Here is a 115,343-nt window from a genome sequence, read left to right as displayed (position 1 = left end):
TGCCGCAGTAGCGCCTTTCGGCAAATCCGGAAGGTCGATGGTGAGTTGCTGCGTGGCGGGGACAGGGTAGGTGCGGACCTGGTATTTTTGCCGCTCGTTTTGAGTAGCAGTGCTGATGGGGCTAAGCGCTACTGTGAATTCGGTACCGGTGCCGGGTTCGATGTCCACTTCGAGGGTTTTGGTCACGTAGCCACTTCGGGTGACCTGAAGGGTGATACTGCTGGACAAGGTGCCGGAAGCAAAGGCGCCGTCAAAATCTGTAGTCAGTACGAACCCTGGTAGTTCAGGGGCAGTGATAACAGCATTGACGATGGGGGCGCCAGTCAAACTATCGATGACTTGCCCGTAATACCGATTGGCTTGGGTGTTGTTAAACTCCCAAACGTAAAGACCGTCTTCCCGATTGCCGCCTATGATTTTGCCGGAAGGCAGATAGGGGCAAGCCGACCAAAGCCCACTGAAGCCGCCGCTCTGACCGGGGTAGGTGTCGAAGTAGCCAACTTCCACTGGGACTTCCGGATCTGAAATATCCAGCACGCGCAGACCTTCTGTATTGTGGGTGATAAACATGAAGTCGCCCCGGATGTACGGGTTGTGCACCAGGCTTTGGATATTAGCGGTGTAGGTAGCAACTTGTACCGGCTCGGTAAGGTCAGAAATGTCATACATACGAGCGACCAGCCCATCCTGCTCATCACACAGGAAGAGGTAATTCATATCCAGCGTAGTGGTCATGCTATGGGTATTTCCGCCGGGATAGGGCATGCGGTTGAGGAGCACCGGGTTGGCGGGGTCAGAAATATCCAAAATATCCATCGTGCCTTCATAGAAAGCGGCTGCGAAGAGGATATCTCCTCTGACGTGGCAGTCGTGGATGTAGTACCCCGGCTGATAAAGCCCCACCTGTTGAGGATTGACCGGGTCTGAGATATCAATAATGTGCACCCCGGAAGTAGTGGTCGTCCCGCAGACAAACACGTAGGGCTGTTCCTGAAAAATGTCCTTTTGTATGATGTGCCCCCGGTTGAATTGGGAGTTATAGGTTGTCACTAAGGAAGCGTTCTGAGGCAATCCACTCAAATCAATGACCTGCATGCCGGGATGGGGATTGGCACCGCCTTCTGTCACGACATAGGCATGGTCACTTACTACCGTGATTTCCCGCCAGTTGGAAGGCGGGCCGGGAATGAATGCGCGTTCCGTGAGGCTGCCATTGGTACCGATTTCGACGACAGCAGTGCCGGTCTGTGCACCCAACAGGGCATATTCAGTGCCATCAGCCCCCACATAGCTCCAGGAACCTGAAGCCCGGCCGTCACCAGGATTGTACTGGCCGAAAAGACTGACATTAAGGGCATCCTGGGCACCGGAGATGGTGGAAAGCAGTAGCAGGCAGGCAAAAGTAAGGAAGCGCATAAGGATTAAGCTTTAAGGGATTCCAGGGAATTGAACAAGGCACCGTCCCGGGAAATAAGGGCACCACCTTCCATAAGGTGAAAGATTTCCATTTTTCGGGATTCGGCGTACTTTTTCTCGGCAGTGTAGAGCTTGAGCTTGGCGCCGGTTAACTTCAGCTGTTCCTGCATTTGCTCGGGGCTTTGCTGTTGGGTAAGGTCTACGGAAGACTCGCCTTCAATTTTCAGCCCATTCATTTCAGCCTGCTCCTCCCCGAAACGGAAGGCTTTTAGGTCGTGCGGTGTTTTATGTTCGAGGTACTCAACATCCTCCAGTACCTTATCGAAGACCATATCGCTGAAGATTTCGATCAGGCGGTTGGCTTTATCATTATCCTCTCCTTTTATTTTTTCCCAGTCATCAGCTGTTACCTGATTGGCGGCCAGGAAGTTGACGAACTCCTTTTCCAGTTCCTGCAGCTCTTCATTACGTAGGCGGCGGTACTTCATGTCTTCGCTTTTTTTGTAAAGGTAAAAAATGATAGCAGGGGCAGCCCTATAGCTAATCGGGATTTTCGTAAACTTGCGGTCAGAAAAACTGATACACTATGGATTTTATCATGCCCGATTTTGCCAGCGGAGCCGTTTGGATGAGCCTGCTGACGCTTACTTTTCTGGAAATTGTACTGGGGATTGACAACATCATCTTCATTTCCATCGCTTCCGGCAAACTGCCGGAGGAAGAGCGCCCCAAAGCCACCAATATTGGGCTGATTTTGGCTATGGTGCTGCGTATTGTGCTGTTGTTTGGAGTGTCTGTTCTGGTGGCTATGGAAGATACCTGGTTTAGTCTAAATATGTCTTGGATACATGGAGATTTCAACGGGCAGAGCATCATTCTCATCATAGGCGGGCTGTTCCTGCTGTACAAGAGCACCACCGAGATCCGCCACAAGCTTGAGGAAGAGGACCCCCACGATGAGACTCCGAAAGGTAAGGCATCACTGACGAATGTGATCATTCAGATCACCCTCATCAACATCGTATTCTCTTTCGATTCCATCCTGACTGCGGTAGGCATGACAAATGGGGTGACCGGTGCATTGATTATTATGATCATTGCCGTAGTGGTATCTGTAGTGATTATGATGTTGTTCGCCAATCCGGTGGCGACCTTTGTTAACAAGAACCCGACTATACAAATGCTGGGCATGGCCTTCCTGATCCTGATCGGCTTCATGCTGATTGCGGAGGGCGCACATTTGGCGGACTTTTCAATTGCCGGTTCAGAAGTGGGCACAATCCCAAAGGGCTACCTCTACTTTGCCATTACTTTTTCCCTTTTTGTGGAGTTCCTCAACATGCGGCTGCGGGCGGATCGCAAGAAAGCACCGGTACAACTTCATGGCTACACGGAGGATGCCAAACGGGAGGGGATTTTGAAGGATTAGATTATTTGAAACAAAAAGTGTATTTTAGCTGAAATGTTTTAAATGAGTGCGATTAATAATCAGCTAACATCGTTGGAAATCTGTGCAGGTGCAGGAGGGCAAGCCATTGGTTTGGAAGCGGCAGGCTTTGAACATGTTGCATTGGTTGAAGTAGATCATCATGCTTGCAATACACTTAGGCATAACCGTCCTTTGTGGAACGTTATTGAAGAAGACGTTCGAAAGTTTGATGGCAAGCCTTTTAAAGGAATCGACCTTTTTGCAGGGGGAGTTCCGTGCCCACCGTTTTCAGTTGCGGGCAAACAGCTGGGTTGGGATGATGAACGCGATTTGTTCCCTGATGCCTTGCGATTGGTGGAAGAAACCCGTCCGAAAGCTGTTATGATTGAGAACGTCAAAGGTTTGATGAGCAAGAAGTTCACAAACTACCGGAAGCAGATTCTTCGCAAGTTGGAGAAGCTTGGGTATTTAGGAGATTGGAAATTGGTTTATGCCGCTGACTATGGCGTGCCTCAGTTGCGCCCCCGTGCTATATTAGTTGGGCTGAAGAAAGCGTACTGGCCTTATTTTGACTGGCCATCGCAAACGGAGGAGAAAAGGCTTACCGTAGGAGAAGCGCTCTATCAGCAGATGAAGGCAAATGGCTGGGAAGGTGCAGTAACGTGGAAAAACAAGGCAAATGATATTGCTCCTACTATAGTTGGAGGGTCTAAAAAGCATGGAGGTGCAGACCTTGGGCCCACAAGAGCAAAAAAAGCCTGGCTTGAACTGGGTGTAAATGGGAAAAGCCTGGCAGATGAGCCTCCCGGGCCCGGCTTTGAAGGGATCCCTAAACTAACCGTCAGAATGGCAGCAATTATTCAAGGCTTCCCCGAGGAGTGGATATTTACCGGAAAAAAAACGGCCTCATACCGGCAAGTTGGTAATGCTTTTCCGCCTCCTGTTGCTAAGGGGATAGGAGCAGCTATCGCTTCTGCTTTGCGAAAAGAACAAGTTTTTGATAAACCAGGAATCGAACTTGAATTTGCATTCTCTGAAAATACAAATAAATGATCGGTGGGCTGATTTCTTCCGAAAGAGCCAGGTTTCATCAGCAACTTTTAGATGAACTGGTCTTTACCAATAATGAAGGTGTACCTAACTTTGCAGATAACAGTCAGCTGTTCAGTAGGGAGGTTGCAAGCCATATTTATGCAGCAATTGGCGGTAAGCTAAAAGTCGGGCGCCTTTCCGGGCAAACGCTTGGGAATCAGTTTGAGGCATTGACCAGTGAGTTCCTCAATGCAACCTTTTTGAAACTAGGTCACCTCCGTCCCGGAAAATGGACAATTGAACAGGTACGGTCAAGAGCTTCTGAATCCATAGCACGGTTTGAGCAATACATTCATCTTATTGATTTGAAAGCACTTGCAATTAACAATCAGGTGCTAGCCGCAGCGTTGGGCAATGATTATTCTATTTCTCCAGACATTGTCGTCGTAAGGGAACCGGAATGCGACGAACACATTAACCTTTATAATACGCTTGTTGATGGTGATACAAATAAGCAGAGCTCATTAAGGAAAAGGGCTAATTCAGCTCCAATTTTACACGCAAGTATATCTTGCAAGTGGACATTACGAAGTGACCGGGCCCAGAATGCCAGGTCTGAAGCTTTAAACCTCCTGAGAAATCGAAAAGGGCGTTCTCCGCATATTGTTATCGTTACTGCGGAACCTACCCCCAGCCGGATCAGCTCTATTGCATTAGGAACTGGTGATATTGATTGTGTTTACCACTTCGCGCTATATGAGTTGCAAAAGGCTGTAGAGGAAATTGGAAATGAAGACAATCAGCATTTACTTAATATCATGATAGAAGGCAAACGGCTTAAAGATATTTCAGACCTGCCACTTGATCTGGCTGTGTGATACCTAAGTATTAGTTTGTTCTGTTTCCAGCTCCTTTAGATACCGGTTCAACCGCTCCATAGGCTTCACAATCGCCACCCGGCCGGAGCGGACGAACTCGTAGATGCCAATTTTCTCCAGCTCATGGAAGAAAGCAGTGGTCTCGTGCTCATGGCCCGTCTTTTCGAGGACAATAAACTCCGGCTCGATCACCAGCACACGGGCATTGTGTTTGCGGATCAGGTGCTCCACATTTTCGCTGTTGCTGAACACGTGGGTGGGCACCTTGTAAAGGGCAATCTCCTGGTAGACGACCTCCTCGGAAGTGTAATAAAAGGCCTTAAGTACATCGACTTGCTTTTCGAGCTGGGCGACGAGCTTCCTGACCATTTCTTCCGTAACCTGCACCACGATGGTGAAACGGTGGATGTCCGGCTGGGAAGACTGGCTGGTGGTGAGGCTCTCGATGTTGATATGGCGGCGGCTGAAGACGGAAACCACCCGTGACATCAGGCCACTGTAGTTCTCCGTGAAAACCGTTATGGTGAATTGTTGCTTTTCCATTTAAGTGAAAATGTGCCGGGCTTCATGCCGGGCCGGTTCATTAGATTAGGCTTTCTTGGGCTGCGGTTCCAGTACAATTTCGTCTACCGCTGCACCGGAAGGCACCATTGGGAAGGTATTGGTTTCTTTCTCCACCCGTACATGCAGGAGGTATGGGCCGTCATGTGCCAGCATTTCCGCTATGGACTCAGAAAGTTCAGCGGGATCGGAGATGGTCTTGCCCGGTACCCCAAACCCTTCTGCAATTTTCACGAAGTCCGGATTTTGCAGCTCTACGGAAGAGTAGCGGCGGTCGAAGAAAAGCTCCTGCCATTGCCGTACCATGCCCAGGAAGTTGTTGTCGAGCAGTACAATTTTCACTGCCGTATCCATTTGGGCGCAAAGCCCGAGCTCCTGAATGGTCATCTGGAAGCCTCCATCGCCGATGAAAGCCACAACCTCACGTTCCGGTTGCGCCAGTTTGGCCCCGAAAGCCGCAGGCAGGCCATAGCCCATCGTCCCTGCCCCCCCGGAGCTGACCCACTGATTGGTGGACTCATAGTCGTAATAGCGGGCTGCGATCATTTGATGCTGGCCTACGTCAGTAGCCACCACGGCCTGTCCTTTGGTTTGGCGGGAGACTTCGCGCACCACCATTCCCATACGGATTTGCCCGTCTTCGGAAGGGGACATATCGTGCCGGATCACTTTTTCCTCTTCTTCTGCGTCCATCTCCTTAAACCGGGCGATCCATTCGGGGTATTGTTTCTCTTTGATCATAGGGAGCAGTTTCTCCAGTGCCTCCTTTGCGTCGGCAAGCACGGCGACATCTGCCGGTACATTCTTATTGATCTCAGAAGGATCGATTTCGATGTGGATGACTTTGGCCTGTTTGGCATATTTTTCCAGATTGCCCGTTACCCGGTCATCGAAGCGCATGCCGATCGCAATGAGCACATCGCAGCGGTTTTGCATTACATTGGGTGCGTAATTGCCGTGCATGCCCAGCATACCCATATGCAGAGGGTGGCTGTTGGGAATACTGCTTAGCCCGTGGATGGTGCACGCCAGTGGAATACCTGACTTCTCTACGAATTGCCGGAAAGCATCTTGTGCATGAGCGATCTGAATACCATGGCCAGCCAGAATCAGCGGCTGTTCAGCGGCATTAATCAGCGCGGCAGCGGCGGTTAATGCGGAGGTGGAAGGTTTTGGCTTGGGCTTGTAAGAGCGGATAGGCCCCTGCTTTTTATATTGAAAATCCAGCATTTCAATCTGAGCATTTTTAGTGATATCGATGACAACCGGGCCGGGGCGCCCGCTGTTGGCAACGTAAAATGCTTTTGCAAATACTTCCGGGATTTCCTTTGCTGAGGTGATCTGATAATTCCATTTTGTGACCGGCATGGTACAATTGATCACGTCTGTTTCCTGAAAGGCATCGCTGCCCAGCAGGTGATAGTAAACCTGCCCGGTAATGCATACCAAAGGGACCGAGTCAAGCAACGCATCAGCAAGCCCGGTGATCAGGTTGGCTGCGCCCGGGCCTGAGGTGGCCATACAAACGCCAGTCTGCCGGGTGACTCTGGCATAACCTTCGGCAGCATGTATAGCTCCTTGCTCGTGCCGGGGCAAAATATGGCGGAGTTGCTTTTCGTAGTGATAAAGGGCATCATACACTGGCATAATGGCACCACCGGGATAACCAAAAATGGTATCTACCTTCTCTTCAATCAGGCATCGGAGGATAGCCTCGGCGCCCGACATATGCTCCGTTTTTCCGGGCAGCTCAATGGTATCAGTTGAAGTGGCTTGCTGTTTCATACATGGTCGATTTTCATGGTCCTGAGAAGTGTGTGCCTGCAAGGGTTACAGCTGGTCGGTTACACAGCCTTCGCTGGCTGAAGTGACCGTTTTGGCATACTTGCGTAAAATGCCGGTGGTAGCCCGCAGCGGTGGTTCCTGCCATGCGGACCGGCGTTTTTCAATTTCAGCTTCGGTAAGGTCTGCTTTAAGCGTATTGTTGACCGCATCGATAATTATGGTATCGCCATCCTGCAGCAGCCCGATGAGGCCACCGGCTTGTGCTTCGGGCGTGATGTGGCCTACTACGAAGCCGTGGGTGCCTCCTGAGAACCGCCCATCGGTAATCAGTGCGACTTCTTTGCCCAGCCCTTCGCCCATAATGGCAGAGGTAGGCTTTAGCATTTCGGGCATGCCCGGAGCGCCTTTGGGGCCACAGTAGCGGATGACCACCACATCGCCGGCTTCAATTTTATGATTGCTGATGGCTTCGTTGGCCTCGACTTCACTATTAAAGACTTTGGCTCTGCCTTTGAAGTATTCGCCTTCCTTGCCAGTGATTTTGGCGACAGCCCCCTGTTCGGCCAGGTTGCCGTAAAGGATGCGGATATGCCCGGTAGGCTTGATGGGGTTGGATACCGGGCGGATCACGTCCTGCCCTTCCTTTAGCCCCTTAATAGTACTCAGGTTTTCCGCAATGGTTTTTCCGGTCACGGTCATGCAGTCGCCGTGCAGGTACCCTTCTTCCAATAGCAACTTCATTACGCCCGGTACACCGCCTACTTCGTAGAGATCTTGCATGACGTACTTGCCACTGGGTTTCAGGTCGGCGATAAAGGGTGTACGGTCACCGATTTTCTGAAAGTCATCGATAGAGAATTCCACCTCGGCAGCCCGGGCGATCGCAATCATGTGCAGCACGGCATTGGTGGACCCGCCAAGGGCAGTGATAACCGTTACCGCATTCTCAAAAGCCTTACGGGTCATGATGTCGCGCGGCTTAATGTCCTCACGCAGCAGATGGTGGATGGCAGCGCCTACTTTGTGGCACTCCGCCTGTTTTTCCATGCTCTCTGCCGGGATGCTGGAGTTGAACGGCAGGCTCATACCCATGGCTTCAATCGCAGATGCCATGGTATTTGCCGTATACATCCCCCCACATGCGCCCGGCCCCGGGCAGGCATTCCTGATAACGGCTTTAAAGTCGGTTTCATCAATCGTTCCGGCAATCCGCTGCCCGTAGGCTTCGAAGGCAGAGACGATATCCAGTTTCTGGTCTTTGTGGCAGCCCGGTGCAATCGTCCCCCCGTAGACAACAAGCCCGGGGCGGTTGAGGCGAGCCAAGGCCATCATAGCGCCCGGCATATTCTTATCACAGCCCACAACTGGCACGATAGCATCATACCACTGTGCAGAAGCCACTGTTTCAATTGAGTCGGCAATAATGTCGCGGGAAGGTAGAGAAAACCGCATACCATCGGTGCCCATAGACATGCCATCGCTTACTCCAATGGTATGAAAAATCAGCCCTAGCAGCCCCTCGGCCTTTACACCGCCTTTGATTTCGGCCGCGAGGTCGTTGAGGTGCATATTACAAGGGTTGCCCTCCCAGCCGGTACTGGCAATGCCCACCTGTGCTTTTTTAAGGTCTTCTTCTGTGAGCCCCAGGGCATAGAGCATCGCCTGAGCTCCCGGACGGGTATCGTCTTGTGTAAGTTCCCTGCTGTACTTGTTGATTGTTGCCATCTTAATTTGTACTTAAAAAAAACAAGCCAACGCGCTTCGGCCGGGCCGGGCGGGGCTTGTATGTATTTTAGGTTGTCGTTGATTTTTCTGATGCTAAGGATTTCAAATGTAGTGGGGCCCTGAGCCAAATGCGAATTAAAAACGGCGGAGTGCTACGGTTTGTTAAAGTGGTATTTTGAGTGTAAAAAACTGGTTGTCAGTGTTTTATTTGGTTTTGGCTTACGAAATTGGGAAGGGTGGGAGGAAGGCGTTTAGTCGCTTTAATCCTTATGCACAGCAGTAGGGTACAGCCTCCACGTAGCGCGGGAATACACTGATGCTGCTGATCTGACTGAGCGTGCTGATCTTGCTAGTCCTGTGCCGCCATACCAGCATGTCCCGCTCTTATGCCCCGCTCGCAATCAGTGGAAATCTGCGCAATCAGTCCAATCTGTGTTCCCTCACGCTACACCCGACAGGAGTACACTGATGCCGCTGATCTGACTGATACCACTGATCTTGCTAGTCCTGTGCCGCCATACCAGCATGTCCCGCTCTTATGCCCCCGCTCGCAATCAGTGGAAATCTGCGCAATCAGTCCAATCTGTGTTCCCTCACGCTACACCCGACAGGAGTACACTGATGCCGCTGATCTGACTGATACCACTGATCTTGCTAGTCCTGTGCCGCCATACCAGCATGTCCCGCTCTTATGCCCCGCTCGCAATCAGTGGAAATCTGCGCAATCAGTCCAATCTGTGTTCCAAACTCTCATGCCCTGTAAACCCCATACCGCTCATTCACGCCCACAATCGTACCTTTGCAGCAAAAAAAATCAACTCTTATGCGGATAACTTCAATTGCAATATTACTGTTCTATAGCTCACTTTTACTCAGTCAGAATTTTCTTAGTAATAAAAAATTTAAACTACCAAAAGAAATTACCGAAGCATCTGGTGCCTATTTTGCTGGTGCTGACAGCCTTTGGTGGCTCAATGACAGTGGGAATGCCCCGGAATTATACCGGACCGATGGGGGAGGAGTATTGCTGGAAGCCTATGCTGTGCCCGGCAGCCTCAACCGGGACTGGGAGGACCTCACTGCGTCACCGGATGGGCGCATCTTTATTGGTGACTTTGGCAACAACGGCAACCGGCGGCAGGATTTATGTATCTACATTTTGTCGAGAGACGGGCAGTTGGACAGTATCCGGTTTGCGTATCCGGATCAGGAAGCTTTCCCTCCGCCCAAAGCAGAGTGGCAGTTCGATATGGAAGGCTTTTTCTATTATCAGGACAGCTTGCACTTGTTCTCCAAAGACAAATCTGAGCAGAGCTTTATCACCAAACATTACAGCCTGCCCGCAAAACCTGGCACCTATACGGCTCAGCTCCGGGGGCAGCTGGAACTGCCTAAACGCATAGTAACAGCGGCAGCTATAAGTGAAGACGGGCAAACGGTAGTTCTTTTAGCCTACCGTTTTAAAATGTTCCTGGGCTTTTTCCCACTCACCCCCGCCGATTTATTCCTCTTCCGGGATTTTGAAGGGACAGACTTCCTCAGCGGGCAGATGCAACGCAAGCGTGGTGCCCGTTGCGTGATGCCCACGCAGTATGAGGCGGTAGACTTTACGGGCCCGAATACCGTTTATATTGCCTCTGAGCGCACCCCTTTATTCCATCAAAAAGCCAAGCGCCGGAAGCTACCGCTGATCGAAACGGATGCCCAGCCGTAGCCCGGCCCAAAACTGTTGAATACTGCTTTCAGTTCTAAAAGGGATCCCTTCTGGCGAAGGAAAAACGGTTCTTAATCCCGCCCATTCGGAGGGCAGATAGTACCGAAAGCCGGCCATCGGAGTGAGGGTAAGGATATCTGATAATCCAATATCAAGACCTGCCCCTGCTCCGATACTGAAAGCAAAAGTATCTTCTTCAATATCGACCGCCGCAGATTCCCGGGTTTGGATGGTGTGCTGAAAATAGGAAACCCCGGGAGAGACCTGCAGGAAAAAGCCTTTCTGAAAGAAATCGCCAGATTTGGAGAAAGTGGGGCAGTCGCAGTCTCCCTCCAGGTCCAACACGTAAAAGTTGGTATTCAGGAACAAGCTAAAGGCATTTTGAGTAAACTCATGCGGATCGCCAACAATATCAATCGTTTGCGCTGAATGACCGAAGTTGAGCTCCGGCAGTAAATCGATGCGGGTTTGCCCCAGCGGTATCCAATAGTCGACACCCACGGCCCAGCCATTGCCAAGCGGGTTTGCCCCTTCGGTACCAGAAGCCGGATAGTTCCAGTCCGGCGCATCATTAAACCGGGCGCTGCCGGAAAGCCCCAGTTGAGCATTCAATTGAATAACAAAAGCTAAAAAGCTAATCAGAAGGAGGGTTCTCATACAGGTATTTTTACCTATAAAAACGCACCAGCACAAAAATGTTATGCTAAGGGGAATTTTAAAGATAGAGTTTGTGTTTTGTAAACTGCTTTCTTATATTTGCAGCCGCTCCGAAAGGAAGCGACTTGAAAATCAAGGTTGGCTCCATAGTACAAGGGATAGTATGTAGGTTTCCGGAACCTAAGATCCAGGTTCGAGTCCTGGTGGAGCTACTAGGTAAAACAAAAAAATAGCTTGAAGCCAGATTCCTCGCGGGTCTGGCTTTTTTATTTGCGCTAAACCCAATCTGCAATTTTATTCGGTTTACATCCTTTTGTTTTTCTGCATTCATCTTGGCCGTAATGTAAAACAGTGTTCTCGAAAACAAAGAAAATGACTCCATCTGAACTCATAATTTTGAATTTAACAGAGATAAGGAGAAGGAGCATCAAAATTTGGAATGGGCTTCCTGAGCGGTATTGCAATTGGAAGCCTGATGAAAAAGCAATGACTGCTATAGAATTAATCAGGCACGTTTTAGAGGCCGATTACGGGTGGAATATTATTATCAGTAACGGAAGTATGGCAAATTATAAAACACCCTGGGAAAACCGGCCATTCGTTAGCGTTGCTGACGAACTTGAATTTGCTAAACCCTACAGAAATAGATTTTTAGAAAGAATCCGACAATTTTCAGATACAGAATTAAGCGAAACTGAAATTATTCATCCCGGAAATGGTGACAAGAAAATCCTTGGGAAGTATTTACTGCGGATTGGCTATCACGAATCTGTTCACGCGGGACAGTTTTTATCCTATTTGAGGGCAATGCAAATCGATAGGCCACAAATATGGGATTGAAAAAACACGTATTATACTGACGATTAAGTGGTTTGCCACAGTAAACCTACTCAATGCTTGCCCGTGTCTCGCCGCCTTTAGGCTTCGACCACTATCTTCGCTGGGATCTCATCCATAGCTGGTTCCCTGAACATGCCGACCATTATTGAAAGCAGCTGCCTGAAAGGAAGAAATCTATTGGCTTGGGGCAAATTGAAGATATCTTCTTTACCTTTATTGGTAAAGGCTTAACTACGCAATAATCCGGTTCTGCCTTGACAGGCTTTACTATTTTAGTCGCCTCTTCTTTGAAGGATTTGCCCTTTTTTGACTACAATTCTTTTCAAATGGAGTGGATTAGTATTTTGCTGAAACGTATCAATCTAAGAAAATTACAGCACAACCAATGACCAGATTTCTTACCTGCTTTCTAATTGTCACATTCTTGCTGGGCTGCAAAAGTAAGCCGATGGTTTATAACGACCCGGTGCCGGTGCATAAGTCGATTGCCATCGACTCCAGGTTTGTCGGAGAAGAACGTATAATCAATATTTGGACGCCTCCCGGTTATGAAGACGGAGGTGCTGCTTTCCCCGTCCTGTATATGCCGGACGGTGGGGTCGGGGAAGACTTTCCGCATATTGCAAATACCCTGGCGGAGCTGATCAAAAGCAACGAAATTGAGCCAGTTATACTCGTAGGCATTGAGAATACAGAGCGGGGAAGGGACTTAACCGGCGCATCCACAGTAGTGGCCCACGAAAAATATGGTATCCCAATGACTGATGGCGCGAAAAACTTCAGGTCATTTATTCTTGAAGAACTCGTGCCCGAAATAGAGCGCAGCTACAGGACTACAGATAAGAATGGGATCATCGGTGAGTCGCTGGCTGGCTTATTTGTTGTCGAAACCTTCCTGCTGCAGCCCGGTGCATTTGATTTCTACATCGCCATGGACCCTTCGCTTTGGTGGAATGACAACTTCCTGGTGAAAAATGCAGCAGCATACCTGACTGAGGTGCCCGACAGCAGCAGAAAACTCTGGTTTGCAGGGTCGAATACTACTGATATTTTCGAGTATACCAGGCAATTGGCCGAGGTCTTACAACGCGAAGAACTGAAGAGCCTGGACTGGACGTACGCTGACGAACCGAATGAAAAGCACCATACCATCTTTAGAGCTACTAAAAAGAAAGCACTGATTTGGACTTTGGGCAGGTGATCTGCAGACAATAGCAATGAAAGAGCCAAAAAACAGGAGTATTTCTCGTGCCGTCAATGGAAAATAAGATAAAGATCGCATTAATAGGTCTCGGGCAAATTGCCCAAAAAGCCTACCTCCCTATCTTAGCTAATCATACCAAAGTAGTTCCCGTTCTTTGTACAAGGAACCCAAAGACACTGGCTGCCTTAGCCCAAAAGTATCGCATCCGTGACACCTACACTAATTTGGAACAGCTCATCCGCTCCAAGCCTGATGCCGCAATGGTCCACAGTTCCACAGAGAGCCATGCAGGTATTGCCTTGCAACTGCTGAAGGCAGAAATCCCTGTTTTTGTCGATAAGCCTTTGAGCTATTCCCTGGAAGAAACAGACCAGGTACTGGAATGCGCCTTCCTAAGTAAAACACCTCTGTACCTGGGCTTCAACCGGCGGTTTGCCCCCATGATCAGGGCATTGGCGGCGGTACCTGACCCTGGGCAGATAAGCTGGCATAAGAACCGCGTGGACTTACCCGGACTGCCGCGAACCTTTATTTTTGACGACTTCATCCATGTGGTCGATAGCCTTCGTTTTCTTGGGAAGGGGCCGGTTCGTAATCTTCACGTTTTTGCAAGCATGAACGGGGGGATGCTGGAAAATATTCAGGTCCGATGGCAACAGGGAGACACCCTGCTGTCCGGCGGCATGAACCGGGTCAGCGGTATCACCGAAGAAAGGGTGGAGTTGTATTCCAAAGGGAACAAGTGGACGATGGACGACCTCAGTTCCGGCACTCACTGCGCCAACGAGCAGACCAGCGCAATGACTTCCGGCTCCTGGGATACCACCCTTTACAAAAGGGGCTTTGTAGGCATGGTGGAAGACTGGCTTCACGTTGCACAATCCCGTACTGTTTCCGCTCCAAGCCTCGAAGATATCCGGGCTACCCATCAGTTGTGTGAAGCCATCCTGGGCAAAGCATTGGAGGGTACAAAAATATAAGGCTGTATCATGTGGAGCCGGTGCTTTATTCGCTGTTTTGGTTGACGACTGCCTGCCACCCTGCTGTCATTTCTCACCTCGTGGGATGACAACCGTCCTTTTCCTGCTCTCATCTTTCCTATAGCTTTAACTTGAACATTACTTTTTTATGCCTGGAGCAATTGTTTGCAGGAAATATTTTTTGCTCAGGAATCAAAACGAATCGTCATGACAAAACAAATCAACATGGACCAACAGCTCGTCTACCGTTTTGGTGGCGGCAGGGCCGACGGAAGCCAGGAAATGAAAAACCTCCTTGGCGGCAAAGGGGCCAACCTCGCAGAAATGGCAGGGCATCCGGAACTTCAACTCCCGGTCCCTCCCGGCTTCACCATAACGACTGATACCTGCAATGCCTATTACGAAGCAGGCCGCCATTTTCCAGCTAAGCTGGAAGATGAAGTGATGGCTGCTCTTGAGCGTATCGAAGAACTTACCGGCAAAACTTACGGCAACGTCAATAACCCCCTCCTTTTATCTGTCCGCTCTGGCGCACGTCAGTCCATGCCTGGCATGATGGATACCGTTCTCAACCTGGGACTGAATGATGAAACCGTGCAAGGCCTTATTGCACAAACGAACGACCCCCGCTTTGCCTACGATGCCTACCGCCGTCTGATTATGATGTATGCCGATGTAGTGATGGAAAAGGCAGCCGGCATTCCGCCGGTACAAGGCAAAGGCATTCGTAAACTGTTGGATGAACACCTGGAAGGGATCAAGAAGGCCCGCGGTTTCGAACTCGATACGGAACTCACCGAAGCCGACCTTCGGCAGATCGTTGCCCACTTCAAAGCCATCGTTAAACGAGAAATTGGAGAGCCCTTCCCTGAAGATCCTATGGCACAGCTATGGGGCGGTATCGGTGCCGTTTTTGATAGCTGGAATGGAAAGCGCGCCAAAGAATACCGTCGTATCGAAGGCCTGCCTGATGAATGGGGCACTGCCGTTAACGTACAGGCTATGGTTTTTGGGAATATGGGCAAAGATTGTGCTACCGGTGTCGCCTTCACCCGAAACCCTGGCACTGGTGAGCATAAGTTTTACGGTGAATTCCTCTTCAATGCACAGGGCGAAGATGTGGTGGCTGGTATCCGCACGCCACAGCCGATCAACGAAGCTTCCAAAAACACACAAAGCGAAAACCTGCAGACCCTTGAGGAGGTGATGCCCGAGATTTATGCACAGCTCAACAATTATCAGCAGCAACTCGAGGCCCACTACAAAGATATGCAGGACCTTGAGTTTACGATTGAGAAAGGCAAGCTTTATATCCTTCAGACCCGTACCGGCAAACGCAATGGCACCGCCGCCGTCCGAATGGCTGCTGAGATGTATCAGGAAGGCATGATTGACAGGCCGACCGCCCTTATGCGGGTCAACCCCAATCAACTGACTGAACTACTGCTGCCCCGCCTCGACGCTATGGCTGAACGTGCCGCCACACCAATCGCAAAAGGCCTGCCTGCTGGTCCCGGTGGTGCCATGGGCAAAGCAGTCTTTTCTTCCGAAAAAGCCGTAGAGCTCAGGCAAGCCGGAGAAAACGTGATCCTGGTGCGCGAAGAAACCTCGCCGGAAGATGTAGACGGGATGTACCACGCTGCCGCTGTACTGACTGCCAAAGGCGGGATGACCTCCCACGCAGCCCTTGTGACCCGAGGCTGGGGTAAGTGCTGTATTGTTGGCTGCAACGGGCTCGATATCAATGAAGCCGAAGGATATTTCACTACACCTGACGGAGCAAAGGTAAAGGAAGGCGACTATATCAGCCTCAATGGTGCTACCGGTAAAGTCTATCTCGGCAGTATGCCCGTGGTGGATGTCGATCTGGCCGATAACGACGCCTACCAAACGCTGATGGCACTGGTAGACGAGACTAAGGTACTGGGCGTGCGCGCCAATGCCGAGTCTCCTGCCGATGCAGCCAATGCCTTGCGCTTTGGAGCTGAGGGCGTGGGCTTGTTCCGCACCGAGCACATGTTCTATGGCAAGGGCAGCGAAAAGCCCCTTTACCTCCTGCGCAAGATGATCCTCAGTGCCAACCGAAAGGAACGCCGGGCTGCGCTGAAGGAGCTGTTCGGTTACATCAAGAGCGATATCAAGAAAACACTGGCGGTTATGAATGGCAAGCCGGTGACTATCCGCCTGCTCGACCCGCCTCTGCATGAATTCGTACCTCACGACCGGCAGCGGCTGGAAGAACTGGCAGAAGAGCTCGCGGTTGACGTCAGTATTCTGGAAAAACGCGTCCTTGCCCTCCACGAAAACAACCCTATGCTGGGCCACCGTGGCGTGCGCCTGGGTATCAGTTATCCCGAGATTACGGAGACCCAAGTCCGGGCTATCCTGGAAGCTGCTGCTGAGCTGAATATGGAAGGGCGGCAGGCACTTCCCGAAATTATGATTCCGGTTACCTGCTCCCGTAATGAGCTGCAGGACCAGGAAAAGATCGTTAAGTGCATCTACAAAGAGGTATGTGCTTCCTTAGGCGTAGACGAAATCCCTTACCTCTTCGGTACAATGATCGAAACGCCACGTGCTGCCCTGCGCAGCGGGCCAATGGCAGAAATCGCACAGTTCTTCAGCTTCGGTACCAACGACCTGACGCAGATGAGCTTTGGCTTCAGCCGGGATGACATCGGCGGCTTCCTGCCCATTTATCTCGAAAAAGGCATTCTTGTCAACGATCCCTTCCAGGTTCTTGACCGCCGCGGCGTGGGCGAGCTTGTAAGATTAGCCGTAGAGCGTGGCCGTGCCCAACGTCCGGGCCTCAAGACCGGCATCTGCGGAGAGCACGGTGGTGAGCCACAGTCTGTAGCTTTCTGCCACCGCATTGGGCTGGATTACGTCAGCTGTTCTCCGTTCCGCGTGCCTATCGCAAGACTGGCAGCGGCGCAGGCGGCGATTCAGCATCCGCGGCAGTAGAAAAACATGAATTTGTTATTGTGAGGAGCCTGCCCTTCGGGGCGGGCTTTTTTCTGAGCTCAGAGCCGGTCTTCAGCCTTGCGTAAGTTAGTATACCAGGCATGATTAGGTTGAATGTTTTCTTCCTCCTGAAGCCGTAGCAAGTGTTGAAGATCAGCCCTGCTGTTTACTTTTTTTAGCAAAGTAACCATTGTATTGATTTGAGGGCGCAATCTTCTGGTTTTCAGCTCCATAAACAGAGATGCCGCGGATGGATAGTCGGGAGCTTTCCCAATCAGCGTATTATATGTGACGAGGTTTCGGGAAATATTCCGGGCGGACATTTCCTCAAGGATTTTCTCCTTTTCTATTTCGGTATTGGCCTTGCTTAGCAAGGTATTGTAGGTTTGTATATTAGGGCTTACATCGTAACTGCTTAAATTACGTAGGATTAGCTGCCCTTCACTAACGGACGGGCTTAGCTTGATGAGCCCGTTGAGCGTGTAAGTGTTTGGATACAAGCCCAGTACGGTCATTTCGTCTAGTAAAAGCAGCGCATCTTCCAGGCTGTTGGATTTGGATAGCAACACATTATAGGTAGTGGTGTTGACAGGAGTATTGTGCTGTTCCTGATAGCGCTGTATGGTTTGTTCCATCTGCTTTTTGGTCTCATGAAGCTGTAGGTGGGCGTTCAAAACATCAGTTACAGGCTGCGCACCGCGCTTGGAGTACTGTTCGAGTAAGCGGTCTGCACTTTTGATGGCTTCGCGCCGGGATAATTGCCGTTGTTTTATTGATGCCTTCAGCCCCCGCAGTTCCTGTACCCATTCTCTTACATTGATGTTTTTGTCCATAGTTTTTGGTTATGTTTTATTGTCTGTTGCCCTTTCCCCACTGTTACCCGGCCATACCTTGATAACGGGTATTTAATTCCACTTTAGAGTCTTTCATTCGACAGGCTTTAGCCTTCAAAATAAAGAAACTTTGTCTTACTCCAAATCCAGCCAAAATCACACCAACACCTCCCCAACCCGTACCCGCCACTTCGGAAACCCGTCCACCAGCCCGGACTCACTGTTTTCATGGTTCACTTTGCTGAAAAGGAGGTCTTCATTCCGGGCATGGTCCAGATAGACCCGGCGGCCGTTTTCGCGGATGAAGTTGATCTCCCGCTCAATAAGCCGGAATTTATGCTGCAGGGAAGTCCCCGGGCGATCTATGCTCCAGATGTAGGTGGCGTGGCTATTAAGCAGCTCCCAGATGAAGTGGTCCATGGTTTCTCCTTCCACGTGAAAGAGGAAGCCGAATTTGGGGCTTAGCGTAAACCGCAGCCCGGCACGTTGGCTTTGAAGCTGGCCGGATAAATACAGTAATTGCTTGCGGTTCCTGATTTTTTCGGACTCCAGCAGGTCTGTAAGTAAGTCCTTGTCACTTTGGCGGATGGTGTTGCCCAATTCGGCCTCGTCGAAGCCTTCGAAGTACTCTTCGGGGGTGAAAAGACTCTTGTCTACCGTGATTTTTTTGGGCTTGAAAATAGCATCTTCCAGCCGCAGCTTCCGGACGGTGGCAATGAACTTATCATTGATCTGACTAATTTCTTTCGATTGGCAGCGGATTTCAATGTGGTCCGCTTCATCAATTTCCAGGTAACCACGTACTTCGATCATTTTCTTACCCAGTGCTTTGGCAAAAAAAGGCTTCACATGGTCAAATTCGGGTAGGATATTGGGGTTCTCAATGGGGATGGTCAGGGTTTGTTCCGGCAGCTCTTTTACCTGGTACCTGACTTCCACGTAGCCCATTTTGAAAACGGCTTTGTTCAGTGGATACTCAAAGTGCAGGTCAATGCGGGTCTTTTGCTCTTCCGGCTCCGAAAAGTCCACCCAATCCTCATCCGATGACCGGGTCATGCGCCAGGTTTTTGAGGTTTCCAGGATGGGCTGGAATAATTGTTTGTTGTAAATATTCATCAGAGGTTCCAGCGCCTCCCACTGCAAGGGGCTGAACACCAGGTTCCGGAAAGGGAACTTAGCCTTTTGCCTGGCAAAAGCAGCCCGCTGTCCTTCTGTATCATAGTCCACGATTGCTACTTTCAGAAGAGACCGGCCGGCATCAAAGGAAAGCAGCCGGGCTTTCCAAAAGATTTCAGACCGCTCATTGAAGTTGAAAGTCTCTTTTGGTGGGAAATTGGTATGCGCCCAGGGAATACGGGCGTCCTTGTTGTAGAAAACACCCTCATTGGTAATGCGAAGGATAATATGTTTTTCCGGTTTGCCCATTATTCAAATGTACTCAATCTCAGAACAAAAGTAATATAGCAACCAGTAGATTAGACATTTTGTTAGCTTTACAGTTCAAGTATAATTTATGACACGGCGAGAAGTAGAGGATCTGCTAAAAGATATGGAGTCGGACCGCATTGAGCGTACAATAAGCTTTCGGGAAGACAAGCTTGGTCCGGCGGTGTGTGCATTTGCCAACGATCTGCCAGGATTTGGAAAGGCTGGCTACCTCTTGTTGGGCGTTAAGGACGATGGCCGTTTGGCTGGACTGACTATTGGTGATACGGAGTTACAAAAAATCGGCGATGTTCGCCAAAATGGTAATGTGCTACCCCCGCCACAATTAATGGTCAGCCCTGTTTTTCATTTTGATGAAGGAGATGTAGTTGTAGTCAAGGTTGATCCTGCCGATTTTCCACCCGTTCGTTACAAAGGACGGGTGTACATCCGGGTTGGCCCCCGAAAAGGAGTAGCGACGGAGCAAGAAGAACGCCGTTTGATCGAAAAGCGGATTGCACATGCCCGCACCTTTGACGAACAACCCTGCCTGCAAAGTAGCATGGAGGACTTAAATATGGAATACTTCAAGCTGCGTTACCTCCCCACTGCCATTGATGTAGAAACTTTAGCGGCCAACCATCGCGACAGCAAGGAACAACTCAGCTCTTTAGGGTTTTTCGATTTGCACCAAAACTGTTGTACCAATGCCGGGATATTGATGTTCGGGCGGGCCCCCCGCGCTCACCTGCACGGCGCATATCTCCAATATATCCGATTCAACAGCAATGAAATGGATATGGGCGCTTTACGGGCTGAGAAAGAGTTTTCGGGTGCTCTGGTAGCTGTGCTCGAGCAAATATCTGACTTTGTAAAGGTTAACATTATAGAAGAACGGACAGTAGCTAAAGATGGATTTCAGCAGGAAAAAAAGGTGAATTATCCCCTATGGGCGCTACGTGAATTAGCCATGAACGCGGTCATGCACCGCAGTTATGAGTCCAACGCACCTATTTACATATACCATTTTACGGACCGGATTGAAATCATAAATCCAGGTAGCCTGTATGGTGAAGTACGGCCGGAGAATTTCCCGGGAGCCAGTGATTACCGCAATCCTGTTTTGGCAACCGCCATGAAGAACCTCAACTACGTGAACCGTTTCAATTTTGGCATTTTCAATGCGCAGAAACAGTTAGCAAAAAACGGCAATCCTCCTGCTGAATTCGATCTGAGCTTGCAAACCAAGTTCAAAGTGACGATATGGATCAATCAAAACTGGTAAGTCCAAAAAATTAGTTCTCACCCCTTCATCACCTCCTGTAGCTTGTACAGCAGCTCCACCCGGTTGTGCACATCGAATTTGCCATACATATTTTTTAGATGGAACTTCACGGTATTGATACTGATAAAAAGGGCATCTGCTGTAGCTTGTGCATTTTTGCCCTTGTAGATGCACGAAAGCACTTCCTGTTCCCGGCGGCTCAGGGGGGCAGGGAGGGTGTTGTTGATACGCTCCAGGTCTAGCTCCGGCGCCAGGGTTTTGGTGCGTTGAGACCAGGCAATTTCAATAGTGGAGTACAGCTGCTCCCCGGTAAAGGGCTTGACGATGTACCCCAGTGGAGCCGTTTCTTTGACTTTCGCCAGGGTGCCGGCATCTGCGTAGGAGGTCAGAAAGATAAACGGGATGGCATACTTTTCCCGCAGGTAGGCAGCGATGTCCAGACCGCTGATTTGATCTTCCAGGTTGATATCCAGCAAAACCAGCTGCGGGCGCTCCGACTCAATAAGCGTAAGGGCGGGCCCGCCCCGGTGAGCAATACCGCAGACTTCATAGCCGTTGAGCTGGCAGAGGTCGGCAATATCCTCTGCAATGAGGGGCTCGTCCTCTACAATCAATATCTTAAGTCGGTCTTCCATAGGCGGTATAGGTTTGCTGATAGCCGTTTGCAGTATCGGGATGCCCGGTTCCAAATATACGGTTTAGGATGAAGTTGCCGGATAATGGCTGTGGAGGTTCTCGCCTGCTCCTGTTCACGGATCAGTGTGTCCACTTCCTGCCAGGTGTTCTCCAGCTCGGCCAGTAGCATTTGCTCAAGGGTGTCGGGTGATAGTTGCGGGTGTTGCATGTTTTAGGGTGTTATAAAGTTTAGCACCTGCCGCCGAACGGTATCACAGCGAAGGTTGTGCCCCAGCCCGCTCGTAATGATGGGCTTTACATGCGGCAGGGCGTTCAGGATCGCTTTGGTCTCCTGATGGGGTACGACAATATCTTTTTCATCGGCTACCAGTAGTGTATTAGGCGGGCCGAGCTGCTGCAGGTGCTCAATGAGGCAAAAATAGCTCAGCGGCTTGCCAGTATATTTGGGGATCCATGCCCGGGTATCCGATAGTACGGTCTCAGATACGCCGAGGCAGCGGGCAAATTTGCTCATCAGGGCATCGCAATTGGAGAAGGTACTCATGAGCACAAATTTGCCGATACGGACTTTTCCTGCCTGCTCACTCGCACTGATCACCCCGGCCAGGCTGCCCATGGAGTGCGCCAGAACGGCATGCCAGTGCGTGCGCGAACGGATGAGCTGACCAGCACAGCGGATGTAGTCCGGTACCGACAGGAACCGCCCGGGCGATTGTCCGTGGCTGGGCGCATCCATCACTACGGCCTGATAGCCGGCGCGGCATAGTTCCTGTACGTAGGGTGCCCAGCGTGCGCCGTTGCTGCACCAGCCGTGGAGTAGCAATACAGCTGGCCCCTGCCCAAAGGTATAAGTATAAAACCGGTGCTTGCCACAGCGGTGCTCCTGCCGTTGTCCACTTTCGTAAAATGCCCGGTCGGCAGCCCTGACTGGGCGGCGGACCGCCACCGAAAGTGCGCCCATTGTCAGTCGGCAGCCGGCCTTGGAGTGCACCTGATGCACCGTATTGATGACCTGCCCCACCCGGTGGATGTAGGGCGGGAAAAAGCGGGCTGCCATAAGTTGGGTATTATCGATAGCTGGTGCTGAACCAGACTTCCCGACTGGCAGCAATTGATGAGCGGATAGAGATTTTGTCGTAGCTTTCATAGGATAGGTCGGATTAGGTGTAATGCAATTCTGCTGTTGGTCTTGAAATGCCCGAAAAAGCTCTGCCCGGATCCGCCGAGCCAGCCACCGCTAAGCTCCGCCCGCAGCGGTGCCCAGGCTTTGCAGATCAGCCGGGGCTCCAGGTAAAAGCCTTCGGCCCGGAACTCGGCTACTGCCCGCAGGGCGGCTGACCAATTGTAGTTGATTTGCAATTCAGTATCTATCAGCAGCGCAGTTTGAAAAATATGATCGATCTCGGTGGGCGCGTACTGCCCACTTTGGTGCGGAAAGACCTGCAGGAACTGCGCCACCAGCCTCAGGTGCCGTTCCGGGTGCTCAAAGGTCCAGAAGCGGTCCGCTCCTAAGGAGCAGAAGGTATACTGGTCGGGGGTGATTTCACCGGTCTCGCCGATGCGTTTACTGTCCACAAAAGCCGCTTCTCCCCAGAGATTCCACTCACCGGCCCAGGTGCTCAAATTCAGTGCACTGATCATCATGGGCTCGAAGTGGAGCTGCACTTCATAAGGTACCGGGCTCACCATCGGTTCCTGTAATTGTATTTGGCTCAGAGGAATGTCGTTATTGCCATACAGCCAGCTGCCGAGCACCTGCACCCGCCCCACTTCCGTGGAAAGGCTGCCGCTGAGCAGGGGCAGGCGTTTTTGGTAATGCGACGCTGCGCCCTCATAGGCCATCGTGGCTTCTCCACCCGGTACAGCCATGCGCTGTGGCAGATTCACCCAGCGGTTGTCTTCCAGATACAGACGGGAACGGTTGTCGGGATGGAAAGCACGAAGCATAAACTCCGTACGCCCTTTGCTGTAGCGTGCTTCCAGCCCCCAAAGCCCCAGCCGCTCTTCTTCCGTGTCCAGCACATCGTAGTAATCGTAGCGGTTGGCGAGATCCATGGCGCTGAATCCGGTGAGTGCGCCCCACTTGACCGTTTGCTTGCCGGCTTTGAGGAAGTAATGCCCCTGACGGTAGTAGACGTATGCCTCATTGGCCCACAGTCGGTTGCGGCGGCGTTCGTCCGGGTTGACATTGGCGATCAACACTGCCCGCCCTTTCCAGTATTTGCCGTAGTTCACTTCGCCTTCCAGCTCTGCCCGGGCTTCCCCCTGCCAGCGGTACAGGCCAGCGGGGTTCTGACCGGGATAGTACCGGCTTAGTACCCTTGCCTGACCGTGAAGTGCGGTGGACCAGTTGTTATCGGCTTCCTGGGCAACGGTGGTCGCCGCAATTCCGGAAAGGTATAACCCCAGCAGGGTTTTAAGTATGTTTTTTAGGTGCCTCACGGATTAACGGGTTTCCATCCAGGTCGTAGAAAACATGGCCGCATCTACGCCAGCGTCAATTGCAAAGCCGCTGTACTGCACCTTTGTGGTATTGCCCGTCTGTACATTCTCCATTTTGATCTGATGTGCCCGGTGGTGCCCGCCTGAGCCGACCGGCCGGATATCTGTGGCGGTGTAGGTTTTCAGGTGTTCTCCTTTGTGGCCATAAAAGCGGGTCTGCACCATCAGGTGAGTGGCTTGGTCAATCCACAGCAACCGTTTGCCATATTGGGTACGAAGGCCTTCGCGGGGCAGCGCTTCGAGTTTGTAGGCTGGTCGGCCGTTGATGGTTTCTTCCCCCAGCAGGGTATACTGATAGTCGTCGATGGGTTCCGAAAGGTGGCCGGAGAGGTCTTCGTAGGTGATCTCCGTGCCCATAAACCGGTCGGACTTTTTGCTGGGCGAAATACGCTTACTCATGCGCAGGGCAGGCAGGTAAAGCCACTGCTCATCGTCTTTGCGCTCCTGTTGAATCGTTAGCGTTGCCGTACCGGCCACGTCCTGCGGGTCTGTAAATTCCAGCAGCAGGTTGTAGGTATAGTCGCCCTTGTCGGTGCGCAGGATGTACTGCTGCAGGGTGCGGGTCTGTTTTCTGCCCGACTTGCTAATATTGGTGTACGTCAGCTGCCCGGTGAGGTCTTGCACAGCGGTAGCCTGACGGTGGGCTTCCATGATGGCCGCAGCATCGGGCAGTACAGGTGTGGAAAACAGGGTTACAATCAAAGTGAATGCCAAAATCATCGTATCGAATTTTTGGGGATTGAAAAATGAGGTTATGCTCGGAACGGAGAGGTTTGGGATTTAGGCACAAACCCGACGCACGAGTATATGCCGACACGAAGTCATGTTTGGTCCCAAACTACTTCGTCGTCGGTTTATGCAAATTCGGGGGTAGCCAGTTGCCGTTCTTTTTGCGTAAGCAGCACCGGGTACAGCACCATGGTATTCAGAAATATGAGTAACATAGACAGGGCCAGCAGCCAGCCAAAGTGCTGTACCGGCAGGAAGCCCGAAAACGACAGCACGCTGAAGCCGGCGATATTGGAAGCGGCATCGTAAGCAATGGCCTGCCCGGTGTGGAGGCTGTTATGGGTGATGGCTTCATCTGCTGGCATTTCCTCCCGGTCGCGGAAGTAGCCCACCAGGTAGTGCACGGCAAAATCCACGCCTATACCCACAATCATGGCCGTAAGCAGGGCAGTGCTAATGCCCAGCCGTATGCCGATTACGCCCATCAGCCCAAAGACCATTAGCAAAGAAACGGTGATGGGTAACAGTGCCATCAGGCTCTTGGGCAAGGACCGGAAAATGATGAGGCAGCTGAGAAAAACGATCAGCAGGGCCAGGATGATGTTCTGTACCTTCCCTTCCACGATGTAGGTGCCGAGGGCGATGCGGTGCATGACGTCTCCGCCAAATGTCAGAGGGGTGTTCCCTGCCGGGAAGAAGCGGGCCGCATCACGCTGTATATCTTCGTAAAGCGCCTGATGCACTTCGGGGTCTGAGGATTTCAGGAAGACCTGAATCCGGGCCTGATTATCGTCTTCGGAGCGGAGCGCAAAGACCTCGCCCGGGGTGGCTGACATCTCGTGGAGCATCAGGTACTGTGCAATTTCGGAGCTGCCGGGCAGGGCATCGGTTTCCCCGTTTAGGTTGGTACTTAAGTGATGTACTACATCCCGGTAGGAGTAGGTATGCCCGACTTCTTCGTAATCCATGAGGTAATCCTGAAAGCCGTTCAGGTTACGGAAAAAGGCTTCGTCTTTAATGCCGCCGTAGGCCGTGGCATCCACCACGATATCCATAGTGCGTACCCCGCTGAGTTTGTCGTTGAAGGTCTCCGCCGCGATGCGCCCCTGATGGGATTTGGGGAAGAACTTCAGGTAGTCATCCCCGATTTTCACCTGCCCGATGAAGTAAACCGCACCGGCAATGAGCAGTAAATAGGCCACTGTAATAGCACGCCGGTGCCCCTGTGCCATTTGCGTAAGCGAACGCAGGAAGCGCTGTAGCCTGCCTGATTGATAAGCTTTGCCCGCAGGCGGCTTCAGCAGTGCACATACTGCCGGCAGAAAAGTCAGGCAAATGACCGTAGCCAGTAAAAAGCCAACGGAGCCGATAATACCAAACTCCCGCAGGGAGGTGATTTTGAAAATCAGAAGGCTGGCGGAGCCCAGAGCTGAAGTCAGCCCGGTAATCAGGATAGGCAATCCGATTTTTTGCAGAGTGGCTTCCGCCAAAGCAGGGCCGGTGCTGTGCTGATCTGCCAGCCGGTAGTAGGCATTCATAAAGTGGATGGCGTAGGAAGAGGCAACCGCTACCATAATCACTGGTAATGCATTGGAGACAACGGTGACCGGCAGCCCGGCGTAGCCCATGAAACCCATCGTCCACAGTATGCTCATGATGACCATGCCCACCGGCAGTAGCACGCCCGGCAGCCGTCGGAAGGAGATATAAAAACCAATGAAAATCAGCACAATGGCAATGGGTATGAAGCGGCGGGAATCGCCACTGATTCCACGCTGCACATCTTCTACCAGAACCGGCGCTCCGGTAATATGGATGCGTTCCGGGCCCGCATAGTGATCCGCGAGCTCCGAAACAGCATCATAAACCGTACCTCCCTCGAAGCCCTCTTCAAGGGCAGCTGCAATAACCGTGAGGGATTCGTCGGCACTAACCAGTCGGTCAAGGACCATGGCATTGCCTGCCACATCTGCTTTGAGTTGCTGCCATGCTGCTTCATCGGCCGGCAGCTCATCCAGAAAGCCCCCGGTTTCCAGCCCCCAGTCCCGCTGACTGACGTTGGAGAGGGTTGCCAGGCTTACGATTTCATCAGAAAGCACGTGAGGCACCTTCGCGAGCTCATTGGATATATCGATGATCTTCTGAGCGGTCTCCGGAGTGTATACGGATTCGGTTTCGAGCCCGATCAGCACGATGCTGCGTTCTCCGAATGTTGCTTTGGCGGCTTCAATGCCCTGATTGATGGGATCATCGGCGGGAAGTTCACCGTCGAAGCTGTTGCGGGTTTCCAATCGGCTCAGCCCCCCGGCCATTAGCAGGGTGATGGCGAACAGCGCCAGTAAAGTCGTCTTTGGACGGGTGTAACTCAATCGCAGGAGTGGTTGGAATATATGCATGGTTTTGGGTGTAAAAGGTTTGGTATCAGAATACGTCTGCAAGCTACAGGGATATCCCCGGCAGGAAGCTACCCGTTCGGATAGTTTTGAGAGAAGAGCGTGCAAGCTGAGGAGATATGCCCTATCTTCATGGGGTGATTTTGATTTCTAAACCCTCTATAACCTGGAAACCGACCTCCGATGAAAAAACAATTGTTTCTGATGCTTTGCCTCGCTGTTGTGGCTGTTCTGCATGGCCAGAAAAGTGAAGTGCAGCTTACCATTGACTCCTTATTAAACGAAGCCTGGGCACAGGCCCGGTCGCAGCCCGGAGAGAGCCTTCGTATCCTCGGGGATATCGAAAGTTTTTACACGGAAGACAGTAGCCGTTATAAAGAGGACGTGGTTTGGTATTACTATGGTATCTTCAACAAGAACCTGAACCGGTTTGAAGAGAGCGAGGCTTATTTCAATCGTTACGAGGCTTTTCATCGGGCTGCCAAACATCCCCGGCTGGTAGCTGCCGTCAATATGGCTAAGGCAAATTTGTATTCTGATATGGGGGATTTTGCCCGCAGTATGGAGGCCGTTATAGATGCCTACCGCGCTTACGAGTCTGTAGAAGATACCGCTGGCATGCTGGTTACAAGCAATAAGCTGGGCGCCCTGTACACTGAAGCCGACCGCATGGATGACGCCATTATCAAGTTAAGGGAAACCCTGGAACTGGCCCGGTTTTCCGGTAATCAGGTGCAGGAGCAAATCGCCTATACCAATCTGGGAGTCGCTTATGAAAACAAGGGAGATTTGGCGGCAGCTTACACCCACTACGAACGGGCTTACCAAATCGGGGAGGCCAAAGAGGGCGACTACGACAAAGTCCTCAACCGCTACAATATGGCGCACATTCTCACCCAAATGGGCAAGTGGGAAGCTGCGGCGCCCTACGCTGAAGCCTGCGCCCGCCTCGCTGATTCCATCAATGTTCCGGACCTGAGTGCGGCCAGCCGCCGCCTGCTGGCTGATTTCTTAATTGAGGAAGGGGAGTATGAACGCGGCATTAGCATGCTGCTGCCGCAAACGGATTCCACATACTCTATGGGGCTGAAAGACCGGGCTGAGGCCTACGAACTGCTGGTCAAAGCCTATCGGCAGACCGGAGACTACCGGCGTGGCTTCGGAGCGCTGGAACAATTCAAAACCCTGAGCGACAGCGTTACGGGCATAGAGCGGCTCAACCGCATTAATGAATTGTCTGCGCAGTACGAGACGGAAAAAAAGCAGCAGCAAATTGCTATGCTTGACCTGGAGAACCAAACCGCCAGAGCTGTCATCAGCCAGAAAAACCGGACGATCACCATTGGGATTGTTGGCTTAGTGCTTATCACCGGGCTGAGTATCTTCCTTTATGGGCTGTACCGCAAGTACCGCCGTCAGCAGGAGCAGCTCTCGGTTGCACTGGAAGAAAAAGAGTACCTCATCAAGGAGATCCACCACCGGGTAAAGAACAACTTACAGATTATCTCCAGCCTGCTGCAACTCCAGGCTCGCTATATTGACGAGCCTATCGCGCTGGAAGCCCTGAACGATGGGGAAAACAGGGTGCGCTCCATGTCTATCATCCACCACCACCTCTACACGGGCGAGCACCTCAGCCAGGTCAACCTGCCAGAGTATGTTGCCAATCTCTGCAGCAACCTGGAGGCTTCCTACCGGCCCGGCGACAAGGCCATTGTACTGCACCAGGCAGTGCCCAGCCTATTGCTTGATGTATCTGTGATGATTCCGCTCGGCCTGATTCTTAATGAACTCCTGACTAATGCTTACAAGTATGCCTTTGAGGGATTACAAAAGGGTAATATCTGGGTCAGCATTGAAGAAACGGGTGGGCACCTGCTCGTTGAAGTGAAGGATGATGGTGTGGGCATGCACCCGGAAACGGTTCAGAAAGGCTTCGGTTCCCGCCTTATCCGGGCTTTTTTGCGGAAACTGGAAGCGGAAATGGAAAGCAGTCAGCCGGAGAAAGGTACTGCAATTCAGATTCTGATCCCCAATTATATCCGGAACAGTGCTTTGCAGCAGACGGGCTAAGACAGACTGGGGCCTGCTTTTAATTGATTCAAAAGGTCTGTTTTCTGAAGAATTCAGCTATTTTTATCTGTGTAGCCCAGCAAAAAAACGCGCACCTTCAAAAAGTAAACTTCAATCGGTATGAATCTCAATTGGAAAAAAGGTATGTTTTCTTCGACCTACAAACTCTTCTCCGGAGAACAGGAAGCGGGTTACCTGAAGGAGCGGGCATGGAGCTGTAAAGCAGACGGCGTGCTCAACGATACCAAGGTTGCTTTTCGAAAAAAAGGTATTTTCAGTAGCAAAGCCGAGATTATTGACCCGGAGACTGAAGAAAAGCTTGGGCAGATCGAGATGAGTATCTGGAAGAATAAAGCCAGTATCACCCTGGGCGAAAAAATGCTCAAATGGAGGTTTTCCAATAACTGGAATACTAAATGGGAGTTGCTGGAGGATGGAAATCCAATCGTCAAATACAAAAGCCGCACCTTTAGTGGTGAGGCCGAATCGCAGATCGAAGATGAGTTAATGATGCTGACCGGGCTTTTTATTTTCAATCATTTCACCCAAATCCTGTTGACGATCACCACGGTCTCGACGCTCATAATCGTTTCAGGAAGTTAGTAGTCATCAATGGGTAAGGGCAATTCCTCTTCGTCCAAAAGATTGATCGACCTTCCACTGATTTTTCCTAATTTCCTCCTAAAAAGTTTATTAAATGGCTAAACCAAAACTAACTGAATTGTCCAGAGAGGACTTGATGAAAAAAGCGAAAGGCCTGAAAACGATGATGAGCATTTCAATAGGGCTCGCCATTGCGTTGGCTTTTGCCGTCATACAGGGCTACTTGAAAACCGGGGAACTGGACTGGGCGATCCTGACCATAGCGATTTGTACACTGGCTTTGCCGGTTACGTCCTATTCAGAATTGAAAGCGGTCCGGGAAGAGTTATTGGCGAGGGGCTGAGTCGGGAGCAAGATAAGGCAGTTGGTCTCAGGCGGCGGCCGTGCCATCGCCGCCTGAGCGGTCAGTGTCTACGGGAATTCAACTCCATAGTAGTCTTTGACGAAGTTACGAGCGTCCGTTCGGTTATCCAGGAACGTATTACAAGCCTCAATCGCCAGGTCAATGGCAGCCTGATCTGCAAAATTGCCGTTTGGCATTGGAGCCCCGGTCAAAGTTTCGTATTGTTCCGCGAACCAGTTGGGTACGGGCTGGTAGGGCAGATCCGGAGCGGAGGCATAGTCATTTTTGCGCATACGTTCTATTAATTCAAACATGGTATTGACGGTAGATTCGTCAAAATCGGAAGTATTGGGATTATCGCCCGGTTTTTTGGCGTCCGGGTGATTGAAGTACCGGCCACGAAGCTGGTCTTCCTGCGCCTCCTCGGGATGGTGGAGGGTGAGGAACAGCCAGGCCAGATTATCTCTGATGCCCCGGTTGGCGATGGATCCGGAATTTTCAACATCCAGAAAAGAGGCATAGTCGTGCATGATATACAGCGTTTGGAGTAATATTTGGAGGATTTGGGCATTTTTAGACGGAGGGGTGATTTCGGAAACCAGGTAACTGATTTCCGCCGCTTCATTGAACCATTCAGCGCGCATATCTTTTCCATCGCTGCCTTTGAAAAGGCTCGCCCAACTGTACACCCGGCGGTCGATGGTCGTCATGGAAGAACCACTGATCCCTCCGGCGGGGGGATTGTCTGTAATGATTAGCCGCCGGGCGTTTTGGGACAGCATGGCAAATACGGCTTCGGAAACTGATTGTAGGACCTCATTGGAGTGGTCAACTGTAGTCATTAGTAACCGGGCAGTGTTAGGATCATTGCTGACTTTAAATTGAAAACCAGGGTCTTGCAGGAAGGTGAGTCGTTCCTGTATCAGATTTTCAGGGACCTGAGCAGCAGACAGCTCCTGAGTAATATTGTCCAATAATGCCGGGTCATCGAATCCATTAAACGAGGGGTTCTCAAGGAAAGTTGAAACCGTCCAACCGCCATGGAGCATTGAGTTGCTGATTTTGTCGGGGAGGTCAGGGGCAGCAGGCTGATGAGGTGCCCATTTGCTCCAGATAGCGGGCCCGGTGGGGGCCACAGTTTCTTCCTCTTTCGTACAGGAGGACAAGGTGGAAAGGGCCAGGATAAGCGCCATACAAGGGTAAAGCAAGTTTTTCATAGCTAATCGTTTTAGGTGTTAACAGAGGAAGGGCAGAGCCCTTTTTATATGAAAACAGACTCCTTTTAATTACTTTATGTTTCTGTCGGTCAGGAGCTTAACGTATTTTTAAAATTTTCCTTAGCGCTTTCTTAATCTCCCGATGCATTGAAAGCGGTATCTTCAAGGCAGAATACAAAAGCGTCTATGTCACGACTATTACTCCCTTTACTGGCCTTGTGCTTGCTTGGAGCTTGCACCCCAAGTGACCCTACAGGCTTGTTGATGCCCACTGCAAGCACTATCGAAGTTGACTCCGATGATACACTGGATTCCATCTTTCTGAAAGCTGCCCATGTGGTACCTACGCCCAATCAGTACGCTGCTCTGCGCAATGAGTTCATCGCCTTTATTCACTTTGGCCCCAATACCTTTACCCGGATGGAGTGGGGGACGGGCATGGAAGATCCACAGATTTTCGACCTCAAAAACCTGGATACCGACCAATGGTGCAGGGCTATGAAGGCAGCTGGCATGAAACGGGTCATTTTTACCGCGAAGCACCATGATGGATTTTGCCTTTGGCAAACGCGGTACACCAATCATGGTATCATGTCTTCGTCTTTTCAGAATGGGAAAGGGGATGTCATGCGGGCGCTTGCTGAGTCCTGCCGCAAATACGATCTGCAGCTTGGCGTTTACCTGTCTCCAGCCGACCTTTACCAGATTGAACATCCGGAAGGTTTGTATGGCAACCTGAGTAAGGCAACCGAGCGGGTGATCCCACGGCCAGTCCCGGGGCGGCCCTTTCAGGATACCACTACATTCAGGTTTAAAGTGGACGACTACAACGAATATTTTCTCAATCAGCTTTTTGAGCTGCTGACCGAGTACGGTCCTATCCATGAGGTATGGCTGGATGGCGCCCACCCGAAGCGCAAAGGCGGGCAGCAGTACGATTACCTGGCGTGGAAGGAACTAATTCAACAGCTGGCACCGGAAGCCGTGGTCTTTGGCCGGCAGGACGTGCGCTGGTGTGGGAATGAAGCCGGGAAAACCCGCGATACGGAGTGGAACATCATACCCTACGAAGAAGATCCCCGCCAAATGAACCACTTCAGCGACCTGACCGCAGAAGCCCTCGGGGAGCGGGAGCAGCTGGCCAATGGGCGCTACCTGCACTACCAAATTGCAGAAACCAACACTTCTATCCGGGAGGGCTGGTTTTACCGGGATGATACGAAGCAGCGTGTGCGCAGCGCAGATGATGTGTACGACATGTACGAACGTTCCGTGGGCGGTAATTCTATCTTCCTGCTGAATATTCCCCCCAACCGGGAAGGGCGGTTTTCCGATGAAGATGTGGCCGTGCTTGAAGAGGTGGGGAAACGGATTCAGCAAACGTATGGAGCGGATCTCCTGGAGGGGGCTTCAGGTCCGGCAGAGGTGCTGGATAATGACCCTGCGACTTTCCAGTTGCTTACCAAAGGCGATAGTGCCATGATCCTCGAAGCCCCCGAACCCATAACTACCAACCGGTTCCGCATTCAGGAAGCGATTACCACGCATAGCGAAAGAGTGGAGGCTCATGCCCTGTATGCCTGGCAGAATGGACAATGGGAACACCTTGCAGCAGCCAGCAATATTGGTTATCAGCGCATCCTGCGGTTTCCGGAAGTGACTGCGCAGCGGTTTAAGCTTGTCGTATCGGCCTGGCGGCTGCCACCGGCTATTGCGAAGGTTTCCGCTCATTACTACCGGCCTCGCCCGCCACAGCTGGTTATCAGCAGGGACAGCACGGGGCAAGTCCACATTCAGCCAAAGCAGCACGATTTTGGGTGGAAGCCTCACGGGGAAGATGTAGCGGGCAACCTCAATCGGGGGTATGCCATTCACTATACCACTGACGGATCCACGCCCGGTGAAGAAGCGATTCGGTATTCCTCGCCTTTTATGCAATCTTCAGGGGTGGTGAAAGCGCGGGCAATCGCAGCCCGGGAGCAGGGGAGTGTAGCTGCCACTGTGTTTGGACTGCTCAAAACGGATTGGACGGTCCTCCGCGCCGATAGTGAGGAAGTCGGCTATGAAGCCGCCCTGGCTTTCGATGGCGACCCAAAAACTTCCTGGTGCCCGAAGCCTTCCCCTGAGCCCCACTATCTGACGATTGATCTGGGGCGTGAGCATACATTGAAAGGATTTGCCTACACCCCACCAACGGACAAAAGCCTCAGCAAGCTGGAAGGCGGTCAGGTGGAGACCAGCCTTGATGGTAAATACTTCATGCCGGGAGAAACTTTCCGGTTTGGGAACCTGATGAATGACCCGACTCAGCGGATGCACGATTTTGGCCAACCCGTGAAAGCCCGTTACTTGACTATTAACGTGCATCAGGGAACTGGCGGTGGGCGGGCGGCTTGTATGGCAGAAATTGATATCCTGGCGGATTAATTTGTGTGCATAATAAATTGCACTACTTGAATAGCCTGGCAGCATTCTTGGATAAGCTGGAGCAGAGCGGGAAGCTCTACCCCAGCAGATATCGCGCTTAAGCAGAGGGTTGCCCCCTTGGTGTTTATAGCCGGTAGCCACTTTCTGTTTTGTGCAATTTGTCATACACACGATTAATTTCAACTTTTTAATCCCTCTTTTATGCTTCGAATGCTTGGTATACTGCTTTTGATGACGGGTTGGATTTCAGGTTATGCGCAGGCCCCTGTAGTGGAATTCAAGGTTATGGCGTGGAATATCCTTCACGGTGGGAATGACCTGGAAGATGGGCAGGAAAGAGTAATTGAGATTATCCGCGAAATTGATCCCGATATTATCCTGATGGTGGAGACTTACGGCAGCGGGCCAGGGATTGCCGAAGCCTTAGGTTATCACTTTCACCTGATTGCCCCGGAAGGCACTCCCCCTGATGAGGAGTCGGTGAATCTTTCCATCTTCTCAAGATATCCATTCGGAAAGCGGATAGATACCCCATACCCATTTTACCTGGGTGGGCGTACCGTAAGGATTGAGGGGCATGAAGTCAGGCTGTTCAGCAATTGGTTTCATTATTTGCCCTGGTTGGATGCCCCGGAAAAGGCAGGATGGACTGCCAACGAGCTGTTGACCTGGGAAAAAAATGGGAAGCGGTATGAAATGCTGCAAAAGGTATTACCCTATTTTGAGCGGTACGCAGCAGAAGCAGATAGTGTCCCGATAATTGTTGGCGGCGATATGAATACGCCTTCTCATCTGGATTGGGGAGCGGCTACACAACAATTGCATAATGGCTTGATCGTACCCTGGTCCACTACCCGAAGCCTTGAAGATTTGGGGCTGATTGATGCCTTCCGAACGGTTTATCCCAATCCTCTGACTCATCCTGGTATTACCTGGGATACCCCCAACGCTGTGGATGAGCATCGAATTGACTATGTACTTTACAAAGGTCAGGACCTGAAACCAGTATCTGCTCAGACTTATTTTGCCCATTTTGGCGAAAGCCTGTTGCTGAATGGGAAGCAGATTCCTTACCCTTCGGATCATGGTATTGTAGTAACCACTTTCGAACTCAACCCATAGCCTATGAAAATCCGTTGGCACCACTTGCGGTTTCTGTACACCGCGTTAAAGCAACCCCTGGATCTCCGCATTGAACACGATGAGCCAGATGATTTCGATGCCCGGTTTTACCTGATCATCCAAAAGCATTTGGCCGTCCTCGGCTGGTGGAGTATTCTCAACCTGTTGGCAGGAGTAGCAGCGTTGCTTTTTTGGAGACTTTTCAGATAATGTCCCTTACATTCGTGGAAGCATTTTTGTACCTCATTTAAAAGTAGCTAAGGCGTGCGAAGGATTTGTTTCTGTTATTTGGCCGGTTTCTGCCTTTTTATGTTTTTCCTGTCCTCCTGTACCGCTTTGCGGCAGCCTGCACCTATTCGTGGCGACTTTGCCCATATCGTCCTGTTCTGGATGGAAGGGCAGAGTGAAGCAGCCAAAGCCACCTTCCGCAAGGATATGGAGGATTTTATCAAATCTTCTGCTTACGCTCAAAGCATGCATATTGGGACGTCTGCCGGTACAGACCGGGCAGTGGTGGACAATTCCTATGACTTTTGCCTGATTGTGACGTTTGCATCAAAGACTGAGCATGACCGATACCAAAAGGAACAAGTGCACCTCGACTTTATTGAAAAGACGAAGGGTTTGTGGAGCAAACTGCAGATTTATGATTCGGTGAGGTAGCTACTGCGAGACAAGCACTAATTTATACCCTACGCCCCGCACATTGGTAATCTTAACAGCGGGGTCGCCTTCGAGCTTCTTGCGCAGGCGGGAGACAAATACATCAAGGGTACGGCCTACATAGCTGTCTTCGTTGCCCCAAATGGTTTTGAGGAGGAGATCCCGTTCCAGTGTTTCATTAGCATGGTCATGTAGCAGCGCTAGCAGTTCGGCTTCCTTGGCGGTGAGGGAGGTGACTTGCCCGTCTATAGAGAGTTCCATTGCTGTTGGCGAAAAGCGGAAACTGCCGAGCGTACGGTGATCTGCTGTCCCGACAGTCGCTTTTGATCGCCTTTTGCTAAAGTAGAAAACAGTACCAGCCAATAGAAAGATGAGAAAAGCCAAGGCAGCGTATTTATAATAGTTAGCGATAGGTTCAGCACCCTCTGCAGCCATTTCTATCCTGTCCTCCGGAAAGGTGAAGACCAGGTTGTAGCAATCCGTAGGCAACGCCCGTCCCTGACAGGGAATGAGGTTGCTGTTCGCTTCGTCTCTGATCTCGTAGGCGTAAACGATTTCCAGGGCATCGCAGGCTTCCACTTCCACAATATAATCATTGGGGAAAGCCCGGCCTGTAGTGACCTGTTCCACCAAAGTGGTAAGATGAGTAGGGTCGAGCGGAAATGCCGTTTCAAACGGCACTTTATACCGGTTGCCGACCTGCTGTACGGGCAATACCCTTGAAGTACTATCTCCAATGCTAAGCAGGAGCTCATGCCCAATGGCCCGCAGCGTGACCGCTATATGGCTATCCTCCTGCAGAAAGGCGGCATCTGTTCTGCTGGCCCGGCAAAACAGGGCAGGAATCAGCCCCAAAATCAAAATCCAGTACTTCGCGCTCATAGTTCAAAGCTATTGGTAAATCCCCACATTCGCACTGTTTTACAAGGGGTTTTACACTAATTTACAATTCAAACTGGCAACCAAGCCTCCTTTCCCGGTAGCTTTATGAAAAATAATCGACCAATGATGAAGCAACTGAAAATTGAATTCCCAGCCTTGATTTTGACGGGGCTTGTATTCCTTGGCGCAGCTTGCAGCTCGTCTTCAACCCCTGCTGAAACCGAAACCGGCAGAGCGGTATTCACTCGTGTTGGCGAGAGTGCCGTTGCAAGCGGTAAAGGTTGTTCGCCCAATTACGGGCTGGAAGATGCCTATTACGCGGCCCTTGGGCAACAAAAACCCGAAGAAATGCAAATTGCCGAGTATGTGCGCCGCATTTTTCAGGATAAAAAAGGTGACCTCTGGTTTGGTACCAATCAGTTTGGGGTGTGCCGATACGACGGGCAACAGCTCCGGTACTTTTCTACAGCAGAAGGGCTTGGAGGATCACAGGTGACGGGTATGATTGAGGACCAGCAAGGGCGGCTCTGGCTGACGACCAACGGTGGCGTTTCGGTTTACGATGGCAAGGCTTTCACCACTTATACCACAGCAGATGGGCTGCCCAGCAATTGGGGCTGGAGTATTTTGGAAGACCGGAACGGGCAAATTTGGGTAGGCACGCTGAAGGGGCTTTGCCGGTACGATGAGGGGCGCTTTATCCCGATTGCCTTACCGCCTTCCGATGCGCCCGAGCCTTTGGAAACGCTGGACGCCAACCGGGTCATGTGCATTGCCGAAGATGCGGCCGGGCAGCTCTGGTTGGGCACGGATGGCAGCGGGCTATACCACTATGACGGTAATACATTCACTAATTATACTACAGCAGACGGACTGGCGGGGAATTCTATTTCCAGCATTGTGCCGGATGAGAAAGGCGGGCTTTGGCTGGGTACGATGTTCAATGGCGTCAGCTATTATGCAGAAGGCAAGACCCAACTGCACTTCAAAGCAAATGACACCATTGGAGACGATGAAGCCTGGAAAGTTTACCGGGACCATCAGGGCGAAATCTGGTTCAGCTCAGAGGGTTTTGGGCTGTACCGTTACGATGGTATTCGACTACGCAATTACAACGAATTGGACGGGCTTGGTGTGCCAGCCGTTCAGGAGGTGTTTGAGGACCGCATGGGCCGCCTGTGGGTTGGTGGGGGCGGAGGATTATACCGCTTAGATGGTGCTCGGTTTACGAATGTTAAAAAAGGTGGCCCCTGGGATAATTGTTAGGCTGCAATGTATGCATGAACAGGTCTCCTCCGGAAGGAAGGGGCCTGTTCTGTTTTACTGAAAGTCCTCAAACCGCCACTGCTTCCCCTGGTAGTCCGTAAAGGAAACGATGCCATACTCAAAATTAAAGTAGACCTGGGATATGGGATTGGTATAATCATTCCAGATTACTTCTGTGAACGTCCGGTCAAATATTTCAATTTCCGGAATAGGTTCATTGTTGAAGGAGGTAGGGTAGGACCGGGTGTCCACCTCATGCCGAAAGACGATTTGACTGGAGAAGCTGGGTGAGTTAAGGAAGGGCAGTGAAATTTCCATAACGTCTGCAACCGCCTCACTTTCAGGGTCTGCATAGTAAGGCATAGCCCTTAGCCGGAGCCTGAACTGCATGCCGAGTGCGGTGGATTCCAGGTTGAAGGTCTTTATCTCTGTATTGAACTCATAAACCACCGTATCTCCTTCTTCGAAAACATCATAGCGGTAGTAGTTCGAACCATTGGACTCGAAAATATCCTCCTCTTCAACGCTAAAGAAGACTTCTGTACCGAAGGTATCTACAAAAATAATCCCGGATTGATTCACATAGGGGATTTGGGCAATGCTTTCCGGCAACAAACTGTAGGAACCGATATCAATGGTAGGAAGCCCTTTTTCCGGGGCTACATCAGTGCCATCGTCCAGATTGCAGCTGCTTAGGAAAGGCAGGGTGAACAGGGCTAACAGTAAGGTGATGGATATTGGAAATTTCATGTGGGTCAGATTTTTTACAAAGTGAAGCGGTTTTGAAGGCCTGGATTCATCAAGAACTAAACAAACACAGTTAGAATGAAGAAGCTCTAATTTATTACTTTTTTTCTTTCTGGTCTCCTTTTAGTGAAATCCGTGTGCATAACAAATTGCACTTTTTGAATAGCTTGCCAGCATTTGCCGTTTGCCTCTCCTGGATAAGCTGGAGCAGAGCGGGAAGCTCTACCCCAGCAGCCATAGGGCTTAAATGCAGTGGGTTGCCTTTGTGTTTTGTGCAATTTGTTATACACACGTGAAATCCCCTAAACACAATCCGGTTTTTAACCTTTTAAGCTTGCACCTAAACCAAAAATACGACACCATGAAGTACGTACTTGTGATCCTGTCTACTCTGTTTTTCGCCTGCGGCGCTCCCAAAGTGCCTGTGGATGCCGAAGTTTCTGCCGATAGGCCTGCTGCAACTGAAACGGAAGAGCTTACCATTCACCCGATACTGCACGGCTCTCTGGTTTTAGAACAAGAAGGCACCAAGGTCTTCGTCGATCCCTACGGCGGCCCGGAACTGTACAAGCCTTTTGGGCAACCCGATGTGGTGCTCATCACGCATCCTCATGGCGACCATCTCAACGAGGAGACACTCAAAGGCATTGACCTAAGCAAAGCTGAGCTGATTGCCCCGCAGGCGGTAGTGGACAAAATGAGCAAGGAGATCGCCTTTGCCAAAGTTGCCGTAATGGGGAATGGCGAAACGCTTAGCACGAAAGGTATTGACGTGAATGCGGTGCCCATGTACAACCTGCCGGAGACCGAAGATTCCCGCCACCCCAAAGGCTGGGGCAATGGGTACGTGATTCAGATTGCCGGTAAGCACGTCTACATTTCAGGCGATACGGAAGACATTGACGAAATGCGAAAGCTGGAAAATATCGATATCGCATTTGTTTGCATGAACCTGCCCTACACCATGGGCATTGAGCAGGCGGCCTCTGCGGTAACTGACTTTAAGCCAAAGGTGGTTTATCCCTACCACTACCGCAATGGAGACGGTACTTTTAGTGATGTGGAGCAGTTCAAAGCAATGGTTAATGAAAAGACTACAGCAACTGAAGTTCGACTGGTGAATTGGTATCCGGAGCAGGGTTAAGCCTGTTTTCAGGTACTGAATGTAACCCTACAGAGACTTTCGGACGATGAGCTCAAACGGGTTTTGAACATGGCGGCGCTCCCGTTTCAGGATCAAATCGGCTGCTGTCCTGCCCAGTTTGACAAAATCGGTGGAAATAACCGTGATTCCATCGAGGAGGACTTCCTTTAGTGGATTTTCGTTGTAGGACAGAATACCAACTTCCTGCCCGACTTCCAGTTTCGACTGCCGGATTTTCTTCACCAGGCCAACGATGCGGTGCATAGAAGTTACCGGATTCCACTGCCGGACACCTGTAGCAGCGCTGAAGTGACCAGAAATGGGCAGCCTTTGCAGGTCAATCTGCAGCGTTACGGCCAGTCCCGCTATGTCACATTCCGAACAGCCAAGGGTGGGGTAGAACAGTTCCGAATCGAGTTATCTGCTAATTAGTAAGCCTCTTCGCCCTCAATTTTATCGTACCAGTTGATTTTGAGGAAAATGGAGGTCAGCACAATCACCCCCAGGCACCACCATAACTGCCGGTAGTCCTGTATGACCAGGAAAATGCCACCGGCTGCAAGTGCTGTTTGCCAAACAATACCGACCGCAACATTCAACATATCCCGCCCAAAATTCGGATTGGGCTGAAACCCGGGGTCTTCTTTTTGAATGGCTTGAACTACGGGTTTCCAGAAACCCCAGGGGCGTGTCTTTCGGTAAAAGTTTTTTAATACCTCCAGGTCATCTGTCGGCGTGTAAATACTGCCAAAGTAAGACCCTGCCCCGGAAACCAGGAGAATAGCCGGAAAGGCATTGAGGGGAGCAATTTCCGGAAAAAAAGCCGGGATGGCTACAGCGCCTGCCATGCCTGCCATCATGCCCCAAAAGTAGCCATGCCCGTTAAAGCGCCACCAGAACCACTTAAGCACATTGGCAGCCGTATAGCCGCCCCACAGTGTCGCAGTAATCCACTGAACAATAGCGTTAAGTGAGGTTACGAAGAGCCCGATGAAGGTGCCAATCAAGACCACGCCAATCGCCACGCCGTAGCTCATCCGCACGTAAAAATCTTCGCTGCGGTCTGCGTTGATGTAGCGCTTGTATATATCATTAACAACGTAGGCCGGCGCTGCATTGGTGGTGGCCGCGAAGGTAGACATAAAAGCGGCTAAAAGCCCGGCAATAAGCAGCCCCAAAAGCCCGGCGGGGATAAAGTTAGCGAGTGCAAAGGGCAGTACCAGCTCAAAGTCTACCTCGTCCATGTTGTTCAGCTCTTTAGAGAAAAAGACCAGGGCCAGCACCGTAAGCCCGGCAATAAACATGTAGCGTGGGAAGTAGAGCACCAGGCTGACCAAACCACTCATCATCAATGCTTCTTTGGGCGTCCGGGCGGAAAGGATCCGCTGCATGTCGTAGTTGGGCGCCGGCCCTGCCAGGCTTTGCAGTACGCCTTTGAACAGCAGGAGCATGAAGAAAATGGTGAAAAGTTCCCAACCATCCTCGCTGATTTTCTGATTAGCAGATTCCATGATACCGGTCCAGTCCAGACCGAGTTCCCACCCAAAGGAGAGTGAGCGCCAGCCTTCCGGGATGTACTGATCAAGCATTTCAGGGCTGACTTGCTGCATGGCAATGAGACCTACAGCCACACTGGCAATCGTCATGATGATGAATTGCAGCACTTCCGTGAAGACGACGCTGAACATGCCCCCCTTCACTACGTACACTGTAGTCAGTGCCGTGATGATCAGCCCATAGTACACTTCATTCCAATACGGCTCTGGTGAAAGCTCCCAGGGGAGAAAAATGGCTGCAAACTTTCCAATGCCGATAAAACCGTAAGCCAGGAAACCAATCACATTGATGAGCGCAAAGACGATGACAATGATATGGGAAAGATTCGCCCCGGTGCCGCTTCCAAAACGGAATTTGATCCACTCCGCACCTGTAGTCACCCCAGACCTTCTTAGCCAGGCTGATAGGAAAATCATCAGAAAAATTTGATTAAAAGCCGGCCAAAGCCAGGGAATATAAACGGATTTCAACCCGTAGATGAACAACAGCCCTACCATCCACATCGTACCGCTGATGTCAAACATGCCTGAAGCATTAGACAGCCCCAGCATGTACCAGGGGATCTGATTGCCACCCAGGAAATAATGCTGTGTGCTTTTGGAGGCCCGCCGGGATATCCAGAACCCAATCAGCAGCGTGAGGATGATGTAAGCGATAATGATGGCAATGTCAAGGGCTTGTAGCTTCATATTTAATTGAGTGTTGCGGGTTGAAAAGGTTCACCTTCAAATATACTGGCGGGGCGTTCCTGGTAGTCGCCTACAATGACCAGGATGTGGTCAAAGGTTGCGGGGGCATTATTTTGTTCGGCAGTATTGGGCTGACAGCTGTGGAGCAGCATCGTAGTCCCGAGAAGTATGATGATCCTGTTTTTCATTCCTCCACCACTTCAGTATTAAACAAAGGCCAGTTCGGGTCATGATGGTGTGCCTGGGCAGCGAGTTGCGCCAGTTCCTGCACCACTTCCGGATGCTGTGCTGCCAGATTTTGAGTTTCGCCGGGGTCTTTTTCCAGGTTATAAAGCTGCCAGGGCGTATCGGGCTGTTCAAAGACGCCACTGCGCAGGGCTTTCCACTTGCCTTGCCGGATGGCTTGCTTTTTGCCTTGCTCATAAAAAGCGAAATATAGGTATTCCGGTGCGTCTTGTGCCTGTCCCTTTAATGTGGGGAGGTAAGACTGACCGGTGATGCCTTTAGGGGGAGCCACACCTGCTATCTCACAGGCTGTAGGCAGAAAATCATGAAAGGCAGAAGGGTGGTTGGTCACCGAACCCAGAGCGATAGTACCTGCCCATCGGGCCACGAAGGGCATCCGCAGCCCCCCCTCGGTCACATCCCGCTTTCCACCCAGATAGGGACCATTGCTGTTGAAAAAGGCGGTAAAGCCACGGGATTCCTGCATAGGGCCGTTGTCGCTCGTGAAAATGATGAGGGTGTTTTCCCCCAGCCCCAGGCTGTCAACCAATTGAGTGAGCTGCCCTACATAGCCATCAAGGCGTTCAATCATTGCCGCGTAGCCTTTTTGCTCGGAGGGCCAGTCCATATCCCGGAAACGTTTTAGCTCCGGCACTTCCTGCCTTTGGCCTACGGGCGCTTCTCCGTTATCATGGGGTATGGTGTATGGCAAGTATAATAAAAAGGAGGTGTCCTGATGCTCCTCGATGAATGCTAAAGCCTGTCGGGTAAAAAGATCGTTGGAGTACTCCTTTTTCCCCGGTGAATAACTGCCATAACCACCGTGCCAGGCGGTGCTGTCCAGGTATTTTACCGCATTGTCTAAATGTATTTTTTCACCGTTGCGGACCAGGTACTCCGGGTAGTAATTATGGGCGAGCACCTGATCGGTATAGCCGTAAAACTCGTCCCAGCCCTGCCGGTTAGGGTCGCCTTCCGTACCGGTAATGCCCAGGCCCCATTTACCAAACATACCGGTGACGTAGCCTGCGCCCTTCAGTACTTCGGCAACAGTGATGCTGCTGTCCGGTAATGGCATTTGTCCATGCGGCTCCCATTGCATATTGCCTCGTATAGCAGCCCTGCCCATATCAATGCCCGTCATCAAAACGCAGCGGGAGGGGGCGCACACTGAGGTACCAGCATAATGATCGGTGAATTTGATACCTTCGGCTGCCAGCCGGTCAATGTTTGGGGTCTGAATGATTTCCTGCCCAAAGGCTCCGATATCGCCAACGCCCAGATCGTCGGCCATGATGTAAATGATGTTTGGCCGCCGTTGGTTAGCTTGTCCAGCCTGCTTTTTAGATCCCGGGCCGCAGCTCCAAAGTCCGATGAGTAGCAGAGGTAAGAGTAAATCCATTCGCCGCATATTGGATGTTGTTTTATGGCTAAGCTAGATTTAGGATAATTCGCAACTGTACTGTGGTGACCTGCCATGAGCCTCTTGATGCTCCGGCCTCAGCGAAGCAATTTTACCTGGATCAAGGCCTGCCCGAAGGTTTATCCACGCTGTATGGCATGATTCACCACTTTGACAGAGAGGTAGGGCGCCTGCTGACGGGAATGCGCAAACTGGGCGTTTTGGATAATACCATTATCCTCTTTATGAGCGATAATGGCCCTGCCGTCAACAACCGGGCGCTTACAGATGCGGAACGGAAAACCCGGAACATCAATGGGTTTAAAAGTTGGAAAGGGAACCTCTGGGAAAATGGGTTGCGCTACTCAATATCGGATCCGGACCACAGTATCTTGTTCTGGAAGTTATAGAAAGCACCGCTCAATCCTTAAGACGCCTGAACATCAGGCCTGACAACCGCTAATACAAATGCTTAATCTTCATCTTTGGTCCAGGGCAAAGCGCGGTATGGCAGCCCATGCAGCTGTCTACCATATCCTTGAATAGCACCTCTGCTTCGGCGATGTCGGCCTTTTCCAAAGCTTTTAGGGTTTGAAGGTAAGACTGGGCGTGGACTTTGTACGTGTCAGAGGCTGCTTTCTCAGGTTCAGTTGCGGAAGCGGTTAGGATTTTTTCATGATCCAGCTGGGAAACCGGCTGTTCTCCATTTTTGATGGCTTTCTTCATCTGTGCGGCATCGTCGTACATGGCGCGCATCAGCAGCGCGAGCTCGCTATCGCCATTGGGGTTGATAGAGGAGGCAGTCAGTTTGGGCTCGGTGGTTTCGGGGACGGCTTCACTGCTGCAGGAAAGGGCATAGAGTGCGATTGCCAAAAGGGAAGCGGATGCGATAAACCGGAAAGGAGATTGTTGCATAACTGATGTGGTATTGTTGTGCGCCAAAAATAATACCTTCCTACAAAGAAACCGCCCCTTTCCGGAGTTTTCGGAAAGGGGCAGTGGTTAATTTTCTTTAAGGCGTCAGCATTCAATGCTAATCATGCCAGCAGTTGAAGTGGAAATCGCTTTCCTGCAGGCTGCTTGAACGGCCACTTTTGCCAGCAGGCATTTTGCCTTCCTGTATCAGGTCGATACGGGCCAGCAGGTCTTCGTAGTGAGCGGTGGTGGCTGCATCTTTGGCCTTGCCGCCCTGAGCTTCCAGCAGTTTTTCAATCCTGGACAAGCTGGCGCGGGCCATCGCTTTTTGGTCACTGTAGTCGGCGTCCTCGCCGGACTCCATGAGCAATTCGCCCATTTGGTCAACGTAGAGGCGCTGCAGGTTGCGGCGGTAAGGGCCCACGGCATCGCCCTGGCGGACTTCCCGGAAGATGGCATCACGGGTATCCTTGAAGAGGCTGCCCATGGTGTAAGCGTCCGTACCATTGAGCGCTTCGTTCTCCATCATCCGGTTCAGGCGCTTGCTGTCAAACAGGAGGTTGATGCCGTAAGACTGTAAGCCCCGGATAAGGTCCACAATCACCGTAGCGCCTACACGGGAAATGATGTCCTTATCAATCATCCAGGATGGAGTAGTGAACAGTTGCCGGTCGAGGAAATCCACAGCGGCTTTCTGACGGTCCTTCGGAACGTGGGTGTACACTGGGCCTTCCTGATCGTAGGTCTTGTCGTATTCGTAAACACCGCCCACATTATTGCCCACATGGCCTACATAACGGCGGAACTGACCGGCGACCTGCTTGTACAGCTCTTCCAGGTCATCGTAGTCTTCTCCTTCGCGGTTGGTCCAGTCGATCAATTGCGGTAGTATCCGCTGCAGGTTTTTAATACCCAGATCACTGGCTTTGACTGGTTCTCCACTGAGATCCTCTGTCTGCGCACTGGGGTCTACTACGCGCCACTGTTGCTGACCGAAACGGTAAACCGGATCATCTGCCCGCTCTTTGATCCAGTCATTAAGCGTAGCGCGTTCGTCTTCGGCGCTGTCACTTTCCGGAATGAGCTTGTAGCCGTAAATGATGGACCAGGTGTCGTAAGGGCCAATCGTCGGGAAAAGGCCCGCACCTTCATCTTCGGGCTGGGCCACATAGTTGAAACGGGCGTAATCCATAATGGAAGGCGCAACGCCCATGCGCTGCACAAAACCCGCCTTGCGCAGAGAGTCTACCGGGTAAGCCACGCTTGAGCCCATATTGTGAGGCAGTCCCAGGGTATGCCCAACTTCGTGTGCCGCCACAAAGCGGATCAGCTCGCCCATCAACTCATCCTCAAATTTCACGCTACGGGCAGCCGGGTTGACGGCAGCCGTTTGGATGAGAAACCAGTTGCGGAGGAGGTTCATCACGTTGTGGTACCAGATGATATCGCTTTCCAGGATTTCGCCAGTGCGCGGGTCATGTACGTGCGGGCCCATGGCATTCTGAATCTCTGTAGAAACGTAGCGGATAACCGAATAGCGGACGTCCTCCGGGCTCCATTCCGGGTCTTCCTCCTTGCTCGGCGGGTCTTTGGCAATGATGGCATTCTTAAAACCAGCGGCTTCAAAAGCGCTCTGCCAGTCTTCCACGCCCTGCTTGAGGTAGGGGCGCCATTTTTCCGGTGTGGCCGGATCGATGTAGTAAACGATGGGCTTTTTAGGCTCCACCAGCTCGCCACGCTTGTAGGCTTCCATGTCGGAAGGATCGAGCCGCCAACGGGTGATGTACCGCTTCCTGGCTGCTTTCTGCTCATCGGCACTGTAGTCGATTTGGCTCAGGCTGAAATAGCTCACCCGGTCATCGTAGTAGCGGGGCTGCCAGGGCTCTTCCGGCAGTTCGATAAAGGATTGGTTCATCTCAATGGAGAGCGTGCCAGTCAGCTGATTGTCTGGCAGGTCACTGCCTTTGAAGGTCAGTACATGGCGCACCTCGACATTGGATGGGTAGGCTTTCATATGCTTGATAAAGCTGCGGCCGCCATCGAGCCCTTTAATGCCAAAGTTTTTCCGCTGACTGTCTGAAAGTGGGCCCAGCATAGGCACATCTTCTACAAAGAACTTCCCAACCTCCAGGACCACTGCCGTGGAATCCGGGTTGTACGTTTCAATTTTGAAGCGTTCGATAATGGGCTCGAAGTTGTTGTTCTTTACCGACTCGTAGATCGGGTCTTCAAAACTGGCCACGCTGTTGTAGGAGACCGAGCGCAACAGGATGTGATCGTCCTGCTGCTCCCAGCGGATGACCTGCTGCGGGCGGGACTTCATGCCTGCCCCTCCAAAATTGAGCCCTTTCACATGCCCGGAAATCCGGCTGACCACCAGGATTTCCTTGCTGAGCAGCTCCGTTGGAATTTCAAAGTAGTACTTGTCTTCCACTTTGTGGGTGGTGAAAAGCCCCTCATCCGTGATGGCTTCATCAGTGATAATGTCATCGTAGCCTTTGTCTTTGTCCTTGTCTTTTTTCTCGTCCTCTTCCTTGCTTTCGGTGGCTTCCGCCGAAGCTTCCGATGTTTTTTGCGAAGTCGCGCAGGCACTGAAGAAAAAAAGCAGCATCAGGCTAAAAGCGAGAATGTTTAATTGCTTCATACGTCTTTAATGGTTACACAATTTGATTAGCGCTTGGCTTGGGGATCGTGCCTAAAGATAGGAATGAAAATGGAAATGAGTGGTGGATTGGATCAATCAGTAGTGGAATCGCTTCTATAGCGCTATTAGCTTGCCTTTATACAATGTTTTTTTTCAAGAAACCTTTAGAGATATTTGGAAATATCGCGGGGGGGGTATCTTGCATCTAATTGAATAAACATTGCGATACAAGATTTCAGAATAGGGTCAGATCGATAAGTTTTATTGCCTGGCTTGGTTGTTCTTTTTTCTTTCTAATAAATGCACGCGCTGGCGCTTACTAAAATTGTATGAAGCGTGTTTTTTTTGGACTTTTTTTAGGCATCAACCTGGCTTGCACGGGCCAGGTACATTAATTTTTGAACATGCGAACTTTTTTGATATCACTTAGCTGTTTGATAGGATATACCTCCAACCTATCCGCTCAAAAACACGACTACACCTGGCTGTTCAGTGAACAATACATCATTAGTAATGACTGGGGGGAAGCCTCTATGCTCGACTTTAATTCAAGCCCCCCTGTCATTAGTGCACCGGACAGTGTGCAGATGATTTTTGGGGGTACCAATTTTACGATGAGCAATGCGGAAGGGGAGCTGATTTTTTATACCAATGGGTGCGAAATACACAATGCCCGGCACCAGCTTATGGAAAATGGGGATGGGATTAATCCTGGTGAGGTTCATGATTTACATTGTGATGAAAGTCAACACTCTCCCGGCTATACTGTACCTTGGCAGGGTGCAGTAGGCATTCCAATGCCTGCTAATGAACACACTAGCTATTTGTTTCATATAAAAAAAACTTACCGACCACCTCCTAACTCAAATTCTTCAAGAAACACACAACTCTTATACACTACAGTTGATTCTGAGGCAGATTCAGGAATGGGGGCTGTAATGGAAAAAAACATTTTACTTATTGACAATACAGAAAACCTCATACCTCTCGGTGAAATTGCAGCGGTCAAACATGCCAATGGACAAGACTGGTGGGTGGTATGCCCCGAAAAGCTAGGTAATAAGTACTATTTTTTCCTGCTCACTTCAGATGGGGTTGCCTTTAGCCACGAACAGGAAATAGGGCACGCTCAAACCGGGTATTTTTGGGGGCAAACCGTTTTTTCACCTGATGGGTCTCAGTTTGCCTACTGCGTCAATAACGAAAATGAAGGAGTCCGCCTTTTTGACTTTAATCGTGCTACCGGGCAATTCAGCAACTCCAGGTTTTTTCCAATGCCTGAGGATGACGGGTTCCAGGCCGGTACTGCTTTTTCTCCCAGCGGTCAGTACCTCTACGCCAGCTACAATTTTGAGCTGTACCAATACGACCTTTGGGCACCTGATATTGAGGCCAGCCGTATCCTAATAGACGCTTACGATGGGTACGCAGATCCTATACCTACTCACTTTTCAAACATGCAATTAGGGCCGGACTGCCGGATTTATGTCTTCTGTGCAAGTTGTACTACAATCCATGTTATCCACAATCCGGATGAAGGAGGCACAGACTGCAACTTCGAGCAAAATGCTATTCAGTTGCCCTTTGGTATGCGGCAACATTCAAACTCTATTTACCCCAACTACCGCCTCGGGCCCATTGACAATCCAGGTGAGCCCTGTGACCCGGATATTGTTAATAGCTCCAATACCTTACTGCCCGCGAAAGGCATTTCCCTTTTCCCTAATCCTTCGTCAGGGGAGGCCATTCATCTTCAAACCGGCTGGACGGAAGCCAGCTCGATAGAAGCCATACTGTTTAACGCCCTTGGGCAGCCGGTATGGCAACGTACCCTGGAGCTCGCAGGCGGTAATGCCACATTCCGGCTGGGCCACTTGCCGGAAGGCTGGTATCAGTTGAGCCTTAGGGTGGAAGGCAAGCAAAACGTTATTCCGCTAATGATACAGCGATAAGGAAATGTCAATAAATGAAGAAACCTTCTGTGAGTCATAAAACTCACAGAAGGTTTCTTCTCTTACATCAAACAATAGTACCTGGTTTGAGCATTAGCCTTTATTATGGCTACCGTTAGATACGTTCTTCTGTTTCATTTCCTCGCCCATCTGCTGAGCAGTAACGAAAGAAGCGGTCATTTGCGAGAGCATATCGGCACCAGCGCTGGGTGCATTCGGCATCATAATCAGATTGCTGTTGGCATTCTCACCCATTGACTGTAAGGTGTCGTAGTGCTGCGTGACCACGATAAGGGCAGAAGCCTCCTGCGAGTTGATGCCTACTTTGTTCAGCACTTCCACAGACTCTTCCAGTCCGCGGGCAATTTCCCGGCGCTGATCAGCAATACCCTGGCCCTGAAGGCGCTTGCTTTCGGCTTCAGCACGGGCTTTGGCTACGATGCGGATACGCTCAGCCTCCCCATCGTACTCGGCAGCGAGTTTAGTACGTTCGGCAGCGTTAATGCGGTTCATGGCATTTTTAACTTCGATGTCAGGGTCAATGTCGGTCACCAGGGCTTTCACGATGCCATAACCATATTCATTCATGGATTCTTCAAGCTCGCGGCGGATCGCCAATGCGATGTCATCCTTGCGCTCAAAGACGTCGTCCAGCTTCATTTTAGGGACCTCGGCACGGACGGTATCAAATACGTATGCCGTAATCTGCTCGTGGGAGTTCTCGAGGCGGTAAAAGGCATCGTAAATTTTCTCCGGAAGGATGTAGTACTGTACAGACACCCGGAGTTTGACGAAAACGTTATCGCGGGTCTTGGTTTCGACATTCACATCCAGCTGCTGTACCTTCAGGCTTACCCGGCCGGCGATACGGTCAATAATCGGAATTTTGAACTGAAGGCCAGACCGGCGGATACCGTAAAACCGGCCCAGGCGTTCCACCAGCGCAGCAGATTGCTGACGCACGGTGAAGATGCCGGAAAAGAGAATAATGATGCCGAAGAAAATCAAGGCAATCAAAACAGGTGAAAATCCCATAGTCTATCAGGTTTATTGCGCGTGGTTTCGGGGCTGCGCGGTTTTTAAATACTCCTTCAAAGTACGAATTTCTCCGGGGATTTGCGTCAAAATGCGATGAATCTGGATGAAAAATCGAGGAACGCTTACCAGGACCAGTTGGTCCGCAGTACCCAGCGCTGCCCGTAGCGCCCATTGGAGGCTTCTCTTGGGAAACGGGCTTCAATCCCGATCTCCAATCGGCTGCCGGTTGGCAGTAAGGTGCCGGTACCAGTGTAGAGGCGGTGCTCGCGCCCCGTCCAGGCATCGGTCTCAAAGGGTTCTGACAACAGTTCAGTCTGATGGTTGAGGTACCATTCGCCGGGGTCCAGTTTGTCGCCATTGAGCGGATAGTCCAGTGCCACTCTGAAGCGCCAGCGGTGGTGTGTGTCTTGCCGGAAGACACGCTGTTCCAATAAAAGGCGTTCCCGGAGGCGGTATTTGCGCAAGCGCTGACTGGTGGTAATTTGCTGGGCGAACCGGTTTTCAACACCGGGCACTTCATCCAAATTACCCCGCCGGGACAAACGGTAAGTGGCGCCGATTTTCCAGTTGCTCGCAAGGTCATAGGCCAGACCGCCCTGCACGTAAAGCTGGGACCAGGCAGGCTGAAATTCATCACCGTCCTCCCAATGCGTGAGTCGGAGCTCCGTCCGCACATCCGCTGACCAACGCTCAGATAGTTCGAAGCCTTTGGCAAACTGAAAGAAAGACTCCACGGTATTCGATTGGGCGTAGGATACTTGGGCTATGCTGAGGTACAGCAGTCCGGTTAAAAGTCGCTTCATGTGTTGATTTTAAAAGAAAAAGAACGGATTGGGGTCCGATTCGATAGGCTCCAGCGATTGGCGTTTACCATCAGGCGAATATTGTAGCTCAAACTGACCAACCGTATTGTCCCGCTTGCCGCGAATTTCTATTTCGTAACCCATCAATTGTCCGGAGGGGGCATAGCGCTCCTGTATTTTTTCGATGCGGAAATGCCTGAAGGTATGCCCCAGGTCTTCTTGTACAGCCTGCCGGGCGGGGGAGGGGAGCTGTTCGAATGCTACGATCCGTTCTACATCATACAAGGCCCCCAGGCTGTCGAATTTAACGCTGTAGCGGTGCCCGTCCATTCTGAACTTAGACTCATAGAACAACTGCAGGCTTTCTTCTTCTCCCTGCCGGCTATGCTCCTCGTAGTGTCGGGTACGGCTGCGCTCAGGATAGGTTTTTGCCAGGTATGTTAATGCGGGAGCGGGCATTTCAGAGGCTTTGATGCGGGCTTCGCGCTCGTACTTTTGGGCATGGGCAGAGACTGTAAAGCTGATGCATGCAAATAGTGCTATCCATTTGTTGTTTGTCATAAGGTACTTTCTACGTTCTCTTTTATAACGAGGCAGGGTGGTGTTTGGGTCGCGAAAAGCTGCCTTTTTGAATGGTGTTTTTCTACGGGAGGCCAGGTGTGCGTGTAGCTTGAGACCTTGGTTGTCATGGTCTTACGTTCCGCACCTACGGTGCGGAGGCTGTGGCGTTGCCTTGGGTTTACCGACATGTTGCTCCTAGTGGAGCAGGCAAGCTAAGTGGTTATTTCAGTATTGCGGCATCATGTTTGGGGGTTAAACGAGGTGTACTCTTGTGCTGCCAGTTGTCGAAGGTTTACGTTCCGCACCTACAGCGCGGGGCTGCTCCGGTGCTTCGAGTGTTACCGACATATTGCTCCTGACGGAGCAGCCAGCCAAGTTGGCATATTTGTTTAGTGAGGCTTGTACGGGGATTAAGAGAAGTGAGTCTAATGGGCGCGGGGCTGCTGCCAGAGATTTGTGGGTAACTTGGATGCTTTTTATCGCAGAGGGCCACAGAACAACCCGCCCGTACGGGCACAGAATACACAGACGATGTTTCTTGCCCCCAAAGCACCACAATAAAGCCGCTACCCCGCGCCGTAGGTGCAGGGTATGACCAACTTAAGCAGGTTGAGGTGCCGTTGCCAAAGGGGCATAATTTAGAGTGGTTTCTAGCCTTAGCTTTTACTCATCCAGAATTTTCTGACCAATTAAAAACTAAAAATAACGACCGAAGAAGCAAAATACAGCCTTCAAGGTCCTGAACAGGTTCAAAACATAGCGTTTGAGCAAAGAAGGGTAGTAAGGGCGTAGTAACTGCACAGCCACCTCATTATTCACTTTTCTGGCTATTGCGATTGGGGAGTCGGAGCTGAACCCAGCATTCAGTTTTGGATCGGCTCCATTGGCAAGGAGGTAAGTGGTGATCTCAGGATGATGGTGTTCTATACTCTCGATAAGAGGAGTGGTCAAAAGCTCAGGGTGCTGATAATTAGGGTTGACACCATTGTCAAGGTGGTACCTGAGGAGGCTGAGATTCCCGTCCCGGGCAGCCTGTAATGTGTCTTTCCAGTCGCCTGCAGCCATGCAAGAGCAGTTTTAAATGAGAATAGAGGAAAGCGCAGGCTGCACCTATAATGAAATGAAAGCAGCCTGCGGTTTTTCGATTTACAAACTTTTTATCTCAGAAGCCAGGTTGCTCAGGGTGTCTTTTGCATCCCCAAATAACATACGTGTTTTTTCGTGGAAGAACAGCGGGTTCTCAATACCTGCATAGCCCGGGCGCATACTGCGCTTTAGGACAATGACATTCTTCGCCTCCCATACCTTGAGCACGGGCATACCGTAGATTGGGCTGCCAGGATCGTCCTCTGCGGCAGGGTTGACTACATCGTTGGCGCCTACAATAACGACCATGTCTGTGGTTTTCAAGGCATCATTAGCCTCCTCCAAGTCAAGCAATTTAGGGTAGGGGACATCAGCTTCGGCCAAAAGGACATTCATGTGCCCGGGCATTCGGCCCGCTACGGGATGAATGGCGTAGCGGACTTCCACGCCGTTCTTCTCCAGCAGTTCATCTACTTCCTTACAGACTTTTTGGGCCTGGGCTACTGCCAGCCCATAGCCAGGTACAATAATCGCGCTTTGGGAGTAAAACAGCTGAATGGCGGCATCATTGAGGGTGACTTCCTTTGCCACCTGTTCGCCATCGGCTCCTTTTGCGGAAGCACCACCGCCACCAAAACCGCCGACAAGAACGTTTATCAGGGAGCGGTTCATGGCCTCACACATGAGTACAGTGAGGATCGTGCCGGAAGCGCCAACCAGGATGCCGCCCACAAGCATAAACTGAGAGCCGTAAATCAGGCCGGTCACTGCCGCCGAAAGCCCGGTGAAAGAGTTCAGCAGAGAAATGACCACCGGCATATCCGCACCACCAATGGGCGCTACGAAGGAAAAGCCATAAACCAAGGCCAGCACCATAAAGACAGAGCCCATCAAGAGCCCGCCTTCCACACCGCTCGCCACGAGGTAGCCACCCATACCCAGCGTGATCAGGAGCAGTACCATATTGACGATGTCGTGCCGGGGCAAGGTGATGGTGCTGTCCCAGACCAGCCCCTGCAATTTGGCGAAAGCCAGCATGCTACCGGTAAAGGAAATACCGCCGATCAGCAAAGCCAGCAAAATAATGATGAGCCCGGCCATGTCCAGTTCCTTGATGCCACTGTAGTAAGGCACCAACTCGGCGTAAGCCAGCACCACGGCACAGGCACCGCCCAGCCCATTAAAGATGGAGACCATTTGGGGCATAGCGGTCATCTGCACTTTTTTGGCAGAAACCAGCCCCACGATAGCGCCAATAACGATGGCACCGATGATCCACAGGTAATTATTGGAAGCCCCTTCGATCGGCTGACCGATAGCGGCAATGATAGCGATAACCATGCCTACACCGGCAACGATGTTCCCTTTGCGGGCGGTATCCGGCGAGCTGAGCAGGCGCAGGCCCCATACAAATGCCAAAGCGCCGATCAGGTAGGCTATATTGATGATGAAGTCGATAATCATGATGGGTTACTTTTTCTTTTTGAACATTTCCAGCATACGGTCGGTAACGGCAAAGCCGCCGGCCACATTGACCATTCCAAGAATAACGCCCAGGAAGCCAAGCCCCAGGGTCAGGTAGTCATCAGGATCTGCCTGACGGATGAGCAAAATGGCACCAATGATGACCACTCCGGAAATGGCATTCGCGCCTGACATCAGGGGCGTGTGGAGTACGGTAGGCACTTTGGAAATGACTTCAAAGCCCAGAATAATGGTGAAGAGTAGCAGGTAGATGAGCAGCAAATTGCTCTCATCGTTGAAGAACTGAATGAAGGTATCCATGATTATTCGTTTTCGTTGGCCTCCGGTGCAGGCGTGATGTATGCGCCTCTGATGATCTCATTGCTGAGGTCGAGGTTGAGCGCACCGTCTTTGACCAGAATTTTCAGGAAATTGACCACGTTGTTGGCGTACAGCTGACTGGCATTCTGCGGCATTAAGGCTGCCAGGTTGGAGTTGCCCAGAATGCTGACTTTGTTGTGCACGATGGTCTGATTGTCTTGCGTAAGCTCGCAGTTGCCGCCGGTGGAGGCAGCCAGGTCGATGATGACCGAGCCGGGCTTCATTTGCTCCACCGTACTTTTAGGTACAAGCAGCGGAGCTTTGCGCCCGCGCACCTGAGCGGTAGTGATGATGACATCTGCCTTCATGGCCCGGTTTTGGACCTCCTCCCGTTGCCGCTTCAGGAATTCTTCAGACTGCTCCACGGCGTAGCCGCCAGCACCCGTGTCTTCCTTTGCACCTTCAATCTCGATGAACTTCGCACCGAGGCTTTTCACCTCTTCCTTAGCCGCAGAGCGGGTATCGAAAGCTTCTACCTGAGCACCCAGCCGCCGGGCCGTGGCAATGGCCTGCAAACCCGCTACTCCGGCACCAAGTACCAGCACCGTAGCCGGGCGTATACTGCCCGCAGCGGTGATCATCATTGGGAAATAGCGGGGAAGGAGGCGGCTGGCTTCGAGCACCGCCTTGTAGCCTGCGATGGAGGCCATGGAGGAAAGGACGTCCATGGATTGCGCCAGGGTTGTCCGCGGGATCATATCGAGGCTGAAAGCTTTGAGTTTGTGCCCACTGAGCCTGTCGGTGATTTCCGCGTCTGCAAAAGGCTTGAATTCGGCAATGACGACAGTTTCGGGGGAAAGCTTGGCCAGGTCTTCATCTGGTAGCGGGTGGATGCTCAGCACCATATCGGCGCTTTTGAGCAATGCGTCCCGGTCCAGGACCGTTGCGCCATCGTAGTCGTCATCCGCATAGAAGGCACCTTGGCCGGCACCCTTTTCCACGCACACTTCAACGCCCAATTCTGACAGCTTGGCCACAGCATCGGGCGTAAGCGCTACACGAGGGTCATTGCCCTCTCTGGGGATCGCTAGTTTCATAAGTTAAAAGTCGGTTTCTACGGAAAGGTAACACCAAATCTGACAACCGCCAAAGTTTGGGGTTCACGAAAAAAGTACACCTTTACGATGGGCGAAAAGTAAAAATGTAATTTATTTAAAAACTAAGCAGGGTGTTAAGCTTTGGATTACAATAACTTAGGTGGCCAGTTGCTACTTTCGAAGCTCAGCAAAACGCTCCCGGAATTTTTTCACCTTAGGCGTAATGACAAAGGTGCAGTACGGGTTTCGGTTACCGACTTTCCGGTAGTAATCATGATGGCTGACTTCGGCAGGGTAGAAGGCTTCGAGCGGTGCAAGTTGCGTAACAACCGGATCGTCCCAAAGCTGAGGAGCGGTTTCTGCTATTGACTTTTCTGCTTCGGCTTTCTGTGCATCATCGTGGTAGAAGATGACAGAGCGGTACTGCGGGCCCCGGTCATTGCCCTGCCGGTTGGGGGTTGTCGGGTCGTGGATGGTCCAGAAAATATCCAGGATTTGGTCAAAGGAAACCGCCTGCGGGTCAAATTGTACCTGCACGACCTCAGCATGCTGTGTTGTACCGGAGCAAACGGCGCTGTAGTTCGCATTCTCCTTTGTCCCTCCAGCGTAGCCGGAGGTCACTTTATGTACACCTTTGACTTCCTGATAAACGGCTTCGAGGCACCAGAAACAGCCTCCGCCGAGGGTTGCGTATTCAAAATCAGAGTTCATGCGATTCGGTTTTATATTTTACAATCCCGCTACACTGATGGCGGGTGTTTTATCGGCAATCGCCGCCAGGAAATGTTTTAAAGCCTGACGCTTAGCGGCATCAAATTCGTAACTGATATATTTAGTGAAGTATTCCTCCACGCTGAAATCAGGATGGGGGGAAGGCAGCAAATACTTTAGCTTCTCTATCTGCGCCACCCCGGAAGCCAGGGCTTTGTTGAACCGCCTGACAAAAGCAGCAGGCAGCGGCCGGTTACTAATCCATGCTGCGAAAACGAAAGGTAGGCCCGTATGCTTCATCCAGATAGCGCCCAGGTCGTACACGTATTTGAATTGTTGTTCCAGCCCGATAGTGCGGTCACCAATAACCAGCCCTGCAGTGCGTCCGCCAATTTTTTTAATGTAGCCTTCCTTTGCCGGTAAGAGGGCGGGGGAGAGGCTCCAATAATCCCTCAGCAGCACTTTGGTGAGCTGAACAGAAGTACGGGAGTGATGGTCCAAATAAACCGTTTCCACCTGTTGGATGGGCACATCGCTGTAGATGCATACCGTTTTGACTGCACCCACGGTACCGATGCAATAGTCCGAAATCACATGTGGGTTGTCAAGCTCGGGCAATACGGCTACCGGAACAAGCGCCAGGTCTGCTTCACCCCGTGTCAGCTTTTCTGCGCAAACAGAAGGGATATTCAGTTCCAGGTCCAGCTGAGGGGCCAGCGTGCTATTGAGCAGTCCATACAGCAATGGCTTCGTGTTGAGGTAAGAAACCGCGGTAAGGCGTATTTTATCCATCAATGTTGATTGATATTCAGGTGCTGCAGATGAGCGATGTCATTTTCGAGCAGGAAAGTATACTGCTGCGACTCATAAGCGGCTTTGTACAAACCGGTATTATGGTGCTTGAAACTGTCCATTTCCCGCAGGGATTTCCCACTCAGGATACACATCAGGGCGCGCATTGCCCGGCCGTGGCTGCAAACGAGAATCCGCTCTTCCGGGCGCTGACTGAGCATGTCCACAAACTGAGCCAGCCGGTCGCCCATTTCCCGGGCGCTTTCGGCTTCTTCCAGGCGGGCATCGAAATCTCCGGATGCCCAGGCTTCCGTAACTTCTTTGTACTGCAAGTGCATGTCCGGTGTGCTGATCTGCCCCTCATGCGTGCCCCAGCAAATTTCGTTGATTTCTGAGTGCTGCTCCCATGTTAGCCCTCTTTCAATAAAAGGCGCCATTGTTTCATGTGTGCGCTTCAGGGTAGACGTCAGGACGGTATCGAATCCGGCAGTATAGTAGCTTTTGTAAAAGGCTTGTGCCTGCAGTTTCCCCACCTCATTGAGTGAAGAATCCACACCGGAGCCCTGCACAATACCCAGCCGGTTGTATTCGGTTTGACCGTGGCGGACGATATAAACGTGTTTGTCCATGTTATCGGTTTACAACGGGTAAAGCAGTGTACCCTTTGAATTGTTCATCTTCTTCAAAAACGTGGTCGGTATAGTCCTGGATCACATTGTAAAGCGTATCCCTTTCTATGGGTTCTCTGCCTACACGGCGGATGAGGTTGACCAGGTCCCGAGTACTCATAGCCGGTGTCTGTTCCTCTGAGCCAGCCATGCTGTAGATTTTAGTCGTGTCGTCAATGGTGCCATCGATATCGTCAACGCCAAAGCTGAGCAGCATTTGGGCAACGTTCCGGCCGATCATCGGCCAGTAAGCCTTAATGTGGTCGAAATTATCGAGGTATAAGCGGCTGATGGCGTAGTTGCGCATATCCTCCACAACCGTAGATTCCGGTACATGGCTCATTTGGTTGTCCTGATTGCGGAACTTCAGCGGAATAAAGGTTTGGAACCCTCCGGTTTTGTCCTGTAACTGGCGGAGTTTCTCGAGGTGGTCGATGCGGTGCTCAAACCTTTCGATATGCCCGTACAGCATCGTTGCGTTGGAGCGCATGCCCAGTTCATGCCAGATCTCATGAATGCGAAGCCATTGCTCGCCCGAGCATTTACCGCCGGCAATCTGATCCCGGATTTCAGGGTGAAAAATCTCTGCGCCTCCGCCCGGCATACTGTCCAGCCCTGCTTCTTTCATGATGCGCATGCCTTCCTCGTAAGTCACCTTGTCTTTTTTGAAAATGTAATGGTATTCTACCGGCGTGAGCGCTTTGACGTGCAGGTCAGGGCGGTGCTTCTTAATGGCTTTGAAAAGCTCGGTGTAGAACTTCACATCGTACTGTGGCAATACGCCTCCCACGATATGCACTTCAGTTACCGGTTCGCCATCATACTTTTTGACGATATCCAGGATGTCCTCCAGACTGTATTCCCAGCCCTCTTCCCGCTTTTTGATCAGGCGTGAATAAGAACAAAAGGTACAAGTGTACAGGCAAACATTTGTTGGCTCCACATGAAAGTTGCGGTTGAAATAGGTGCGGTTGCCATGCCGCTTCTCCCGCTGATAGTTGGCCAGAGCGCCGAGGTAACCGAGTTCGCCTTCTTCAAACAGCAGCTGCCCTTCTTCTGGGGTGATGCGCTGGTCGTTGAGGACTTTTTCAGCGATAGCCCGCAGTGGGGCAGACAGGGTTTGATCCTGTAGGATGTGGTCGATTCTTCTTGCAGTGAGGGTCATATCGTTCAGTTCTTATTCAAGGGAACAGTCTTTCTAAACTTTCAGTTTCAATTGAAAGTGTTAAATTCACCAACAAAGGTAAAGGATTGTGCGCTATTCCGGTCAACCTGCCATGGGGAATCTGTTACCTGGCCGGATGGCTCTCTTTCAACGGTATACTACCCAAAGAGGTAGCGCAAATGAGAAACAAGAAACAGGCAGTAGTGTTTTTTGTGCTGTGATTACAGCAGGGATTTTTTCGCCATATCAAAAAAAAATGACATTTTTGGATAGAGAAACCCCTTAAAACCCTAAAATTAATGGCAAACACTACAAAGCTGTGGGCGCTACTGATCGGTATTAACGACTATCCGACCAGCCCGCTATCCGGTTGTGTGCCGGACGCCCTGGCACTTCAGTCCTACCTCGAAAGCAACCCTCGTCTCGATACTGATGGAAGCCTAAAGGTCTTATTTGATAAAGCCGCCACCAAAGCTGCTATAGCTGATGGCATTCTCAATCATTTAAGCCAGGCAGGGCCAGACGATGTTGCCCTGCTCTACTTTTCCGGGCATGGCGCTCAGGAAAAAGCCGATGCTTCTATCTGGACCGAGGAGCGGGATGGCTGCCTGGAGTCCATAGCCTGCTACGCGCCTCCCGGAGCACCCTTATCTCTGATGGCGGACAAGGAACTACGCTACCTGCTTAATCAGGCTTTTTACCGGTCCGGAGCGGACTCGCCTCACTTGCTAACCATTTTTGACTGTTGCCATTCTGGAGATAATGTACGTTCGCTCGGGTTGGACGCGGAGGACGTTCGGGAGCGGCGCTTTACGCATGTATTTCCACAGCGGGAGTGGGGCGATTTTTTGTTTGCGGATACTTACCGGCCGGATCAGTTGTCAGGCCCCGGATTGAGTGAACTGCTGCCCAGCCCGCCGATGGTACAACTGGCTGCTGCGAAGGACGATCAGGCGGCTCTTGAAATTGGAGGGCGTGGGGTTTTTACTTCTTATCTGATCCAGGTGCTGGAACAAACAGGTGGGGCTATCGATTATAGTACACTTCATCAGCTGTTGTCCAACTACATCCGTTTCAAGCATGCGCAAAACCCTCAGATACTGACATTGGGTGCCGGCATGGACCTGGCCTACCGGGGATTTCTGAACCAGGAAACAGACCCTGAAGGGAAACGCTATGGCCGGGCCAACTACAGCACTACAGAAGGCTGGCTTCTTAATATGGGCCTGATGCATGGTTTGACAGACGGAGCAGAAGCCCAGCTTTTTCTGAAGGATGGCGCTGTGGTGGACTGTAAAATCGGGGAAGCAATGGACGTGAGCAGCACGCTGAATATCGATTTTGAGCAGCGTAGTGTGCTGGACAAAAAGAATAGCTACCAAGTGTCAGTGGCGTCTATGCAAAACTATCCTATCCATATTTTTGTGGAAGACACTATGGGAGAAAAGCAGCTGCGTAAGCGGGCCATTACTGCCCTTAAAGCACTGCCTGACCCGGTTCTCGTCACTTCATCTGAGGTTAATGCCGACTTTGTGGTGCATTTCCGGGACGGCCTGGCTTACATTACCCGTAAGTTTGACCCCTACCGTCCGGTATTTGGGGAGGTTTTCTCTTTTGATTCAATTGAAGAAGACGTTATCCTGGAGAAGCTGATTGGGCAGGTACAAATGACTGCCCGCTGGACCTTTGCATACAGCCTCCACAATCCAAAGCTTAAAGTGCTGGACCGGCCTCCAATCGGAGTGGAGGTCCTTCAGGAAAGAGCCGGTGGTTGGTCTGTTGTACAAGCTAAAGGAGAAGACTTTACCATTGATACGTTTGAAGAAAATCAAGGCAACGGCAAGCTACAAGCCCGGATTAAAGTCAAACTAACGAATCAATTTGACCGTCCCCTATACTTCTGCCTGCTCGTCCTAAGCGACCAATGCAAGAGCAACCTCTCGGTAGACCGGAAATACACTCCAGGGCTAATGGAACAACCGGTCACCCGCCTGGAGCCTGGCCAAAGCATATGGCTGTTCGGGCACAGAGGCGGTGTCATCCCTTACACGATAGGGGAGGAAGAACAGTTTCAGAACCGTCCCTACGGACAAGGCTGGTTTAAGCTGATTATAAGTACGGAATCCGAGATTGCCTATGATCACCTGATCGTGCCCCGCAGCCGGATGATGCCAGACCTCGGTGGGGAACCTGTGAAAGACTGGACGACTCAGCTCGTCGGGATACGCTTGCAGAACCCCAATTATAATACCGTAAAAGAAGAAGCCCTGAAATCCTGGCTGGCAGATCCAGAGCGCGCTCCGCTGGCAGCCGGGCTCTACCTGGATACTGATGCCCTGGCATCCAAGCTGGTGCTAAAACCGGAAATACAGCTCATCACCGCCGACCAGGAACGTACACGCAGCAAGAGCCTGTTTTGGAATACCCTGTTGGGCGCCGCTAATACCTGGGCGCGGCATCAGCGCAGCCGTAATTTCAAGCGTAGGCTCCGGAAATATTACCACCGCCCCCTTATGGTTTCTGAAGGAGATTCCTGGTTTCAGCACCCAGCCATTATGGAGATTATCGACCACCTGAGCCTGAGCTACAATATCTACAGCCGGGGAGCTGCCGGTGATGAAATGCGAAACTATCTGATGTCAGGTGAGTACCTGGATGCCTTCACAGACCTGCAGGAAATTGTGAAAGAGGTGGCAGAGATATTGGGAGAAAAGCCAAGAGCACCCGGTTTTTTCCTCATCAGCGGGGGAGGCAATGATATTCTGGGCGATCAGTTTAAGGACTTTTTGCTACCTTTCGCAGAAGTAGCCACGGCTCCCCCTGGTGAGCAACCGGATCGCTTTCTGAACCAACGCCTGAAGGATGAGCTCGATGCCATAATGGCGCTTTATCGGCAAGTCTTTCAGCGGTTGAAAGCAGAACAACCGGATGTCCGTATTATTACCCACGGGTACGACTACGTCATTCCAAAAGGCGTGAATGAAGAAGGGATGAGCTGGCTGGGCAAGCCAATGACGGCACAAGGCATCACCGCGCCGGAAGACAGGCAGGCTATCGTCCGCTATCTCATTGACACCTTCAATGAGCGGCTGATGGAAGTTGGGAGTGCTTTTGAACAAGTCACGCACGTGGACCTCCGCGGGGCAGTGAAGCCCTATCAGTGGGCCGATGAAATCCACCCGGACCAGGAAGGCTATCAGAATGTGGCATTGCGCTTTAGCGCGGTAATCGATCAACTTTTGTAAAAAAACTAAACCATGGGCTTTTTCAGAATTTGCAAAAATGATATCACCGACCTCCTGCGGGAGACCTTTAATGCTTTCCCCCTTCGAGTTCCTGAAACCCGTATGCAGCCGATGGTTGTGATGGGGCAGAAAGGCAGCAAGATGGACTACCGTGGTGAATTGCAGTACCTGCTGGAGGATGGGCAGCCTATTGAAATCGAAATCCGGGAATCCGCGATGGCGAATGCTGCTTTGGACCGTTCGAAGTCCATCAGCCTCAATTTTGGATTGAAAATCCTGGAAGGGTTTCTTTCCGGGTTTGGTATGTCGCCTGCGCCTATTGGTGCCAGTCTGAAAGGGGTAAAAGAGATCAGCTTTAGCTTCACAAACTGTAAGCGCCGGTTTATTGACCCCGCACAACTAGGCAGTGTGCTCCGGGGCCGGAACATCGACCTTGGGCATGGCTCACTAGGGGTTTTCAAAGGCGGGGACCCTTACCGCATGTTGCTGGTTTCTGATGCCATTGTCAGCAAAAGCTTCACCATTAATATAGAGAAGACCAACGACAACGAGTTTGATGCATCCCTGCCCGAGCTGCAGCCCTACCTGGCTGATGTCGATGCCAAAGTAAAAGTCAACACTCAAAGCGGGAAGTCTATCACTTTTGAAGGAGAGGAATTCCTGACTTTCGCCTTTTCCTGCCTGCTTTTGGAAATGGATCAGCAAAGCGGTGCGCTGGCAATAGGGGAAACCGTGCGCAGCAGAGGCACCGGCGGACAGGAAGAAGCAACGCCCTACGCCACAATTGATGAGGATTTGTTTGAGCCGGGAATGGTGGAGATTGAATAGGTGCCAAAGAAGCCGAACCCGCTCCAAACATAGTCTTTAGAACATGATGTATTCAGTCCCTAGCAGCCTGTCGGAGATGTGCTGATGCGGCGAGAGCGAGCAAATATTGTTCTGAACAAGGCGCGAAGAAGGAACATAGCCTGAGCTACGTGACTGATGAGCAACGAAGTGCAGAATAATATTTGCCGTTCGCAGACCATTGAGCGCCTCTCCGACAAGGCTGCTAGAGCTTTTCTTATGCCCAAAAAACGATAATCCACACATGGAAGGCGGCTATTCTGGGAAAATCAAGCAGTTTTCTGAAATATTTTTTAAAAAAAACAAGCATCTTAACAAAATATATTGCACCTTTGCGTTGGAATTAATTAAGAAACAGATCTAGTGTTCAGGTATTCTTCCTCTCTACTTTATTCTTTCCTTAGTTTTTTTCATTTTTCACCTTATTTTTAGTTTGCTGTGCCAGTCACAGTACCAATTTTGTTTTATGAATATTTTTGTTGCTAAGCTCAACTACGACACGCAGGAGTCTGACCTGCAGTACGCATTCGAAGAATTCGGCGCTGTCGATTCTGCCAAGATCATCATGGACCGCGACACAGGCCGTTCTAAAGGCTTTGGTTTTGTAGAAATGCCAAATGACGATGAAGCCCGTGAAGCAATCCGCCAACTGAACGATCAGGAGCTGGATGGTCGTACCATTGTTGTTAAAGAAGCTGAACCACGCGAAAACCGTCGCGGCGGTGGCGGTGGTGGTTATAACCGCGGCGGTGGCGGCGGTGGCTACAACCGTGGAGGAAGATATTAATCGATTGAGGCTTTGCCTCACCGTATGATATATTCTTTTTTGAAAAGCCCTGAGTAACCACCCTCAGGGCTTTTCTTATGCCCGGTAGTGACTTTCCTGCCTCAATAGAATACATTCTCTAGATATCCTGCTGCTTTTATTATTCTTTAAAGCACTAAAACACTGAAGTTTTCTCAGTTGCAAAAGTATGGTTAGGGCGTTGTCTGCCCCAGTATTTATCTGAAACAGGCGTGGTATTTCGTTTGGTAATGACCTCCACCAGGATACCAAAGTGCCTGGCTTCCAAACCAATGATGTCGTTAGCCGTGGCGCTTTTCCCGGGCTTCCAGGTGTTGAAAGGGTAGAGCCGAAGCTCACCGGCATCGTTATTGGTCTCGGTGACAAAGTTAAAAAGGATGTCTGTACCAATGATTCCGTCAGTTTGCGTTTTGAAGTAGTTACTAATATTTTGCGCTACTCCTGTCATTTCTTTTCTTCTCCCGCCGCTTTCAGTTGCTGTTAGCTGACGAACGTCTCTTGCTCAGATGTGTAGATAATTGCATTTGCTGCGCAGGTTGCACATCAAAACAAGGGATATCATCAGGCCGCCAATCAAAGCACCATAAATCAGCAAAATTAGGCTCTTGTAAGAAACTCCTGGTTAACCCGGCCGGTAACTAGCAGAAAAAAGACGTTACTGGTATTATTTTAAGTACCTTTAGTTATTACTTACTTAGAAGCTACTTAAACTGTTGTCTTACAGACGAGATCAAGACATTATAGGGTATGGCGAAGCGCTTTTTAGAGTGCGTGCATTGAGAGTACGGATGAGATAAAGCTAAATCTATACTATTAAAGCTAAGATCAAAGGTCAAGAGAATAAGTTCAAATATCTTCTTACTATAAAGACAATTATGAAAATAGTATTAACGCTTATTCCAGCCATTTTTTCCTTTGCTTTAATTACTGCTCAGAACATCCCGATCGATTTTGAAGAAAACGGTAATGGAGCGGATTGGACATGGACCACTTTTGAGAATGGTGAAAACCCACCGGCGCTCGAGATTATACCTAACCCGGACCCTTCAGGTATCAATACATCCTCAACCGTTGCCAAATTTACAGCCCTGCAGGAAGGCCAGCCCTTTGCTGGCTGCGAGACTATGCACGGAGCAGGGATTGGCACTTTCAACATCGAAGAGTCCAATTCGATCATCCGGATCATGGTCTGGAAGCCTGTGATTAGTGACGTAGGCATCAAACTGGTAACTGAAACGGGGTGGTCTAAAGGTGAACTTAAAGTGGCTAACACTAAGGTTAATGAATGGGAACAACTCACCTTTGATTTTTCCACTGTGGATCATGAGAATATGACCTATGATCAAATTGTAATTTTTCCGGACTTCGGTGACAGGGAGTCTGATAATATCATATACTTTGATAGTGTATACGGAGATCTTGCAATGCCTAGCAGTACTAAAGATCTGGAAAAGATTGAAGTTCGGCTTTTTCCTAACCCGGCCACTGATGCTATTACAGTTGACTCGCCGAGCAGGATAGAAAGTTATGAGGTATACTCTGCAACCGGGAAATTAGTGGCATCTAAGAGAAGCATCGAAAATCCAACAATCGATATCTCTGATCTACCTAATGGTATCTATTTATTCAGAGCATTTAGTTCCAATGGAACAACCACTCAGAAATTTATTAAAGAGTAAATCACCTTTAAGCCATTGTTTGCTGGTAAAAGGGGAGCTTCCACTAACATGAATTCAATCCTGCTGATTTGGATGAATTGAATTAGTGCGCAGGAACTCTTTATTAATCTTTGTAAAATCTAAGGACGCTACTACCTATTTAAGAGAGCGTGTTTATTGACCTTATAAAAAGTGTAGACTACATGAGGCCATCTCGTTTGAGATGGCCTTTTCTATTAGGCGCAAACCCAATTGTGACTTAAGCACCCCAGAGTGCCCGATTTGCTTATTAACGATTTGGCGGATGCTATCCCCATTGCCCTTTAACAGCACTTGATCTGAAGGTCATCCTGGCGAAGTCACATAGCTTCTCCGCTTCATGATAACAATCAAGGGTTATTTCTCTTGAGGGTAATAGTGTAGAAGCGTAGAATAAAACCAGAAAGGCCGGGCGCCCTTTCGGATGCCCGGCCTCCCGGTCTGCCCACTGCGGGCGCCGCCTAAGCAGCGCCCGCCGGGCTATATCTCAAAGAGATGGTTACTTAATGATTACCATCTTCTTCGTTGCTGTGTAGTCACCAGTTTCAACAGTGTAAGATACTACGCCTGTCGCCGCCAGCTCAGAAGACTTAACCGTGATGTGGTTGTAGCCTTTAGAGCCATCCTGGCGGTACAGTTTCAGTACCTTGCCGGTTACGTCGCTGATGGTGATCGTCACCTGTGCTGCCTCTGGCAGGTTGAAGCCGATCACAGTCTCGCCCTTGAATGGGTTCGGCTGGTTCTGGTACAGCTCGAACCTGTCCGCCGAAGCTGTAGCGGAGGCGGAGCCAAACTCGATCGCTACGTCCTGGAAGCTGCCGTCTTTGCCGTAAGCTTCTGCCTTCGTAACTGCTGAGCTTACGCCCAGTACTTCGCTCAGCATCACGTCGCTGTTGGCGCGCAATACCAGTGTGAACAGCTCAATGCCCGTTGGCGCCTTCGCTGAAGCTCCGGACGCCCAGTGCCAGCTTGTCGTGATCATGCCTTCGCCCAGGTAAGACAGGCCGAAGTTGTCTTCAGTAGCTACACCGCTTACGATGTCTACCAGCTCTACGCCGTTGCTCAGCGTCAGCGTCGCCTGGTAGCCCTCGATGCGTGCCAGCTCAGCAGCTGTGAAGCTTACGCGGTACTCATTGCCCGCCTTCAGCTCCTGCTCGTCTGTCTGCAGTGCAAAAGTGCCTTCGTAGCTGCGCTCGTCAACTACTGCAAAGCTGTTTGCTGCCGCATCACCGTTCACATCACCAATCTTCACGGCTACGAAGTCCGCATCCATGATGCTTGTCGCAGGCAGGTCGTTGATGTTGATCACTTCAGGGAACTGCTCTGCCCATGGGTTAGATGGGTCTGGGAAGACGTAAGCCGTCTCCACAAAGCGCCAGCTGGTGTTGTTAGCGAACTCTGTATCGATAGACAGGATCAGCTTGCGCAGCTGGATCAGGTCCAGAGTAGTGATAGAGCCAGAGTTGTTAACGTCCGCTGCGATACGCTGGTATGGCGTGCTCAGCGGGCCAACGCCCAGGATGTGCTTGCTGATCAGTACCAGGTCGAACGTAGACACACCGTTGAGGTAGTCGCCGTCGCGCTGTGGCGTGATCGTGTAGTCAAGGCCTGATGTCAGGTTCGTGAATACGTAAGCGCCGTCGTTCTGAGTCGTCATCGCTGTAGAAGCCTGGCCGGAAAGGCTGACCTGTACATCTTCTACCGGCTCGTTGTCCTCGGTATTGACTGCACCGGCTGCCATTGGTGCTGCTGCACCGCATACGCCCATGTTGTCCTGTACCAGGATGTAAGTCTCGCAGAAGTCGCTGTTGCCAGCTGCGTCGTACGCCCAGATCTCGATCACCAGCGTGCCTTCGTCGTCGCAAGTCAGCACAAGGCCGGTCTGGTCAGGGTCGTTAGGCTCGCCTACGCGGTTGATAGAGTACTTGATCGGCTCAGAGCAGTCGCCCGCCTGAGTGGAGAAGTCGACAAAGTCGCTCGCCCAGATCTCAGCCATGCCTGCGCCCGGGTCCGGCAGGTTGTCGCCGTCCTCGTCTACTGGCATCAGCTCGATCGCAATGCCGTTCAGGCAGAATGGCGCTGGCGCCTTGCAGTCGATGATGTCGAATGGCAGGATCGCAAGGTCTGAGTTGCCACAGCCGTCCAGTACGTGCACTTCGAACGCGTGGCTGCCGATTGGCAGGCCGTTCACTGTGATCGTGTAGTCTGGGTATGAGCCAGATACCACGCCTGTCAGCTGTACAAGGTCGCCGCTCAGGAATGGGTCAAGGAACACCTTGATCGTCAGGTCGTCTGGCGTACAGTCCTCATCGATGCTGAACGGATAAGTCACGTTCGCATCACAGTTCACGTTGTCCAGTGAGCAGAATGCGTCTGCCTGCGTGAAGCTGATCTCAGGAGCGGTGTCGTCGTATACCTTGATGATCTGAGTGTACTGGTAGTAGCCAGTCTCATCGTAGTCAAAGTCGTAGTAGTCGTTTGACGTACCACAGAAGTTGATGCCTGGTACGTTGTTGTCAGGCGACTCGTCTGTGTCCTCATCGAAGTAGATTTTGCCGTTCGGGCGCGCAAGCAGCCAAATGCATTCATCACCTGGCGTGCCGTTACAGTCTTCGTCGCGGCCCACGATGTAGGGGTCGCTCTCGCCGTCATACTGGCACCAGTTGATCACCTTCCACGTACGGAAGATCTTGTAGCACTCGTCGCCGGATGCAGAGAACTGCTCGTCGTTGCTTGTCACTGCAAGCAGGTCGCAGCCAAGCTCGTTGTAGATTACACTATCTGGTTCTGCTACTCCACAGTCCGCCTCAGCGTCTTTTGGGAACTTGATCTCGTAGTTGTGCACCTCATTTACCGTGATCACCTGCACACAGCTGTTCGTGCTGCTCAGGCCGTTCACGTCAGTGACGCGGAAGATACGAGTGATGGAGCCGTAGCCGCACTCCAGGTCAGCGTTCGATGCTACCTGCTGTACAGATGCTACGCCGCAGTTGTCTGCGCCCGTCGCCATGCCGAACAGGTCTTCCAGCTGGCCTGCGTCAGATGCGTCGAAGCCGTATGGCAGATCGTCGCAATCCACAACTACGTTGTCTGGCGCGTCACAGAATGGGTTGATCTTGTCCTCTGGCGTAACGCTCAGCCAGCAGGAGTTCTGGTTGCCGTACTGGTCGGTCACAACCAGTGTGATATCAGATGTAACGCCTACGTCACAGCAGAAGAAGTCGACGAAATCGCCGGTTACGCTGTTCTGCGTGCCGCAAGTGTAAGTGACCGGGTTGAAGTTGTTGCGGAAGATCGCGATAGATACATCACCGCAGTTGTCCCATGAGCCTTCGTCCACGTCAGATGCGAACACCCGTGCTAGCGCTGGCTGGCCAGGCACGATGTTGCCGCCGCCGATGCTTACGTTCAGCTGGTCGTCGCATACTGCCACTGGCTCGATCTGGTCGATCACTGAGAATGGGCAGTACAGCTCCGTCTCATTGCCACAGTCGTCTTCTGCCACATAGCGGAAGAAGTGGTCGCCGAATGGGATAGAGGATACGAAACGGTTCGCGCCGGGCTGGATTGTGCGCACCACTACGGTGTCGATCACAAACTGTCCGGTTGGCAGGCCGTACTGGTTGATCACCTCTTCCTCTGTTGTCGTCACGATCTCAGTGTATACCGTTACGTTAGAGCAGTTGTCGCTCACGCCTGGCATTGGCACTTCGAAAGACGCACCGCAAGAGAATGGGCTTGTAGAGTAAGCGATTGGCGTGCCTGCTGGGCAAGACACCTCTGGCGCTGTGTAGTCGCCAACTTTGATCAGCTGGTCGATGATCACTGTGCTGCCTGGGTCGCACCAGTCAAATACGGTCCACTCACGGCGGAACTTGAAGCGGCCTTCGCACTCGTCTACTGTTGGCAGGTCGTCGTAAGAAGCGCCGATGTTGCAGTAATTCGGAGCAATGTCAAAGATGCCGAACGCTGTGAAGATGAACGGATAGCCGGTCAGCTCTGGAGCCGGGTTGCCGTTCGCCAGCGCTGGGTAGTCTTCGTCGCACTCTACCACTACCGTGATCGGCGGGTTCGTCACGTCAGCAAGCGTTGGCTTGCGGAAAGTGATCTGCTGCTGGCACTCGTCTGTCAGGCCCTGGTCGTCAGTAGCCGTGAAGGAGCGCGTGATTACTACGTCGCCGCAGTCGCCGGAAGCTGTGAAGCTGTCCGTCGCTGTGATGCCTACGTTGTTGTCGCAGTTGTCCGTCGCACTTGGCGCGCCTACCCACTGGTAAGTGCCGCTGATGAATGCGGTCTCCTGTGCTACAGAACCTGCGTCGCCGCCGTAGATCTGGTCGAAGTCATTGCAGAACAATGGCAGTACCAGCTGCTCGGTAGTCGATGGCAGGGCAGAGAACGTCGTGTCAAACTGGGTCGTCCAGTCTGGCAGTGTCGTCTGCGTGAAGTTCCATGAGCCTACAAGGCCGTTGCCGTCGCTGAAGATCGTGTGCGTGTAAGGGCCTACCTGCTCCGCATCTACTGAAGATACCAGTACAGTGTAAGTCTCGTATGGGCGCAGTGGCAGCGTCATACGGATTGTCGGGTTGATACCGCCGCCCACAGGGCCGAGGTTCGCGCTGTTCAGGTCCGCTGTTGACGCCGTGAGGATATTCTCACATGGGCTGTCAGGGTTGAAGCCGCCCTGGAATACCGCTGTCGCTGCTCCGCCGTTCCAGCCGGCTGGCGCAGTCAGGTAAATTGTATATACATCCTCTTCACTAACCTGGAATTCGATCAGGTCGTAGTACTGTGGGCCCGCCAGTGGCGTGGTTATAGGGCCGAAGATGTTGAACAGGTAGTCGAGGAAGCAAGAGTAGTCCGCCAGCTCGATCTGTGGGTCAGACGCTGTCAGCTCGCCGTCGATCGTTTGTACAGGCACACTGACAGTCGCTACGTCTGTGTCGTCCGGGCACTCGATAACCGGTGCGGTCTTGTCTTCGCCGGTAACAAAGCCCCAGCATGGCTCGAAGCCTGCTACGTCTGGTGTCAATGGAGAGAAGACGAAGTTGTCGACTGTTGCAACGCCTGGGCCTAAGGTACAATCTACAGATGCAACTCCAATAGCCAGTACGTCACCAGCTGCAACGTCTACGTTTACAGTACCCGCTGCATTAACACTGTTGATCGTATTTACTAAGACTGTTACATTGCCATTAGCATCAACGAGTGCGATGAACGCATCCCAGCCAGAACCGAATAGATCGAGGCTAGTGTAATCGTAGTCAAAAGTGACATTTCCATCATTAGGCATTGCAATGGCAATAGATGCCTCGGCACCCGTTCCGAAACAGCCAATTCCATCAGGGCCGTCAAAGTCAACAGAAGCGCCATTAGCAGCAAAGGATACAGAACCATTATTCTGCTGAAGGATGCTCCAGTTACCCGGTGCAAAATCACCAGTAAAGCCAACCACAGGCTGAGCAGTTGTTGCAAAGTCAATTTCATAGATGAACTGGCCGTGGCCGTCCAGGATATTGCCGTTCGCAGGGTTGTCGTCGTTTACGATGTTGACCGCAAAGTCAGACTCCTCGAAGCAGCCGAAGTTGCCTTCCAGTACCATATCCGCAGTGATTACGCGTGAGCAGTTGTCGTCAAGCGTAACGTTGATGTCATCGTTGCAAGCCAGGTTCTCCTGTGGTGCAGGCGCCTGAGTTACGTTGATAGCGAAGGACTCCGTGCGGCTGTTGCCAGCTGCATCAGTCGCTGTAATTGTGATCGTGTGCACGCCAGGGCCGCCCATGAATACATAGCCGCCTGGTACTGCAGTAACAGAACCTGTACCTGCAGAAACAGATACAGTTGGGGCAAGGTCTCCATCGCAGTTGTCGATCGCTGTCACCTGGAAAGTCTGAGAAGCTACTGCATCTACAAGACATGGGTCCAGTGCAATATTGATGTTCTGTGATGGGTAGATGATGATCGGAGCAGCGTTGTCAGGCTGGTCTGTTACCGTAAAGGTAGCAGTGCCTTCTGAAGTCGCGCCTGCGCCGTCAGTGTAAGTACCTACGAGTGTGTAAGAGCCCGCTGGGATACCAGCAAGGTTCCATACGTAAAGGCCATTTGCCTCATCAGAAGCGGCTGCGTCAACTGCAGGTGCAGCACCGCCGTTCAGTGTGAAGGTAGCACCGCTAAGGTCTGCATCACAGTCGTCTGTGATCTGTACCTGGAAGCTCAGGTCTGCTCCGTCCGCGCAAAGCGGCTCAAGGAATGCAAGGTTGCCGGGCATCGTGATCGTTGCAGGCTGGTTCGCATCCTGGATAACAGAAACCGCGTGGTCTACAGTTACGCCCTGGTAGCTTACTGCGATGAGGTAATCACCTGGCTCAAGGTTGCCGGTAGCCTCGAAGTATACGTAGTCTTCCTGTGGCAGGAAGTAGCTGATCGCTACATCTGCACCGCTAACGGTCAGGTCTGCAGGATTGAAGTTGAATACTGTCAGGTCACAGTCATATACGTTGCCAGAGAATACAACTTCTACGTTGTCCTCACATGCTGGCACGTGGAACTGGCCGTTGCCGGATACATCTACAATTGGAGCCGGGCTTGCTGCCTGCGTCACTTCGATATCGAAGCTGTAGGAAGCAGTATTGCCTGTATCGTCAGTAGAAGTGTAAGATACCGTGTAAGTACCTACTGTCAGCGTGCTGCCGGAAGATGGGCCAGCTGTCTGAGTCAGTGCTGGCTGCACATCACAGTCATCAACTGTAGATACTGTCCAGTTTACAGGCACGCCTTCATCCTGGCAAGCCGGGATTTGAACCTGCATGTCGCCAGGGCCGTAAATCTCAGGGATACGCACATCCAGTACTTCGATAGTGAAAGTCAGGGTCGTGTTGTTGCCATTCTCATCGGTTGCGCTAAGCGTAACAACGTTCGTGCCTACTGCAGCGAAGATATTCACAGCGTAAGCCGCGTCTACTGCATCCTGAGTTACTGAAGCTGTTGGGAATACGCCAAGGTTGTTATTGGTCACACTCGCTGTGAAGTCAATATCAGATGGCCCACCGCAGTTGTCGAATGGGAACACAGACCAAAGCAGCTGTACGCCGCACTCGCCCTCTGGCGGAGTGTACGTAAGCGTCGCGCCTGAGCCCAGGTCAACACCACCGGCTGCAGTCACGTCTATACCTGGTGCCTGGCTGTCGGATGGCGTCAGCGTCTGAGTTGCTGAAACAGAAGAAACACAGCCCGTCTGGTCTGTGTTAAACTGGCAGCCGCCTGCTGAAGCCAAGGAGAGGTTCACAGTGTAGACTGTACCACCTACTGCGGCGTTCAGCCCACCGAAGGTTATGGTATTGCCCGCTGGCACGTTGAAGAAAGTGGTCCCGCCTACAGAGATATTGTAGGAAGCGCTACAACCATCATCATTCACCGTAACATCAAAGCTGCCGGAGAACTCGTCGCCCGGGCAAACTGGGTTGTTCACGTTGGTGATAGAAATCGTTGGCTGGCGGTCCTGAATGTCCGCGCCATCGATTTGGCCAGTTGCAGATGAAACATTAGAAGCTGCACAGTTCGCAGTAATTGCGTAGTTGTAGGTCGTGCCTGGTGTCAGGGTACCTGCAACAATAGTCAGCTCAGTGGAAGTCATGTTGACAAAGTCGACAACCGGCTGGTTGCCATTCTCGATGTCAACGGTGTAGTTTTGAACCCGATTATAGGGGTCGTCTATATCCCAATCCAGGACAACGACACCATCGCAGTTGTAACTCACTGTCACGTTTTCAGGCGCTGGGCAGGAAGGTGCAGGGGGATTGCTCGCTGCACAGGTCTCCCAGCCATAAATCAGGGATTGAGGTACGTCTTGTACTACTGTAATTCTACGCGCAAGGCCACCGTTAGGAGCCGTTGGCGAATTCTCGATACAATCTTCTGTGATATCAAGGTCTTCAAACTGCTCTTGAGCAAAGAAGAACTTGAAGTCCTGTTCGCCGGCAGGTACGGTCACAGTCTTGCAATAGATTCCATTTCCCATATCTTCCATGAGGAAATCAGCACCCGGGTTGAACCCATTGAAAGTACCGGCTACTGCTGGTGCATCTACTACGGAGAAAGGAGAAAGGTCAAGACAGAATTCAATGTCAGCAGTTGGTGGAGGCGGACAATTGTCTTCGCAGGTCTCCCATCCGAAGGTCACAGATTGGGGCATCCCTTCTTCCACAGTAATTCTACGTGCGAGGCCATCAGTGGGAGCTCCCGGAGAACTCACGACACAGGCGCCTGCTCCATTAAGGTCTTCAAACTGCTCCTGAGCAAAGAAGAACTTGAAATCATAAGCACCTGGATCTAACTCCAAGGTCTTACAGTATATACGGTTGCCCATATCCTGCATCAGGAAATCAGCACCCGGATTGAAATTATTAAAAGACCCCGCTAACGCAACTGCGTCAGAAACAGGGAAGCAATTCAGATCTATGCAAAACTCAACTTCTACTTCCGTAGATGGAGGGGGTGGTGGTGGCGCACAATCCGAGAAATAGATATTGTCAACGTAAAATTCTCCGGTACCAGTTGGCAAACCAGAAAAAATAAGCTGCGAAAGTCCGGACCTGCTAGTAAGGGTAAACGCCGGGTTTGTGACCAGTGCTGGATTGGCAAAGTCAGCCAATGCAATAGAAAAGGTATTCCAGCCCGATTGAGTTGGAGTTAAAGCTATTTCTCCTTCGGTCACAAAAGTAGCCCCGTCAAATTCGACCAACTTGACTCTGAAAACGGTCATATTTGGCGTCCAGACATCAACGTTGAAAGTAGTCATTGCTGTAGCGTCAATAGGAGTACCAAACATTTCGATTCCCAGAAAATCGACGTTCTGATAGAAACGGGTATCATTCCCGGCTATAGGAATTATACCGCCACCGGTAGCTGAGGACCATGGTGTCAGCCAGGTATCAACCGGTACATCCGTGTAGGCGTCACTAAATAAGGAAATCACTTCCTGATCACAGGACGGATCAGGCGCAGCTTCGTCTGGTTGCGCAGCTGCTTGCCCCATAAACAGGAATAAGGCCAAACACGCCGTAGCTAGTGGCCTAAACCATTTTTTAGGACTAACGAATAAAGTATTCGTTGTTTTCATAAGATCACGATTTGTTTTAAAAAATTAGGTCGTTATTAATTGCATACCAGGCTGGCTGAAATAGAAGAGGATCAGGAACAGGTCGTAATAAAATTAAGCAGGATGAAACCCCCTTAGAATGATCACAATTCGAAATGCCAAATAAAAAGGCATGTATACAATTAGGATTAAAAGTACAGAATAAAATGCAGAAACTATTTTAAAACAATGATTTCCCCACTTTTTGTCAATATACTTCCGTCTTTCAGCTCTATTTGCAGGGAATAAAGATATACCCCGGGGCTCACCGGTTTCCCCCGGTAGTTGCCATCCCAGCCAAACTGACTATCGTTGGGAGCAATATTCTCTCTGGAAAATATTGCTCCTCCCCATCGGTCATACACCCGGAAACTAATTATGCTGCTCACATTAGCACCCGCGTAGATCACAAACCTATCATTTACCCCATCATCATTCGGAGAAAAAACATTAGGGACATAAAGCCTTTCTGTCCGGTTTACAAAAACCTGAGTCTGCCCGGTGAGTACGCAGCCGTTTTCATCAATGACTGTAACAGTGTAAACGATTTGTTGACCGGGGCTGGCAAACGGAGACAAGCAATCGGTGCAGCTTAAGCTGGGATCAGGATTCCAAAATACAGAGTCAATGACAGCGTCGGTATTGAAAGATAATTGGACACTATCTCCAAGAATCACCTCGATTTCTGGATCTAGGTCTAGAAACAGCAATTCCGAAGCCAGAATAGTGACCTCAGTTGTTGTTTCACAGCCTTCAGCGTCCTGGACAATCAAATTGTATACCCCTGGCTCCAGATTTTCGAATTGCAGATTAGACGTGAATGCACTATTGTTCAAGGATACAAGATAGGGAGCCTGTCCGCCAATGATCGAGTCTACAACAATGCTGCCGTCGTTTTCGCCAAAACAACTCTCATGAATAATAGTGACTGCTGGCTCCAAGTCAAGATTACATGGAATACCTGCACAAGGTATGCAAATGGAGCCATCGCAGTCTAGAGTGGTCACTTCATCGTTAAAGGTATCGGGGTCACCATCGTCACAGGGCTGAGTCGTTGTGGACCCGGAAACGCAATCTTGTTGCTGGCCCGCGCAAGGCACGCAGACGCTGCCATCGGACAGGAGTATCGTTTCCACATCATTAATGGTGCAAGGGTCGCCATCGTCGCAGGCCTGAACCTGCTCGCAGCTGCCATCGGTGCCGCAGGGGGCGGCTTCGCCCGCGCAAGGCACGCAAATGCTGCCGTCAGACAGGAGTATGGTTTCCACATCATTAATGGTACAAGGGTCGCCGTCATCACAAGCCTGAACCTGCTCGCAGCTGCCATCGGTGCCGCAGGGGGCGGCTTCGCCCGCGCAGGGTACGCAAATGCTGCCGTCGGAGAGTAGTATCGTTTCCACATCATTAATGGTGCAAGGGTCGCCGTCATCGCAGGCCTGTACCTGCTCGCAGCTGCCATCCGTACCACAGGGGGCGGCTTCGCCTGCGCAGGGTACGCAAATGCTGCCATCAGACAGTAGTATCGTTTCCACATCATTAATGGTGCAAGGGTCGCCGTCATCGCAGGCCTGTACCTGCTCGCAGCTGCCATCCGTACCGCAGGGGGCGGCTTCGCCCGCGCAGGGTACGCATATGCTACCGTCAGACAGGAGTATGGTTTCCACATCATTAATGGTGCAAGGGTCGCCGTCGTCGCAGGCCTGTACCTGTTCGCAACTGCCATCGGTGCCGCAGGGGGCGGCTTCGCCCGCGCAAGGCACGCAAATGCTGCCGTCAGACAGGAGTATGGTTTCCACATCATTAATGGTGCAAGGGTCGCCGTCATCACAAGCCTGTACCTGTTCGCAGCCGCCATCGGTGCCGCAGGGGCCGGCTTCGCCTGCGCAGGGGACGCAAATGCTGCCATCAAACAGGAGTATGGTTTCCACATCATTAATGGTACAAGGGTCGCCGTCGTCGCAGGCCTGTACCTGTTCGCAGATGCCATCCGTACCGCAGGGGGCGGCTTCGCCCGCGCAGGGTACGCAAATGCTGCCGTCGGAGAGTAGTATCGTTTCCACATCATTAATGGTGCAAGGGTCGCCATCGTCGCAGGCCTGAACCTGCTCGCAGCTGCCATCGGTGCCGCAGGGGGCGGCTTCGCCCGCGCAAGGCACGCAAATGCTGCCGTCAGACAGGAGTATGGTTTCCACATCATTAATGGTGCAAGGGTCGCCGTCGTCGCAGGCCTGTACCTGTTCGCAACTGCCATCGGTTCCGCAGGGGGCGGCTTCGCCCGCGCAGGGTACGCAAATGCTGCCGTCAGACAGGAGTATGGTTTCCACATCATTAATGGTGCAAGGGTCGCCATCGTCGCAGGCCTGAACCTGCTCGCAGCTGCCATCGGTTCCGCAGGGGCCGGCTTCGCCCGCGCAGGGCACGCAAATGCTGCCGTCAGACAGGAGTATGGTTTCCACATCATTAATGGTACAAGGGTCGCCGTCATCACAAGCCTGTACCTGCTCGCAGCTGCCATCGGTTCCGCAGGGGGCGGCTTCGCCCGCGCAGGGTACGCAAATGCTGCCGTCAGACAGGAGTATCGTTTCTACATCATTAATGGTGCAAGGGTCGCCGTCATCACAAGCCTGTACCTGCTCGCAGCTGCCATCGGTGCCGCAGGGGGCGGCTTCGCCCGCGCAGGGCACGCAAATGCTGCCATCAGACAGGAGTATCGTTTCCACATCATTAATGGTGCAAGGGTCGCCGTCATCACAAGCCTGTACCTGCTCGCAGCTGCCATCGGTGCCACAGGGGGCGGCTTCGCCCGCGCAAGGCACGCAAATGCTGCCGTCAGACAGGAGTATGGTTTCCACATCATTAATGGTGCAAGGGTCGCCGTCATCACAAGCCTGTACCTGCTCGCAGCTGCCATCGGTGCCGCAGGGGGCGGCTTCGCCCGCGCAGGGTACGCAAATGCTGCCGTCGGAGAGTAGTATCGTTTCCACATCATTAATGGTGCAAGGGTCGCCGTCATCGCAGGCCTGAATTTGCTCGCAGCTGCCATCCGTACCGCAGGGGGCGGCTTCGCCCGCGCAGGGTACGCAAATGCTGCCGTCAGACAGGAGTATGGTTTCCACATCATTAATGGTGCACGGGTCGCCGTCATCACAAGCCTGTACCTGCTCGCAGCTGCCATCCGTACCGCAGGGGGCGGCTTCGCCCGCGCAGGGTACGCAAATGCTGCCGTCAGACAGGAGTATGGTTTCCACATCATTAATGGTGCACGGGTCGCCGTCATCACAAGCCTGTACCTGCTCGCAGCTGCCATCGGTTCCGCAGGGGGCGGCTTCGCCCGCGCAGGGTACGCAAATGCTGCCGTCAGACAGGAGTATCGTTTCTACATCATTAATGGTGCAAGGGTCACCGTCATCACAAGCCTGTACCTGTTCGCAGCTGCCATCGGTGCCACAGGGGGCGGCTTCGCCCGCGCAGGGTACGCAAATGCTGCCGTCAGACAGGAGTATCGTTTCCACATCATTAATGGTGCAAGGGTCGCCGTCATCGCAGGCCTGTACCTGTTCGCAGCTGCCATCGGTGCCACAGGGGGCGGCTTCGCCCGCGCAGGGGACGCAAATGCTGCCATCACTATCTAGTATCGTTTCTTCATCGTTGATGGTACAGGGGTCGCCATCGTCACAAGCCTGTACAGTCGTGGGCGCTGTACTACAGTCGGTAACGGTTCCCATGCATGGCACGCAAATACTGCCGTTGCAGTCCAGGATGGTCTCTACGTCATTAATGGTATTCGGGTCGCCATCGTCGCACGCTTGCACCGTGGTGGCGCCAGTACTGCAATCCTGTACAACGCCTGCGCAGGGCACACAGATGCTGCCATCGGACAGCAGTATCGTTTCCACATCATTAATGGTACACGGGTCGCCGTCGTCACAGGGCTGAACCTGTTCGCAGCTGCCATCGGTGCCACAGGGGGCGGCTTCGCCCGCACAGGGTACGCAAACGCTGCCATCACTATCTAGTATCGTTTCTTCATCGTTGATGGTACAGGGGTCGCCATCGTCACAAGCCTGTACAGTCGTGGGCGCTGTGCTACAGTCGGTAGCGGTTCCCATACAGGGCACGCAGATACTGCCGTTGCAGTCCAGGATGGTCTCTACGTCATTAATGGTATTCGGGTCGCCATCGTCGCACGCTTGCACCGTGGTGGCGCCAGTACTGCAATCCTGTACAACGCCTGCGCAGGGCACACAGATGCTGCCATCGGACAGCAGTATCGTTTCTACATCATTAATGGTACACGGGTCGCCGTCGTCGCAGGCCTGTACCTGTTCGCAGCCGCCATCGGTGCCGCAGGGGGCGGCTTCGCCCGCACAGGGTACGCAAACGCTGCCATCACTATCTAGTATCGTTTCTTCATCGTTGATGGTACAGGGGTCGCCATCGTCACAAGCCTATACAGTCGTGGGCGCTGTGCTACAGTCGGTAACGGTTCCCATACAGGGCACGCAGATACTGCCGTTGCAGTCCAGGATGGTCTCTACGTCATTAATGGTATTCGGGTCGCCATCGTCGCATGCTTGCACTGTGGTGGTGCCAGTACTGCAATCCTGCGGCGTCCCTGCACAGGGCACACAAATCTCACCAAAATCACAAAATTCCACGGTTTCCACATCATTAATGGTACAAGGGTCACCGTCATCACAGGGCAAAACAAGCGTATTTGTACAATCCTCAACTGCCGGCACTCCGCCACCACAGGGAATACAGATGGAACCATCACAGTCCAGGACTGTGGTGGTTTCGCCGGTGGTACAGGGATCGCCGTCATCACAAGGCAAAGTTGTTGTTGGTCCTGTACTGCAATCAACAGGCACACCTCCGCCACAGGGCACACAGACCGTGCCGCCACAATCCAGAATAGTTTCGGTTTCGCCAGCAGTGCAGGGATCGCCATCATCGCAAGGCAGGGTCGTGGTGGTGCCAGTACTGCAATCAACGGGCACACCTCCGCCGCAGGGGACACAGACCGTACCGTCGCAGTCCAGGGTGGTCACTGTTTCGCCTATGGTGCAGGGGTCACCATCATCGCAGGGCAGGGTAGTGGTGGTGCCCATGCTGCAATCGATAGGCACACCTCCGCCGCAGGGCAGGCAGACCGTACCGTCGCAGTCCAGGGTGGTCACTGTTTCGCCTATGGTACAGGGGTCGCCATCATCGCAGGGCAGGGTAGTGGTGGTACCCATGCTGCAATCGATAGGCACACCTCCACCACAGGGGACACAGACCGTACCGTCGCAGTCCAGGGTGGTCACTGTTTCGCCGGTGGTACAGGGGTCGCCATCATCGCAGGGCAAAGTTGTTGTTGGCCCGGTGCTGCAGTCGATAGGCACACCTCCACCACAGGGGACGCAGACCGTACCGTCGCAGTCCAGGGTGGTCACTGTTTCGCCTGTGGTACAGGGGTCGCCATCATCGCAGGGCAAAGTTGTTGTTGGCCCGGTGCTGCAGTCGATAGGCACACCTCCACCACAGGGGACGCAGACCGTACCGTCGCAGTCCAGGGTGGTCACTGTTTCGCCTGTGGTACAGGGGTCGCCATCATCGCAGGGCAAAGTTGTTGTTGGCCCGGTGCTGCAGTCAATAGGCGTACCCATGCAAGGCACACAGGTACTTCCGTCGCAATCCAGGATGGTCTCCATATCATTCTCTGTACAGGGGTCGCCATCGTTACAAGGTTGAACAGTAGTTGTCCCTTCCAAACACCCTGTGCCGGTGCATGAGATCAGGTCCGTTTGTATGGTTACTGTTATGGTATACATCAAGGCGACGTACCCTTGATTGACAGCATCCTGCCCGTTCGTGCATCCGGTGGTGAAAACCGGCACAATATCAACACTAAAATTGCCTCCAAAATCGAAAGTATTCGGATTGCAGTCATTGTCGTATGTTTGACTGTAGGGAGCGCCGGCAGGAGGAAAGGGCAACTCTTCTATCACGTTGCTCGTTGGGCAGGAGCCCCCCATACCGTTGTAAGGCGCACAACCGTAGTAAGTATTGTAGAAGGTATTGGAGTGACTGCAGCCAGGGGGTATATTTGGTGTATAGCTTTGAATGGAAATATCTACACTAATGGATACAATGCGTTCGCAGGGACTGATACTACTCCCCAAATTAAAATCATGATGATAACCCTGGCTATAGGGCCCTCCAAAATCTTTCCTATCCAGACCTACAGTCGCATTTACCTGTGTCTCGGTAAAAGTCAGGGTCTGTTGAGCTACTGATTTGAAAGCAAAAGTAAATACCAACAGCAGGGAAAGTAGGACGCAGGGCTTAAATTTATTGTTATGCATACAACTTGGGTCAAAGGTTAGTTACAGGCTGGATGAATCCTAATGCTTATGCTGTGAAATCCGGCTGGGAAGGTATTTGGGTTAGCGATCAAGCGAAGCTAAGAGTCTGATCGGCGCTTCGAGAAGTACAACAAGACGCAGCCATTTCTGAATAACAGACTAAATCTACGTAAAAATAACCATGATGCAGATCCCCCTCCCTGCATTTTTGTCAAAGAGATAATTTATTGCCATTCAGCAGGTTTAGGCAAGCCAATGTGGTGCTTAGCAAATTGCAGCTATGATATTCGATATGACAGAATATAAATCCAGGAATGTACCGTAAACAGGATTGTTACCGCTGAGAACAGGAGGGAGTAGGGGCGTTGTAAGTGTATGAGATTGGTATGTTTTCAGAAAGAGACAGTTATATCACCCGGAGCCGGAACCTTAGCTTTTTTGCTCTTCCTGCTCTTTTTTTTCTTCTTCCACTGTTTCACGTTGTTGTTGGCTGACAAACAGGAAGTCAGCATCCCTGTTAGGGTGGTAAATTAAAATAATGGCTTTGGCTGCCCGGTAGAGCATCAGGACAACTGAAATCATCAGCCCGCCCAGTAAGGCACCATAAATCAGTAGCGCATAATAGGTGGTTTGGTAAAAACCTTCGAGGTGGATGTCATTGTTTTTCAGGGGTAGATTGAGGAACATGAGCAGGAAAATTGCCCCGGCAAAAGCAATGGTGGATAACCGTGCAATCCATTTGACGCGATCGAAGTGCTCGGCTTTGATGTTCCGCTCTGTACTGCTGCTGAAGGACAGCAAAGTCAGCAATAAGGCTAGTATGGTAGAAGTTGCTGTTAGCGTACTGGAGCAAATAAACCGAAGGGAAGGCTTCATCTCTTGTATACTGACCTTCGCCTCTGTTGGACCGAGCGTACCTGTAAAGTATGTGCCCAGAAAGATAATCACAGAGGCTAATGTACCACTGTAGAGCGTACGCATGAACTTCAGCTTTCTGAGCTGATTATAGATTTTCATTTGATTGGTGGTTTTATTCTGAACTCGCTACCATACGCTCATGTTCGCTCGGGCCATCTGAGCCTAAATAGAAATGCACCACAACATAAAACCCGGAACCGGGTGACACCTTTTTGATTGCAAAATAGATTTGTGTAATCAAATATTGTTTATTTTTATTCGAAAGCTTAAATTTGTGGAAAAACAAAATCCCTCAGTTATGAACGCTTCACTAGCCTCCTTTGGGCAGCGACTGCTGGCCTACTTGATTGATGCATTGCCAATTACACTCATTGTAGCTGCTATTTTTTACTTTTTCTTCGGATTCGATGCCTTGCTGCACAACTATTTAGAGCGTGCACCCAATGACCTCGAAGCCCGGAAGGCCTTCATGTCTCAGCGGACCTTGATTCGGAATATTAGTTTTCTGCTCTATGTGGTCTACGCCGCTTTTATGGAGTCTTCACCTAGTCAAGGGACCCTTGGGAAACGGGCATTGGGCTTAAGCGTTGGCGGCTACACCGGGCAGCGGCTTAGCCTTAAAGCATCTTTTATCCGCAACTTTGGTAAGCTTATCTCCATCTCGGTTTTTGCCCTTGGCTTCCTTTGGGTGCTGTTTGATAAGAACCGGCAGGGGTGGCATGATAAGATGGCGAAAACGCTGGTTGTCAAAAAATAAAAAACACCGGACCGGGCTATCCGGATTCAAATTGTGCTGTAAAAAATAAAAAGCCTGCCTCAACAAAGGACAGGCTTTCCAAGCTAAAAGTAGCCAATCTGAATCACGCTATTGGATATCGATAGACTTAATTGTTCCGGCATCATCAGCATTGGTCTTTACCGGCACAACAATCTCCAGCATGCCATTTTGATAGCGTGCATCAATTTTATCTTCTATAGCTGTTTCCGGCAGGGTAAAACTGCGGCTGAGCCGGGAATAATTATGTTCACGGCGGGTGTAGGTGTCATTGTGGCTCGTGTGGTGATGAGCTGCCTCTACATACAGATTCCCTTTACTCACGGTGATATCGAAGTCAGACTTTTCAAAGCCCGGTGCCGCCATTTCGATCAGGTATTCTTTTTCGTCTTTATTTCGGATATTGACGGAAGGCACGGTGAAGCCTTCGTCATCGATCGGGCGCCCCATGCGCCGTCTTGCCTGACGGTTTAGGAATTGGTCGGAGTAGCGCGTGTCATCGTCGTTTGGCAATAGTCCTCTGAAGTTTCCAAAGGTTCTCATAAGTATCGGTTTTCTTTTGAAAATTTCTATTTATAAAACTGGAAACCAATGGGTTGTGTTCGAAAAGGTATACTGGTGATTTAAAGCGGACTCTGCTACGCCAAAACACAAAAAGACCACCTCAAACGAGATGGTCTTTTAAAGTCGGGGCGGCAGGATTCGAACCTGCGGCCCCCTGCTCCCAAAGCAGGTGCGCTAACCGGACTGCGCTACGCCCCGATCTATTTTAATCCAGCGGTGACGGGGGGATTCGAACCCCCGATACCCGTGAAGGTATGCCAGTTTAGCAAACTGGTGGTTTCAGCCACTCACCCACGTCACCGGGTAATCCTGAATTGACCCAGCTGCCAGAGCTGGTAAGTTAGAAATGGGTTAATGGCGTCTGCCATTTTCTGAGCCCCAAATCACTTGACTTTTTTTGAAATATCCAAGCACTTTTGCCTGAATTTTTTTGGCTCTTTCGAACAACGTTTCCGTGTGTTTTTCTGAGCGATTGCAAAGGTAAGAACGCCAGTCAAAAAATCAAATCTTACAGCGTGTTTTTTCTAACTTTTTTGACTGGCATCCTCTATTTTGCTGATTTACAATGGGAACAACGCTAAAACTTTTTTCAACGTTCCCGCCTATCGTTTTTTATTGGTCGTGCAGGCTTAGTTTGATCTTCTTTTCAAGTTCCGACACCGTGTCCTTGAAGATCATGTCGGTCTCCATGAGGTCAGATACAGTCTTGCAGGAATAAATGACGGTGCTGTGGTCACGGCCCCCGAAGTTCTCTCCAATGGCTTTGAGTGATTTGTCCGTCAGGTTCTTGGCCAGGTACATCGACAATTGCCGGGCGATGACAACCTGCCGCTTGCGGGTCTTGCCCTGCAGCTTCTCTACCGGAAGGCTAAAGTGCTCCGCCACGAGGTTTTGGATGTAGTCAACGGTAATCTCCTTATTGATCTGCCGGACGAAATTGCGGATCACCCGTTTGGCCAGCTCAATATCTACTTCCTGACGGTTGAGGGAAGACTGGGCAATCAGAGAAACCAATACGCCTTCCAGCTCGCGGATGTTGTTTTGGATGTTGTAACAAATAAACTCAGTCACATCAGCCGGGAGCTCTACGCCCTCCTGATTCATCTTGGCCTCAAGGATGGCAATGCGTGTCTCCAGATCAGGGGCCTGCAAGTCTGCTGACAACCCCCACTTGAAGCGGGAGATCAGCCTTTCCTCCATGCCGTCCAGGTCTTTTGGTGCCCGGTCGGAAGTCAGGATGATCTGCTTGCCGTTCTGGTGCAGCTGGTTGAAGATGTGGAAAAAGATCTCCTGCGTCTTCTGCTTATTTGCCAGGAACTGAATATCGTCCACGATCAGTACGTCAATCAACTGATAGAAGTTGACGAAGTCATTCACCGCATTATTCTTGATAGACTGAATAATCTGATTGGTAAACTTTTCGCTGGACACATATAATACTGTCTTTGCCGGAAAGCTTTGTCGGACCTCATTGCCTATGGCATGGGCGAGGTGTGTTTTTCCCAGCCCCACGTCCCCGAAAATCACCAGCGGGTTGAAGGAGGTCGCCCCAGGTTTTTTCGCTATAGCTACACCTGCTGAACGGGCAAGGCGGTTACAGTCCCCTTCAATATAGTTATCAAAAAGGTAGTTGGGGTTAAGCTGGGGGTCCACCTTAATTTTGCGAATCCCCGGGATCACGAAGGGGTTTTTTATGGTTTGGCTGTCCAGCATGCCAGGAGCGAATGCGCCAGACTTGCCTCCGTTTTTCTTTCCTGGAGTTCCGTTTGTTGTACTGTAGTTTGGTTTTCCGTTTGGAGCAGCTGCCACTGCACTCTTCGTAAGAATTTGGTATTCCAGCCGGCCATTTTGCCCAAGTTCACGGCGGATGGTCGTCTTCAGCAGCTTCACGTAGTGCTCTTCGAGCCACTCGTAAAAAAACTTGTTCGGTACCTGAATTGTCAACGCATTATCTTCAAGCCGTACCGGCTTGATTGGGTCGAACCAGGTCCTAAAGCTCTGCTGATTCACATTCTTGCGAATCGTTTGCAGACAGTTACCCCAGACTGTAGCATGATCCTTTGTCATTCTGCAGGTTTAAAAGCATTAAAAAATTGGGCTGTTAAGCCTAGAGTATCAGCAAGTTAGGTTTTGAAAATGCAGGGTGGCGGCTTTTACAAAAAGTAAAAAACCAAGTCGCATTTAACCGATGTTTTTGATCTGTGCCCTTAACTATCGGAGGACTACAAAGTTGGCAAAAAAATGCCGGTTTTAAAACTGATGTTGAAAAGTTTTGAAGGAAGAGATCATGGAAAAATCACCTAGTGGCTTAGTTGGCAAGGGCTTGCGCGGAAGAAAAAAATGTACGCCTTTCCTAAAAGCCTTTCCACATAGGGGGTGAAAAATGTGGATAACAAGGTGTTTGTTGTTGAAAGTCTTATAAAATGCTGTTTTTCAAATGATTAAACTATTTGGTTACGCTCCGTAAATGTTAAGCTAATGTAAAACAGCATGCTTTGCAGCGTTTTTTTCTTAATTTTAATGCAATCAAAGAAATCACCTTATGCAGCGCTCAGGCATCATTATTCTGGTGGCCTTTTTGGGTCTTTCCGGACTGGCAGGCTGGTACTTCCTCTCCGGGCCTACTTCCACCGAGCAGGACAAGGAACTCCGTTACGAACTCAAAAGGCAATCTTTTTCCATACAGGTTACAGCAACCGGCGAACTGGCTGCCAAGCGATCGGTCAAAATCAGAGCCCCGCAGGGCATGCGCGCTGCCGGCATCTATGAGACTACCCTTTCGGATCTTATCCCGGAAGGCAGTGTAGTGGAAGCAGGCGATTATGTGGCTTCCCTCGACCGCACAGAGCTGGCAGGCAAAATGAGTGATGTGCAGACTGAACTCGAAAAGATACAAACGCAGCTCGAACAAGCCCGCATCGACACAGCCATAGAAATGCGCGGGCTCCGCGATGAACTCGCCAACCTGGAGTTTGCCAAACAGGAAAAGCTGCTGGCTGTGGAACAGAGCAAATTCGAACCCCGCTCCGTGATCCAACAGGCGGAGCTGGACCTCGAAAAGACGGAACGGGATTACAAGCAGCTGCTCAAAAAATACGAGCTCAAACAGCAGCAGGCCGTCGCCAAAATCCAGGAAATCGATGCCCTCCTCCGCCAAAACCAACGGCAGCTCAAGGTCTACGCTGACCTGTCGGAGGAATTCCGCATCAATGCTCCCGAACCCGGCATGATGATCTACGCCCGCTCCTGGCGGGGCAAAAAAGAACCGGGATCGCGCATCAGCGCCTGGGACCCCATTGTGGCAGAGCTGCCTGACCTCAGCGATATGATTTCCCAAACCTATGTCAATGAGGTCGACATCAGCAAGGTGCAGGAAGGGCAGGATGTAGCCATTCAGGTGGATGCCTTCCCGGAACGGAAGTACACAGGCAAGGTGATTAAGGTGGCGAATATTGGCGAGCAGCTCAGCGGGTATGACGCCAAAGTATTCGAAGTCATCGTGCAGGTCAATGAATCGGATTCCATTCTGCGCCCGGCTATGACCACAAGCAATGAGATACTCACCGGCACTTACGATGATATGCTCTCTATTCCTCTTGAAGGCCTGCAGTCCGACAGCCTCTCCTTTGTATATAAGGATAGCGGTTCCGGAGTCGTCCGGCAGGAGGTCATCACCGGCTTGTCTAACGCAGATGAAATCATCGTGGAATACGGCCTGTCGGAGGGTGACCAAATATACCTGGTACCGCCCCCCGGTGCAGAAGACGCTAACTTTGTGCCGCTTGACCCAGCTATTAAAGAAGACATCCGCAAAAAGCAAAAAGAAGCAGAAGCCAAACGGCAGGCAGAAGCCCTGCGCCGGAAGGAATCTGTAAAAGACATTGAGCCGCCCAGCAACAGCAGAAACAGCGGAGGCAACGTCATCATCTTTGACTAAACCACCCAGCGGGCAAAACCTGATTCTATGCAGCGTGTACTATTCAACTTCCTGCTGGCGGTGGAGGGCGTCAATGCCAATAAGCTCCGGTCTTTCCTTACAGCCTTGGGCATCATTTTTGGTGTGGGCGCAGTGATCGCCATGCTCGCCATAGGCACCGGGGCCAAACAGGCAATACTCGACCAAATGAAACTCATTGGCACCAATAATATCGTTATAGAGGCGGTGGTACCGGAAAGCGGTGATGAAATCAGGACAGAAAATGAAGAGGAAGAAGAGAAGAAGCCCTATTCACCCGGGCTCAGCCTCGCAGACCTGGCTTCCATTCAAAAAACCGTTCCTACTGTAGACCGCCTTAGCCCGGAGATCATTCTCCCGGTGAGCGTAGTCCGGGCAGGGCGGCAGGAGAAAGGGCGCTGTATCGGGGTGGAGAATGCCTTTTTCGAACTCAATGGTCTGGAAATCGGACAGGGCATCGCCTTTCAACCCGTACATATGGAAAAAGGAGAAGCCGTCTGTATTATTGGCACGGAAGTGAAAAAACGCTTCTTTAGTGAGGAGGATCCGGTGGGCAAGCTCATCAAATGTGGCAAAACCTGGCTGCGGGTCATTGGTGTACTGAAAAAACGCAACGCTTCCGAGGAAAGCCTGGCTCGTCTCGGAATCCGAGACTATAATTCGGATGTCTACATCCCGGTAAGCACCGCACTGCTGCGGTTCCGTAACCGGGCGCTCATCACCCCGGATGACCTGGGGAATAACGACGAAAACAAATCTAAAAACTATCATCAGCTCGATCGCCTTGTGGTGCGGGTGGACGATAGCAAGAAGCTCCGTGCCAGCGCAGATGTGATCGCCCGGATTTTGCAGCGCCGCCATCTTCAGGTGCCCGATGTGGAAATTGAAGTGCCGGAGTTACTCCTGGAACAGGAACAGCAAACGCAGGACACCTTTAACCTCGTACTCGCAGTCATTGCCGGCATCTCCCTCCTTGTTGGCGGTATCGGCATTATGAACATTATGCTGGCTTCTGTTCTGGAGCGCATCAAGGAAATAGGCGTGCGCCGCTCCCTGGGCGCCACGCAGCTCGATATCATTTTACAGTTTTTGTTTGAAGCCGTATTCATCAGCCTGATTGGCGGGCTGATCGGCGTGCTGCTGGGCGTAGGCGCAGCAAAGACCATCGCCTCCTACGCGGAAATCCCGACCATCGTCTCTGCCTGGAGCATACTGCTGTCCTTTGGGGTTGCAGCGAGCATTGGGCTGGTGTTTGGGCTCTTCCCGGCACAGAAAGCCGCCAAACAAGACCCGATTAAAGCTTTGCGCTCTGACTAAAACAAATCCCGATGAAGAAGTACTTTTTTATTGTATTGCTTGCCCTGTCCGGCAACCTCGCCTACGCTCAGCCCGATACCCTGCGGATGGGGCTTGAAGAAGTGGTCCGGATGGCACAGACCGGTGCGCCGGATGTGCAGATTGCGGAGACGGCCGTCAAGAATGGCTTTTGGCGTTATCAGTCTTTCCTGGCGGATTATCGCCCGCAGATCAGCTTTGGGGCGACCCTGCCTAATCTGAACCGATCCATTCAGACCATTACGCTGCCCAATGGTTCCGATGCCTTTATCGACCGGGCCCTTATGAGCAACCTGGCTAATCTGAGTCTGGAGCAGGATGTCGCCCTTACCGGTGGTTCCATCTTCGCACAGACCGCTTTGGAGCGGATTGATATTTTTGAAACCGACAACAACCCGGGCTCCACATCCTACCTGAGCACGCCTTTTGCGATTGGGTTTCAGCAACCGCTCTTCCAGTTTAATGCGCTGAAGTGGGCGAAGGAGATACAGCCTTTGGTGTACGAAGAAGCCCAGCGGGCCTTTTCGGAAGACCTGGAAGATGTCGCCTATAATGCCGCACTGTTGTTCTTCGATGTCCTGGTGGCTCAGCTCAATCTCGAAGCCGCCCAGCGCGACAAAAGGGATGCTGACACCCTGTTAGTCATCTCCCGTGGCCGGTTCGATGTGGGGCGTATTGCAGAAACGGAACTTCTCCAGATTGAGCTGAGTGCTATGAATGCGGATGCTTCCCTCGCGTCCAGCCGGCTCGATTTGCAGACCAGTACCGAAGCCCTGCGTAATTTTCTGGGTATTCAGGAAGCCGTTTACTTTGAGCCTGCCACGCCCGGTGAAATTCCGGTTTTCGATATTGATGCGGACCAGGCCCTCAGCCTTGCCCGGCAGAACCGCAGTGAGTCGGTTGGTTTTGAACGACAATTGCGGGAAGCCGACCGGGAAGTCGCCCGAGCCAAAGGCACTACCGGGCCTTCTGCTGATATTAACGGCTACTTTGCCCTTTCTCAAACGGCCAATATGTTTGGCGATGCCTATGTCGACCCGCTGGACCAGGAGCGGCTCAACATCCGCCTCAATGTACCGATTGCAGATTGGGGCAAAGCCCGGTCCCGAATAGAAATTGCCCGCTCCAATCAGGAACTCACGCAGCTGCAGGTACAGCAAAACCGCATTAATTTTGAGCAGGAAATCCTGATCAAAGTGCAACAGTTCAGCCTCTTGCGCAATCAGGTGGATCTTGCCCTGCGCGCCTACGATGTGGCCCGCCGGCAATTGGAGATCACCAGGCAGCGCTACCGCATCGGCAAGATTGCAATCGCTGACCTGAATATTTCCATCAGCCAGGAGGCCAGTGCCCGGGCAGCCTATGTGAGTGCCCTGCGGGATTTCTGGCTTGCTTACTACGACCTGCGCCGCCTGACGCTTTATGACTTTGAAAACCAGCAAAGCCTGAAGCAGAACCGGGAGTAGGATTATTTTAGCTAAGCTTGGCCAGCAGCCAGTCCCGGTTGTTGAGCGGCTGGGTGGCTTCCACCTTTGCCCGCAGTTTAGGATAAGAGGCTGGCAGCTGCCGCAGCAATGCGCCGGTCAGCTGTATGAAGTTTGCGTAAGGGGTTTTGACCTTGGTGGAGATCGACCGGTTGCGTCTCAGGAATACCTGAAAAGCCTTTAGCGAAGCTTCGAGAGCATCCCAGGCGCCCTGTTCGTAATAGATTTTAGCCAGCAGGGTCCGGCTGCCGAGGTTGTAATGAATATCCGTGAACTCCACCTGCCGGAGCTGATCGAGAGCGGCCTCGTACTCTGCCCTGTAGAAGTAGAGCTCGGCCAGATTGTAATGCAGCGCATCCTTTTGCTGATCAGGGGGCAGATAGTCGGAGTAAGCTTTGACAAAATCTTCCACCCAATCGTACCTTTTCAGGTTCAGCCCCAGCTTGACCATGTTTTTATAAGTCCAGGGTGACAATTGCTTTTCCTCAATCAAAATTTTCTCGTCAATTCCCTGCTGATATAACCCTAGCAAATGTGGAGCAAAAGACCGTTCACCATCACGTATCCTGCCGATGCAATAATTAATGGCGTAGTAGAGTAGGGGGCGGGCAGTTTCCGGGCTTAGCCGGGCGCTCCACTCCCGGAACAAATTAACGTAACTGAAAAAAGTCTCCTGATGCCGGGCAGGTGCCTGCAGCATCTGATAAAGGTACAGGTAAAGTTGGTGAAGTGGTTTGTGGCTCAGGTCTTGTCCGGACAAATGGTTGATCACGGGCTCCACCAATGTGGGATCGAAAGCCTGATCAATCAGGCGCTGCCGGTTGAGCATCTCGCAGGTGTACTGCAGCTTCTGTAGCATGAAGAAATCATCAAGGGCGTGGTTAGCTTCCTGTAAAAAGGGCGTGGGCTGCCGGGTGTTTTGCCGGAAAAACTGCTGTTCGGCCAGGTCGAGCAATTTCCAGCTTTGCAAATGATACGCAGGGCTTAGGGGTGCCTTTTCCAGCGCATTTTTTGCTTTGCGGTTAGCTTGCCGGTAGTGCTTGCCCAATTGGAGCCGGACCAGTTCCTCCGCCTTGATTTGTTCGGCAAGGGCGGTGTCCTCCTGCAGGCGCTTCCAAACCAGCCAGTCTTCTGCCAGTTTCAGCAGGTCGCTCATCAGCTGATTGAGCATTTGGTAGCGGTAAGGCTGCTTCGGGAATAACGTCTTAAATATGGCTTCCCGTTCCAATGTTTCAGGTTTCCACTCCTCCGTCCAAAGGGCGTGCAAATGGCCCAGCAAGCGGTGCGCATCCGGATTGGGATTGTGAAAGGGGCTCTCCACAAAAGCAAGCAGGCTGCGCCAGTCGTAGCCGTCAAGGGTTTGGAGGAATTGGAGGAGCTTGGTGCTTTTCATGGATTTTAGAGCTGTTTATGCCCATTATTCAGAAAGCTCGTAATAAAGTCTTTGCAAAAGGACAAAAAGCCGACAAATCAGAGCAGAAAAACTTTAGATTTTAATATTTATTTGAAGGCAAATATATCATAAAATACTGGTAACCAGTATTTGTATTTTGATTAGCTTTGAATTTATGCACATACAAATATAAAAAAATGTAGTTGTACCCCCATTACCTTCCCCTTACATTTGTAATGTGAGAAAAAGCAATCACCCATGCGGAAGATATTTTGGATAGCAACTTTCTGGATTTTCGTTTCGGGCCTGCAGGCGCAGGTTTACCCGGGCGATGCCAACAACAGCGGCAAAGTCGATCAGGCAGATGTGCTGTACACCGGTTATGCCTATGGCAGTGCCGGTCCGGCGCGCATTCAGACCGGCACCATTTTTGAAGAAATGCCGGTTTCCATCAACTGGATGCAAAGCTTCCCCAATGGCGTGGGCTATGCGCATGCGGATGCCAATGGCAACGGGCAGGTCAACCTCTCGGATATGCTGGCGGTGGTGACCAATTTCGGGCAAAGCCACTCCACACCGGCCCCGGTTGTTTTCCCGGCCGCTGTACCGGGCATGGATGCTGCGCTTGCCTTTACTCCTGATTTGCTGAACCCTCCGCTTACGGCGGGATCCATCGTCAATATCGCCCTGGATTTGGACTACCCGAACCTGCCCACTGAGGTAAACGGGCTGGCATTTGAGATCGCTTTCAACAAAAACTACATCCAAAGCATCTCGCTCAGCTACGATGAGGAATGGCTGGGCGGCACCTCGGAATCCTTCCGCTTCCAAACCATCAGCACAAGTCAGACGGACCGGCTGAAGACAGCTTCTACGCGCTACGGGGTCAACCCCACCGCAGCAGAAGGAAGGGTAGGCGTTTTGTCCATCGTCATTGAGGATGATCTCATCACCTTTATGCAGGCCGACAGCGCCAGTATCCTACTTGAAATCAAGGAAGTCATGCTCGTCAACGACAGCCTGGAATTGCAGCCGGTCGTGACTGACAGCCTGATGCTGACCGTATACAACCCCAACTACTTGGTCACCCAAACCCTGACGGAGGAAGCAGCCGATATGCGCCTTCTCCCCAATCCTGTGCGCAACGGACGGGTATTGGTGGAAGCCCCCAAAGGCATAGCGCGCGTTGGTGTCTTCAATATGCTGGGGCAACCGCTCTACGAACAGGAACCCCGGACGCCCACCTTTGAAATTGCTGTGCCCGGTAGCTGGCCAACCGGTTACTACCTGGTGCGCGTGCAGCAAAGTGACGGGCTCTTAAGAGAAAAACTATTGTACATCATTCAATAAAATCACCCGACTTTATGAAAAACCTGACTGTTTTACTGTTAGCGTTCTGTAGCTTCTTCAATAGCTATGCTACGGAGCTCAGCGTTTCCGGCAGCCTGCTATTTGGGCCCGATCAGGACCCGGTGCCTGGATTTGAGGTGGAATTGCTGCTGCCCTCCCTTGATGAGTACCTGTTTGCCGTTACTGAAGCGGATGGAAGCTACACGTTTACCTTCGACCACGACTTTAGCAACATGCCCACGCTAACGGCCACTGTGAGTACCATCGATTTCTGTACGGGCGTATTCCTTATGGAAACGGTAACGCTGCAGGAGAGTGCCCCTTCGGCAACGGGGGTAGACCTGATCGTCTGTGGCGACATCAATCCGCCGCCACCACCGGAGCATTGCGAAGCCTTCTTCTTCATGGAACAGATCAATGCTGACCCCTACGAAGTGCAGTTTTATGACCTATCGAGCACCGCCACGCCTGTGGAATCCTGGTTTTGGGATTTTGGGGATGGCAACACGAGCAACGAAGCTTCCCCCCTGCACACTTATGCTGCTACGGGAGTGTATGATGTTTCGTTGACCATCACTGCTGATACCTGTACCGCTATCTTCACCAACCCGGTCTATGTTGAAGATTTCGTGCCCTGTGACTGCGACTGGAATGAGTACGACCCGGTGTGCATTGAGGTGGCGCCTGGTATTGTGGAGCTTTTTGAAACCCTCTGCTATGCCGAATGCGCAGGGTATAGCGCCGATGACATCGTGGACTGCAGTGACAACGGCTTTGACCTTTGCGAAGCCTTCTTTACGTACGAGCAGGGCGCAGACAGCCTGACCCTGGATTTTACGAGCTTTTCTTTCACTTTTGGGGACAGTATCATGGGCTACAACTGGACGTTCCCGGATGGCGGCACCTCAACGGAAGCCAATCCCAGCTACACTTTCTCAGAGACAGGGTCGTTTGATGTCAATCTCACCATCGTCACAGAAAGCGGCTGTGTCAGCTCCTATTCCCAACCCGTATATGTGGGGGACAACGGTGGCCCTTGCAACTGTGATGATGTCTTCGACCCGGTTTGCGTCATCAATGAAGCTGGCGTGATCATCACGATGCCGAGTGCCTGCGTAGCCATTTGCTCCGGTTATGGGCCGGATGAAATTTACGACGATTGCAATTTTGACGATTGCGACTGCCCGCTGGTTTTTGAGCCGGTTTGTGTGGAGCTTTTCCCGGGGCTGATCTTCGAATTCCCCAATGCCTGTGTGGCAGAGTGCGAAGGCTTTACTGCAGCTGACTTTGTCGACTGCGAAGGCGATGACAATTGCTATTGCCCGGCTATTTTCGATCCGGTCTGTGTGGTTGAGAATGGCGACACCCTGACCTTCCAGAACCCTTGCTACGCCGAATGCGAGGGTTTTGGGCCTGATCAGTTCGTGGACTGCGATATTGATGCGCCTTGTGGTTGCGATGATGTCTTCGACCCGGTTTGTGTGGCGACGCCTTCCGGGCAGATTCTTACTTTCCCTAATGCCTGCTTTGCGGAATGCGAAGGCTATGATTCATCTGTATTCTTTGAGTGCGACGATCCCGGTGACTGCAACTGTTATCAGGTCTACGATCCGGTATGTGTAACGCTTCCAAATGGCATTGAGCTCGTCTTCCAAAACGACTGCTATGCGGAATGCGAAGGCTTTGGCCCGGATGAGTATGCCCCCTGCGATGGCGGAGGCGAATTCTGCGAAGCTTACTTTGAGGTCATGGAAACCGATGTGCCCGGGCAGGTACAGTTTTTTGATGTCTCTTTCGTGACCGACGGTACGGTGGTGGAGTGGTTCTGGGACTTTGGTGATGGCAACAACAGCACGGCGCAAAACCCGGTACATACTTATGCGGAAACAGGTATGGTGGAAGTTTCCCTGACCATCACAACTAGCGAAGGTTGCACCAGTACTATTGTGCACCCGATATTCCTTGGTAGTGGCGGTGGCGCAGGCAATGGCCCGGAATGCCAGGCGATGTTCTCCTTCGAGCAGGATGCAGACGACCTGTTGTCCTTTACCTTCATGGATATGTCCATGGGCAATGACACAGATTCCTGGTTCTGGAGCTTTGGGGATGGCAATAGCAGCACGGCGCAAAACCCATCTCACACTTATGCAGCACCCGGACTTTACCTGGTCACGCTGACCATTACCAGCGGCGATTGCACCAGCAGCATGAGCATGATTATCCTGACCGACTTCGATATCCTGTATGATGAAGACTGCCTCGCACTCTTCCTGCCATTCAAGACCGATAGCCTGACCTATGCCTTCCTGAACCTGTCTTCCGATTTCGGGGCAGACTACCAGTGGGATTTCGGCGATGGCAATACAAGTACGGAAGCCATGCCCGTGCACACTTATGCCGCACCAGGCAACTACGAAATCTCGCTGACGATGACGACACCGGATGGCTGTGTGTCTACCTTTACCGTGACTATCAATCCGGTCATCAATGGCTTTACCGGGCAGCCTTCCTTCCTGATGGCAGTCGATACGGACGACAGCTATGAACAACCACTGGGCCAGATCAAGGCCTATCCAAACCCCGCCCGCGAGCAAGCCACGCTTGACCTCGACCTTCAGCAGGGAGGCGCCTATGAGCTGCGCCTGCTCAACCTGAACGGGCAAGCCCTCTGGCAGCAGCACTACAACTGGAGCGCCGGACGGCAGCAGATCGACCTCGACCTGTCGGACGTGCCCGCCGGTATGCTGATGCTGCAGGTGCGCGGCGAGCAGGGCACCGAAACCCTGCGCCTGATTAAGCAATAAACCGACCGTTGTAAGCAATTCACCCGTACTCCAATCATTTAAAACCCGCCTGCACGGTTTAGTCCGTGCAGGCTTTTTTGTATCTTTGCCCCCCGAAAATCCTAACATAGTCTAAAACCAAATCCATGAAAAATATCGCAGTAATCGGTGCCGGCACTATGGGCAACGGCATCGCCCACGTTTTCGCCATGAATGGCTATTCCGTCAACCTGATCGACATCTCTGAGGAAGCGCTCGACAAAGCCCTCGCCACTGTCACGAAGAACCTCGACCGCATGCTCAAAAAAGAGCGGATCACCGAGGAGGTGAAGCAGAAAACGCTTGGCAACCTGACCAAACAAACGGACCTGAAAGTCGGTGTGGCCGAAGCTGACCTGGTGGTTGAAGCCGCCACCGAGCGCGTAGACCTCAAGCTGAAAATCTTCAAAGACCTGGACGAAGCGGCACCGAAGTCTGCCATCCTGGCCACCAATACTTCTTCAATTTCCATCACCAAGATTGCGGCAGCGACAACGCGCCCGGCGCAGGTCATCGGCATGCACTTTATGAACCCCGTGCCGGTCATGAAGCTGGTAGAGGTCATCCGCGGCTACGCCACTTCAGATGAGACCACGGACACCGTCATGGACTTGTCCCGCAAGCTTGGAAAAGTGCCGGTAGAGGTCAATGATTACCCAGGGTTTGTCGCCAACCGGATTTTGATGCCAATGATCAATGAAGCGATTATTTCCCTGCACGAGGGCGTGGCCGGCGTGGAGGAAATCGATACGGTCATGAAGCTCGGCATGGCACATCCTATGGGGCCACTGCAACTGGCGGACTTTATCGGTTTGGATGTCTGCCTGTCCATCCTGAATGTCCTGTTTGAAGGCTTCGGTAATCCGAAGTACGCTCCCTGCCCGTTGCTGGTCAATATGGTGACGGCCGGCAAGCTGGGCGCGAAGTCGGGTGAAGGCTTTTACACCTACGGCCACGGTACTAAAGAACTGGCCGTGGCGGGCGCATTCAAAAAATAGCAATCAATTTGTTTTGTAGTCTTGTTTTTAAATATTTTTTGTTTTACATTTGTGTTTGTACACATTTTTGAAACAAAAAGGGGCAAGACATGGAAAGCAAAAGTACCCACCAAAACACCCTGTCCCTTCAAGCTCTGGCGGACGCCCTTCACCGCAACTGGTTCAACGGCGTCCTCCTGGGCCTGGGGATATACATTCTGTTTTTTAAAAACATCAGCATTCAGTTTAACCTGAATAGCATCGAGCAGCCGGTTGCGGTTGCGGAACAGGGCCTCGTGCCATCGTTTGGGCAGGCGCTGCCCGCCAATTACAAGGCTGAGAAGCGTGCCAGCACCCAACAAAATGTCTCACAAATCAAGTGGGATACCCGTCAACCAGAGGATTTCCCAAACCTCACCTTCGTGCTGAATGACAACTACGCCGAGCGCCACCACGTGCGCCCGGAGGTCAAGGAAGCCGTCAATGCTAAAGTAGAGGCTTACCTGGAGCAGTACAAAATGCTGGCGATCAGTGAAATGGAAGACTATGGAGTCCCGGCAAGCATTACCCTCGCGCAGGGGCTGCTGGAATCCAACGCCGGAGAAAGCCTGCTCGCCAGGGAGTCCAACAATCACTTTGGGATCAAGTGCAAGCGCCAATGCCGGGGCTGTACCTGCCGCAATTACTCAGATGATGACATCTACGATATGTTCCGAGTGTTTGGGGATGCTAAAGAGAGCTTCCGGGCACATTCTGAACTGCTCAACGGCGAACGGTACCAACACCTCCACCGGCTGCGCATTTCCGATTATAAAGGCTGGGCGCGAGGGCTTAAAAAGGCAGGCTACGCCACTGACAAGGCTTATGCCGATAAGCTCATCCGGATTATTGAGAAGTTGGACTTGACTCGGTTTGACCGGCTGGGGGCGTAGCAGTCTTCTCAGTGCCAGATGCATTAAGCCGCAGATGTTAGATTGTTAAGCACATAATAAGCAACCAAATAATTCGGTTATTCATATAAACCGGAACGGCTATTGACACCAACAAACGCATTCGGATATGAATGGCCGAATAGTAAAATCGTTTGAACATATAGGGTCACCAGGTTTTGATATCTCAGACCTTGCTAATGGGCTTTATATAGTAAGTATCTGGGAAAACGGCAATAGACTGCATACAACCAAACTTTCAATTGTAAGATAATTTTTTCATCAGTGGATATGCTTGAATAAACGGGCATATCCACTTTTTGCTTTTGCTATGAATAAAATCGTTTTATCGCTAATTGTTTTATTATTGATCAATAATAATGCAATTGGGCAAAATAACTTAATATCCAATTTTAGTTTCGAATTAATCTCTGATTGTCCAAGTATAGATTATGCATCTATAGATTTAGCATTTTCTTGGGATAAGGCACTATCAACTCCTGATATTTTTAACTCATGCTCCTCCTCTCAGGATAGAGGGATACCATTAAATAGCACCAATTGTTATCAACCGGCACGCAGCGGGAATGGTTACGCTGGAATTACTCAGTATTTTACAATCCCTCGCACCACCGAATACATGGAGGTCAAGATAAATGAAAAATTGACCAAAGGAAAGCAATATTATATACAGTTCTTCGTGTCCTCCCGCAATTGTGACGGTCATCAACCCTGCCATTCCGATGCAATGGGGCTTGCATTTTCGGACACCCTGTACCGTGAAGCGGTAATAGGAGGAGCCGAGCAAATACCGCCCTTTACTCCAGCTGTTCAAAATCCGGCAGGGAAAATATTGAACGATACCCTCAACTGGATGGAAATCAGTGGCTGCTATACGGCTACCGGAACGGAGCAATACGCGATTATCGGCAGTTTCAAGACCAGCGCTAATACGCAAAGCGAGGGCTGCTTTGGCGTAACCGGCTCCTATTACTATGTAGATGATGTAGGCGTGTATGGTTTTGACCCGTTGCCAGATACCCTGGTTTTATGCGAGGGCGGATCGCGAACCATCGGGAAATCATTTTTGGACGCAACGTACTCATGGAATACAGGTGCGGCCGATAGCATTTTGACCATCAATCAGGAAGGCCGGTACATCGTGAATGCGACCCTGGGCAATTGTGTATTTAGCGATACGGTTGTGGTTTTAGAAAATGACAAGCAGTTAAGCTTGCTGCCAGCTGACACCTTGCTTTGCGAAGAGGAAGAACTTGACTTGAGCATACCGCTGCCAGGCACTTATTTATGGTCTGATGGCTCAGGCAGCAATCAGATTTCAATCGTTGAGGATGGGGCCTACACGGTTGAGATTCAAAACGATTGTGGTGTTTTTAATCATTCATTCGAAGTAGCAACTGAAACCTGTGGCTGCAATGTATATATACCAACTGCTTTCTCGCCAAATGGCGATGGCAATAATGATGTTCTGCAATGCTATATGGGTTGTGATTTTCCATATCAAGGTATTCGCTTTGAGGTTTTTGACCGTTGGGGAGGCCTCGTCTATTCAAACAAATCGTCAGAGATAAACAGTATTGTTTGGGACGGCACTTTCAAAGGCAAAGCGCTTGATCCGGGTGTGTATGCTTGGTTTTTTGAATACGAATACATCCGGAATGGCACGGTTAACCATAAAACCATCAGTGGTGAAGTACACATTCTTAGATAGTGTTTGCATACCAACAAATCTGACTATTCCTAACCAGCCAAACCTGGATTTCTGACCTGCTGTCAATTTTTTTTGGCAAAACTTACGGGTAGCGTTCGGCATTGATTATCTTCCGTCAGCAATCAAAGCAAGAAAAATCAACAAAACCCTGGCTGATGGTATCTACGCTCCGGAAAGTTGCCCAGGCTATCCACACCCTGAATGAGCAGGTGGGCAGAGCGGCAGCATGGCTGACTACGCTGCTTATGCTGCTGGTCTGTTTCGATGTGGTGGTCCGTTATTTATTTAATGAAACTCAAGCCTGGATTATGGAGCTGGAATGGCACCTTTTCGGGCTTATTTTTTTGCTGGGGGCCGGGTATGCTTTCCGGCACGACCGGCATGTCAGGGTGGATTTGTTTTACGCTAAGTTCTCGGCTAAGGATAAGGCGCTGGTGAATCTCTTCGGAGGCCTAATATTCCTGATTCCCTGGACAGCTATTCTGATTTACGTTTCCTTTGAATACGCCACTATTGCCTACAAAATAGGAGAGGGGTCGCCCGATCCCGGAGGACTGCCGGCCCGGTACATCATCAAGTTTGCGATAACCGCAGGCATGGTACTGCTTTTCCTGCAAGGGCTTGCGAGTATTATTGACAACTGGTTGATCTTTAAAGGTAAAGCCCCTTCCCAATCCAGCACCTCTGAAACCGAATAAGCCATGGCCATCCTTGCGATATTACTGTTCATCAGCATCTTTCTGCTCATTTTGTACGGATATCCGGTAGCCTTTACGCTCGGGGGGATCTCCATCCTGTACGCTATCTGCTTCCTGGATCCGGGCAGCTTCATTGCACTGTCGCCCCGTATGATGGGTGTGGTAAGCAACTATGTGCTGATGGCGGTGCCCCTTTTCATCTATATGGGCATCATGCTGGAGAAATCCGGTCTGGCGGAGAGCCTTCTGGAAACCATGGCGATGCTCTTTGGAAAAGTCCGGGGCGGGCTGGCGATTAGCGTAGTGATCGTGGGTGCTTTACTGGCTGCTTCCACCGGGATTGTGGGCGCAACCGTAATCACTATGGGCCTGATCAGCCTGCCGACCATGCTGAAGCGCGGTTACCGCACCGAACTGGCGACGGGCACGATTGCCGCATCCGGCACCCTCGGGCAGATCATTCCGCCTTCTGTCGTATTGGTGCTCCTGGGCAGCGTGCTGAATGTTTCTGTGGGGCAGTTGTTTGCCGCGGCGCTTATCCCAGGGCTGCTGCTTGTACTCGTTTATATTGTGTACATCGCCATCACCGCATGGGTGCGCCCGGGGTACGCGCCAAGTATGCCCAAAGAAGAACTAGAGGCTTTCTGGGCATCAGGGGCTACCCGGAAGGTGCTGCAGGCTTTTGTCCTGCCTATGCTTTTGATTGTTGCCGTGCTGGGCTCCATTTTTGCAGGCATTGCTTCCCCTACCGAGGCTGCCGCCGTAGGGGCAATGGGCGCTACCTTGCTTACCATCAGTCAGGGCAAATTCAATCTGGAAGTCCTAAAGTCCGTCATGCGGGAAACGACCCACCTGACAAGCATGGTCTTTGTGATTTTGCTGGGCGCTACTGTCTTTTCCTTCGTCTTTCGGGAAATGGGCGGGGACACCTACCTCGTCAGCCTGATCGAAGAAGCCAATCTGTCGCCCATGGCATTTCTGGCCCTGGTTATGATCGTGGTCTTCGTCGCCGGCTTTTTCATCGACTTTATTGAAATCATCTTCATCATCGTACCGGTAGTGGCTCCTATTTTCGTGCAGATGGATATAGATCTGATCTGGATTGGCGTACTGCTGGGGCTTAATCTTCAGACCTCCTTCCTGTCACCGCCCTTCGGATTTTCCCTGTTTTACCTCAAAGGGGTAGCACCTCCGGGCGTGACCACTCAGCACCTGTACCGGGGTATTTTGCCGTTTGTGATTATTCAGCTGGTGTTTCTCAGTACCGTCATACTTTTCCCTGAAGTGGTGTATTTTTTGATTGATTAAGCAGAGATGAAAAGACTGGTATTCATTTTCCTGGTTGTACCCATTTGCCTCTTCGCCCAAACCGACGAGAGTGATACTCTCAAGTTCCAAGCCCGCCTTTCGTTAAGTGGGATACTTCAGGGCGGAAACGTACAAACGGTCATCTTTAGAGCCAACTCTGACCTGAGCTATAGCCTTTGGGATAAATGGGTATTCAAAACCCAGAATTCCTTTGTGTATCAGGAATTCGGAAAGCAAAAAGCCGATGAAGACATACTTAGCCTCAACTTCTTATACTTCAATCCCAAAAAGAGAATATACCCGCTGCTATTAGGCTTTGCAAGCACCAATTTCAGGAGGCAGATCGGCATACGCACCCTTTTTGGCGGGGGCGTCACTTTTCAGTTGCTGAAAAACGATGGGAACTGGCTGAAAATAGCGCTCTCCAGCGAATACGAGCAGACCGAGTTTAATAACGATACCTTCAATCGCATAGCTTACAACGGCACCCCATCCATCAACACTTTTAGGGGGACAATTTGGATCAAGGGCAAATATCATCTCTTCAAAAGGAAGCTAATCGTTGGCCATGAGAGTTACTATCAGCCTTCTTTGGAAAGGGGCGATAACTATCGCTGGCGTGCAGATATAGGGTTAGAAATCCCCCTGACTAAATACCTGAACTTCAGGACCAACTTCCTCCATACCTTCGAGAGTATAGTGATTGAGGGACAGCGGCAGGAGGATACCCTGTTGACTTTTGGGTTAACGGTGAAGAATTTTTGATGGAAAACCTACCCCAACCGAATCCCCGCATCCACCTGAATCCGGTTATAATAAGCCTTCTCCGTAATCGCTGCATAGTCCGCCGCCTTTTGCTGGAAACTGCGGTAGGATTCATACACTTTTCTGCTTTTGGGGTCCCGGGCGGTGATTTCGTCAATCGCTTCCGCAGTGTAGGTGCGCATCTGCTGGATGACTTCATTCGGGAAACGACGAATGTTGATACCTTTTTCCAGGAATTTGGCGAGAGCAGCGGCATTATTGGCTTCCATCTGGCTGAGAATCCAGCCGGAAAGCTCGCCCGCTACGGTCTTTATGATGCCCTGCAGGTCAGAGGGCAGTTGCTCCATTTGCTCCTTGTTGACGAAGAACTCCAGCATGGTGCCAGGTTCGTGCCAGCCAGGGCTGTAGTAGTATTCGGCGATCTCGTGAAAGCCCATTAGGGTATCGTGGAAGGGGCCCAGCCATTCCGTAGCATCGATGACGCCCCGCTCCAGCCCGGTATAGATTTCTCCGCCTGCCATGAGCACCGGTGCGCCGCCCGCTCGTTGCAGCACCTTGCCGCCCAGGCCAGGGATGCGCATTTTGAGCCCTTTCAGGTCTTCAACGCTGTTGATCTCTTTATTAAACCAACCGCCCATCTGCACACCGGTATTGCCGCCTGGCATAGGGATGAGGTTGAAATCCGCGTACAGCTCCTCCCATAGCTCCAGCCCTCCGCTGACCATCCATGCATTGAGCTGCTGTGCGTTCATACCAAATGGGACGGAGGCAAAAAACTGCGCGGCTTCTGTTTTGCCCGCCCAATAGTAGGCAGCTCCACAGCCCAACTCGGCTCCGCCTTCCCGCACCGTGTCAAAGGCTTCCAGTGCCGGCACCAGCTCATTGCCACCGTAGACCCGGATATCCATACGCCCTCCGGATAACTGCCGTACGCGGTCGGCAAAAAGCTCACAGGCTTCGCCCAGTATCGGGAACTTAGGCGGCCAGGTGGTCACCATCTTCCAGCGGTATTTTTTGGCAGTGATGATGTTGGGGCTGCCATCGCTTTCTTCCTGCGCATGGCTGACGCCGCCCAGCCCTTTAATCACAAAAGGGAGGGAAATGGTGCCAAGGGCTAAGCCTTTGAAGAAGGTTTTACGGTTGAGCTTCATAGCGTGCCAGGATTAAAATGTGATTCGGTGATAAATCTGTCCGAGCGGAATGCGGTGGTCAAGCCTGTGGATAATCAGTTCGTCAGATGCTGTTGCAAGAGGCGTCATCAGCCACTGTCCGTTGGGGGCTCGTTCGAAAGATTCTACGGCCAGCTGATGTTGGGCAATGAAGACACACTGCTCCACACTTGGAATGCGCTGATATTGGAAAAACTTTTCGGTCCGGTCGTACTGTGCGGTACCCTGAGAAAGAATTTCAATGATCACGCAAGGGAATTCAATAATCAGAGGGTCCTGATCTTCCGGATTGCAGGTGAGTACGATATCCGGATAGACATACCGCTTTTTAGACTGGATTTGGGTCATGACGTTTTCGTCAAACAATTCACAGCCTTTGCTTTCCAATATTTGCTGAGGGATTTGGGCGATAAGGTTCCGCTTGATACGGTTATGGTTCTTGGTAGTAGCTTCTAATTCAATGAGCGTCCCATCCCAAAAGTCAAAACGCTGCCCTTCACCTCGCTGTGAAGCCAGGTACTCCTCGAAACTGACGGGTTGCAATCGTCTTGCCAGGCTCATGACCAAAATTTTAAACAAGATAGTGGAAATTTCAGAACAGAGGAAACCTGATTTTGTATATTTTGTTTTAAATTTACAAAACACAAAACAAATCAATGTCAGATCAACCCGCAAAATACAATCAGGGTAGGGGAGCCCAAATCAATCCGGCCAACCGCTTTCATGAGCACGACTACGGGCTGGAGCCTTTGCAGCCGGATGCCAGGACGCAGTACATCCCGGTTTACCCCAAAACCATCCTCAATCGGGTGGAAAGCCCGGACATCGGAATGGCCTGGTCGATGAACCCCTATCAGGGCTGTGAGCATGGCTGTATTTACTGCTACGCCCGCAATACCCACAATTACTGGGGCTACAGTGCGGGACTGGACTTTGAACAAAAGGTGCTGTACAAAAAAGATGCCCCACAACTGCTCGAACAGCAGCTCAAAAAGAAAAACTGGAAGCCCGAACCCATTATGCTGGCAGGCAATACGGATTGCTATCAACCGGCAGAGCAAACGCTGGGCATCACCCGCGAAATCCTCAAAGTGCTGTGGAAGTACCGCCATCCGGTAGGCATTATCACCAAAAACAGCATGGTGCTGCGCGACCTTGACCTGCTGCAGCCTATGGCAGAAAACCGTTTGCTACGGGTATCCATTTCCCTGACCACGCTGGATGAGAAGCTGCGCCGCCTGCTCGAGCCCCGGACCGCATCCGTGAAGGCCCGCCTGAAAACCATTGAGGTACTGGCAGCGAAGGGCATTCCGGTGAATGTCATGATGGCGCCCATCATCCCCGGTTTGAATGATCACGAAATCCTGGAAGTGGGGCAGAAGGTCAGCAGCCTGGGTGCGGTTTCCATGGCTTACACCATGGTGCGCCTCAACGGAGATGTCGCTGCCATTTTTGAGGACTGGATCCGCAAGACGATGCCTGACCGTGCAGACCGGGTGCTTAATCGCATCCGGGATGTGCACGGGGGCGAACTGAACGACAGCCGTTTTGGTACTCGTATGAGAGGTGAAGGGCAGTTCGCGGAGGTCGTGAAACAACAATTTCAATTGGCGCGTCAGCGGTACTTTGCCGATAAGGTTAAGCCAGACTACAACCTGGATTTGTTTGAGCAGGGTCGCAACCCTCAAATGTCCCTGTTCTGAACTTGCATGAGTGGCAAGCGTTCCAGAAATTAGCCGCTCATTGGCTTTTTTGCAAACACAAAACCACTATGCCCGAAACCTCACTGCTTGCTGCTGCTGAAACGGCCGTTTACCAATATTTGGCAGAACACCTGCCGCCCCGTTATGTCTTTCACGATTTCAATCATGCTAAAGCTACCGCAGCTATCGCCGCTGAGCTTACCGCTGAGGCAGGTTTACCGGAGGCAGCACGCAATGCTCTGATTATTGCGGCCTGGTTTCACGATGTGGGCTACACAGAGGGCGAGGAAGGGCATGAACAACGCAGCGCCGAACAGGCGAAGCAATTCCTTAAGCCATTTCCGGAGACGGTCATTGACCACGCGCTGGCAGAGCAGTTGATCTTGAGCACCATGCCTGCCCAAAAGCCCGGTACCAAACTGGAGCAATGGCTGCACGATGCCCACTATTCTTTCCTGGGCCGAAAACGCTTTGAACGGCGCGGGCAACTACTCCGTCTGGAAGAAGAAGCCATCTCCGGCAAGAACTACACCACCCACGAGTGGGAAAGGCGCTTGCTGGAGCTTCAGTTGGATACGAAATTCCTGACCCCGGAAGCCCACGAAGCTTTTGCCAGTCGAAAAAACAAAAATATAGCCGAGCAAAGGGATAAAATCCGTAAAGCCCGGAAAACAACCGTCCGGAAAAAGACCGGAAAAGACTTTGGCCGGGGCGTTGACACCGTCTACCGGGTCACCCTCCGCAACCACATCAACCTGAGCTCTATTGCTGACGGGAAGGCCAATATGATCATCAGTATTAACACCTTGGTACTGTCTATCCTTATCACCGCAGGATCAGCGGGTTTCTCTATCAGCCCTGCTAATTTTGAGGAAAACCTGGAGTATATCCTTCCCGTGCTCCTGCTTATGGTCACCTCACTGATGGCCATTACCTTCGCCGTATTCTCAGCCATACCAAAGGTGTCCGGGCAGGATTTTACCGATGAGGACGTCAAAAAACATAATGTGAGCCTGTTGTATTTCGGCAACTTTCTGAGCCTGCCCAAGGAGCAATTTGTAGGGTACCTGCGCGATCTAAAAGAGGATCAGGAGGTCTTGTACGATGACCTTTCCCGGGATTTGTACAATCTGGGCCTCGTACTGAAGAAAAAATACCGCCTGCTCACTTACGCCTATCGGACTTTTGTAGGAGGGCTGGTGCTGAGCTTCCTCGTCTTTATATTCACCCTCCTGCTGAAATAACCTTCCCACTTTAAGCCTCTCCTATCTTTTGTTCAAAGCGTTGTCACGGAGTCTGTCCGTAGCCGTCCGGTTTTGGCTTTCTGACCCCCTTCGGATGTATTGAAATAATACACCACTCCAACGCTTAGCAGAAAATAGGCAGCAAGGGCATAAGTCGCTATTGGGGAAAAACTGTTGAGCCCAAACCAGTCTCCGGTAGTCCAGATCAGGACGAGTCCAATACCCGACTTCACCAGCTCTACCGCCCAGGCATAGCGGCTTTGGTCCATCAGCATGCTGTAACTGAAAATACAGAGGACCAGAAACAAACCATACAAAATAGCCTGCTGCGCACCGATTTCCGCTAGGTTATTAAATAGGTACATCATCAGTAAGAATACGGCGGTGAACTGTATCCAGGACCACCATTGCATAGCCCTGGAGAGCTTTGGATCGTACTTTTCGTAAGTGTAAGGGTCTTCAATTCCGGAAAGCGGATACTTTTCCTTCACATCAGCCGGACGCCACCCGGTTGGTTTGAACCAGATCGTGAACTTGGCTTTCCAGTCTTTTGTGCGCCACGCATCCTTGATGAGCTGCCATAAGTGCACAAAGTTGATAATGATGGGGTTCCAGGTGCGTACCGGGCGGGTCACGCCGTACACCGGTGGCACTTCGTCCAGCTCCTCCTGGAAAGTACCAAACATTTTGTCCCAGACGATGAAAATCTGAGAGAGGTTCTTATCCAGATATTCCTTGTTGATGGCGTGGTGGACGCGGTGATGAGAGGGCGTGACAATAATGTGCTCCAACACGCCCATTTTGCCGATCAGGCGGGTGTGGTACCAATACTGTGCAAACAAGTGGAGTGGGGCGACCACGGCGACCACTTCTCCCGGCACGCCCAAAATGGCGATCGGTAGCAGGAAAAAGACCGTTATAGCTACAAACCCGGAGATCGACTGCCGCAAAGCACAGCCCAGGTTGAACTCCTCGCTGCTGTGGTGGATGATATGCCGGTTCCAAAAGTAGTTGACACTATGCGAAAGACGGTGCACCCAGTAGCCGGCAAAGTCGAGCCCGATAAAAGCCAGTGTATAGACCAGCCAGGTGGATTTGATTTCAAACAGCCCGATTTCTCCTGCGAGCCAGTCGTAGGACACCACCACAACGGTGAGCCCAAGCACATCTTTGATTACATTGGTCAGGCCGGAACTCAGGCTGGATAAGGTGTCCATACTTCGGATCACCTTTTCGCCTTTCCACCAGGCGATACCAGCTTCCAAAAGGAGGAGAGCCATAAAAAACGGGATGGCGTAATTCAGTACGGCGGCGTAGGATTCCATGTCAATTTAGTTTGGCGAAATTTCGCTATAATTTGCAAATATATGGAATCCGATATAAAAAAAGTACCGGCAAACGACTGTATGCCGTCTGCCAGGTACCACTTTTTGGGGTTATAATTTGTTAAACTTCACGATTTCAGGGCCTGTCTCAGACTGCATATGGCAGAAGTAAGTACCCGGTGGCAGAGCGCTCACATCAATTTCGGTTTGGTGGTGTGCTTTTGCCTGACTTTCCCAAACCAACTGACCGGTAGCTGCAAAGACCTGCAACGTAAAATCCTGATCAGCCCACCTTAGGGTCAGGACCGCAGTAGTAGGATTGGGGAAAAGGGTAGGGGGGCTGACTTCTTCGTTCCACCCACTACTCAGGTGGTGGTTTGCCCAGTTTGTACCTCCTGATGCCAGGCTATTGACCGGTACTCCAGCCGGGAAATCACCATCACAGAAGCGGTTGATACGAGCCCGGAACTGCCCAGAATTACCCGGAGTAGCAGAGAAACCCGGCTGTAACGTCACGGCATCTTCGGCTACGAACTGCACCTGAGCGAAGCCGGTTGCTTCGTAATCGGCGGCAGTGATTGTAGAAAGCGCGGCTTCATGGACAAACCCGGAAAGCACCGTTGCACAGCACAGGCTGAGGTTAGCAGTCGTGACCAGAATATTATTGGTCGAGGCAAAGGGGCTGGACAGAATGCTGTGCATCCGCTTTTCCTGCATGGGCGTGAAAGCACCCCGGCAGTGGAATGGGGCGTAGCTCATTGTGTTAGTCACGTCGGGGCTGTAATTGTCCCCGTTCCCATCGGTTTCTGTGCCGATAAAGCTACAAGTTGTATCGTCTACATTACTTCCCAGGCTGGGATCGGCGGGGGTGTCGCAAAGCTTATCGCCTGCGCCTGCGCAATTGCTGCCGTCCACCAGTTCGGCTCCGAATGCAGTTTCGTGGGTGTGGTAAAGCCCCAGGCAATGCCCCATTTCGTGCGCCAGGTGCGGAGTGTTGAACCGGCCGGCGTAAATGGTGGTGTAAGTATTGGGGATAGCGTAGGCGGTGCCCCGGAAGAAGGTGTAATCCGGCAAGATATTGATGGTAATGACATCATTTAATGGCGGATAGGCGGCAATGAGGTCATCGGCAGTATCGCCATCAAATCCATCAGTGGGGCTGGCGAAGTTGGAATCATTGATACTGTAAATGCCCATCAGCGCAAAGCAGATGTCGTGAGGCGCATAGTAGGCTTCCAGGCGGTCAATTTCATCCAGGACTTCCTGCCGGGTGGGCCCTCCGATGCCATTGTCTTCGTTGATGACCCGCACGGCAATTTTTACCGTGTAGGATAAGTTGGCGGGCGCTCGCCGGGCTGCCGGATACCGTTCCAGGTAGTCGGGCGAAGGCGGCGTCAGGCAGTCAGGGTCTTGCCCAAACAATGCTAAGCCCAGTAGCAATAGGGTAGTGGTAAGGATTAAATGTTTCATGTCGTTGGTCTTTTGGGCTTATTGTTGTTCTAATTGTGCAAGGCGGGCCTCCAGGGCTTCGAGCTGCGCTTTTAGTGCTTTGTTTTCCTGATCTGCGGCGATAGCGTACAGCGTCAGTTCCTCGACTTTTTCCACCAGCAGCCGCTGTGTGCTGCCGATCTCAAAGCCGCCTGTTGCTTCTATCGTTTGAGCAGATTGGAAGCCCGGAAGGTGGCGATGGCGGTCGATGAAGTCGGCGACCTCCTTTAGCTCAGGCAGGTTGTAGCTGTCGCTAAATACATAATCGGGCCAGTTGGCTTCCAGCTTGACGGTCACTTCTTCTGCCAGTATGGATCCACCAACGTACAGGCGATGGCTGCCCGGGGTTGCGGTGGTGCCCACGGTCAGGGTTTGATCTACTGTAGCGGTGTTGCTGCCCAGGTGGCCCGTGACGGTTGCATCATCGGTTACGGTAAGCGCTCCGCCAATTTGAGTGATGCCGCCTACCTTGAGCTGATCGCCAATGACTCCATTACTGGCTACGCTAAGGTCTTCGCCAACGAAAGCATCGGTGCCCACTTGCAGGCCCTGCTGTATGACGGCGTTCTTAGCGACATCAAGGGCTTCATTGACCAGGGTTCGGCCGGCGATTTCCAAAAAGAAACCGGCAGCAGGGGCATCTGTACCCAGCCCGACCTGTGTGCCATCATCCCAGAGCTGACTGTCGCCAAGGCTGCTTTCTCCGGTGAACTTCGCCAGGCGGTTAGGCGTGCCGCTGATGTCTTCGCTGGTCAGCATTTTGAACCAGCTTGCCGTACCCCAGTCCGGCGCATCGCCCTGCCAGCTGCGGTGGAAAATGCCCTCTTCGGCAAAAAACAGCTGATGGTCCAGGCTGTTGCCACCGGGGGCCAGGGTCAGCAGGCCGCCATCGGCTGCCGTCGTGACCGGAAGTACACTAAATGCGGTACTGGCATGGCGCTCCAGGTAAAGTTCATCTACGTAAGTGTCAGGTGCACTGTCCATTGAGCCATTGTCATCCACGTGCAGCCGCCCGAAGAAGTCGCCTGTAGTATGAGTGTGGCCGACCGTGTGCAGGTCGAACGATGGGGTAGTGGTGCCAATGCCCACCTTTCCATTGGCAGTGACCGACATACGCGGCATCAGCTGCGGGTAGCCCGTCTGAAAGCGGAGGTCAGCCGCAAAGCCATCGGGCTGTACGGGGCCGGAAACGTAAGCGCGCATTTCAGCACCGGTGTAATAATCGCCGCCCGTCACCCAGCCTTGCAGCTGAACTGCGCCCAGGCTGTCGTCGTCTACAACGGGGAGTTTGCCAACGCCAAGCTGAAAGCCATTGTTTTTGGCGGCAAAAAGTGCAGGGTCATCGCCAATGATCTGTGCATTCAAAAGGGTAGTAGTGCTTCCTGCTGCAAACAGGATAGCCAGGATGATTAGTTTTCTCATGGTTTTTTAGTGTTTTTGGTATATATTTAGTCTTTTATCACCGCTCTAAAACAAGTGTTACATAATCAGTCGAATTTTTTGTTCAAACTACCTTTACATTTAGAGGACTTGTAACGATCACCGAAGGTCATGTAATAATGCGCGATCTAAACCCGGGACGATCCTGGCAGAACAAGTCCTATTTAAAATCCGCCCCATGTTAAAGAAATACATTACCCCTTTGCTTATAGCTTTTGCTGGCTTTGGTTTGAATGCACAATGCCCTCCGGGCGATGTCATCCTTAGCTCACAGGCGGAGGTGGATGCTTTTGTGGCTGACTATCCTGACTGTACGGAACTAGCGGGAGATGTGTTAATTGGTGACTTTGAAGGTACTACCGATATTGTTAATATTTCAGGTCTTAGCAACCTTACATCGATTGTCGGTTCCCTACATATTTTAAGAAACTCTGATATAACGAGCTTAATTGGATTGGATCAACTAACTTCTATTGAGGGAAACCTATATCTAGGCTTTAACAATGGAATAGCAAGTTTGACGGGATTGAGTCAGCTTAGCTCTATAAATGGAAGGTTTACTCTTATCAAAAACGACAACTTAACAAGTTTGACGGGATTGGGTCAGCTTAGCTCCATAGGTGGAGGGTTTGCGGTTGTAAGAAACGATACCTTGACAAGTTTGACAGGGTTGGAGGGGCTTACTACCATCGGCGGAAGCCTCCAGGTTATTGAAAACAGTAACTTAACGAGTTTGACAGGATTAGAGGGACTCGTTGCCATCGGCAGAGATTTAAATATTGAAGATAACGTTGTTTTAGGAAGCTTGACGGGATTAGAAAATCTTAATGCAACGACGATTAACAACCTTGTTATTACTTGGAACTCACAGCTTTCTAACTGTACTATTGAGAGCATTTGTGATTATCTGGGCATGGCAATGAATACGGTTGCAATTAGTGGCAACGCCACGGGCTGCGCCACACGAGAGGAAGTGGAAACGGCATGCATGGTCCCTGCCACCGACATATCCCAAACCAATATTGAGCTGTTCCCAAACCCCACTAATGGGATGCTGCAGCTGCGCAATATTACTGCCAAAGAAGTGGTGATCTACACTGCTCAGGGGCAGCGCATCGCTCGCTACGGCAACCCCGGGCAGGAACTGAACCTGAGTGCTTTGCCCGCCGGTGTATATCATCTTCACTTGATTACGGCGGATGCTGTTTTTGCAGCGAGGGTGATGAAGCAATAGCCATTTTCCTGGCATCAATCTTTTTTCCTGAAGTCCAAATAAATACGGCCATTCAAATAGAAATGAGGCCGGTCCCGGTTGGCAAAAAACTCATTGGCGTAGCTCTGCGGCCCCAGGTTCTCCGGTTGCTTGAATTTGGTGCCGATGGGGCTTATCGCATGAAGGATTGAAATATTCTTCCCGGGAAATTTCCCATCTGTATTGGTATTGTAGGCGCCCTTAGGCTCCTCTGGGGTGAAAAGGTGGAGGAATAAATGGTTTGAGGCGATCATTAAAGTAAAGGGTTGCGCTTTCGTTTGAATTTCCGCCCAATAGACTTCGTCGTGGTAACCTTTGAATTCAGGATAGTCCCAAGTCTCTCCGGTTACCGTATTGTTGTAGGCTTTCTCCCAAAGGCCGAACTGCAGGCCTTTCCTGCGATTCTTCCAAACGCGGTAAGGGCCCCTGCCCAAATACTTCACCCCAGTCACCTGATCTTCGGGGTAATCAAAGCTTACGCCAAGGAAGTCGTAGGTGCTGTTTCCGGGGAGATAGGCGTAGTCGATCTGGAGGAGACCGCTGCCCAGCATCCTGTAAACTACCTTTCTTAAAACGCCTTCAAATTCAGCCTCAATGACATAGTCGTTGCCATCGGAATAGTGCTTGATGGACTTGAAAGTGGAGGCACCGATGACCGTATCGGGTAAAGGGCCTCCCGAGAAAGGAAAACCGCCTCTTTCGTTGCTTACGGTCTCGATCAGACCGCTTGCTAAACCAATACCGATCTCGACTCCTTTGGCTGAAGTGAGCAGGATGCCATTTTTTTCTTTTGCGGTTGCCTTATTGGTGGCAGGGGGTAGAAGGCTTTCAATGATTTGCGCTTCCGTTTGCAATGCCCATGACCAGGTGAAGATTTCCCTGCCGTGCGGGTCGGTTGCGGTGAGCAGCAATCCCTGATATTGCCGCCAGTTTTCTGGAAGCCCTAATTCCAATTTACCCCATTCCCAGGGTTTGATGTTTCCTGCCAGCACTTCCTTCTCCTGCCGGATAATTGGAGCGGTATTCGGGGCACCTGCTGCCGGGAAATCCACCAACTGCCACTTGAATTGACATTGATTGAGATTGGTATAGTGAAACCGGTTGTGGACAGGGATTACCCCATCAAACGAAGCCGGTATGTGCTGAAGATCCAGGTACACCGGCGACCAAATCTCCTTAATCGTGAAGAAACTCGCTTCCTTTTCCCGGTAAGGGCCTACGATGCCGTCCGGTGCGTTACTGCGCTGACAGTCGAGTTCGCCATCCCGGTCCGAGCGTTGCACACATTCGTCCACCAGTGCCCAGAGAAAGCCACCTGCCGACAGGGGATGGTCTACCATCGCTTTCCAAAAATCATCAAGCCCGGCCCCGTGCCCGCCATCGTACAACCCGTGGAGGAACTCTGTGGGAAAGAAAACGTCGTCTCCATTGAATAATCCATCGGCACAGCAGCCAAAGCTTTTGTAATGCTGCGTATCGGTGTCCCGGAATTTTGCCCAGGGATGGATTACTGGCCTTTTTTGCGGGTCATAAAGATGGAAGTCATCATCGAGTGCAAAATTGTTACCGCCTTCATTGCCATTGTCCCAGATTACGATGGACGGATGGTTGACATCCCGTGTGACCAATTCCTTTACGAGCTGACGGCCCACTACGGTGTCATAGGCCGTTTGCCAGCCGGCCAGCTCATTCAGCACAAATAAACCGAGTGAATCGCATACTTCCAGAAAGTGCTTGTCTGGTGGGTAGTGTGCCATCCTTACGGCGTTCATATTCATGTCCTTGATCAGGTTGACATCATCTACGCTGATCTGGTAACTGGTTGTCCTGCCGGATGCCGGCCAGAAACTATGGCGGTTCACACCTTTAAACTTGATTTTTTGCCCATTTACATAGAATCCATCGTGAGGGCGGAGTTCTACCGTTCTGAAGCCGAAGGCCTCCGTAACCGTGTGCATAGGTGTCCCTTTAGCCATCAGGCTGAACCTCACCTGATAGCGATTGGGGAATTCCGGCGACCAGGTTTTTACGCCACTAAGCTTTTGGGAAACCACGACCATATCCATGCCTTTTTCAATAGGAGAGGAGAAGGGGTTTCCTACTGGGTTGCCTTCCATATCTGTCACCTGCGCTTCCACGGCATCTGCTTTACGGGCATTACTCAGGTAAATATTGGCCAGGAATGAGCCATCCGCTTTGGCATCAATGGCTGTCCACTCAATGTGCGCCTGAGGTTTAGCCTCCAGGTAGACCGGCCGGTAGATGCCACCAAAAACCCAGTAATCGGCTTCCCGTTCTGCAGTATTGACAGAAGGGTTGTCCGACCAGTTTTTAACCACAACTTCCAGTTCGTTATCAGCACCATACTTCAGCAGGCTGGAGATATCATATTTGAACCGGTAGAAACTGCCCTGATGCGTTGGGCCAGCAGATTTGCCATTAATGAACACCTTGGTATCCGTCATGGAACCCTCGAAAACAATATGTACAGATTTATCTTTCCAAGAGGCAGGTACGGTAAATTTATGCCGATAAGTTCCGGTTTCGTTAGACTCCGGCTGCTTGCCGCGGCCATAGTTGTACACCCCGAACCCTTCAGTTTCCCAGTTAGAGGGCACAGGAATTGTAGTCCATTTCCCGCTGTTCATGCCGCGATCGATATGGAAGCCCCATTCAATCGTATGGTCTTTATCAATACCCGAAAGATGCTGTATTTCAGTGGATTGTGCTATAGATTCAAATGTGCATCCCAGGATAAAACAGGTGAAAAAGAGAAGTGGCAGGAGGGTGGTATTGGATCTCATACTCAGTCGGTATTCGTGTAATTCGAAAGGAAAATCTGATAATTTTAGTTTGTAAGCGACCTGCGGAAAGCAGATTCACCTAAATAGATAACGCTGACGGATGTGTTATGTAACCTACGATAATAGTCCACAATGTTTTATTTTGATCAGAATAAAGCAAATTAGGGTAGGAGTAAACAAATTGTTTATGCCGAATGAGTGAAAACGGGTTGCATTTTAAGCGCGTTTTTTAATTCAGGCAAGTCATGTTAATTGAGCTTGGAATTTACGCGAAATCGCTTAGTTTAGATGTTTTGGCGAAAATTGACATTTCAGCCGATGGACAAGCTGAGGACATACAGAGATGTCTGTAGAGTAAATTTAAGCAAAGCTCTAAGGGCAGCTCATCTAATTCAGAAGACAGTACGCTCTGATGTTCAGGGGTATCATACTTTCGCAGCTTGGTTTCAAAGTACTGTAGACGGCTTTAAGCCACTATTTCCTGGTTATATTTTACCCTATAATTTATATTATGTTAAATAAGGTTTTGAAAAAGCGGAATCCCTGTTCTATTTCTTCCTCAGCTCCACAATCTACTCTGCCACATATTTTTTATCTTTTCGCATTATTTCAAAACAAAAACCATCACCTATGCAAGACCGGCGTAAATTTTTGAAGCAATCTACCAAGGCAGCTGTAGCAGCAGCGCTACTCCCCTACTATGGCTGTAGCAGCGAATCGGCAAATGGGGCAACAGGAAACGAGGATGCTGCAGCAGCGGCGGAGAAAATGGCAGAAACAGGCCAAAAGCTCGATAAATTCGGCATACAGCTTTGGACCCTTCGTGATATCATTGCCGAAGACCCTAAAGGCGTACTGAAAGCGCTCTCTGAATTCGGCTACAAACAAATTGAAAGCTACGAAGGCAAAGACGGCATCTTCTGGGGCATGACTAATACGGAGTACAAAGCCTATCTGGATGAACTGGGCATGGACGCCATTTCCTCTCACTGCGACATCAACAAAGATTTTGAGCAAAAAGCACAGCAGGCCGGAGAAATCGGAATGCCTTATCTGATTTGCCCTTACATCGGGATGAAAGAGTCACTCGATGATTACAAGCGCGTAGTAGACCAATTCAATGAATGTGGCGCTATTGCCAAGAAATATGGTCTCCGGTTTGGCTACCACAACCATGATTATTCCTTTCAGGAGCTGGAAGGACAGATCATACAGGATTACATGATGGAAAATACGGATCCTGATACTGTAGACTTTGAAATGGATATTTAC

Annotated in this window: 90 protein-coding genes and 3 tRNA genes (2 of these 93 cut by a window edge); 43 read left to right on the top strand and 50 right to left on the bottom strand. The window is 51.2% G+C overall.

All coding sequences use genetic code 11. The annotated features are described in order from the left end of the window. On the bottom strand, positions 1 to 1,416 hold the 5' portion of the coding sequence (locus tag ACO08I_RS02790; RefSeq protein WP_421948409.1) for a choice-of-anchor B family protein. It extends 159 nt beyond the left edge of the window; 1,416 of the gene's 1,575 nt are visible here — the first part of the coding sequence; the start codon lies at positions 1,414 to 1,416; the stop codon falls past the left edge of the window. Between the two features lie 5 nt (positions 1,417 to 1,421). After that, positions 1,422 to 1,904, bottom strand: a complete 483-nt coding sequence (locus ACO08I_RS02785; protein ID WP_421948408.1) for a DUF6495 family protein — start codon at positions 1,902 to 1,904, stop codon at positions 1,422 to 1,424. A gap of 98 nt (positions 1,905 to 2,002) precedes the next feature. Here ACO08I_RS02785 and ACO08I_RS02780 point away from each other — a divergent pair, with 98 nt between their 5' ends. The 3 genes from ACO08I_RS02780 to ACO08I_RS02770 are packed head-to-tail and all read left to right on the top strand — an operon-like array spanning position 2,003 to position 4,755. Then, positions 2,003 to 2,845 (top strand): TerC family protein, encoded by an 843-nt coding sequence (locus ACO08I_RS02780; RefSeq protein ID WP_421948407.1) that lies wholly within the window; start codon positions 2,003 to 2,005, stop codon positions 2,843 to 2,845. Positions 2,846 to 2,887: 42 nt separating this feature from the next. After that, positions 2,888 to 3,898 carry a DNA cytosine methyltransferase gene (locus tag ACO08I_RS02775; protein ID WP_282784450.1) on the top strand — a complete coding sequence of 337 codons (1,011 nt, stop codon included), beginning with the start codon at positions 2,888 to 2,890 and terminating at the stop codon, positions 3,896 to 3,898. After that, a complete protein-coding gene (locus tag ACO08I_RS02770; RefSeq protein WP_282784448.1) occupies positions 3,895 to 4,755 on the top strand; it encodes an NgoMIV family type II restriction endonuclease in 861 nt (286 codons plus the stop codon). Before ACO08I_RS02775 ends, ACO08I_RS02770 begins: the two co-directional genes overlap by 4 nt. Positions 4,756 to 4,758: 3 nt before the next feature. Here ACO08I_RS02770 and ilvN read toward each other — a convergent pair whose 3' ends face one another. From ilvN to ilvD, 3 genes are read right to left on the bottom strand one after another with little or no spacing between them, the layout of a single operon-like run. After that, positions 4,759 to 5,298, bottom strand: a complete 540-nt coding sequence (ilvN, locus tag ACO08I_RS02765) for an acetolactate synthase small subunit (RefSeq protein ID WP_282784446.1) — start codon at positions 5,296 to 5,298, stop codon at positions 4,759 to 4,761. Positions 5,299 to 5,343: 45 nt separating this feature from the next. After that, positions 5,344 to 7,101, bottom strand: a complete 1,758-nt coding sequence (gene ilvB / locus ACO08I_RS02760) for a biosynthetic-type acetolactate synthase large subunit (protein ID WP_282784444.1) — start codon at positions 7,099 to 7,101, stop codon at positions 5,344 to 5,346. Between the two features lie 45 nt (positions 7,102 to 7,146). Next, complete coding sequence (ilvD, locus tag ACO08I_RS02755) at positions 7,147 to 8,826, bottom strand: dihydroxy-acid dehydratase (protein WP_282784443.1); 1,680 nt, start codon at positions 8,824 to 8,826, stop codon at positions 7,147 to 7,149. Between the two features lie 823 nt (positions 8,827 to 9,649). Between ilvD and ACO08I_RS02750 the strand changes: the two genes are divergently transcribed. Then, on the top strand, positions 9,650 to 10,540 hold the full coding sequence (locus tag ACO08I_RS02750) for a hypothetical protein (protein ID WP_421948406.1): 891 nt from the start codon (positions 9,650 to 9,652) through the stop codon (positions 10,538 to 10,540). On the opposite strand, the gene ACO08I_RS02745 is transcribed toward ACO08I_RS02750, so the two are convergent. Then, complete coding sequence (locus ACO08I_RS02745; RefSeq protein WP_421948405.1) at positions 10,508 to 11,197, bottom strand: autotransporter outer membrane beta-barrel domain-containing protein; 690 nt, start codon at positions 11,195 to 11,197, stop codon at positions 10,508 to 10,510. The genes ACO08I_RS02750 and ACO08I_RS02745 overlap by 33 nt on opposite strands. A 140-nt stretch (positions 11,198 to 11,337) precedes the next feature. Between ACO08I_RS02745 and ACO08I_RS02740 the strand changes: the two genes are divergently transcribed. From ACO08I_RS02740 to ppdK, 5 genes are all read left to right on the top strand, one after another. Next, positions 11,338 to 11,409, top strand: a tRNA-Arg gene (locus tag ACO08I_RS02740). Between the two features lie 160 nt (positions 11,410 to 11,569). Beyond that, positions 11,570 to 12,037: a DinB family protein gene (locus tag ACO08I_RS02735; RefSeq protein WP_421948404.1), complete on the top strand. Its 468-nt coding sequence runs from the start codon at positions 11,570 to 11,572 to the stop codon at positions 12,035 to 12,037. A gap of 448 nt (positions 12,038 to 12,485) precedes the next feature. Beyond that, a complete protein-coding gene (locus ACO08I_RS02730) occupies positions 12,486 to 13,238 on the top strand; it encodes an alpha/beta hydrolase (RefSeq protein ID WP_421948403.1) in 753 nt (250 codons plus the stop codon). Positions 13,239 to 13,294: 56 nt separating this feature from the next. Then, positions 13,295 to 14,221 (top strand): Gfo/Idh/MocA family protein, encoded by a 927-nt coding sequence (locus tag ACO08I_RS02725; RefSeq protein WP_421948402.1) that lies wholly within the window; start codon positions 13,295 to 13,297, stop codon positions 14,219 to 14,221. A gap of 207 nt (positions 14,222 to 14,428) precedes the next feature. Then, on the top strand, positions 14,429 to 17,185 hold the full coding sequence (gene ppdK / locus ACO08I_RS02720) for a pyruvate, phosphate dikinase (RefSeq protein ID WP_421948401.1): 2,757 nt from the start codon (positions 14,429 to 14,431) through the stop codon (positions 17,183 to 17,185). Between the two features lie 59 nt (positions 17,186 to 17,244). Here the strand turns inward: ppdK and ACO08I_RS02715 are convergent, their stop codons facing one another. Next, positions 17,245 to 18,018 carry a hypothetical protein gene (locus tag ACO08I_RS02715; protein WP_421948400.1) on the bottom strand — a complete coding sequence of 258 codons (774 nt, stop codon included), beginning with the start codon at positions 18,016 to 18,018 and terminating at the stop codon, positions 17,245 to 17,247. A gap of 156 nt (positions 18,019 to 18,174) precedes the next feature. Further along, complete coding sequence (locus ACO08I_RS02710) at positions 18,175 to 19,443, bottom strand: hypothetical protein (protein WP_421948399.1); 1,269 nt, start codon at positions 19,441 to 19,443, stop codon at positions 18,175 to 18,177. Between the two features lie 88 nt (positions 19,444 to 19,531). Between ACO08I_RS02710 and ACO08I_RS02705 the strand changes: the two genes are divergently transcribed. Next, the gene (locus tag ACO08I_RS02705) at positions 19,532 to 20,728 is read left to right on the top strand and encodes an ATP-binding protein (protein WP_421948398.1); all 1,197 of its coding nucleotides are present in this window, start codon (positions 19,532 to 19,534) and stop codon (positions 20,726 to 20,728) included. 17 nt (positions 20,729 to 20,745) lie between these two features. Here the strand turns inward: ACO08I_RS02705 and ACO08I_RS02700 are convergent, their stop codons facing one another. The 6 genes from ACO08I_RS02700 to ACO08I_RS02675 all read right to left on the bottom strand — a co-directional run bounded on the left by ACO08I_RS02700 (position 20,746) and on the right by ACO08I_RS02675 (position 26,991). Continuing rightward, the gene (locus ACO08I_RS02700; protein WP_282779109.1) at positions 20,746 to 21,363 is read right to left on the bottom strand and encodes a response regulator transcription factor; all 618 of its coding nucleotides are present in this window, start codon (positions 21,361 to 21,363) and stop codon (positions 20,746 to 20,748) included. Next, a complete protein-coding gene (locus ACO08I_RS02695) occupies positions 21,339 to 21,572 on the bottom strand; it encodes a hypothetical protein (RefSeq protein WP_282779107.1) in 234 nt (77 codons plus the stop codon). The genes ACO08I_RS02700 and ACO08I_RS02695 overlap by 25 nt, the downstream gene beginning before the upstream one ends. 3 nt (positions 21,573 to 21,575) lie before the next feature. Continuing rightward, on the bottom strand, positions 21,576 to 22,511 hold the full coding sequence (locus ACO08I_RS02690; protein WP_282779105.1) for an alpha/beta hydrolase: 936 nt from the start codon (positions 22,509 to 22,511) through the stop codon (positions 21,576 to 21,578). Then, the gene (locus tag ACO08I_RS02685; RefSeq protein WP_421948397.1) at positions 22,508 to 23,806 is read right to left on the bottom strand and encodes a hypothetical protein; all 1,299 of its coding nucleotides are present in this window, start codon (positions 23,804 to 23,806) and stop codon (positions 22,508 to 22,510) included. The genes ACO08I_RS02690 and ACO08I_RS02685 overlap by 4 nt, the downstream gene beginning before the upstream one ends. Positions 23,807 to 23,809: 3 nt before the next feature. Beyond that, on the bottom strand, positions 23,810 to 24,586 hold the full coding sequence (locus tag ACO08I_RS02680) for an outer membrane lipoprotein-sorting protein (RefSeq protein ID WP_282779098.1): 777 nt from the start codon (positions 24,584 to 24,586) through the stop codon (positions 23,810 to 23,812). 134 nt (positions 24,587 to 24,720) lie between these two features. Next, positions 24,721 to 26,991: an efflux RND transporter permease subunit gene (locus ACO08I_RS02675; protein WP_421948396.1), complete on the bottom strand. Its 2,271-nt coding sequence runs from the start codon at positions 26,989 to 26,991 to the stop codon at positions 24,721 to 24,723. Positions 26,992 to 27,171: 180 nt separating this feature from the next. Here ACO08I_RS02675 and ACO08I_RS02670 point away from each other — a divergent pair, with 180 nt between their 5' ends. The 3 genes from ACO08I_RS02670 to ACO08I_RS02660 all read left to right on the top strand — a co-directional run bounded on the left by ACO08I_RS02670 (position 27,172) and on the right by ACO08I_RS02660 (position 30,007). Continuing rightward, entirely contained in the window at positions 27,172 to 29,061 is a 1,890-nt protein-coding gene (locus ACO08I_RS02670) for a sensor histidine kinase (protein WP_421948395.1), read from the top strand. A 120-nt stretch (positions 29,062 to 29,181) separates the two neighbouring features. Further along, the gene (locus ACO08I_RS02665; RefSeq protein WP_421948394.1) at positions 29,182 to 29,664 is read left to right on the top strand and encodes a hypothetical protein; all 483 of its coding nucleotides are present in this window, start codon (positions 29,182 to 29,184) and stop codon (positions 29,662 to 29,664) included. A 94-nt stretch (positions 29,665 to 29,758) separates the two neighbouring features. Beyond that, positions 29,759 to 30,007, top strand: a complete 249-nt coding sequence (locus ACO08I_RS02660) for a hypothetical protein (RefSeq protein ID WP_421948393.1) — start codon at positions 29,759 to 29,761, stop codon at positions 30,005 to 30,007. Between the two features lie 68 nt (positions 30,008 to 30,075). On the opposite strand, the gene ACO08I_RS02655 is transcribed toward ACO08I_RS02660, so the two are convergent. Further along, positions 30,076 to 31,224, bottom strand: coding sequence for a hypothetical protein (locus ACO08I_RS02655; RefSeq protein WP_421948392.1), 1,149 nt, complete (start codon positions 31,222 to 31,224; stop codon positions 30,076 to 30,078). 186 nt (positions 31,225 to 31,410) lie between these two features. On the opposite strand from ACO08I_RS02655, the gene ACO08I_RS02650 reads away from it, so the two are divergent. From ACO08I_RS02650 to ACO08I_RS02635, 4 genes are all read left to right on the top strand, one after another. After that, a complete protein-coding gene (locus ACO08I_RS02650; RefSeq protein WP_421948391.1) occupies positions 31,411 to 33,651 on the top strand; it encodes an alpha-L-fucosidase in 2,241 nt (746 codons plus the stop codon). Between the two features lie 201 nt (positions 33,652 to 33,852). Beyond that, positions 33,853 to 34,773 (top strand): endonuclease/exonuclease/phosphatase family protein, encoded by a 921-nt coding sequence (locus tag ACO08I_RS02645; RefSeq protein ID WP_421948390.1) that lies wholly within the window; start codon positions 33,853 to 33,855, stop codon positions 34,771 to 34,773. Positions 34,774 to 34,776: 3 nt separating this feature from the next. Continuing rightward, positions 34,777 to 34,983, top strand: a complete 207-nt coding sequence (locus tag ACO08I_RS02640; RefSeq protein WP_421948389.1) for a hypothetical protein — start codon at positions 34,777 to 34,779, stop codon at positions 34,981 to 34,983. Positions 34,984 to 35,037: 54 nt separating this feature from the next. After that, positions 35,038 to 35,436, top strand: coding sequence for a Dabb family protein (locus ACO08I_RS02635; RefSeq protein ID WP_421948388.1), 399 nt, complete (start codon positions 35,038 to 35,040; stop codon positions 35,434 to 35,436). Here the strand turns inward: ACO08I_RS02635 and ACO08I_RS02630 are convergent, their stop codons facing one another. After that, positions 35,437 to 36,318: a winged helix-turn-helix domain-containing protein gene (locus ACO08I_RS02630; RefSeq protein ID WP_421948387.1), complete on the bottom strand. Its 882-nt coding sequence runs from the start codon at positions 36,316 to 36,318 to the stop codon at positions 35,437 to 35,439. 123 nt (positions 36,319 to 36,441) lie between these two features. Here ACO08I_RS02630 and ACO08I_RS02625 point away from each other — a divergent pair, with 123 nt between their 5' ends. Beyond that, a complete protein-coding gene (locus tag ACO08I_RS02625; protein WP_421948386.1) occupies positions 36,442 to 37,584 on the top strand; it encodes a ligand-binding sensor domain-containing protein in 1,143 nt (380 codons plus the stop codon). 54 nt (positions 37,585 to 37,638) lie between these two features. On the opposite strand, the gene ACO08I_RS02620 is transcribed toward ACO08I_RS02625, so the two are convergent. Continuing rightward, the gene (locus ACO08I_RS02620) at positions 37,639 to 38,334 is read right to left on the bottom strand and encodes a hypothetical protein (RefSeq protein WP_421948385.1); all 696 of its coding nucleotides are present in this window, start codon (positions 38,332 to 38,334) and stop codon (positions 37,639 to 37,641) included. Between the two features lie 358 nt (positions 38,335 to 38,692). Here ACO08I_RS02620 and ACO08I_RS02615 point away from each other — a divergent pair, with 358 nt between their 5' ends. Continuing rightward, positions 38,693 to 39,475, top strand: a complete 783-nt coding sequence (locus ACO08I_RS02615; protein WP_421948384.1) for an MBL fold metallo-hydrolase — start codon at positions 38,693 to 38,695, stop codon at positions 39,473 to 39,475. Positions 39,476 to 39,502: 27 nt separating this feature from the next. Here the strand turns inward: ACO08I_RS02615 and ACO08I_RS02610 are convergent, their stop codons facing one another. The 4 genes from ACO08I_RS02610 to ACO08I_RS02595 all read right to left on the bottom strand — a co-directional run bounded on the left by ACO08I_RS02610 (position 39,503) and on the right by ACO08I_RS02595 (position 43,348). Then, on the bottom strand, positions 39,503 to 39,739 hold the full coding sequence (locus tag ACO08I_RS02610; RefSeq protein ID WP_421948383.1) for a substrate-binding domain-containing protein: 237 nt from the start codon (positions 39,737 to 39,739) through the stop codon (positions 39,503 to 39,505). A gap of 164 nt (positions 39,740 to 39,903) precedes the next feature. Then, positions 39,904 to 41,721 carry a sodium:solute symporter family protein gene (locus ACO08I_RS02605; protein WP_421948382.1) on the bottom strand — a complete coding sequence of 606 codons (1,818 nt, stop codon included), beginning with the start codon at positions 41,719 to 41,721 and terminating at the stop codon, positions 39,904 to 39,906. Positions 41,722 to 41,723: 2 nt separating this feature from the next. Continuing rightward, the gene (locus ACO08I_RS02600) at positions 41,724 to 41,909 is read right to left on the bottom strand and encodes a hypothetical protein (RefSeq protein ID WP_282781802.1); all 186 of its coding nucleotides are present in this window, start codon (positions 41,907 to 41,909) and stop codon (positions 41,724 to 41,726) included. Beyond that, a complete protein-coding gene (locus ACO08I_RS02595) occupies positions 41,906 to 43,348 on the bottom strand; it encodes an arylsulfatase (RefSeq protein ID WP_421948381.1) in 1,443 nt (480 codons plus the stop codon). Before ACO08I_RS02595 ends, ACO08I_RS02600 begins: the two co-directional genes overlap by 4 nt. Before the next feature lie 62 nt (positions 43,349 to 43,410). Here ACO08I_RS02595 and ACO08I_RS02590 point away from each other — a divergent pair, with 62 nt between their 5' ends. Then, positions 43,411 to 43,758, top strand: a complete 348-nt coding sequence (locus ACO08I_RS02590) for a sulfatase-like hydrolase/transferase (protein WP_421948380.1) — start codon at positions 43,411 to 43,413, stop codon at positions 43,756 to 43,758. A gap of 49 nt (positions 43,759 to 43,807) precedes the next feature. Here ACO08I_RS02590 and ACO08I_RS02585 read toward each other — a convergent pair whose 3' ends face one another. Beyond that, complete coding sequence (locus tag ACO08I_RS02585; RefSeq protein WP_421948379.1) at positions 43,808 to 44,263, bottom strand: hypothetical protein; 456 nt, start codon at positions 44,261 to 44,263, stop codon at positions 43,808 to 43,810. A 118-nt stretch (positions 44,264 to 44,381) separates the two neighbouring features. Continuing rightward, positions 44,382 to 46,907: a zinc-dependent metalloprotease gene (locus ACO08I_RS02580; protein ID WP_282782292.1), complete on the bottom strand. Its 2,526-nt coding sequence runs from the start codon at positions 46,905 to 46,907 to the stop codon at positions 44,382 to 44,384. A 938-nt stretch (positions 46,908 to 47,845) separates the two neighbouring features. Here ACO08I_RS02580 and ACO08I_RS02575 point away from each other — a divergent pair. Beyond that, the gene (locus tag ACO08I_RS02575; protein ID WP_421948378.1) at positions 47,846 to 48,859 is read left to right on the top strand and encodes a hypothetical protein; all 1,014 of its coding nucleotides are present in this window, start codon (positions 47,846 to 47,848) and stop codon (positions 48,857 to 48,859) included. A 93-nt stretch (positions 48,860 to 48,952) separates the two neighbouring features. Here ACO08I_RS02575 and ACO08I_RS02570 read toward each other — a convergent pair whose 3' ends face one another. The 11 genes from ACO08I_RS02570 to mqnE all read right to left on the bottom strand — a co-directional run bounded on the left by ACO08I_RS02570 (position 48,953) and on the right by mqnE (position 58,565). After that, the gene (locus ACO08I_RS02570) at positions 48,953 to 49,894 is read right to left on the bottom strand and encodes an SPFH domain-containing protein (protein WP_282779595.1); all 942 of its coding nucleotides are present in this window, start codon (positions 49,892 to 49,894) and stop codon (positions 48,953 to 48,955) included. Positions 49,895 to 50,019: 125 nt separating this feature from the next. Further along, positions 50,020 to 50,700: a DUF2490 domain-containing protein gene (locus ACO08I_RS02565; protein ID WP_421948377.1), complete on the bottom strand. Its 681-nt coding sequence runs from the start codon at positions 50,698 to 50,700 to the stop codon at positions 50,020 to 50,022. Between the two features lie 9 nt (positions 50,701 to 50,709). Continuing rightward, positions 50,710 to 51,261 carry a hypothetical protein gene (locus tag ACO08I_RS02560; RefSeq protein ID WP_421948376.1) on the bottom strand — a complete coding sequence of 184 codons (552 nt, stop codon included), beginning with the start codon at positions 51,259 to 51,261 and terminating at the stop codon, positions 50,710 to 50,712. A 696-nt stretch (positions 51,262 to 51,957) separates the two neighbouring features. Continuing rightward, positions 51,958 to 52,326: an ankyrin repeat domain-containing protein gene (locus ACO08I_RS02555; RefSeq protein ID WP_282779589.1), complete on the bottom strand. Its 369-nt coding sequence runs from the start codon at positions 52,324 to 52,326 to the stop codon at positions 51,958 to 51,960. 81 nt (positions 52,327 to 52,407) lie between these two features. Continuing rightward, positions 52,408 to 53,811 (bottom strand): NAD(P)(+) transhydrogenase (Re/Si-specific) subunit beta, encoded by a 1,404-nt coding sequence (locus ACO08I_RS02550; protein WP_282779587.1) that lies wholly within the window; start codon positions 53,809 to 53,811, stop codon positions 52,408 to 52,410. 6 nt (positions 53,812 to 53,817) lie between these two features. Further along, on the bottom strand, positions 53,818 to 54,132 hold the full coding sequence (locus ACO08I_RS02545; protein WP_044226798.1) for an NAD(P) transhydrogenase subunit alpha: 315 nt from the start codon (positions 54,130 to 54,132) through the stop codon (positions 53,818 to 53,820). Positions 54,133 to 54,134: 2 nt separating this feature from the next. Then, the gene (locus ACO08I_RS02540; RefSeq protein ID WP_421948375.1) at positions 54,135 to 55,229 is read right to left on the bottom strand and encodes a Re/Si-specific NAD(P)(+) transhydrogenase subunit alpha; all 1,095 of its coding nucleotides are present in this window, start codon (positions 55,227 to 55,229) and stop codon (positions 54,135 to 54,137) included. Positions 55,230 to 55,400: 171 nt separating this feature from the next. Further along, on the bottom strand, positions 55,401 to 55,940 hold the full coding sequence (gene msrA, locus ACO08I_RS02535; RefSeq protein WP_282779580.1) for a peptide-methionine (S)-S-oxide reductase MsrA: 540 nt from the start codon (positions 55,938 to 55,940) through the stop codon (positions 55,401 to 55,403). An 18-nt stretch (positions 55,941 to 55,958) separates the two neighbouring features. Then, positions 55,959 to 56,732, bottom strand: a complete 774-nt coding sequence (locus tag ACO08I_RS02530; protein WP_044226788.1) for a menaquinone biosynthetic enzyme MqnA/MqnD family protein — start codon at positions 56,730 to 56,732, stop codon at positions 55,959 to 55,961. Next, the gene (locus ACO08I_RS02525) at positions 56,732 to 57,361 is read right to left on the bottom strand and encodes a histidine phosphatase family protein (protein ID WP_044226786.1); all 630 of its coding nucleotides are present in this window, start codon (positions 57,359 to 57,361) and stop codon (positions 56,732 to 56,734) included. The genes ACO08I_RS02530 and ACO08I_RS02525 overlap by 1 nt, the downstream gene beginning before the upstream one ends. Position 57,362: 1 nt before the next feature. Beyond that, the gene (gene mqnE / locus ACO08I_RS02520; RefSeq protein ID WP_282779576.1) at positions 57,363 to 58,565 is read right to left on the bottom strand and encodes an aminofutalosine synthase MqnE; all 1,203 of its coding nucleotides are present in this window, start codon (positions 58,563 to 58,565) and stop codon (positions 57,363 to 57,365) included. Positions 58,566 to 58,864: 299 nt separating this feature from the next. On the opposite strand from mqnE, the gene ACO08I_RS02515 reads away from it, so the two are divergent. From ACO08I_RS02515 to ACO08I_RS02505, 3 genes are all read left to right on the top strand, one after another. Further along, entirely contained in the window at positions 58,865 to 61,810 is a 2,946-nt protein-coding gene (locus tag ACO08I_RS02515; RefSeq protein ID WP_282779574.1) for a caspase family protein, read from the top strand. A gap of 12 nt (positions 61,811 to 61,822) precedes the next feature. Continuing rightward, a complete protein-coding gene (locus ACO08I_RS02510; RefSeq protein WP_282779572.1) occupies positions 61,823 to 62,638 on the top strand; it encodes a hypothetical protein in 816 nt (271 codons plus the stop codon). A gap of 484 nt (positions 62,639 to 63,122) precedes the next feature. After that, on the top strand, positions 63,123 to 63,443 hold the full coding sequence (locus tag ACO08I_RS02505; RefSeq protein ID WP_282779571.1) for an RNA recognition motif domain-containing protein: 321 nt from the start codon (positions 63,123 to 63,125) through the stop codon (positions 63,441 to 63,443). 154 nt (positions 63,444 to 63,597) lie between these two features. Here the strand turns inward: ACO08I_RS02505 and ACO08I_RS02500 are convergent, their stop codons facing one another. Continuing rightward, positions 63,598 to 63,909, bottom strand: a complete 312-nt coding sequence (locus tag ACO08I_RS02500; protein ID WP_421948374.1) for a hypothetical protein — start codon at positions 63,907 to 63,909, stop codon at positions 63,598 to 63,600. 427 nt (positions 63,910 to 64,336) lie between these two features. On the opposite strand from ACO08I_RS02500, the gene ACO08I_RS02495 reads away from it, so the two are divergent. Beyond that, positions 64,337 to 65,140: a T9SS type A sorting domain-containing protein gene (locus ACO08I_RS02495; RefSeq protein ID WP_282779568.1), complete on the top strand. Its 804-nt coding sequence runs from the start codon at positions 64,337 to 64,339 to the stop codon at positions 65,138 to 65,140. Positions 65,141 to 65,657: 517 nt separating this feature from the next. Here ACO08I_RS02495 and ACO08I_RS02490 read toward each other — a convergent pair. Then, the gene (locus ACO08I_RS02490; RefSeq protein ID WP_421948373.1) at positions 65,658 to 74,273 is read right to left on the bottom strand and encodes an HYR domain-containing protein; all 8,616 of its coding nucleotides are present in this window, start codon (positions 74,271 to 74,273) and stop codon (positions 65,658 to 65,660) included. A gap of 194 nt (positions 74,274 to 74,467) precedes the next feature. Further along, entirely contained in the window at positions 74,468 to 78,487 is a 4,020-nt protein-coding gene (locus ACO08I_RS02485; RefSeq protein WP_421948372.1) for a gliding motility-associated C-terminal domain-containing protein, read from the bottom strand. Here ACO08I_RS02485 and ACO08I_RS02480 point away from each other — a divergent pair. Beyond that, the gene (locus tag ACO08I_RS02480) at positions 78,482 to 78,691 is read left to right on the top strand and encodes a hypothetical protein (protein ID WP_421948371.1); all 210 of its coding nucleotides are present in this window, start codon (positions 78,482 to 78,484) and stop codon (positions 78,689 to 78,691) included. The two genes, ACO08I_RS02485 and ACO08I_RS02480, sit on opposite strands and share 6 nt — an antisense overlap. 48 nt (positions 78,692 to 78,739) lie before the next feature. Here the strand turns inward: ACO08I_RS02480 and ACO08I_RS02475 are convergent, their stop codons facing one another. Together ACO08I_RS02475 and ACO08I_RS02470 are read right to left on the bottom strand one after the other, a co-directional pair. Beyond that, entirely contained in the window at positions 78,740 to 80,641 is a 1,902-nt protein-coding gene (locus ACO08I_RS02475; protein ID WP_421948370.1) for a hypothetical protein, read from the bottom strand. Positions 80,642 to 81,070: 429 nt separating this feature from the next. Continuing rightward, a complete protein-coding gene (locus ACO08I_RS02470; protein WP_421948369.1) occupies positions 81,071 to 81,658 on the bottom strand; it encodes a hypothetical protein in 588 nt (195 codons plus the stop codon). Between the two features lie 199 nt (positions 81,659 to 81,857). On the opposite strand from ACO08I_RS02470, the gene ACO08I_RS02465 reads away from it, so the two are divergent. Further along, a complete protein-coding gene (locus ACO08I_RS02465) occupies positions 81,858 to 82,316 on the top strand; it encodes an RDD family protein (protein WP_152605211.1) in 459 nt (152 codons plus the stop codon). 108 nt (positions 82,317 to 82,424) lie between these two features. Here ACO08I_RS02465 and ACO08I_RS02460 read toward each other — a convergent pair whose 3' ends face one another. The 4 genes from ACO08I_RS02460 to dnaA form a co-directional block, all read right to left on the bottom strand. Next, positions 82,425 to 82,877, bottom strand: a complete 453-nt coding sequence (locus ACO08I_RS02460) for an Hsp20/alpha crystallin family protein (protein ID WP_282775262.1) — start codon at positions 82,875 to 82,877, stop codon at positions 82,425 to 82,427. Between the two features lie 144 nt (positions 82,878 to 83,021). Further along, positions 83,022 to 83,096: transfer RNA gene (locus tag ACO08I_RS02455), tRNA-Pro, on the bottom strand. Between the two features lie 16 nt (positions 83,097 to 83,112). After that, positions 83,113 to 83,199 (bottom strand) — tRNA-Ser (locus tag ACO08I_RS02450). 311 nt (positions 83,200 to 83,510) lie between these two features. After that, positions 83,511 to 84,965, bottom strand: coding sequence for a chromosomal replication initiator protein DnaA (dnaA, locus tag ACO08I_RS02445; RefSeq protein ID WP_044226721.1), 1,455 nt, complete (start codon positions 84,963 to 84,965; stop codon positions 83,511 to 83,513). Between the two features lie 475 nt (positions 84,966 to 85,440). Here dnaA and ACO08I_RS02440 point away from each other — a divergent pair, with 475 nt between their 5' ends. The 3 genes from ACO08I_RS02440 to ACO08I_RS02430 are packed head-to-tail and all read left to right on the top strand — an operon-like array spanning position 85,441 to position 89,654. Continuing rightward, the gene (locus ACO08I_RS02440; protein WP_421948368.1) at positions 85,441 to 86,835 is read left to right on the top strand and encodes an efflux RND transporter periplasmic adaptor subunit; all 1,395 of its coding nucleotides are present in this window, start codon (positions 85,441 to 85,443) and stop codon (positions 86,833 to 86,835) included. A gap of 27 nt (positions 86,836 to 86,862) precedes the next feature. Next, positions 86,863 to 88,170 (top strand): ABC transporter permease, encoded by a 1,308-nt coding sequence (locus ACO08I_RS02435; protein ID WP_421948367.1) that lies wholly within the window; start codon positions 86,863 to 86,865, stop codon positions 88,168 to 88,170. A gap of 11 nt (positions 88,171 to 88,181) precedes the next feature. Further along, complete coding sequence (locus ACO08I_RS02430) at positions 88,182 to 89,654, top strand: TolC family protein (RefSeq protein WP_421948366.1); 1,473 nt, start codon at positions 88,182 to 88,184, stop codon at positions 89,652 to 89,654. 7 nt (positions 89,655 to 89,661) lie between these two features. On the opposite strand, the gene ACO08I_RS02425 is transcribed toward ACO08I_RS02430, so the two are convergent. Then, positions 89,662 to 91,065, bottom strand: a complete 1,404-nt coding sequence (locus ACO08I_RS02425; RefSeq protein ID WP_421948365.1) for a hypothetical protein — start codon at positions 91,063 to 91,065, stop codon at positions 89,662 to 89,664. 258 nt (positions 91,066 to 91,323) lie between these two features. Here ACO08I_RS02425 and ACO08I_RS02420 point away from each other — a divergent pair, with 258 nt between their 5' ends. The 9 genes from ACO08I_RS02420 to ACO08I_RS02380 all read left to right on the top strand — a co-directional run bounded on the left by ACO08I_RS02420 (position 91,324) and on the right by ACO08I_RS02380 (position 101,646). Beyond that, positions 91,324 to 92,415 carry a T9SS type A sorting domain-containing protein gene (locus ACO08I_RS02420; RefSeq protein ID WP_421948364.1) on the top strand — a complete coding sequence of 364 codons (1,092 nt, stop codon included), beginning with the start codon at positions 91,324 to 91,326 and terminating at the stop codon, positions 92,413 to 92,415. A 14-nt stretch (positions 92,416 to 92,429) separates the two neighbouring features. Next, a complete protein-coding gene (locus ACO08I_RS02415) occupies positions 92,430 to 95,219 on the top strand; it encodes a PKD domain-containing protein (protein ID WP_421948363.1) in 2,790 nt (929 codons plus the stop codon). A gap of 125 nt (positions 95,220 to 95,344) precedes the next feature. Then, the gene (locus ACO08I_RS02410) at positions 95,345 to 96,235 is read left to right on the top strand and encodes a 3-hydroxybutyryl-CoA dehydrogenase (RefSeq protein ID WP_421948362.1); all 891 of its coding nucleotides are present in this window, start codon (positions 95,345 to 95,347) and stop codon (positions 96,233 to 96,235) included. A gap of 89 nt (positions 96,236 to 96,324) precedes the next feature. Then, a complete protein-coding gene (locus ACO08I_RS02405; protein WP_421948361.1) occupies positions 96,325 to 97,146 on the top strand; it encodes a glycoside hydrolase family 73 protein in 822 nt (273 codons plus the stop codon). Positions 97,147 to 97,273: 127 nt separating this feature from the next. Then, positions 97,274 to 97,417, top strand: a complete 144-nt coding sequence (locus ACO08I_RS02400) for a T9SS type A sorting domain-containing protein (protein WP_421948360.1) — start codon at positions 97,274 to 97,276, stop codon at positions 97,415 to 97,417. 57 nt (positions 97,418 to 97,474) lie between these two features. Further along, a complete protein-coding gene (locus tag ACO08I_RS02395) occupies positions 97,475 to 98,875 on the top strand; it encodes a gliding motility-associated C-terminal domain-containing protein (RefSeq protein ID WP_421948359.1) in 1,401 nt (466 codons plus the stop codon). A gap of 155 nt (positions 98,876 to 99,030) precedes the next feature. After that, positions 99,031 to 99,573, top strand: a complete 543-nt coding sequence (locus ACO08I_RS02390; RefSeq protein WP_421948358.1) for a TRAP transporter small permease subunit — start codon at positions 99,031 to 99,033, stop codon at positions 99,571 to 99,573. Positions 99,574 to 99,576: 3 nt separating this feature from the next. Beyond that, positions 99,577 to 100,881: a TRAP transporter large permease gene (locus ACO08I_RS02385; RefSeq protein ID WP_044226686.1), complete on the top strand. Its 1,305-nt coding sequence runs from the start codon at positions 99,577 to 99,579 to the stop codon at positions 100,879 to 100,881. A gap of 6 nt (positions 100,882 to 100,887) precedes the next feature. Further along, entirely contained in the window at positions 100,888 to 101,646 is a 759-nt protein-coding gene (locus ACO08I_RS02380; RefSeq protein ID WP_421948357.1) for a DUF481 domain-containing protein, read from the top strand. A gap of 8 nt (positions 101,647 to 101,654) precedes the next feature. Here the strand turns inward: ACO08I_RS02380 and ACO08I_RS02375 are convergent, their stop codons facing one another. Beyond that, complete coding sequence (locus ACO08I_RS02375; protein WP_421948356.1) at positions 101,655 to 102,797, bottom strand: TRAP transporter substrate-binding protein; 1,143 nt, start codon at positions 102,795 to 102,797, stop codon at positions 101,655 to 101,657. Positions 102,798 to 102,809: 12 nt separating this feature from the next. After that, positions 102,810 to 103,376, bottom strand: a complete 567-nt coding sequence (locus ACO08I_RS02370; RefSeq protein WP_282774886.1) for a Uma2 family endonuclease — start codon at positions 103,374 to 103,376, stop codon at positions 102,810 to 102,812. 95 nt (positions 103,377 to 103,471) lie between these two features. Between ACO08I_RS02370 and ACO08I_RS02365 the strand changes: the two genes are divergently transcribed. Together ACO08I_RS02365 and ACO08I_RS02360 are read left to right on the top strand one after the other, a co-directional pair. Continuing rightward, a complete protein-coding gene (locus ACO08I_RS02365) occupies positions 103,472 to 104,518 on the top strand; it encodes a PA0069 family radical SAM protein (protein ID WP_282774884.1) in 1,047 nt (348 codons plus the stop codon). Positions 104,519 to 104,586: 68 nt separating this feature from the next. Next, positions 104,587 to 105,762: a Pycsar system effector family protein gene (locus ACO08I_RS02360; RefSeq protein WP_421948355.1), complete on the top strand. Its 1,176-nt coding sequence runs from the start codon at positions 104,587 to 104,589 to the stop codon at positions 105,760 to 105,762. 32 nt (positions 105,763 to 105,794) lie between these two features. Here ACO08I_RS02360 and ACO08I_RS02355 read toward each other — a convergent pair whose 3' ends face one another. From ACO08I_RS02355 to ACO08I_RS02345, 3 genes are all read right to left on the bottom strand, one after another. Next, the gene (locus tag ACO08I_RS02355) at positions 105,795 to 107,087 is read right to left on the bottom strand and encodes a sterol desaturase family protein (RefSeq protein ID WP_421948354.1); all 1,293 of its coding nucleotides are present in this window, start codon (positions 107,085 to 107,087) and stop codon (positions 105,795 to 105,797) included. Positions 107,088 to 107,198: 111 nt separating this feature from the next. After that, complete coding sequence (locus ACO08I_RS02350; RefSeq protein ID WP_282774878.1) at positions 107,199 to 108,557, bottom strand: zinc-dependent metalloprotease; 1,359 nt, start codon at positions 108,555 to 108,557, stop codon at positions 107,199 to 107,201. Positions 108,558 to 108,575: 18 nt separating this feature from the next. Then, on the bottom strand, positions 108,576 to 109,997 hold the full coding sequence (locus ACO08I_RS02345; RefSeq protein ID WP_282774876.1) for a hypothetical protein: 1,422 nt from the start codon (positions 109,995 to 109,997) through the stop codon (positions 108,576 to 108,578). 196 nt (positions 109,998 to 110,193) lie between these two features. Between ACO08I_RS02345 and ACO08I_RS02340 the strand changes: the two genes are divergently transcribed. After that, entirely contained in the window at positions 110,194 to 111,249 is a 1,056-nt protein-coding gene (locus tag ACO08I_RS02340; RefSeq protein WP_421948353.1) for a T9SS type A sorting domain-containing protein, read from the top strand. A 14-nt stretch (positions 111,250 to 111,263) separates the two neighbouring features. On the opposite strand, the gene ACO08I_RS02335 is transcribed toward ACO08I_RS02340, so the two are convergent. Then, on the bottom strand, positions 111,264 to 114,071 hold the full coding sequence (locus ACO08I_RS02335; RefSeq protein WP_421948352.1) for a glycoside hydrolase family 2 TIM barrel-domain containing protein: 2,808 nt from the start codon (positions 114,069 to 114,071) through the stop codon (positions 111,264 to 111,266). Between the two features lie 630 nt (positions 114,072 to 114,701). Here ACO08I_RS02335 and ACO08I_RS02330 point away from each other — a divergent pair. Next, positions 114,702 to 115,343: the 5' portion of a sugar phosphate isomerase/epimerase family protein gene (locus ACO08I_RS02330; protein WP_421948351.1), read on the top strand. Its footprint extends 282 nt past the window's final position; only the first 642 of its 924 coding nucleotides appear in the window; the start codon lies at positions 114,702 to 114,704; the stop codon falls past the right edge of the window.

The organism is Phaeodactylibacter xiamenensis (assembly GCF_965229835.1).
In the GTDB taxonomy this organism is placed as follows: Bacteria; Bacteroidota; Bacteroidia; order Chitinophagales; family Saprospiraceae; genus Phaeodactylibacter; species Phaeodactylibacter xiamenensis.
The sequence above is the reverse complement of the archived record's forward strand: the minus strand, read 5'-3'. Positions and strand labels throughout refer to the sequence as shown.

What these genes read in the sequence shown, in the direction of transcription:
- ACO08I_RS02420 (WP_421948364.1), top strand. Translation starts at nt 91,324, where the DNA reads ATGCGGAAGATATTTTGGATAGCAACTTTCTGGATTTTCGTTTCGGGC.
- ACO08I_RS02655 (WP_421948392.1), bottom strand. Translation starts at nt 31,224, where the DNA reads ATGAAAAACTTGCTTTACCCTTGTATGGCGCTTATCCTGGCCCTTTCC.
- ACO08I_RS02670 (WP_421948395.1), top strand. Translation starts at nt 27,172, where the DNA reads ATGAAAAAACAATTGTTTCTGATGCTTTGCCTCGCTGTTGTGGCTGTT.
- ACO08I_RS02630 (WP_421948387.1), bottom strand. Translation starts at nt 36,318, where the DNA reads ATGAGCGCGAAGTACTGGATTTTGATTTTGGGGCTGATTCCTGCCCTG.
- ACO08I_RS02735 (WP_421948404.1), top strand. Translation starts at nt 11,570, where the DNA reads ATGACTCCATCTGAACTCATAATTTTGAATTTAACAGAGATAAGGAGA.
- ACO08I_RS02745 (WP_421948405.1), bottom strand. Translation starts at nt 11,197, where the DNA reads ATGAGAACCCTCCTTCTGATTAGCTTTTTAGCTTTTGTTATTCAATTG.
- ACO08I_RS02580 (WP_282782292.1), bottom strand. Translation starts at nt 46,907, where the DNA reads ATGAAGCAATTAAACATTCTCGCTTTTAGCCTGATGCTGCTTTTTTTC.
- ACO08I_RS02550 (WP_282779587.1), bottom strand. Translation starts at nt 53,811, where the DNA reads ATGATTATCGACTTCATCATCAATATAGCCTACCTGATCGGCGCTTTG.
- ACO08I_RS02395 (WP_421948359.1), top strand. Translation starts at nt 97,475, where the DNA reads ATGAATAAAATCGTTTTATCGCTAATTGTTTTATTATTGATCAATAAT.
- ACO08I_RS02575 (WP_421948378.1), top strand. Translation starts at nt 47,846, where the DNA reads ATGGAAAAAAACATTTTACTTATTGACAATACAGAAAACCTCATACCT.
- ACO08I_RS02350 (WP_282774878.1), bottom strand. Translation starts at nt 108,557, where the DNA reads ATGAAACATTTAATCCTTACCACTACCCTATTGCTACTGGGCTTAGCA.
- ACO08I_RS02675 (WP_421948396.1), bottom strand. Translation starts at nt 26,991, where the DNA reads ATGCATATATTCCAACCACTCCTGCGATTGAGTTACACCCGTCCAAAG.
- ACO08I_RS02400 (WP_421948360.1), top strand. Translation starts at nt 97,274, where the DNA reads ATGAATGGCCGAATAGTAAAATCGTTTGAACATATAGGGTCACCAGGT.
- ACO08I_RS02600 (WP_282781802.1), bottom strand. Translation starts at nt 41,909, where the DNA reads ATGAAAAACAGGATCATCATACTTCTCGGGACTACGATGCTGCTCCAC.
- ACO08I_RS02460 (WP_282775262.1), bottom strand. Translation starts at nt 82,877, where the DNA reads ATGAGAACCTTTGGAAACTTCAGAGGACTATTGCCAAACGACGATGAC.
- ACO08I_RS02505 (WP_282779571.1), top strand. Translation starts at nt 63,123, where the DNA reads ATGAATATTTTTGTTGCTAAGCTCAACTACGACACGCAGGAGTCTGAC.
- ilvN (WP_282784446.1), bottom strand. Translation starts at nt 5,298, where the DNA reads ATGGAAAAGCAACAATTCACCATAACGGTTTTCACGGAGAACTACAGT.
- ACO08I_RS02355 (WP_421948354.1), bottom strand. Translation starts at nt 107,087, where the DNA reads ATGGAATCCTACGCCGCCGTACTGAATTACGCCATCCCGTTTTTTATG.
- ilvB (WP_282784444.1), bottom strand. Translation starts at nt 7,101, where the DNA reads ATGAAACAGCAAGCCACTTCAACTGATACCATTGAGCTGCCCGGAAAA.
- ACO08I_RS02430 (WP_421948366.1), top strand. Translation starts at nt 88,182, where the DNA reads ATGAAGAAGTACTTTTTTATTGTATTGCTTGCCCTGTCCGGCAACCTC.
- ACO08I_RS02610 (WP_421948383.1), bottom strand. Translation starts at nt 39,739, where the DNA reads ATGCACCGCATCGTTGGCCTGGTGAAGAAAATCCGGCAGTCGAAACTG.
- ACO08I_RS02710 (WP_421948399.1), bottom strand. Translation starts at nt 19,443, where the DNA reads ATGGGCAAACCGGAAAAACATATTATCCTTCGCATTACCAATGAGGGT.
- ACO08I_RS02475 (WP_421948370.1), bottom strand. Translation starts at nt 80,641, where the DNA reads ATGCATAACAATAAATTTAAGCCCTGCGTCCTACTTTCCCTGCTGTTG.
- ACO08I_RS02530 (WP_044226788.1), bottom strand. Translation starts at nt 56,732, where the DNA reads ATGGATAAAATACGCCTTACCGCGGTTTCTTACCTCAACACGAAGCCA.
- ACO08I_RS02730 (WP_421948403.1), top strand. Translation starts at nt 12,486, where the DNA reads ATGGTTTATAACGACCCGGTGCCGGTGCATAAGTCGATTGCCATCGAC.
- ACO08I_RS02425 (WP_421948365.1), bottom strand. Translation starts at nt 91,065, where the DNA reads ATGAAAAGCACCAAGCTCCTCCAATTCCTCCAAACCCTTGACGGCTAC.
- ACO08I_RS02470 (WP_421948369.1), bottom strand. Translation starts at nt 81,658, where the DNA reads ATGAAAATCTATAATCAGCTCAGAAAGCTGAAGTTCATGCGTACGCTC.
- ACO08I_RS02565 (WP_421948377.1), bottom strand. Translation starts at nt 50,700, where the DNA reads ATGAAGCGACTTTTAACCGGACTGCTGTACCTCAGCATAGCCCAAGTA.
- ACO08I_RS02725 (WP_421948402.1), top strand. Translation starts at nt 13,295, where the DNA reads ATGGAAAATAAGATAAAGATCGCATTAATAGGTCTCGGGCAAATTGCC.
- dnaA (WP_044226721.1), bottom strand. Translation starts at nt 84,965, where the DNA reads ATGACAAAGGATCATGCTACAGTCTGGGGTAACTGTCTGCAAACGATT.
- ACO08I_RS02415 (WP_421948363.1), top strand. Translation starts at nt 92,430, where the DNA reads ATGAAAAACCTGACTGTTTTACTGTTAGCGTTCTGTAGCTTCTTCAAT.
- ACO08I_RS02785 (WP_421948408.1), bottom strand. Translation starts at nt 1,904, where the DNA reads ATGAAGTACCGCCGCCTACGTAATGAAGAGCTGCAGGAACTGGAAAAG.
- ACO08I_RS02440 (WP_421948368.1), top strand. Translation starts at nt 85,441, where the DNA reads ATGCAGCGCTCAGGCATCATTATTCTGGTGGCCTTTTTGGGTCTTTCC.
- msrA (WP_282779580.1), bottom strand. Translation starts at nt 55,940, where the DNA reads ATGAACTCTGATTTTGAATACGCAACCCTCGGCGGAGGCTGTTTCTGG.
- ACO08I_RS02340 (WP_421948353.1), top strand. Translation starts at nt 110,194, where the DNA reads ATGTTAAAGAAATACATTACCCCTTTGCTTATAGCTTTTGCTGGCTTT.
- ACO08I_RS02385 (WP_044226686.1), top strand. Translation starts at nt 99,577, where the DNA reads ATGGCCATCCTTGCGATATTACTGTTCATCAGCATCTTTCTGCTCATT.
- ACO08I_RS02605 (WP_421948382.1), bottom strand. Translation starts at nt 41,721, where the DNA reads ATGAAGCTACAAGCCCTTGACATTGCCATCATTATCGCTTACATCATC.
- ACO08I_RS02365 (WP_282774884.1), top strand. Translation starts at nt 103,472, where the DNA reads ATGTCAGATCAACCCGCAAAATACAATCAGGGTAGGGGAGCCCAAATC.
- ACO08I_RS02405 (WP_421948361.1), top strand. Translation starts at nt 96,325, where the DNA reads ATGGAAAGCAAAAGTACCCACCAAAACACCCTGTCCCTTCAAGCTCTG.
- ACO08I_RS02680 (WP_282779098.1), bottom strand. Translation starts at nt 24,586, where the DNA reads ATGATTTTGGCATTCACTTTGATTGTAACCCTGTTTTCCACACCTGTA.
- ACO08I_RS02410 (WP_421948362.1), top strand. Translation starts at nt 95,345, where the DNA reads ATGAAAAATATCGCAGTAATCGGTGCCGGCACTATGGGCAACGGCATC.
- ACO08I_RS02705 (WP_421948398.1), top strand. Translation starts at nt 19,532, where the DNA reads ATGACACGGCGAGAAGTAGAGGATCTGCTAAAAGATATGGAGTCGGAC.
- ACO08I_RS02345 (WP_282774876.1), bottom strand. Translation starts at nt 109,997, where the DNA reads ATGAGAAAACTAATCATCCTGGCTATCCTGTTTGCAGCAGGAAGCACT.
- ACO08I_RS02570 (WP_282779595.1), bottom strand. Translation starts at nt 49,894, where the DNA reads ATGGGATTTTCACCTGTTTTGATTGCCTTGATTTTCTTCGGCATCATT.
- ACO08I_RS02750 (WP_421948406.1), top strand. Translation starts at nt 9,650, where the DNA reads ATGCGGATAACTTCAATTGCAATATTACTGTTCTATAGCTCACTTTTA.
- ACO08I_RS02465 (WP_152605211.1), top strand. Translation starts at nt 81,858, where the DNA reads ATGAACGCTTCACTAGCCTCCTTTGGGCAGCGACTGCTGGCCTACTTG.
- ACO08I_RS02390 (WP_421948358.1), top strand. Translation starts at nt 99,031, where the DNA reads ATGGTATCTACGCTCCGGAAAGTTGCCCAGGCTATCCACACCCTGAAT.
- ACO08I_RS02540 (WP_421948375.1), bottom strand. Translation starts at nt 55,229, where the DNA reads ATGAAACTAGCGATCCCCAGAGAGGGCAATGACCCTCGTGTAGCGCTT.
- ACO08I_RS02595 (WP_421948381.1), bottom strand. Translation starts at nt 43,348, where the DNA reads ATGGATTTACTCTTACCTCTGCTACTCATCGGACTTTGGAGCTGCGGC.
- ACO08I_RS02690 (WP_282779105.1), bottom strand. Translation starts at nt 22,511, where the DNA reads ATGAAAGCTACGACAAAATCTCTATCCGCTCATCAATTGCTGCCAGTC.
- ACO08I_RS02585 (WP_421948379.1), bottom strand. Translation starts at nt 44,263, where the DNA reads ATGCAACAATCTCCTTTCCGGTTTATCGCATCCGCTTCCCTTTTGGCA.
- ACO08I_RS02620 (WP_421948385.1), bottom strand. Translation starts at nt 38,334, where the DNA reads ATGAAATTTCCAATATCCATCACCTTACTGTTAGCCCTGTTCACCCTG.
- ACO08I_RS02510 (WP_282779572.1), top strand. Translation starts at nt 61,823, where the DNA reads ATGGGCTTTTTCAGAATTTGCAAAAATGATATCACCGACCTCCTGCGG.
- mqnE (WP_282779576.1), bottom strand. Translation starts at nt 58,565, where the DNA reads ATGACCCTCACTGCAAGAAGAATCGACCACATCCTACAGGATCAAACC.
- ACO08I_RS02640 (WP_421948389.1), top strand. Translation starts at nt 34,777, where the DNA reads ATGAAAATCCGTTGGCACCACTTGCGGTTTCTGTACACCGCGTTAAAG.
- ACO08I_RS02525 (WP_044226786.1), bottom strand. Translation starts at nt 57,361, where the DNA reads ATGGACAAACACGTTTATATCGTCCGCCACGGTCAAACCGAATACAAC.
- ACO08I_RS02700 (WP_282779109.1), bottom strand. Translation starts at nt 21,363, where the DNA reads ATGGAAGACCGACTTAAGATATTGATTGTAGAGGACGAGCCCCTCATT.
- ACO08I_RS02545 (WP_044226798.1), bottom strand. Translation starts at nt 54,132, where the DNA reads ATGGATACCTTCATTCAGTTCTTCAACGATGAGAGCAATTTGCTGCTC.
- ACO08I_RS02625 (WP_421948386.1), top strand. Translation starts at nt 36,442, where the DNA reads ATGATGAAGCAACTGAAAATTGAATTCCCAGCCTTGATTTTGACGGGG.
- ACO08I_RS02555 (WP_282779589.1), bottom strand. Translation starts at nt 52,326, where the DNA reads ATGGCTGCAGGCGACTGGAAAGACACATTACAGGCTGCCCGGGACGGG.
- ACO08I_RS02615 (WP_421948384.1), top strand. Translation starts at nt 38,693, where the DNA reads ATGAAGTACGTACTTGTGATCCTGTCTACTCTGTTTTTCGCCTGCGGC.
- ACO08I_RS02695 (WP_282779107.1), bottom strand. Translation starts at nt 21,572, where the DNA reads ATGCAACACCCGCAACTATCACCCGACACCCTTGAGCAAATGCTACTG.
- ACO08I_RS02645 (WP_421948390.1), top strand. Translation starts at nt 33,853, where the DNA reads ATGCTTCGAATGCTTGGTATACTGCTTTTGATGACGGGTTGGATTTCA.
- ACO08I_RS02780 (WP_421948407.1), top strand. Translation starts at nt 2,003, where the DNA reads ATGGATTTTATCATGCCCGATTTTGCCAGCGGAGCCGTTTGGATGAGC.
- ACO08I_RS02490 (WP_421948373.1), bottom strand. Translation starts at nt 74,273, where the DNA reads ATGAAAACAACGAATACTTTATTCGTTAGTCCTAAAAAATGGTTTAGG.
- ACO08I_RS02335 (WP_421948352.1), bottom strand. Translation starts at nt 114,071, where the DNA reads ATGAGATCCAATACCACCCTCCTGCCACTTCTCTTTTTCACCTGTTTT.
- ACO08I_RS02715 (WP_421948400.1), bottom strand. Translation starts at nt 18,018, where the DNA reads ATGGACAAAAACATCAATGTAAGAGAATGGGTACAGGAACTGCGGGGG.
- ACO08I_RS02515 (WP_282779574.1), top strand. Translation starts at nt 58,865, where the DNA reads ATGGCAAACACTACAAAGCTGTGGGCGCTACTGATCGGTATTAACGAC.
- ACO08I_RS02650 (WP_421948391.1), top strand. Translation starts at nt 31,411, where the DNA reads ATGTCACGACTATTACTCCCTTTACTGGCCTTGTGCTTGCTTGGAGCT.
- ACO08I_RS02375 (WP_421948356.1), bottom strand. Translation starts at nt 102,797, where the DNA reads ATGAAGCTCAACCGTAAAACCTTCTTCAAAGGCTTAGCCCTTGGCACC.
- ACO08I_RS02775 (WP_282784450.1), top strand. Translation starts at nt 2,888, where the DNA reads ATGAGTGCGATTAATAATCAGCTAACATCGTTGGAAATCTGTGCAGGT.
- ACO08I_RS02770 (WP_282784448.1), top strand. Translation starts at nt 3,895, where the DNA reads ATGATCGGTGGGCTGATTTCTTCCGAAAGAGCCAGGTTTCATCAGCAA.
- ACO08I_RS02500 (WP_421948374.1), bottom strand. Translation starts at nt 63,909, where the DNA reads ATGACAGGAGTAGCGCAAAATATTAGTAACTACTTCAAAACGCAAACT.
- ilvD (WP_282784443.1), bottom strand. Translation starts at nt 8,826, where the DNA reads ATGGCAACAATCAACAAGTACAGCAGGGAACTTACACAAGACGATACC.
- ACO08I_RS02665 (WP_421948394.1), top strand. Translation starts at nt 29,182, where the DNA reads ATGAATCTCAATTGGAAAAAAGGTATGTTTTCTTCGACCTACAAACTC.
- ACO08I_RS02660 (WP_421948393.1), top strand. Translation starts at nt 29,759, where the DNA reads ATGGCTAAACCAAAACTAACTGAATTGTCCAGAGAGGACTTGATGAAA.
- ACO08I_RS02360 (WP_421948355.1), top strand. Translation starts at nt 104,587, where the DNA reads ATGCCCGAAACCTCACTGCTTGCTGCTGCTGAAACGGCCGTTTACCAA.
- ACO08I_RS02495 (WP_282779568.1), top strand. Translation starts at nt 64,337, where the DNA reads ATGAAAATAGTATTAACGCTTATTCCAGCCATTTTTTCCTTTGCTTTA.
- ppdK (WP_421948401.1), top strand. Translation starts at nt 14,429, where the DNA reads ATGACAAAACAAATCAACATGGACCAACAGCTCGTCTACCGTTTTGGT.
- ACO08I_RS02435 (WP_421948367.1), top strand. Translation starts at nt 86,863, where the DNA reads ATGCAGCGTGTACTATTCAACTTCCTGCTGGCGGTGGAGGGCGTCAAT.
- ACO08I_RS02380 (WP_421948357.1), top strand. Translation starts at nt 100,888, where the DNA reads ATGAAAAGACTGGTATTCATTTTCCTGGTTGTACCCATTTGCCTCTTC.
- ACO08I_RS02370 (WP_282774886.1), bottom strand. Translation starts at nt 103,376, where the DNA reads ATGAGCCTGGCAAGACGATTGCAACCCGTCAGTTTCGAGGAGTACCTG.
- ACO08I_RS02560 (WP_421948376.1), bottom strand. Translation starts at nt 51,261, where the DNA reads ATGACAAACAACAAATGGATAGCACTATTTGCATGCATCAGCTTTACA.